Genomic DNA, 110321 nt, shown 5'->3' with positions numbered 1-110321 from the left:
TTTCCCGTGGTGGTGGCCGCGTGCAAGGAACTGTCAGGGGCCGGGTGGGCAGGCGGGGCGGGGGCGTCTGCGGCATGGATGCCGCGGCCAGGCCTCCATGGACGGGTTTACGGCGTCCCCCGACCCGCCTGCCCACCCGGCCAAGCCGATAGACCGCCTTTCGCGATCATCCCAATACAACCACCACGGAGGGGCTTCGCCGTTGGCCGGCCCGGCCGAAGGCCCGCCCTCCGCGCGATACAATGCCCCCCATGAACACCCCACAGGATTCCAGCCTCGGTCGCGAGGTCAGTTACCCGTCGCAGTACGATCCCGGCCTGCTGTTTCCCATCCCGCGCAGTGGCGCCCGTGCCGAGATCGGCCTCGATGATGCCGCGCTGCCGTTCGTCGGCCACGACCGCTGGCATGCGTTCGAACTGAGCTGGCTCGACCCGCGCGGCAAGCCGCAGGTGGCCGTGGCCACCGTCCAGGTGCCCTGCACCTCGCCGCGGTTGATCGAATCGAAGTCGTTCAAGCTGTACCTCAACTCCCTCAACAGCACCCGTATCGACAGCGCCGAGGCATTGCGCGCGCGCATCGTGGCGGATCTGTCGGCCTGCGCCGGTGCGCCGGTCCAGGTGGAGTTCGGCCTGCCGGAGCTGCGAGAGACGCCGCTTGGCGAATCCATCGACGGGCTGGACGTGGAGATCGACTGCTACGGCCCGCCGCAGGCGGACTTCCTCGCCGCCGATGCGGGCGAGGTGGTGGAGGAGACTCTGGTCTCGGCGCTGCTGAAGTCCAACTGCCCGGTTACCGGCCAGCCGGACTGGGCCACGGTCAGCCTGCGTTACCGTGGGTCGAAGATCGACCGCGCCGGCCTGCTGCGCTACTTGGTCAGCTACCGCGAGCATGCCGAGTTCCACGAGCAGTGTGTTGAGCGGATCTTCAGCGAGGTGTCCGCGCGCTGCCAGCCGCACTGGCTGGAGGTTGAGGCCCGCTACACCCGCCGTGGTGGCCTGGACATCAACCCCTGGCGTGCCAGCCCGGGTATCGTCGCCCCGGCCGCGACCTACCGCGAGCTGCGGCAGTAACCGCCGCAGGCGGTTACCGGTAGTGCCGGCCGCTGGCCGGCAATCGGCCAAGGCCGGATCCCGTGGCACAGCCGGCCAGCGGCCGGCACTATCGAGTGTCCATTCCCCCGATTGTTCAGCCGCCCCCGGGGGCGGCTTCACATCTGCACCATCCCCATTTAACAACCGCCATGGCACCGTGCCAATCACGTAGTCATGCAGACGGGAGTTGTGGATGAGTACCGAGAAGAAAGCCGATTTCTCCGGCGTCAGTGGCAGTGTCGACAGTACCGCCGAGCAGGTGCCGAAGGCGGACTTCTCCGGTGTCAGCGCTTCGGTGGACAGCACCGCAGACGTTGTCAGCGGCGGCACCTATACCGTGCAGAAGGGTGACTCGCTGTCGAAGATCGCCAAGCAGCATCTGGGCGACGCCAATGCCTGGAAGAAGATCTTCGAAGCCAACCGCGATGTGCTTGATGACCCGGACAAGATCTTCCCGGGCCAGACCCTGAAACTGCCGCCGAAGTAAGCCGGCCAGAACGCCGTCCGACAATCCCTGGGAGGAACCCCGAATGATCAAGACCACCCCGCTCCAGACCGCCCTGATCGCCGCCCTGCTGGGCAGCGTCGCCCTGGTCGGTTGCAAGAAGAAAGAAGAGTCGACCGACAACAATGCCGCTCCGGCAGCGACCGCTCCGGCCGAACCGGCAGCACCGGCCCCGATGACCGGCGCGCCGCCGCCGATGGCCCAAGCCGCTGCTGTCAGCGTCTCGTCGGTCACGGTCGGAAAGACCGCCGCCGCCGACAAGTCGGTTGCGACGACGGCTCTGTTCGCACCGAAGGACGACATCATCGTCTCGGTCAAGACCGACGGTGCGGCAAACAATGTCAACGTTGGCGCGAAGCTGACCTATCAGGACGGCCAGGTGGCCGGCGAACAGACCGCCACCCTGAACACCAGTGGTGCGGAAACCACCAACGTCACGTTCAAGAATGCAAAGGGCTGGCCGGCCGGCAAGTACCGCGCCGAAGTCACCGTCGATGGCAAGGCGGCCGGAACGCCGCAGGAGTTCGAGGTCAAGTAAGTCCAGCCGACTCTCTCCCGGCAGGGCTCACGATGGACGCAGCCGCGAGGCTGCGTCCTTTTTTGTTGTGCGATGGTCGGCTTCATCCACGCATGGCGTGGATCCACTGATGCTGTGGGCGGGCTTCATCCAGGCGTGGATGGATCACAGCGTTGCCGGCATGCAGTACCGTCGCGTATGGCGTGGCTTTGCCCCGCGCGGCTGAAAACGCGACAATGCAGGGGTTTCCCCGCCGCGCGCCCACCCTGACGGCGACGGGGAAAGCGTGGGGCTCCGCCCCGCGCGCGACACGGTTGCACGTGGCCCGGCGCTGGCGCCGGCCTTCCCCTGAGCACTGCTACAGAGTCCAAGTCCCCCATGTCCAAGATTCTCTACACGCTGACCGACGAAGCCCCGTTCCTGGCCACCCAGTCGCTGCTGCCGATCGTTGACGCCTACACCGGTACAGCCGGCATCGTGGTGGAAACCCGTGACATCTCGCTGTCCGGCCGCATCCTGTCGCAGTTCCCGGAACTGCTCAGTGACGCGCAGAAGGTCAGCGACGACCTGGCCGAGCTGGGCCAGCTGGCGACCACCCCGGACGCCAACATCATCAAGCTGCCGAACATTTCCGCCTCGGTGCCGCAGCTGAAGGCGGCCATCAAGGAACTGCAGGACCAGGGCTATCCGCTGCCGGATTACCCGGAAACCCCGGCCGACGACCAGCAGCGCGACTACAAGGCGCGCTACGACAAGGTCAAGGGCAGCGCGGTGAACCCGGTGCTGCGCGAAGGCAACTCCGACCGCCGTGCACCGCTGTCGGTGAAGAACTACGCGCGCAAGCACCCACACCGCATGGGCGCCTGGGCGCCGGATTCGAAGTCGCATGTCGCGCACATGGCCGCCGGTGATTTCTACGGCAGCGAGAAGTCGGCCACCCTGGCCAATGCCGGTTCGCTGAAGATCACCTTCCACGGCAATGACGGCAGCACCGCTGTGCTGAAGGAAAAGACCGCGGTCAAGGCCGGCGAGATCGTCGATGCCGCCGTGATGAGCCGCAAGGCACTGGCCGCGTTCATCGGCGAGCAGATTGCCGATGCCAAGGCCCAGGGCGTGCTGTTCTCGCTGCACCTGAAGGCGACCATGATGAAGGTCTCCGACCCGATCATGTTCGGCGTGGCGGTGAACGAGTTCTACAAGGACGTGCTGGCCAAGCACGCCGACGTGCTGAAGCAGGCCGGTTTCGATGCCAACAACGGCATCGGTGACCTGGCTGCGCGCCTGCCGTCGCTGCCGGAAGCCACCCGTGCTGCGATCGAAGCCGACCTGGCTGCCGAGTACGCACAGCGTCCGGGCGTGGCCATGGTCAACTCGGACAAGGGCATCACCAACCTGCACGTGCCGAGCGACGTGATCGTCGACGCCTCGATGCCGGCGATGATCCGCGACTCCGGCAAGATGTGGAATGCCGAAGGCAAGCTGCAGGACACCAAGGCCGTCATTCCGGACCGCTGCTACGCCGGCGTGTACCAGGCCGTCATCGATGACTGCAAGGCGCACGGCGCCTTCGACCCGGCCACCATGGGTTCGGTGCCGAACGTCGGCCTGATGGCACAGAAGGCCGAGGAGTACGGCTCGCACGACAAGACCTTCCAGATCGCTGCCGATGGCGTGGTCAAGGTCACCGACGATGCTGGCACCGTGGTGTTCGAGCATGCCGTCGAAGCCGGTGACATCTGGCGCATGTGCCAGACCAAGGACGCGCCGATCCAGGACTGGGTGAAGCTGGCCGTCGAGCGCGCCCGCCTGAGCAGCACCCCGGCCGTGTTCTGGCTGGATGCCGCCCGTGCCCACGACGCGCAGGTCATCGCCAAGGTCGAGCAGTACCTCAAGGACCACGATACTGCCGGTCTGGACATCCGCATCCTGCCGCCGGTGGAAGCCACCGCGTTCTCGCTGGACCGCATCCGCAAGGGCGAGGACACCATCTCGGTGACCGGCAACGTGCTGCGTGACTACCTGACCGACCTGTTCCCGATCATGGAGCTGGGCACCAGCGCCAAGATGCTGTCGATCGTGCCGCTGATGGCCGGTGGCGGCCTGTTCGAGACCGGTGCCGGTGGTTCGGCTCCGAAGCACGTGCAGCAGTTCGTCGAGGAAGACTACCTGCGCTGGGATTCGCTGGGTGAATTCCTGGCCCTGGCCGCGTCGCTGGAACACCTGGGCAACCGCTACGACAACGCCGCTGCCCGTGTGCTGGCCAAGGCGCTGGACGAAGCCAACGGCCAGTTCCTGGACAACGACAAGTCGCCGTCGCGCAAGCTGGGTGGCATCGACAACCGTGGCAGCCACTTCTACATCGCGCTGTACTGGGCCCAGGCCCTGGCCGCGCAGGACGAAGATGCTGCACTGAAGGCGCGCTTCGCCCCGCTGGCCAAGGCACTGACCGACAACGAGCAGAAAATCGTCGAAGAGCTGGTCGCGGTGCAGGGCAAGGCCGTGGACATCGGCGGCTACTACCGCCCGGACGTGGCCAAGGCCAGCAAGGCGATGCGCCCGAGCGCGACCTTCAACGCCGCGCTGGAGCAGCTGCGCGGCTGATCCGTCGCCGTTCGGTCGTGACCCCGGAACCCGCGCTTCGGCGCGGGTTTCTTTTTGGGCGGCCCCATTCGACCCGCGTCCAGAACCGTGACATCCGTTGGCCGTCGGAATGCCGTCAAAGCGGCATGAAACTTGCCCGCGATGGCCGTCGCAGAACCGATCGGACACCGTCTGCAACCGCTCCCGATCTGAGCAGTCGATCACGACGGCTGCCGCTGGCGATGTCCTAGCCTTGGCGACGCGAGGCCACCGGGGAGGTGGCCGCACGGGGAACACGGATGGCACGCGTGCTGGTAGTGGGAACCGACATCCAGGGCGAGCAGGCCCTGCTGCAGCGGCTACGCGTAGCATCGGCGCTGCCGGACGGCCAGATCCGCCGCAGCCAGGATCTGGACGATTGCGACCTGCTGGTCATCCGCGATACGCCGGCGCTGCGCAACGCGGCCCTGCGCATGCGCCAGCAACGCCCGCGACTGCAGTGCTGGATCGAGGATCTGGGGGGCCAGCTGCGCGACGGCGATGGCCCTCAGGACATACTTGATGACGGTGCCATCGGCCGCGCCCTGCGCGGGATGCAGTTGGCAGTGGAGCCCCTGACCATGCACGCACCCGCACCGATCCGTCTTGCCGATGGTGCACACGCCATCACCCGCCTGCTGCGCGAGCGGCTGCCCCTGCGCCAGGGGCAGGCACTGCTGAGTGACGCGGGTGACCCCGTCCTGCTGATGGACCTCGAGCATGACCAGGCCGTGCTGTTGCAGGAGCCCGCGAGCGCGCTGGTAGAGCGCCTGGCCGATGCCTTCGAACGCCTGCAGCTGGATGCGCTCACGCCGGCTCGCCTGCAGGCCCTGGCCGGTGAGCGGCCGCGCCAGCCACTGCGGCCCCTGCTGTGGCAGTGGGCACAGCGCAGCCGACATTGGCAGGCACTGGACGAACGCCTGCGTGGCGCCTCGGTGAAGCTGCTGCGCTGGCCGGATTTCCGCGTGCTGGGTCACGACCACGATGGCTTCCGCCTGTGTTCGCTGCTGCTCAAGCGCGCGTGCACGGTTGAAGAGTGCGCGATGCTGCTCGAGTTGCCGGCTGCGGCGGTGCGTGATTTCATCCATGCCGCCTATCTCTGCGGTTACGCGCAGTTGCAGAGCGCCCCGGCGGCACCGATGACGGCCCTACGCGGCAATGGCACCGACAACGGCCTGCTTGCGCGCCTGTGGCGCCACCTGCGTGGGAGTGAGCGCAATGCGTGAGCACAAGGTGGTCGTGCTCGGTGGCATGGGCAGCGGCAAGTCGACGCTGGTGCGCAGCATCGCGGCCGGCGCGGTGATCGACACCGATGTGGCCAACAGTGATCGCCTCGGTGCCGACAAGGCCTCCACCACCGTCGCGCTGGACTACGCAGACATCGACCTGCCCAACGGCGAACGCCTGCGGCTTTACGGGACACCCGGCCAGCAGCGCTTTGATTTCCTGTGGCCGATCCTGCTGCAGGGGGCACGTGGTGCGGTGCTGCTGCTGGACGCGCGCCGTGCCGGGTTGGCCGGCGAGCTGGAGGACTACCTGCAGGTGCTGCAGCCGTTCGCAGCGTCATTGGCGCTGGTGGTGGCGGTCACCCATCTCGACCAGGCGCCGCACGCTGCGCTGGATGACTGGGCTGCACGCGCCAGCCTGGACGATCAACCGCTGCCTTTGCTGGCGGTGGATGCCCGCGACCGCGAACAGGGATTGCTGCTGATGGATGTACTGATGAGCGAAATGGAAGCGCACGCACTGGTGGCCGCGCATGGCTGACGGGCAGATGGCGGTGCTGCCCGATGCCGGCCAGCGTGCGCGCCTGCAGCCGCTGCTGCAGGACCTGCAGCAGCGGGTGGAAGGCGTGCGCACGGTAGTGCTGGCCAGTGTCGATGGCTTTGCCCTGGTCAGCGCTGGTGCCGAAGGGCGCGGCGAACGGCTGGCGGCAATGACCAGCGCGATGCTGGCGCTGGCCGCGGCGGTCGGGCGCGAACTGCTGCTGGGCGATCTGCAGACGCTGATGCTGGAAGCGATGGGCGGGAAGGTGCTGATGCTGGCAATCCAGGCCGAAGGGCGTGCACCGCTGCTGCTGATGGCGGCCTGCGACCAGCGCAGCGTGATCGGCCAGGTGCTGTGGCAGAGCAGGGAATGTGGCCAGGCGATCCTGGCCGAACTCGGCGGATCGTGAGCCCGGCCGCAGGGGAACGAGGGGCTCGAACCAACATCGACAAGGGGTGCGACGTGGCTGGATTGAATGAATCGTTGAACGCACTGATGGGCATCGACGGCGCGCAGGCAGTGGCGCTGGTCGACTACGAAAGCGGCATGCTGCTGGGCGAAGCCGGTGCCGGCATGGACATGGAGGTGGCCGCTGCCGGCAACACCGAAGTGATCCGGGCCAAGATGAAGACCGCCGCCTCGTTGAACCTCAATGACAGCATCGAGGATATCCTGATCTCGCTGGGCAAGGCGTACCACATCATGCGACCGGTCGCGAAGAAGAAGGGACTGTTCTTCTACATCGTGCTGGACCGGACCAAGTCCAACCTTGCACTGGCCCGACGCAAGGTGCAGGACGTGGAGGCCGAACTGGCGATCTGAGCCATTGGCTTTGGTAGAGTCGAGCCCGCCCGACTGCTCTTTGCAACTGTAGAGCCGAGCCATGCTCGGCTGCTTCTGCCTGGATCAGCCGAGCATGGGCTCGGCTCTACACAAGCAACCCCACGCCAGCGTATGGTAAAGCCGGTCTTCCCGGGTGAGCCATGCATGTCCAAGCCTGACATCGCTACCGAGCTGGCGCCGCGTATCGCCGGTGCCATCCGCGATGGTTTCGAGCAGTACCATGCCCGCTTCGCGGCGATCACCGCGCGGGCGCGGCAGCGCTTCGAGCAGCGCGACTGGGCCGGTGCGCGACAGGATGCAGTCGAGCGCATCGCCCTCTACGATCTGTGCATCGCCGAGCAGATGGATGCGTTGCGTCGGCTCGCCGGTGACGCGATCGGCGAGCGTGCGCTGTGGCTGCAGGTGCACGCGCGGTACAGCGCGCTGCTGCAGGGCCTGATTGACGCCGAGCTGTACAAGACGTTCTACAACACGCTGTCGAGGCGCTTGTTCTCCACCCGTGGCGTGGACCCGGCGCTGGAATTCATCGCTTTCGACGTCGAGCCGTCCGATGCGATCACCCATCCCGTCGCGCGGCATACCTACGCGGTGTCGCCGACGCGGCCGGTGGAGGCCCTGCAACGCGTGCTGGCCGACTACCGCTTCGACATTCCCTACGCGCACCAGTTGCGTTGCGCGGCGGCCATTGCCGTGCGCCTGCAGGATGATCTGGCCCACTGGGGTGACACGCCGGTGCGCAGCATCGAGCTGCTCGATACCGTGTTCTACCGCGAGCGCCGCGCCTATCTGGTTGGACGTGTATTCGGCGAGCACTGCTTCTCACCCTGCGTGATTGCCCTGGTCAACGACGCGCGCGGCCTGCGTGCCGATGCGGTGCTGACCCGGCGTCGTGATGTTGCCCATCTGTTTGGCGTGTCGCGCAGCTACTTCCAGGCCGATCTGGGTACGGTGGGCGATGCCGTGGTGTTCCTGCGCAGCCTGCTGCCGGGCAAGCCCATCGATGAGATCTACACGGTGCTGGGACGCGCCAAGCAGGGCAAGACCGAGCGCTACCGCACCTTCTTCCGCCACTTCAGCGAGCACCCGCAGGAGCGGCTGGTCCCCGCCGAAGGCACGCCGGGCATGGTCATGGCGGTGTTTACCCTGCCCAGTTACCCGCTGGTGTTCAAGCTGATCCGCGACCGCTTCGCGTGGCCCAAGGCGATGTCGCGACAGCAGGTGGAAGAGAAGTACGCGCTGGTGTTCAACCTTGATCGTGTCGGCCGCCTGCTCGATGCACAGCCGTATCGTCATCTGCGCTTCCCGCGCGAGCGCTTCGCGCCGGCCCTGCTGGATGAACTGCTGCAGCAGTGCGCGCAGAGCGTACGCGTTGATGGCGATGAGGTGGAGATCGCACTGTGCTACGTGCAGCGCCGTTTCCGTCCATTGAACCTGTACCTGCGCGAGCAGGGCGGGGAGGCGGTACGTGCAGCGGTGCTCGACTATGCGCAGGCGATCACCGACATGGCGCGCAACAACATCTTCCCCGGTGACATGCTGCCGAAGAACTTCGGTGTATCACGGCACGGCCGGGCCGTGTTCTACGACTATGACGAGCTGTGCCTGGTCAGCGACTGCGTGTTCCGTGCGTGGCCGCAGCCGCGTACGCCGGAGGAGGCCATGGCCGACGAGCCCTGGTTCCATGTTGGTCCGCGCGACGTGTTTCCCGAGCGCTTCGGCCCGTTCATGGGCCTGCCCGCTGCAGAGCTGGCAGCGGTGCGCGAGCACTACCGGCACCTGTTCGACCCGGGCTGGTGGCAGGGCCTGCAGGAACGCTTCGGCCGAGGTGACTATCCGGACACGCCGCCCTATTCGGGCGCGCACCGGCTGGCCTGAGCCGGCTGTCCTGGGCGCTTGGGCTGAGGTACTCTCGCCGATCATCACCAAGGATCCGGCAATGATGCGTTCTCCACTGTTTCTCGCCCTCGCGCTGGCCGTCGGTGCCGGCGCCCCCCTGCTTGCAGGTGACGCCACTGCGCAGACCGCACGCGCTGTACGTGCGACTGCGGAAATGAGCATGGTGCTGTCCGGTCATATCGAGGTCACGCCGGAGGGCGCGGTCAGTTCGCTGGTGCTGGACCAGAAAGCCATGGTCGCCCCGGGCATCGCCTCCTTCGTCGAAGGCACCATCGGTGGCTGGCGCTTCGAGCCCACGCTGCGCGATGGCCAGGCGGTGGCCACGAGGGCCCCTTTGCGCGTTCGCCTGCGTGGCAAGGCTGCGGCCGACGGCGGTTATGAAATCAGCATGACCAGTGTCGACTTCAGCGAGTACGATCCGAAGGCCACTGATTCGGTGACCTCGCTGCACATGACACCGCCGCGCTACCCGGAGGCGGCCTACCGAAACGGTGGCCAGGGTGAGGTGCTGCTGCTGGTCAAGGTGGCGCGCGACGGAACAGTGGCCGACGTGGCCGCCGAGCAGGTGAACATGGCTGTGGTCGCGTCCGAGCGGACCCTGGCCAAGATGCGCGACATCCTGGCCAGAGCCAGCGTCAGCACCGCCCGTACCTGGACCTTCAAGCCGCCGACCACCGGCGAGGACAGCACCCGGGACAGCTGGACGGTTCGCATCCCGGTGAACTTCGCCCTGAACCATGATCCCAATGCAGAGGCGGAACGCTATGGCCGCTGGCGCGCCTTCATTCCGGGGCCGCGGCAGAGCGTGCCGTGGCACGAGGCTGACCCGGTCGAGCAGGCCGGCAGCGATCTGCTGCCGGAAGGCGGCGTCTACATGGTGGACGGCGCCAAGCGCGGCCTGCGCCTGCTGACCCCGCTGCAACAGAGCTGAGACCCGCTGCGGAGCCGGGCAGCCCGGCTCCGCGTCAGTCGGCGTAAGGGTAAATCACCACCCGGTTGCGGCCTTGTTCCTTGGCCATGTACAGCGCCTTGTCGGCCAGCCGCAATGCCTGCTCGGCGTCGACATGGAAGCTGGGGAAGTGAGCCACGCCCAGCGACACGGTGATGGTGCCGACCGGTTCGAATGGGTGATCGGCGATGTGCTGGCGCAGGCGTTCACCGGCCTGGCGGGCCGAGTCGGTACTGATGCCCGGCAGCAGCAGCAGGAATTCCTCGCCGCCGGCGCGGCAGAGGATGTCGCTGTCGCGCGAATAGCGGCGCATCTGGTCGGCGATGTGGACGATGGCGGCGTCGCCGACGTCGTGGCCATGGCTGTCGTTGATCGACTTGAAGCGGTCGATGTCCAGCGCCAGGATCGCGAACGGGATGCCCTGCACCTGCAGCGCGTCCAGCGCCTGCTGCAGGCCGCGGCGGTTGAGCAGGCCGGTCAGCGGGTCGGTACGGCTGGCACGGTTGAGCGTACCGATACGGTCCTGCAGGGCATTGAAGCTGTGCAGCACTGCCTGCTTGAGTTGGGCGACCTCGAAGTACCACGCGCGGATGCCGCTGACGTGGCTGATCGCATTGCCGGTGTCTTCGCCGCCCTGCACGTTGCGTGCGAGCTGCCACAGTGGCAGCGAGATGCGGCGGGCGAACCACCAGGTGACCAGCAGTGACAGCAGGCCGAGCGGGATCGCGTTCCAGATCACCGCGGTCATCAACCGCGACAATGGCTGCAGCGTGGCCTCGGTCGGCCGCTGGGCGACGATGCCCCAGCCGGTGGCCGGTACCGGCGCATAGCCGGCCAGCATCGACACGCCCAGGTTGTTGCGGACCTGCTGCGCACCGCGTTCACCGCGCACGACTGCCTTCACCGCCGGGTTGCCGACCACGTAGTCGCCAACCCGCTTGCCATCGGCGTGGTACAGCAGGCGGCCATGGCGGTCCACCACGTACAGGTACGAGCCGTCGCGGTAGTAGTGCTTGCCCAGCAGCGTGTGCAGCGCACTGCGCTGGCGCAGGTAGAGGGTGCCGCTGACGTAGCCGCGATAGCGGCCCTGGCGGTCGAAGATCGGGTGCGACAGCGAGACCAGCAGCTTGCCGGTGGCCGACTGGTACGGGTCACTGATCATCGGCTGGCGCGCGGCCAGTGCCGCGTTGTTGCCGACGCTGTGCAGGATCTCGCCCTGCAACTGCAGGGTCTGTGGCGAGGTGGCGATCACCAGGCCATCGGCATCGACCACCAGCGAGGAATTGAAGCTGTTGGTCTGCAACTGCAGGCGGCTGGCTTCGTCCTGCGCCTGTGCCGGATCGAGATTGCTCTGGCCCAGCCGGGTGGCCGCATACGCCAACTCCTGCTGCGCGGCCAGCAGGAAGTTCTGGGTGGTCTCGGCCAGCTTGGTGGCATAGACGCGGTTGGCTTCCAGGGTATTGCCGACCAGCTGGTCGCGCTGCACCCGGTAGCTGGCCAGCAGGGTATTGGCCAGGGCGATGATGGCGCTGAGCAGGGCCAGGGCGAGGATCAGCTTGCCCAGGTTGAGGCGGGGAGACAGCGTTCGCATGCGTCGACGGATCCGGCAGGAGGCTGGACCCGACCGGTTCTCCGGAAGGGGCGACAGCGGGAATCGGTGGCCACGCCCTTGGGGCCGGGCAGGGTATAGGGCGAATTATCGCCAAAAGTCGGAGGCGGCAAAGTGAAACAGGTCGCCCTGCAGGCAAAAAAAAACCTGCCGCAGCGAGCGGCAGGCTTCTTCCGATGCAACGCCGGATCAGCGCTTCATCGAACCGAAGAACTCGTCGTTGGACTTGGTGTTCTTCATCTTGTCCAGCAGGAATTCCATCGCGGCCATTTCGTCCATCGGATGCAGCAGCTTGCGCAGGATCCAGATCTTCTGCAGCAGTTCCGGCTCGATCAGCAGGTCTTCGCGGCGGGTGCCGGAACGGTTGATGTCGATGGCCGGGAACACGCGCTTTTCAGCAATACGACGGCTCAGGTGCACTTCGCTGTTGCCGGTGCCCTTGAACTCTTCGTAGATCACCTCGTCCATCTTCGAACCGGTGTCCACCAGCGCCGTGGCGATGATGGTCAGGCTGCCGCCTTCTTCCACGTTGCGCGCGGCACCGAAGAAGCGCTTCGGGCGGTGCAGGGCGTTGGCGTCCACACCACCGGTCAGCACCTTGCCCGAGCTCGGCACCACGTTGTTGTAGGCGCGGGCCAGGCGGGTGATCGAGTCGAGCAGGATCACCACGTCCTTCTTGTGCTCGACCAGGCGCTTGGCGCGCTCGATGACCATTTCGGCCACCTGCACGTGGCGCGCGGCCGGCTCGTCGAAGGTCGAGCTGATGACCTCGCCGCGCACGGTGCGCTGCATTTCGGTCACTTCTTCCGGGCGCTCGTCGATCAGCAGCACGATCAGGTGCACGTCCGGGTGGTTGGTGGTGATGGCGGTGGCGACCTGCTGCATCATCATCGTCTTGCCGGCCTTCGGCTGCGACACGATGAGCGAGCGCTGGCCCTTGCCCTGCGGCGCCATCAGGTCGAGGATGCGGCCGGTGATGTCTTCCGACGAACCGTTGCCACGCTCCAGGGTGAAGCGGCGGCGCGGGAACAGCGCGGTCAGGTTCTCGAACAGCACCTTGTTCTTCGACGCTTCGATCGGCTCGCCGTTGATGGTGTCGACGATGTTCAGCGCGAAGTAGCGCTCGCCGTCCTTCGGGAAGCGGATGCGGCCGGAGATGTGGTCGCCGGTGCGCAGGTTGAAGCGGCGGATCTGGCTGGGCGAGATGTAGGTGTCGTCCGGGCCGGCCAGGTAGCTGGCTTCAGCCGCGCGCAGGAAGCCAAAGCCATCCGGCAGGATTTCCAGCACACCGTCGGCGGCAACGCCATCGCCGTGGCGGGTCAGCACCTTCAGCAGGGCGAAGATCACATCCTGCTTGCGGGCGCGGGCCACGCCTTCGGAGATCTGCAGCTGCTCGGCGATTTCCAGCAGCTTCTGTGCCGGCATGCGCTTGAGGTCGCTCAGCGAATAGACCGGGAAGCCCTCGGGCACGTTGGCGTGCGGGCGCGGCACGAACGGCTGCTGCTCGCCGCCGTCGTTGGGCATGCCCTCGTCGCGGAAGCGGTTGTTGCGGTCACGGTCGCGCCGGTTGCGGAAGCGGTCGCGGCGGTTGCCCTGCCCCTGGCCCTGCTGGCCATTCTGGTTGTATGGGTTCTGGCCCTGGTTCTGGCCGCCCCCCTGATGGTTGTGCTGCTGGCGCGGCTGGCCGGATTCGCGGCCTTCGCTGCCTTCGCCACCGCCACTGCTGGCAGGGGCCTCGGCGGCGGGCGCGCTCGGTGCAGGTGCTGCGGCAGGCGCCGGCGCGGGAGCTTCGGGCGCGGAGGCCAACGGCAGCGTCGGCTGCGCCGGAGCGGCGCTGGTTTCGGCGGCTGCCGGGGCGGCGGCCTTGCTCACGCGGGGCTTGCGCACACGCTTTTCGGCGGGCGCATCGGCGCTGCCGGTTTCGGAAGTGTTATCGGACAAGAGCGTTATTCCTCGCTTGAAGGTGCGAGCGCCCGGCTGGGGCGGCGAACGTTGGGAATGGGTCTGGAAGAAACTGCGTCCAGAGGGTGCGGCACGCGAACGCGGCCGGATATGCCGACACTATCATCGGCCTGCGGCGCCATGCAAGGGTCGCCGGGAACAGCATTCATCATGGGCGCAGGGGCGCCGCCGGCAGCCGCGTTCGGCGGCTGCCGGAGAACCGCAGGATCAGGCCAGGGCCTTGTCCAGCAGGCCGGCCAGCTGGGCCTTGCCCACCGCACCGATCTGCTCGCCGACCTTCTCGCCGCCCTTGAACACGACCAGGTACGGAATCGAACGCACGTGGTATTTGGCGGCCAGCGCACGGTTGTGGTCAACGTTGACCTTGGCGATCTTGGCGCGGCCCTGGTAGGCATCGGCCAGTTCGTCCAGCGCCGGGGCGATCATCTTGCACGGGCCACACCACTCGGCCCAGAAATCGACCAGCACCGGTTCCTTGGAATTCAGCACTGCGCTATCAAAGTCGGCATCGCCGACATGTACAACCTTGTCGCTCATCTTGGTTTCTCGTCTTGGATTGCACCCGGCCATGCCGGAGGTGGGTGAACTGGGCCATGCCCGGTGGCGCGACCCTCGTCGTTGCCTCGCGGCGCACTGCCGCGGTGCGTTCGGCGGGATGCCTGGACGCTCACGGCCGGCAGTGTACCCCTATCGCAGGGCAGGGACAGGCGCCGGTTGGAACCCAGCGTATCGTGATCGCTTCGATGGCCGGTATGTGTCGGATTTCACTGTCTTCCTGTACATGGGGCTGGCAGTGGGCGACACCAGCGAACCCGGGCAGGCCGTTCAAGTCCGGTGTGGCTGGGTGAAGGTAGCGTCTCTGGATGCCATGAGACGCCGCATTCCGGTTTGCCTGCCCGAGTGCGGTAAACTGGGGCATTGTGCGGCGCGCGGACCAGGTGGTCCCAGCCTGCCAACCCGCCGCAGGGGCCGCAGTTTGCGACGGTGCCCCCAGACGCTGAAGTGCCAGCCGCCCCACGGGCCGGCGGCCATACCAAGACGGACTCATGAGCGACAAACCGCTGACCGATTTGACCTTCTCCTCCTTCGAGCTGCATCCGGCCCTGCAGGCCGGCCTTGAAGGAGCCGGATTCACCCGTTGCACCCCGATCCAGGCGCTGACCCTGCCGGTCGCGCTGCCCGGTGGTGACGTTGCCGGCCAGGCCCAGACCGGCACCGGCAAGACCCTGGCCTTCCTGGTCGCTGTCGTGAACCGCCTGCTGACGCGTCCGGCGCTGGCCGATCGCAAGCCGGAAGATCCGCGCGCGCTGATCCTCGCCCCGACCCGCGAGCTGGCCATCCAGATCCACAAGGATGCGGTGAAGTTCGGTTCCGACCTGGGCCTGCGCTTCGCCCTGGTCTACGGCGGCGTGGATTACGACAAGCAGCGCGAGCTGCTGCAGCAGGGCGTGGACGTGATCATCGCCACCCCGGGCCGCCTGATCGACTACGTCAAGCAGCACAAGGTGGTGTCGCTGCACGCCTGCGAGATCTGCGTGCTGGACGAAGCCGACCGCATGTTCGACCTGGGCTTCATCAAGGACATCCGCTTCCTGCTCCGCCGCATGCCCGAGCGTACCACCCGCCAGACCCTGCTGTTCAGTGCCACCCTCAGCCATCGCGTGCTGGAGCTGGCCTACGAGCACATGAACGAACCGCAGAAGCTGGTGGTCGAAGCCGAGACCATCACCGCCGCGCGCGTGCGCCAGCGCATCTACTTCCCGGCCGACGACGAAAAGATTCCGCTGCTGCTGGGCCTGCTGTCGCGCAGCGAAGGCGCGCGCACCATGGTCTTCGTCAACACCAAGGTGTTCGTCGAGCGCGTGGCGCGTTCGCTGGAAAAGGCCGGCTACCGTGTCGGCGTGCTGTCCGGCGATGTGCCGCAGAAGAAGCGCGAGAGCCTGCTCAACCGCTTCCAGAAGGGCCAGCTGGAAATCCTGGTGGCCACCGACGTGGCCGCGCGCGGCCTGCACATCGACGGCATCAAGTACGTCTACAACTACGATCTGCCGTTCGACGCCGAAGACTACGTGCACCGCATCGGCCGTACCGCGCGCCTGGGTGAGGAGGGTGATGCGATCAGCTTCGCCTGCGAACGCTACGCCATGGGCCTGCCGGACATCGAGGCCTATATCGAGCAGAAGATTCCGTCCGAACCGGTCACAAAGGAACTGCTGACCCCGCTGCCGCGCCCGGAACGCCCGGCGCCGGCGGCAGGCGAGGAAGGCGAGGACAACGAAAGCGTCGGCCAGATCTTCCGCGAAGCGCGCGAAGCCCGCGCCGCCGAGGAAGAGCGTCGGGGCGGTGGCCGCAGCGGCGGCCGCTCAGGCAGTGGTGGTGGCCGCGGTAGTCGCGACGGTGAACGCAGCGGCGAACGCCGTGCGCGTGGCCCGCGCAAGCCGCGCGTGGAAGGCGAGCAGGGCGCAGCCGCCGCGGTTGCCGGTGCCGAAGGCGCCGCCGCCCAGGCCGCGCGTCCGCCGCGCCCGCCGCGTGCCGAAGGCGCACCGGCAGCTACGGTGGACGGTGAGCACAAGCCGCGCAAGCGCCGTCGTCGTCGCCACGGCCGTCCGGTCGAAGGTACCGAGGGTGTACAGGCCAACGCCGGCAACGGCGCCAGCCCGGTGACCCCGGTGCAGGTGGTGGCCAAGCCGGTGCGTACCGCCGCCGATACCGGTGACTCGTTCCTGACCCGCATCGGCCGCAAGATCCGCCGGATGCTGTCGGGCAGCTGATCGGCGCTGCCGATCAGCGGGTAGCACCCGATCGTTGGTCGGGTGGCTTTGAAAGGTGTGCCGACCAACGGTCGGCACCCACCAGGCGGGGCCGGTGGCACCCACCGTCTCCACGACGTCGCGCCGGTCCTGCATAATCGGGGCATGAGTGTCCTGCGCTTCGACAATGTCAGCAAACAGTACGCCGGTGGCCACGAGGCGCTGACCGATGTCAGCTTCGAGGTCGCGCCGGGCGAGATGCTGTTCGTCACCGGCCATTCCGGTGCGGGTAAAAGTACGCTGCTCAAGTTGATCCACCTCGACGAGCGGCCCAGCCGCGGCGCGGTGGTGTTCGACGAGCGCAACCTGCTGAAGGTGCGCGGCGGCGACGTGCCGCGCCACCGACGCGCGGTGGGGGCGGTCTACCAGGACCACCGCCTGCTGATGGACCGCTCCATCGCCGAGAACGTGGCGCTGCCGCTGATCCTGCGCGGCACCCGCCGTGGCGACATCAGCAAGCGCGTGCGCTCGGTGCTGGAGCGGATGGGCCTGGGCCATCGCGAGAAGGCGCTGCCCTCGCAGCTGTCGGCCGGCGAGCAGCAGCGCGTGGGCATCGCCCGCGCCATCGTCGGCGAGCCCAAGCTGCTGGTCGCCGATGAGCCGACCGGCAACCTCGACCCGACCCTGGCGGCGGAGATCATGGCCCTGTTCGCCGAACTGCCCGCGCGCGGCACCAGCGTGCTGGTGGTCAGTCACGACCTGCCGCTGCTGCGCCGCATGCGCAAGCGCGTGCTGATCCTTGACCACGGCCGGCTGGTGGATGACATCTCGCCGCAGGACCTGGCGGAGTAACCATGGCGAAGAACGAAAACAGCGAAGCCGCCGCCCCCTCGCGCGTGGGCGTCTGGTTCCAGCACCACGTGCACAGCGTGGTGTTCAGCCTGGGCCGTGCCTGCCGCAAGCCGTGGGCGACCCTGCTGACGGTGATGGTCATGGCGCTGGCGCTGGCGTTGCCGCTGGGGCTGTCGATCGCGCTGGACAACCTCAAGCAGTTCGCCGGCAGCGTGCAGCAGTCGCGCGACATCAACGTGTTCCTGAAGGGCAACGTCGATGGTCCCGGCGCGCTGCGCCTGGCGGGCCAGCTGCGCGACCGCGACGACGTGGCCGAAGTGAACGTGCGCACGCCGGAGCAGGGCCTGCAGGAACTGCGCGATGCCGGCCTCGGTGAGGCGATCGACGCACTCAACGACAATCCGCTGCCCTCGCTGCTGGTGATCACCCCCGGCCAGGGCAAGGATGACGCACGCCTGGCGCGCGCGCTGGAAAGCCTGCCCGAGGCCGACCTGGTGCAGCACGATGCGCTGTGGCGCCAGCGCCTGGATGCCTGGCTGGCGTTCGGCGCGCGGCTGGTGCAGGTGCTGTCGGTACTGCTCGGCGCGGGGGCCGCGCTGGTGGTCGGCAACACGGTACGCCTGGACATCCAGGCCCGCCGCGAAGAGATCGGCGTGCTGCAGCTGCTCGGCGCCAGCGATGGCTTCATCCGCCGCCCGTTCCTGTATCTGGGTGCGTGGTATGGCCTGGGCGCAGGCGCGGTTGCATTGGCCCTGATCGGCGCCGCCGGTGCCGCGCTGCGCGTGCCGCTGGCCGAACTCTCGCGCAGCTACGGCAGCCCGTTCGTGCTGCATGGCCTGGACCTGCTGCATGGTGGCCTGGTCCTGCTCGGCACGCTGCTGCTGGGCTGGCTGGGTGCCTGGCTGGTGACCGGCCACTTCCTCCGCCAGACCCGCCCGACCGATACCTGAGACCGGCATGCAACCGCAAGCGCTGAAGCACCTTGAAGGGCCCGCGACGCGGGTGATGGTGGTCGATGGCTCGAAGCTGGTCCGCAAGCTGATCGCCGACGTCCTGCAGCGCGACCTGCCGGGCGTGGAGGTGATTGGCTGCGACAGCATCGAAGACGCGCAGCAGGCGCTGGCGCAGGGCCCGGTGGACCTGGTGACGACCTCGCTGACCTTGCGTGATGGCGACGGCCTGGCGCTGGCGCGCATGGTCCGCGAAGCGGCCGGACAGGCCTATGTGCCGGTGATCGTGGTTTCCGGCGATGCCCAGCAGCACCTGGAGCAGCGCCGCTTCACCGAGTACGTCACCGACTATTTCGACAAATCCCTGGGCCATGAAGCGCTGGCGACCTTCATCCGTGGCTATGTGCAGCCGCAGACCATCCCCGGCGCCACCATCCTCTATATCGAGGACAGCCGCGTAGTGGCCGAGGCCACCAAGCGCATGCTCGAGCGGCAGCAGTTGAACGTGCTGCACGTGGTCAGCGCCGAAGAGGCCTTCACCCTGCTCACCGCCGAGTCGCTGGGCCGCAGCCGCCACCGCATCGACCTGGTGCTGACCGACGTCACCCTGAAGGGCGAGCTGAGCGGCCGCGACGTGGTGCAGCGCGTGCGCGTGGACTTCGGCTACGGCAAGCGCCGCCTGCCCGTGCTGGTGATGACCGGCGACGGCAACCCCCACAACCAGACCGGGCTGCTGCAGTCCGGTGCCAACGACCTGGTGCTCAAGCCGATCGAGGAGCGGCTGCTGGTCACCAAGGTGCTGTTCCAGCTGCGCCTGGCTCGATTGAATGATGGACCTTTGTTGCGATGATCGATGAAGTAACCGACACCCCGACGATCCAGCTGGAACCGAGCTGGAAGCAGCACGTCGGTGAGTACCTGTTGCAGCCGCAGATGCGCGAGCTGTCGGCCTTCCTGCGCCAGCGCAAGGCCAGCGGTGCGGCGGTGTTCCCGCCCGGGCCGCAGATCTTCGCAGCGTTTGACGCCACGCCGTTCGAGCAGGTGAAGGTGGTGATCCTCGGCCAGGACCCGTACCACGGGCGCGGCCAGGCCCACGGCCTGAGTTTCTCGGTACCGCCCGGCGTGCCGGTGCCGCCGTCGCTGCTGAACATCTACAAGGAGATCGAGAGCGATCTCGGTATCCCGCGCCCGGACCACGGCTGCCTGATCCCGTGGGCGCAACGGGGCGTGCTGCTGCTCAATGCCGTGCTGACGGTGGAGGAGGGCAAGGCCGGCGCGCACCAGGGCCGTGGCTGGGAAGGCTTCACCGATCATGTGGTGGACGTGCTCAACCGCGAGCGCGAAGGCCTGGTGTTCATGCTCTGGGGCGCCTACGCGCAGCAGAAGGGCAAGGTCATCGACACCCGCCGCCATCGCGTGCTGAAGGCCCCGCATCCGTCGCCGCTGTCGGCCCATCGTGGCTTCCTCGGCTGCCGCCATTTCTCCATGGCCAACGAGTACCTGCAGCGCCGCGGCCAGGCCCCGATCGACTGGTCGCTGCCGCCGCGCTCGGCGCTCTGAGCGCCGGCGAGTGGCCGGGCCTGAACGCCGGGCAACGTTCCCCGTCCTGAATGGGCCTCCGGAACGGCGCGTTCAGCTCCGCTTGACCGGAATCGGCAGGTTTTCAGTGGGTAATTGCTTGAATTCCAAGGGATTGTGAATCCCGAAAAGCGTGCTCGCCACTGTCATCAAATCGCGCTACGGTAGGGTTCTGTTTGGGACCAGTGTTGCATCAATAGGATGCTGGAACTTTTTCCTCCTTTAGCAGTCCAAATCCCGGACTGCTAAGATGGGTGCCTATGAGCCAGAACACCTCTACTGCCCTTGTGGCAAACAATCTCCCGATTCCCAGTGCGCTCGGTTCGCTGGACGCCTACATCGGTGCCGTGCACCAGATTCCGGTGCTGTCGGTCGATGACGAACAGGACCTGGCCCGTCGCTTCCGCGACGGCAACGATCTGGACGCCGCCCGCGAGCTGGTGCATTCGCACCTGCGCTTCGTGGTGCACGTGGCCCGCGGCTACAACGGCTACGGCCTCGCCCTGGGCGACCTGATCCAGGAAGGCAACATCGGCCTGATGAAGGCGGTCAAGCGCTTCGACCCGGACATGGGCGTGCGCCTGGTCTCCTTCGCCGTGCACTGGATCCGTGCCGAAATGCACGAGTTCATCCTGAAGAACTGGCGCATCGTGAAGGTCGCCACCACCAAGGCGCAGCGCAAGCTGTTCTTCAACCTGCGCAAGTCGAAGACGCGCCTGGGCTGGATGAACGCGGCGGAAGTCAGCGCGGTGGCCAAGGATCTGAACGTGTCCGAGCGCGAGGTCATGGAAATGGAGTCGCGCCTGTCCGGCCGCGATATCGGTTTCGATGCGCCGTCCGACGAGGACAACGAACACGCACCGCCGTCGCCGGCTGCGTTGCTGGTTGCCGATGATGAAGACCCGTCGATGGCCTACGAGCGCGAGGACAACGAAGACAACCAGATGCAGCTGCTGCGCGAAGGCCTGGCCGAATTGGATGCGCGTTCGCGTGACATCATCCGCCGCCGTTGGCTGGATGCCGACAGCAAGGTGACGCTGCAGGAACTGGCAGACGAGTACGGCGTGTCGGCCGAACGCATCCGCCAGGTCGAGGCGAATGCCCTGAAGAAGATGAAGGCGCTGTTCACCGCGTAAGGCATGGATCTTAGGTTCGGTTCCTATTTCCGGAACCCGTTCTGATGAAATGCCCCGGCGTTGGTCGGGGCTTTTTTTGTTCGGCCGGCATGGCAGTTGGTAATGCAGGCCGCTGATCGGCTGCTTCAGTAGTACCAGCCCATGGCTGGCAGTCATGCGCTTCCGGTGGCCGTTCAAGCCCTCGCGAGGTTCATAGCCAAGGGCCTGGTCCAATTCAGAATGGTCCCTTTGGCCTCAGTCCTGGAGTTGGACTCCGATGACTGCCTTCCTGTGCTATGAATGCCAAGCCTTGCTTCAAGGCTCTTTCATGGATTGGAATGATGCGCAGGTTCGGGAGAACTGCAGGCGGTGTGTCCACCCGCTTCGGGGCATTTGAAGGTCGAACTCGCAAGCTTGGTGTCATAGGCGCCTGGCTGTGCTGCTTGCTGCTGATGGGCCTTGGCCTGTCACCATCCGCAATCGCCCAGACAACGATCACATACATTCACACTGATGCCCTCGGCTCGGTTGTGGCCGAAAGCGATGCCAACGGCAACGTCATCAAACGATATGACTACGAGCCCTACGGGGCCGTGGTAGGCGGTCAGGTCACGGATGGACCTGGGTACGCCGGACATGTGAGTGACTCGGCCACAGGGCTGAGCTACATGCAACAGCGCTACATGGATCCACAATTGGGTGTGTTTTTGTCAGTGGACCCAGTCACCGCTCACCAAAAGCCAGTTGAGCAGTTCAATAGGTATCGGTACGCGAACGGGAATCCCTACAGGTTCGTCGATGCGGATGGAAGGCAGGCCGCAGAGCGATTCGTTGAGCAGCATCGGAGGGATATTGCTGCCGGAAATGGCGCCGTATACGAGCCGATGAGACCGGCCGCAATCGCTGTTACAGCGGCAATGGCTGCCCCAGTGCTGATCGAAGCTGGCATGGTTGCGATGGCCAATCCAAGTGTCATATCAGCAGCTACCAGTATCGCTGCTGATATCGCAGGAGTTACAGGTGCCGGTGGAGCAGGTGTGGCGGCATCCAATGCTCTGAGTGTTGAAGGTCGGGCACTTCTGAATTCCCGACCTGTGGGAAGTGCACTCAAAGCCGACGCTGGGCACAATTCGGCGACCTTTATGCGAGAGACGGCTGCAGAAGCGGGTGTTCATACTCCGTTGACAGGGGGTGACGGCGTGGTCCGCACTCTGACGCAGCTGCCAGGTGAACTCAATGGAAAGGCCGGTCGATTTGAATACATAGTCGACAAGGCTGGCGACTTGACCCATCAAAGATTTGTGGAAGGTGGCAGCATGAACGGAATACCAAACAAGAAGTGAGTGTCCATGAGAACGTATGACTCTATTCAACCCTATGGACCCTGGAATCAGACCGAGGTGGCATGGGCACTGGGGCGCCATCTGATTGACTTTGAGGTTGTGAAGCACTGCGCGTCGGAGCAGAAGGAACTGGAAGGGAAGTTCAATCTGAACGCCTTGATTGAAAGGCTTGAAGGGGTTCTTCCCGATGAGCGTAATAGCGTAGCTGCGCAGTTGGCGGCATTCGATAAGAACTCAAACGAGGATGAGATTCTCAGAAGATGGCTTGTTGCATTTCTCGCGGACGCCTACGCCAAGCGCGATGAGATTGCTGATCCGCTCGGAGAGGTTGAGAGGATCTACGCTGATTTTGATTACCCGGAGTCTCTGGAGAGCTTTGTCAGGTACATGCCAGCTTCTGATGGGTATGATCCGTCTGCTCACTCACATGAGCAGAACGTTGCGCGGCTCTTCGAGAACTGGAAACGTTATCTTGACTCGGCGAAATAGCGGATTCAATCAGCGTAATTTCCTTCGCTTGACGTGCGTCGCCTCTTCCCGAAGCGCACCGTCCCGGCTTCCATGCCGAGGACGGTGAAGACTCCCAGAATCCGTGATCTGGTTCCATGCAGGAGGCTGCGTGGTGGATCTATCAGGCCTTACCCCTCACGCGCGATCGCGCGCCAGCCGATGTCGTTGCGGTGGAATTCGTTGGCCCAGCTGACCTTGGCCACACCGGCGTAGGCGTTGGCCTGCGCATCGCGCACGCTGTCACCCAGCGCCGCCACGCACAGCACGCGGCCGCCCGCACTGACCACCCGGCCCTGTGCGTCCAGTGCAGTACCCGCATGGAAGACCTTGGCGCTGCCCGGCACCTCATCCAGGCCGGAAATCACTTCGCCGGTGACCGGCGATTCCGGGTAAGGTTTCGCCGCCAGCACCACGCCCAGCGACGGGCGCGCATCCCACTGTGCCTCGATCTGGTCCAGGCGGCCATCAATCGCCGCTTCCACCAGGTCCACCAGATCCGACTGCAGGCGGAGCATCACCGGCTGGGTTTCCGGATCGCCGAAGCGCACGTTGAATTCGATCACCTTCGGTGCGCCGCTGGCATCGATCATCAGGCCGGCGTAGAGGAAGCCGGTGAACGGGATGCCGTCGGCGATCATGCCCTGCACGGTGGGATTCACCACCTCACGCATCACGCGGGCGTGTACTTCCGGGGTGACCACCGGCGCCGGCGAGTACGCGCCCATGCCGCCCGTGTTCGGGCCGGTGTCGCCGTCGCCGACGCGCTTGTGGTCCTGCGAGGTGGCCATCGGCAGCGCATGCACGCCATCGACCATCGAAATGAAGCTGGCTTCCTCGCCGTCGAGGAACTCCTCGATGACCACGCGCGCGCCGGCATCGCCGAAGGCGTTGCCCGAGAGCATGTCACGCACGGCGTCCTCGGCTTCGGCCTGGGTCATCGCAACGATCACACCCTTGCCGGCGGCCAGGCCATCGGCCTTGACCACGATGGGGGCGCCCTTCTCGCGGATGTAGGCCAGCGCGGCGTCCACGTCGGTGTGCACGGCGTAGAACGCGGTGGGGATGTTGTGGCGGGCCAGGAAGTCCTTGGCGTAGGCCTTGCTGCCTTCCAGCTGCGCGGCGGCGGCGGTCGGCCCGAAGATGCGCAGGCCGGCGGCGCGGAAGCGGTCGACCACGCCGGCCACCAGCGGTACTTCCGGGCCGACCACGGTCAACGCCACGCCTTCAGCCTGGGCCAGCGCCAGCAGGCCGTCGATATCGGTCACCTTCACCGCCACGTTGCGGCACTTGTCTTCGCTGGCGGTACCGGCGTTGCCGGGCGCCACGATCACGTCGGTGACACGGGAGGACTGGGCCAGCTTCCATGCCAGGGCGTGTTCGCGGCCGCCGGAGCCGATGACGAGGATCTTCATGGGACAGGGTTCTCGGGTGCGGAAAAGAAAAGCCGGGCAGGGCCCGGCTTGGTGATGCGGATCAGTGGCGGAAGTGGCGCACGCCGGTGAACACCATGGCCAGGCCATGTTCGTCGGCGGCGGCGATCACTTCGGCATCGCGCATCGAACCGCCCGGCTGGATGACCGCCTTGATGCCGGCGGCAGCGGCGGCATCGATGCCATCGCGGAACGGGAAGAACGCATCGGAGGCCATCACCGAACCTTCCACCACCAGGTTCGCATCGGCGGCCTTGATGCCGGCGATGCGGGCCGAGTACACGCGGCTCATCTGCCCGGCACCGACACCGATGGTGCGGTTGTCCTTGGCATAGACGATCGCGTTGGACTTGACGAACTTGGCTACCTTCCAGGCGAACAGCAGGTCGGTGAACTGCTTGTCGGTCGGCGCCAGCTTGCTGACCACCTTCAGCTCGTCGCGGGTCATGCCGCGGTTGTCCGACGACTGCAGCAACAGGCCCGAGCCGACGCGCTTGCTGTCGAAGTTGTTCAGGCCATCACCATGCGGGATGCGCAGCACGCGCACGTTGGCCTTCTTCTGCGCGTACTCCAGCGCGGCCGGCTCGTAGTCCGGGGCAATCAGCACTTCCACGAACTGGCGGTCCAGGATCACCTTGGCGGTGGCGGCGTCCAGCGGCGTGTTGAAGGCGATGATGCCGCCGAAGGCGCTGGTCGGGTCGGTGGCGTAGGCCAGCTCGTAGGCATCGCCGTTGCCGGCACCGACGGCCACGCCGCACGGGTTGGCGTGCTTGACGATGACGCAGGCCGGCGCATCGAACTGGCGCACGCATTCCCACGCCGCGTCAGCATCGGCCAGGTTGTTGTAGCTCAGTTCCTTGCCCTGCAGCTGCTGGAACGTGGCCAGCGTGCCCGGCACCGGGTACAGGTCGCGGTAGAACGCGCCGCTCTGGTGCGGGTTTTCGCCGTAGCGCAGGTCCATCACCTTCACGAAGGTCGAGTTCATCTGTGCCGGGTACTCGGCACGCACCGGCACGGCGGCGTCGGTGGCGGTGACCGCCGACAGGTAGTTGCTGATCGCCGCGTCGTACTGGGCGACGCGGTTGAACGCGGCCACCGAGAACGCGAAGCGGGTGGCGGCCGACAGCTGGCCGTCGTTGGCGTCCAGCGAGGCCAGCAGTTCGGCGTACTGCGACGGGTCGGTGGCCACCGCCACGCGGGCGAAGTTCTTGGCTGCCGAACGCAGCATGGCCGGACCGCCGATGTCGATGTTCTCGACCGCGTCGGCCAGGGTGCAGTCGGCCTTGGCGGTGACCGACTCGAACGGGTACAGGTTCAGCACCAGCAGGTCGATGGCACCGATGCCATGCTCGGCCATCACCGCATCATCCAGGCCCGAACGGCCCAGCAGGCCACCGTGCACCATCGGGTGCAGGGTCTTGACCCGGCCGTCCATCATTTCCGGGAAACCGGTGACCTCGGCCACGTCCTTCACGGCCAGGCCCGCATCGCGGATCGCCTTGGCGGTGCCGCCGGTGGACAGCAGCTCCACGCCGCGTGCCGCCAGCGCAGTGGCCAGCTCGACCAGACCGGTCTTGTCGGAAACGGAGAGGAGGGCCCGGCGGACGGGCAACAGATCAGCAGTCATGGGACGGAATCGGCAGCGGAGCGGGGCCGATATTGTAGGCGGTGGGGGCCCGTGGCGGGCGCTGGAAGGGGTAATTTGCCGTGGCAATCGGCGTAAGGCCGGGTCGGGCACACCGATCCGGCCCGATCCGGAGTCTGGGCTGCGGACCAGAGCCGGGTTGTCGGAATCTGCCAACGATGGGGTAGGCTGTGCCCGCACTGCCAAGGATCAGCGGGTACGGATCATGTCGATCTATGCATTGAAGGGACGTTTCCAGGACCTGTTGCGTCCAGCCGTACGCGGTCTGTTCCGCATGGGGATCACTGCCAATACGGTGACCGTGGCCGCTGCCGTGGTCTCGCTGCTGGTGGCCGCGGCCGTGTGGTGCTGCGCGCCTGCCCAGCCTCTGCTGTATCTGCTGCTGCCGTTGTGGATGCTGCTGCGCATGGCGCTCAACGCGGTGGACGGCATGCTGGCGCGCGAATTCGGCCAGCAATCGCGGCTGGGCGCCTATCTGAACGAATTGTGCGATGTGATCGCCGATGCGGCGCTGTACCTGAGCCTGCTCAGCGTACCCGGCGTGCGCCCGGAGGCGCTGTGGCTGCTGGCCTGGACGGCGGCGCTGAGCGAGTACGCCGGCGTGCTGGGGCTGATGGTCGGTGCCAGCCGCCGCTATGACGGCCCGATGGGCAAGAGCGACCGCGCCTTCGTGATCGGTGCGCTGGGCTTGCTGCTGGCCTTCGGCTGGGGCGGTGCACTGACGGCCAGCGGCGTGGCTGCAGCCATGGCAGTGTTGTGCGTGCTGACGATGATCAACCGCGTCCGTCGCGGACTGCGGGAAGCGGCGGTTTCGCCGAATTAATCAAGCAGATACAAAAAGACAATCAGGAGATTGCATGCGTCAGGCGCAGGAACGGGAATTCCACAGCTTCGACCAGGTACCGCTGTTCTACCGGTACTGGGCGGGCACCACCGCAACCGCGGCCACCAAGGCCATCGTGCTGCTGCACCGCGGCCACGAGCACTCCGGCCGGGTCACCCACCTGGTCGATGAGCTGGACCTGCCCGACACCGCCTTCTTCGCCTGGGATGCGCGCGGCAATGGCCGTTCGCCGGGCGCACGTGGCGATGCACCGGGCTTCCCGGCGCTGGTGCGCGACCTCGATAGCTTCATTGCCCACATCGGTGCCCAGCACGGCATCGCGGTGGAAAATATCGTGGTGATCGCGCAGAGCGTGGGCGCGGTGGTCGCCGCGACCTGGGTGCACGATTACGCGCCGCGCCTGCGTGCGCTGGTGATGGCTTCGCCGGCGTTCAAGGTGAAGCTGTACGTGCCGTTCGCGCGCCCGGGCCTGGCCTTGATGCAGAAGCTGCGCGGCAACTTCTTCGTCAACAGCTATGTCAAGCCGCAGTGGCTGACCCATGATCCGGCGCGGGTGGAAAGCTACCGTACCGATCCGCTGATCACCCGGCCGATCTCGGTGCGCGTGCTGCTGGGCCTGTACGAAGCGGCTGACCGCATCGTCGCCGATGCGCAGGCCATCAGCGTGCCGGTGCAGCTGCTGGTGTCCGGTTCGGACTTCGTGGTGCACCGTGGCCCGCAGGATCGCTTCTATGAACGCCTGTCCAGCCCGATCAAGGAGCGGGTGCATCTGCCGGGCTTCTTCCACGACACGCTGGGCGAGCGCGATCGGGCACCAGCACTGGCGCGCATCCGCAGCTTCATCCAGGCGCGTTTTGCCGAGCCGCTGCGCGAACTGCCGCGGCGTGACGCGCACCGTCATGGACCGACCTTCGAGGAATCAGAGATCCTGGCGTGGCCACCCGAACGCAACAGCCTGGCCGACCTGCGCTGGCGCGTGGTGCGCGGCGGCCTGCGCTTCGGTGGCACGCTGTCCGAAGGCATTGCGCTGGGCCTGCAGACCGGTTTCGATTCCGGCAGCACGCTCGACTACATCTATCGCAACGAAGCGCGCGGCAAGGGCCCGCTGGGCCGCATGGTCGACCGCAATTACCTGGACGCAATCGGCTGGCGCGGCATCCGCATCCGTGGCCAGCACCTGCAGGAACTGCTGCGCGATGCTGCCCAGCGCCTGCGCGGGCAGGGCACGCCGGTGCGCGTGCTGGACGTGGCCGCCGGCCATGGCCGCTATGTGCTGGAAGCGCTGGGCCAGGTCGAACAGCGCGCCGACCGCATCGTGCTGCGTGATTTCAGCGATCTGAACGTGACCCAGGGCCAGGCCTTGATCGAGCGCCTCGGTGCAGCCGACATCGCCCACTTCGAGCAGGGCGATGCGTTCGATCCGGCGCAACTGGCGGCGGTGGACCCGGCGCCTACGCTGGCGGTGGTATCGGGCCTGTACGAACTATTCCCCGACAACGACGCCGTGCTGCGCTCGCTGCAGGGCATCGCCGCAACCGTACCGGTGGGCGGCTACCTGGCCTACACCGGCCAGCCCTGGCACCCGCAGCTGGAATTCATCGCCCGCGCGCTGACCAGCCATCGAGGCGGCGCCGCGTGGGTGATGCGCCGCCGTACCCAGCAGGAGATGGATGAGCTGGTGCGCCTGGCCGGGTTCGAGAAGGTGGCGCAGCGCATCGATGACTTCGGCATCTTCACCGTGTCGCTGGCGCGCCGGACCGCGTGATGGCGACGCTGGCCGCAACCCCACTGGCCGCGGAAGGGCGCCCCTGGCGGCGCGCCCTGCTGTGGCTGGCGCTGCTGGGTCCGTTCTTCTTCGCCAGCTACGGCTTCGCCAACTGGATGGCTGGTCGCCATCCCGAACTGCCGGTGATGGCGTTCGCCTGGGAGACGCGCATTCCCTTCGTGCCGTGGACGATCGTGCCGTACTGGTCGATCGACCTGTTCTACGCGGTCTCGTTCTTCCTGTGCCGGCAACGTCTGGAACTGGACCGGCATGCGCTGCGGCTGTTCAGTGCACAGCTGATCGCGGTCACTTGCTTCCTGCTGTGGCCGCTGCGCTTCAGTTTCGAGCGGCCGGAGATCGGTGGCGTGTTCGGTTGGCTGTTCGATGTGTTGCTGGGCTTCGACAAGCCGTTCAACCAGGCGCCATCGCTGCACATCGTGCTGCTGATCGTGCTGTGGGTGAAGTTCGCGCAGTATCTGCACGGCGTGTGGCGTTGGGTGCTGCATGTGTGGGCGTTGCTGATCGGCGTCTCGGTGCTGACCACGTTCCAGCACCATTTCATCGATATCCCGACCGGCCTGCTGGCCGGCTGGCTGTGCGTCTGGCTGTGGCCCGAGCAGGGCACGCCGCCACTGCGGGCCTGGCGCACGGCGCGTGATCCAAAGCGCTGGCGTCTGGCCTCGTTCTATCTGCTGGGCGCGGGGGTGCTGCTGGTGCCGGTGGTGGTGCTGGGGGGCACGGCGCTTTGGCTGCTGTGGCCGGTGGTGTCGCTGCTGCTGGTGGCGCTGGCCTATGCCGGGCTGGGTACGGCGGTGTTCCAGAAACGCGCCGATGGTCGCCTGACCGTGGCCGCGTGCTGGCTGCTGGCGCCGTACCTGGGTGCAGCCTGGATCAATTCGCGGCTATGGACGCGGCGTGTGCCGCAGCCGGTGCCGGTGATGGACGGCGTGTGGCTGGGGCGCATTCCCGACGGCGCGTTGCCGCCGCCACTGTCGGGCGTGGTGGATGCCTGTGCCGAGCTGTCCTGCCGCGCGCCAGGCGCGGCGTACGCCAGTGTGCCGATGCTGGACCTGGTAGTGCCCACGCCGGAGCAGCTGCGCGAGGCAGTCGAGGCCATCGAGCGGCTCCATGCGCACGGACCGTTGCTGGTGTGCTGTGCGCTGGGCTATTCGCGCAGTGCGGCCAGCGTGGCCACCTGGCTGCTGCGCAGCGGTCGTGCGGCCGATGCTGACGCTGCGGTCGCGATCGTGCGTGTGGCACGCCCCGGCATCGTGCTGGGCGCGGCGCATCTGCATGCCATCACCGCTGCAGCAGGAGCGCGCGCATGAGCACCGTTCCCGATCTGGCGACCATGCAGCTGCTGCTGCGGCAGGGGCGTTGGCCGGCATGCCTGTCGCTGGGCCTGTTGCTGGTGGCGTTGCTGCTGCTCGGCATCGAGACGGGGCTGGCGATGATCGCTGCCGGGCTGTTGCTGCTCAGTGTTGCCGCGGGCATCGCACAGGCCTACCACGCGTGGCGTGTGGGGCTGGATGCCAACCTGCTGCAGCTGCTGCGCGATGAGGGCCTGCACGACGAAGCCGCCGCGCGCCGCACCGATCAGCTGCTGCACGACAGTGGCCTGCGCCGTGCCTCGCCCGCTGCACAACTGCGCGGCTGGGATGCGCGTTGGGCCGGCATGCGCCGCCTGCTGCTGCGCCAGTACCTGCTGACCGCAGTGCAGTTCGTACTGCTGGTGGTGGCCGTGTTGTGGCCGCAGACGTGAACGGGAGGGACCGATGCTTGCCGAACTGATTGCCCGCGCCTGCAGTGGCGCGATCCATGTGGTGACCGGCGCCCGCGCGCTGTGGATCGGCTGTGCGCCGTCCAGCGAGCGTCGCGTGTACTACGGCAACCATGCCAGCCATGGTGACTTCGTGCTGATCTGGTCGTCGATGCCACCGGCATTGCGACGGCAGGTGCGCCCGGTGGCCGCGGCCGAATACTGGCAGCGCGACGGCCTGCGTCGCTACCTGATCGACGCGGTGTTCAACGGTGTGCTGGTCGAGCGCGAGGCCGGGCATCGTCAGCAGGATCCGCTGCAGGTACTGCGCGAGGCCGTGGACGAAGACTGCTCGCTGATCCTGTTTCCGGAAGGCACGCGCAATGTGGGCGATGAGCCGCTGCTGCCGTTCAAGAGCGGCATCTACCACCTGGCACGGCAACGACCGGAACTGGAGTTCGTGCCGGTGTGGATCGACAACCTGAAGCGGGTGATGCCCAAGGGCCGGTTCCTGCCGCTGCCGCTGCTGTGCACGGCCACCTTCGGTACGCCGCTGCGGCTGCAGGCTGACGAGGACAAGGCCGCCTTCCTGGCCCGCAGCCGACAGGCGCTGCTGGACCTGGCGCCGAATGGAGGTCGTGCATGAGTTTCGTGCTGGATGTATCTGGCGATCTGGCAACGCAGAGTGTCGGCCAGCAGACCGGCCTGCTGTTTGCCGGTGTGGGGGCGGTGCTGGTGCTGGCCACGCTGGTGGCCGAGACCCTGCGCTGGCGCCAGCGCGGCCAGCCCAGTGCAGTCATCGCCAACCTGGTGTCACGCATCCGCGCCTGGTGGGTGATGGCGATCGTGGTCGGGCTGGCGCTGTTCTTCGGACGTGCCGGGGTGATCGTGCTGTTCGCGATCATCTCGCTGTTCGCGTTGCGCGAGTTCATCACGCTGGCGCCGACCCGCTCGGGCGACTACTACGCGCTGCTGGCCGCGTTCTACACCGTCCTGCCGTGGCAGTACTACCTGGTGTGGATCGACTGGTACGGCATGTACACGCTGCTGATTCCGGTCTATGCGTTCCTGTTCCTGCCGATCCTGTCGACCATCGGCGGTGACACCACGCACTACCTGGAGCGGACCGCGAAGGTGCAGTGGGGCCTGATGATCTGCGTGTTCTGCATCTCGCACGTGCCGCTGCTGCTGAACCTGCACGTGCCGGGCTACGATCCGGCGCGCAACGTATTGCTGTTCGCTTTCCTGGTGATCGTGGTGCAGTCCTCGGACGTGCTGCAGTACATCTGGGGCAAGCTGCTGGGCAAGCATCTGATTGCGCCGAAGCTGTCGCCATCGAAGACGGTGGAGGGCTTCGTCGGTGGCGTGCTGAGTGCCAGCGCGCTGGGCGCAGCGCTGTGGTGGATCACCCCGTTCACGCCGCTGCAGGCGTTCGGCCTGTCGCTGCTGATCAACCTGATGGGGTTCTGGGGCGGCCTGGTGATGTCGGCGATCAAGCGTGATCGTGGCATCAAGGACTGGGGCCACATGATCGAGGGCCATGGTGGCATGCTCGACCGGCTGGATTCGGTGTGCTTCGCCGCGCCGGTGTTCTTCCACGTGGTGCGGTATTACTGGAAGGCGGGCGGCGGCGGTTGATTCTGCCGGCTTCCATCCACGCATGGCGTGGATCTACCGGTAGTGCCGGCCGCTGGCCGGCAACTGCAACATCGTGCCATCGTGCATCATTGGGTTGCCCGCCAGCGGCTGGCGCCACCCACGCGCGCGCTTACGCGCTGATGCCGTATTCCTTCAGCTTCTTGCGCAGGGTGGCACGGTGGATGCCCAGCATCGCCGCGGCGCGGCTCTGGTTGCCTTCGCAGTGGTTGAGCACTTCCACGAACAGCGGGATCTCCATCTCGCGCAGCACGATCTCGTAGACATCGTCCGCATCGCAGCCATCAAGGTCACGCAGGTAGCGGCGCACGGACTGGGCGACGTGTTCACGCAGCGGTGGCCGGGGAGCGCCACGACTGTTGTCAGGACGAGAAAGGACAGCGTTCAAGGGGGTTCCCGATTCGGTTGGCCCGTGCGCGCGGAGCGCGCGGCCGGACGAGGTGGTGGCGGCCAGTCTAGCGCGAGCGTGCCCAGCCTGCCACGGCTGGTCGCCTGCCCCCGGTCAGAGAAAGTCGAAGGTGAATGCGACGGTGGACGCAGCGGGCTCCTGTACCCGGAACGCGACGCGCGCGCTCTGGCCCGGTTCCAGCAGGGCTGCGCCGGGGTTCTCACCCAGGTATTGCGCGGGCGTGAACACGCCGCTGCCGATCACCCGGCCATCGGCATCGGACAATGACAGCCGCAGGTCCGGCCACGCCTGTGCCCAGCGCGCATCATTGCGGATGCTGGCCTGCACCTGCAGCACGCCGGCCTGGCCTGGCAAGGGGCGGATCTCGCGGCTGGTCATGGTGAACGCAGCGGGCTCGTGCCAGGCGGGCAGGCTGCAGCGCAGCACGCCACACAGTGCACCCAGCCATGCGCGGTTGCCGGCGTCGGCAGCCAGCCGCGCACGGTCGGCCAGCACACTCTGCAGGACCAGCAACAACGCCAGCCCGGCGACCAGCAGCCAGTGCCAGCGGGGGGCTGGCTGCGTGCGCTGGCGTGCGCTGCCGAGGAAGCTGGGGGCATCGCTGGCGACCGCTGTTGCCTGCACCGCGGCCAGCGCCGGTTCGATGGCTGCAGCTTCAGCAACGATGACAGCGTCATCGTCGTGTCGCATTTGTGTGGCCGGTGGTTGCGCCAGATTGCTGGGCTCGGCCTGCACCTGCTCCACAGGCGTTGTCTGCCCGGTTTGATCCTGCATGCGCGGATCGGACGCAGGCGCAACCTCACCTTCCGGGGTCTTGCGCAGGAAGGTGGCCAAGGGGCGGCGGGGTGGGTTCGGCTCGGACATGCTCAGGGCGCGGGCTCGGATCCAGCGGTCATTCAACCACGATCAGGCGCGGCGCACGCCAGTGATGCGCATCCAGTCGCCGTCCTGGGTGGCCTGCAGATCATCGAACCAGGCCGCGTAGCGCTGCAGCAGTTCGCCTTCCTGGCCATGCAGGATGCCGGACAGGGCGATGCGGCCGCCGGCGGCGACGCGTGCGGCCAGCAGTTCGGCCAGCGCATCCAGCGCCGAGGCGAGGATGTTGGCGACCACGATCGGATAGGTCGCGGCCGGTTCGTCCTGCGGCAGGTACACGTGCATGCGGGCCTGTTCGCCGTTGCGCTCGGCATTGTCGGCGGTGGCGACCAGCGCCTGCGGATCGTTGTCCACGCCGATGGCTTCAGCGGCGCCCAGCTTCAGCGCGGCCAGTGCAAGGATGCCCGAGCCGCAACCGAAGTCGAGCACGCGCTGGCCCTGCAGCAGGCCATCCACGGCCAACTGGTCCAGCCAGCGCAGGCACAGTGCGGTGGTCGGGTGGGTACCCGAACCGAACGCCAGGCCCGGGTCCAGCCGTACCACGGCGGCGTCGGCGGCCTGTGCGGCGTCGGGCAGTTCGTGATTCCACGGCACGATCCAGGTACGGCTGCCGAAATCCATCGGCTGGAACTGGTCCAGCCAGGCGCGTTCCCAGTCTTCATCCTCGACCGCGCGGAAGCTGCCGCTGCTCCAGTCCAGTTCTGGATCGAAGGATTCCAGTGCGGCCAGCAGCAACAGCGCGTTGCTGTCGGCGGGGAACAGCGCGCTCAGCACCAGGGTGTCCCACAGCGGGGTCTCGCCCACGCCTGGTTCGAGAATGGCCTGTTCGTTGCTGGTATCGGCCTCGGCATCGAGCAGGGTCACGGCCAGTGCACCCACGTCCTCCAGCGCATTTTCATAGCGGGGCTGGGTGGCTTCGGTGCAGCGCAGGGTCAGTTCCAGGAACGGCATGGTGGTGGGGGCAATCGCGGGAAAGGGGGCCATGCTAGACCATCGGAGCGTCTCCGTATTGCCTGAGATGCTGTGCCTGGATGAACGAAGCCCGTTCAGACAGGCCCGTCGGGCCTTGCTAAACTTCGTGCTTTCCTGTGTGCCGTATCGCCCGCCGCCGCCGATGGCCTTCGCTCCTACCCTGAAAACCTGGTTGCTCGTGCTGCCGGCCGTGGCCGTGCTGGGCGTGGCCGGTTATCGGGCCAGCGGCCATGCTCCGGCTTCTTCGGTAGCCTCGGCGGATCTGGCGGTTGGGGGGGCGGCCACTGACAGTGCGGCACCGCTGCCGGTGATGCCGGAGGCGCTCGCGCGCCGGCTGGCACCCTTCGAGCGTGGCGGTGCATTGCCGTCCGGGCTGCCCCTGGATATCCGCGCTGATCTCGAAGAGGCCACCGACCTCTACGCCTATGCGCAGCGTTTGCGTGCGCAGGCGGACGAAGGCAATCACGAGGCGCGCTGGATGCTCAGCCGTGTCTACGACTATTGCGCGCAGTATGCGGTCGATCCGGGTGGCTACCGCCTGGACAACAACGTGCTGGCCGGATTGGGCCTGACTGCCGCACCGGCGATGGTGCAGGCGCGCGAACGCGTCGCGCAGCGTTGCGGCGGGTTCGTGCCGGGCGACAAGCTGGGCACGGCCCTGGTGCTGTCCGAACGGCGCAAGGCGGCTGCACAGGGCAACCTGGCTGCCGAGGCTGCGCTGTTCGCCGAGGGCGAACCGCTGCAGGACAGCCCCGAGTACCGCCGTGACCTGGTTGAACGGGTGCGCACCTCGCGTGACCCGGAGGCCTTCATGGCCATCGCACCGGGGATGGGCGTGCGTGCCTCGGGTGACCGCGCGCTCAGCGGGCTGGTGGCGGGCGAGCAGCTGAGTGAACTCGCATGGCGGCTCGCGGCCTGCGAACTCGGTCTACCGTGTGGGGCAGACAGTGTGCTGGTCAACAGTTTTTGTGCGAACGGAGGGATCTGTTCGCAGGATGGTACGCAGGATTTCCGGGATTTCGTGTATGACGCTGCGGTATCGCGGCAGGGCGCTGGGAAGATGAAGGAATGGATCAAGCGATTGGTTGGAAAGAGGAACGAGCAATGAACTACCGCCGATTCCTGCACGGGGCCAAGTTCTGGTTCTGGGTGGCCCTGTTCGTGGCCTACTCGGCCGGCGCCGTTGGCCTGTTGATGATCGATACCTATGAAGATCGCTACCGGCATCTGTCGAAGGTGGAACTGACTACTGTGAAGGCGCAGGAAGACGTGCGCCGTGCCGGTGCCAGCCAGGTGGCTGCGGTCTATCGGGCGCAGAGCGGCATGCCGTTTGCGTCGCTGCCGGCGGGCAGCACCTTCCAGGTGGTGTGGCCGGATGGTTCGACCGAGACCATGGTGATCGTCGACCCGACCTCGCCCAACGGCGTGCGTCCGCTGGCGAACTCGCAGATCCCGGCCGAAGCTGCCGACAAGCGCTGATGCGCCTGCTGTAGCACCGGGCATGGGCTCGGCGCTGCAGCAATGGAAAAGGGCGGGGATATCCCCGCCCTTTTCATGTCCAGCACGCGGCGCCGATCAGGTCAGTGCGATCGGCTTGTTCTTGCGCTCGGCAAGACGCTTTTCCAGGTAGTGGATGTTCTGGCCACCGGCCTGGAAGCCCTTGTCGCGCATGATCCGCTGCTGCAGCGCGACGTTGGTCTTGATGCCATCGACCACCATTTCGCTCAGTGCCACGCGCATGCGGGCAATGGCGGTTTCGCGGTCCGGGCCGTGCACGATCAGCTTGCCGATCATCGAGTCGTAGTTCGACGGCACGCGGTAGCCACTGTAGATGTGGGTGTCCACGCGCACGCCGGGACCGCCCGGCGGATGGAAGCCGGTGATGGTGCCCGGGCTCGGCACGAAGGTTTCTGCATCCTCGGCGTTGATACGGCATTCGATGGCATGGCCGGTCAGCACCACGTCACTCTGCTTGATCGACAGCTTCTGGCCGGCGGCGATCTTCAGCTGCTCGGCCACCAGGTCGATGCCGGTGACCATTTCGGTGACCGGATGCTCCACCTGGATGCGGGTGTTCATCTCGATGAAGTAGAAGCGGCCGTCCTCGTACAGGAACTCGAAGGTGCCGGCGCCGCGGTAGCCGATGCGGATGCAGGCTTCCACGCACACCTTGCCGATCTGCTCGCGCTGCTCGGCGGTGATGCCCGGTGCCGGCGCTTCTTCCACCACCTTCTGGTGGCGGCGCTGCATCGAGCAGTCACGCTCGCCCAGGTGGATGGCGTTGCCCTGGCCGTCGGCCAGCACCTGGATTTCCACGTGGCGCGGATTCTCCAGGAACTTCTCCATGTAGACCTCGCCATTGCCGAACGCGGCCTTGGCCTCGCTCTTGGTGGTTTCGATCGAGGTCTTCAGCGAGGCTTCGGCGTGCACCACGCGCATGCCGCGACCACCGCCACCGCCGGCCGCCTTGATGATGACCGGGTAACCGATCTCGCGGGCGATCTTGGTGTTGGCGACGATGTCATCACCCAGCGGGCCGCCCGAACCGGGCACGCACGGCACGCCGGCGGCCTTCATCGCGCGGATGGCCTCGACCTTGTCACCCATCATGCGGATGGTGTCGGCCTTGGGGCCGATGAAGATGAAGCCGGACTCCTCCACGCGTTCGGCGAAGTCGGCGTTCTCCGAAAGGAAGCCGTAGCCCGGGTGAATGGCCTGGGCGTCGGTGACTTCAGCGGCGGCGATCAGGGCCGGGATGTTGAGGTAGCTCTGCGGCGACGGCGCCGGACCGATGCAGACCGACTCGTCGGCCATGGCCACGTGCTTGAGGTTGCGGTCGACCGTGGAGTGCACGGCCACCGTGCGAATGCCGAGGGTGTGGCACGCGCGCAGGATGCGCAGCGCGATCTCCCCTCGGTTGGCGATGACGACTTTGTCGAGCATGGCGTGCCCCTCAGCCGATCACGAACAGCGGCTGGTCGAATTCGACCGGCTGGCCGTTCTCGCCGAGGATGGCGACGATGGTGCCGGACGTGTCGGCTTCGATCGGGTTGAACATCTTCATCGCTTCGATGATGGCCAGGGTCTCGCCTTCCTTGACCTGCTGGCCAACGGTGACGAAGGCCGGCTTGTCCGGGGCGGACGAGGCGTAGAAGGTGCCGACCATCGGCGAGCGCAGCACGTGGCCTTCCGGCAGTGCCGGGCCCGGCTTGGCGGTGCCGCCGGTGGAGGCTTCGGTCGGCGACTGCATCGGCATCGCCTGCGCCGCCGGAGCGGCCGGAGCGGCATACACCGGGGCGGCGACCGGGGCGGCGTAGCCGGCCACCGGCGCGCGCGACAGGCGCACCGACTCTTCGCCTTCCTTGATTTCGATCTCAGCCAGGTTCGACTCTTCCAGCAGGTCGATCAGCTTCTTGATTTTGCGCAGATCCATGAGGGCCTCTTTGGTTTCTTCTAGGTGAGGAGAGCGCCGTGGGCGCCCGGGTCGACAATCAGGTGGCGGATACCCGCAGCAGCGCCGCGTCCATCGCGTAGCGGTAGCTGTCGGCACCGAAGCCGCACACCACGCCCATCGCCTTGTCGCTGAAGTAGCTGTGCTGGCGGAACGGTTCGCGGGTATGCGGGTTGGACAGGTGGATTTCGATGAACGGCACCGCCACCGCCGCCAGCGCATCGCGCAAGGCCACTGAGGTGTGGGTGAACGCGGCGGGGTTGATAAGGATGAAGGCAGTGCCGTCGTTGCGTGCGGCCTGCACGCGGTCCACCAGTACATGCTCGGCGTTGGACTGCAGGCTCTCTACGGCGTGCCCGGCGGCCGAGGCCTGGGCAACCAGGGCCTGGTCGATGTCGGCCAGCGTGGTGTGGCCGTAGACCTCCGGCTCGCGGGTGCCGAGCAGGTTGAGGTTGGGGCCGTGCAGGACCAGCAGCTTCGCCATGGGATCCGGAAGACGGGAAAGGGCGGCAGTCTGGCGGAACCGGCGGATGCTGTCCAGTTCGGCGAAGTTTGCAGCGTTTCAATCGACCGTTTGAAATCTGCGGAAGCGCTTGCGGCCCTATGCGGGGCGGCGGATCAAGGCGCGCTGAATGCCGTGCGGGCGGGGGATGGATGCACGTAGGCCGACGATGGCGGCAAGGGCCACGCCGGGGGATCCGCGCCAAGCGCGGGCGACGGGGCCGGCGGTCAGTAGATCCACGCCATGCGTGGATGAAGGAAGTTCCATATGCAGCAAGCTACGCACCCACCGGAAAGGCGGGTCAGGTCTCCAGCGGCACCGTCGGCACCACGTTTGGGAACACCTCTTCCAGCGGTTCCGGCTGCCCGGGCTTCGGCGCCGGCCAGTTGTAAGCATTGACCGGCTGCGCGCGGTTCACCCACAACGCGTAATACAGATGATCGGCGCGGCCGTCCCCGGTGTTGGGATGGATCAGGATGGTCAGGCCCAGGCTGTTGAGCTGCAGCCAGGGCACCAGCACGGGGAGCAGGTCGTTGGTAAAGCCGAAATAGAACGAGGGCGTGACATGCGGCCCACGCGGCTCAAGGTTCCAGTTGCCCAGCTCCACCGGGAACCGCTCGGCGGCCCAGCGCCGTAGCAGCGCGGCCTTTTCGAAGCTGTCCTCATCGAAGTAGATGTGAGCGTGATAGCTCTTGATGTCGGTGTAGGCGCGTGGGGTCACGGGCAGGGTGGCCTCGCCGGGACGCACGCTGGCCGGGCGCGGGGTCGGTTCGCTGGCCGTGGCCTGGCCCCAGGGGCTGCGCCCTTCCGGTGCTGGCGGCACGATGGCCCGGAAGCCGGGGCGGCCAGGCTCGGTGGTGTTCACCGCGTCGTTGCCGCGCGGTGCTGCGGCGGCGGTCGAGGCACTGGCCAGGCCGCCAGCGGCCAGACCCGCCGAAGCGATCAGGCGTCGGCGTGCGGGCGAGAGCAGGTCGGCCCAGTGGGTGTCATCGTCGCCGGCATCGGTGAGGGTCTGCGGGTCCGGGTGCATGAAGGGCTCCGTGGCGGCATCGTGTGGGCAGGCAAGCACGCTCGGGCACCCGCATCCACAGCGTCCAATAAGCAGGGGGCATCACCTCATGCAGGTGCGCCCCGTTGTCGTTGAGCGTGGCCGCTGGGCGGGCTAGGGTGCAGGTCTGCCGCCCCGGAGCCCTTCCATGATCTCGCCCGATGCCGACACACAGCAAAAGCGCGCGTTTTTCCGCCAGCTGCACGCGCAGGGTTGCTTCGTGCTGCCCAATCCGTGGGACGTGGGCAGCGCCCGCTACCTGCAGCGGCAGGGCTTCCAGGCACTGGCCACGACCAGTGCCGGCTGCGCCTGGAGTGAAGGGCGGCCGGATGGGGCGGTTTCGCTGCAGGCCACACTGGAACATCTGCGGCTGATGGCGGCCGCGACACCGCTGCCGTTGAACGCCGATTTCGGTGATGGCTTCGGCGCCACGCCACAGGCAGTGGGCGAGGCGGTGGCGGCGGCCATCGACACCGGTATCGCGGCGCTGTCGATCGAGGACGCCAGCGGCGTGGCCAATGCGCCGCTGCGGCCGATCGGGCAGGCGGTCGAGCGACTGTGTGCAGCACGTGCGGCCATCGACCGCGCGGGGGGCGATGTGCTGCTGGTCGCGCGGGCCGAGAATTTCTTCGTTGGCGTGCCGGATCTGGAGGACACCCTGCAGCGCCTGCGCGCCTATGCCGAGGCCGGCGCCGATGTGCTGTATGCACCGGGCATCAGCACGCGCGAACAGATCAGCGCGGTGGTCGCCGCCGCGGGCTCGAAGCCGGTGAACCTGCTGGTGGGTGGACCGACACCGCTGAGCCTGCAGGACATCGCCGCACTCGGCGTGCGGCGGGTCAGCCTGGGCGGTGCGCTGGCGCGAGCTGCGTGGGGTGGGTTGATGCAGGCGACCCAGCCGATCGTGCAGGATGGACGCTTCGATGGCCTGCAGCAGGCGGCGTCCGGGTCTGCCTTGAACGCGTTGTTCCGGTAGCCCGCGCCCTGCATGGCGGGAAGGGCCGGCGACTACAACGCCTCGATCTCACGCTTGGGCAGGATCACGCCGGGTTCCAGCGCTGGCAGCAGCTGGCGAAGCAGGCGTGGATTGTCCTGCAGCCCCGTGCCGTCCAGATACGTCCACCCGGAACCGCCAACGCGGCGCACGGCCACCATGAACGTGGTGCTGCGCATCGGGGTTTCACGCACCCGTACCAGGGATTGGCGTGGCACGAAGCAGACTTCTTCCTCCCCGGCCGCATAGGTCCGGGTCGGCACACCGACATCTTCGCTGATGACCACCACGCCGCCGCTGTGCTGCTTCTTCAGCGCATCGTGGGTGATCGCCTGGAAGGCCTCATCGCCGCCGGCCAGCCGCTTGAGGCTGGGATGCGTACGCTCGATGAGGAAGTCCGCATCGCCGCGGGCGTAGGCAGTCATCAGGGCGCGCACATCATCGCGCAGGGCCTTCGCGTCACTGGGACTGAGCTCACCCGCGAAGGCGGATGGCAGCAACAGCGACAGCAGCAGCGTCAGTATCGTCAGGGGCAGGCGTCGATCCATGTCCGGGTGTCCCACAGGGCATCGCTGCACTATACGTTGGACGCGAAAACAGCGTCCCATCGGTGGCGCTGGTTTCCCCGGAATCGATACTTACCATTGGTAGGTATTGATGTCTGGAGATCCCCATGCACAGCCTCATTGTCATCGCCCACCCTGAGCCCGGTTCACTGACCCACGCGATGGCGCGTCGCATCGGTGATGCCATTGCCGCGGCCGACACCGGCAACACCGTGGCCTATGCCGACCTGATGGCCGAAGGCTTCGATCCGCGCTTCAACCCGCAGGACCAGGCGTTGTTCCGCAGCACCGGCGCGGTACCCGCCGATGTCGCTGCCGAGCACGCGAGGCTGGATGCCACCGATACGCTGGTGCTGGTGTTCCCGTTGTACTGGTGGTCGTTCCCGGCGCTGCTGAAAGGCTGGATCGACCGTGTGTTCACCAACGACTGGGCCTACGCACAGGATGCGCAGGGCAGGCTGGTGAAGAAGCTGCAGCGCCTGAATGTGCATCTGGTGGCGCTGGGCGGCGCCGACGCAGCCATGGTCGAACGTCGTGGCTACGACGCGGCAATGAGGACGCAGATCGACATGGGCATCTTTGACTATTGCGGCGCACGCGTGCTGTCGTCCGACCTGCTGTTGGACGCCGATACCGGTGCCGCTGAGGCGCATCTGCAGACCGCGCTGGCGATCGGCCGTAAAATCGGTGTTCCGATGCGCTGATCGCCGTGCTCCGCCGATGCTCGCCAACGCCACCCCCACGCGCCGCCGAATGACCCGGGAGCAACGCACCCGCCAGTTGCTGGATGTGGCCTGGGCACTGGTTCGCGGAGAAGGTACCGGAGCGTTGACGCTGGGGCGGCTGGCCGAGGCGGCGGGCGTGACCAAGCCTGTGGCCTACGATCACTTCGTGACCCGCAATGGCTTGCTGGCGGCGCTCTACGATGACTATGACGGACGCCAGACCGTGGTCTTCCACGAGCGCATCGGCCGCGCCCGGGCGCAACTGGTCGATCGGGCGGCGGCCATCGCCTCCGGTTACATCGACTGCGTCCTCAGCCAGGGCAGCGAAGTGCAAGGCATCCTCGCCGCGCTGGTGGGGGCGCCGGAACTGTATGAGGTGCGACGGCGCTACCAGCAGGATTTCATCGACAACTGCCAGGTCTGGCTGGGCCCGTTCGCAACCGGCGGCACGGTGTCGCTGGCGGGGCGCTGGGCCATCCTCGGTGCGGCTGAAGCCCTTTCAGAGGGTGTTGTTGCCGGCGCGTTGGACAAGGCCGGTGCCGTGGCCGAGCTGCAGCGGCTGATCGTGGCGACGGTCAAGCGGCGCTGAGCCGCACGAGCGGTCAGCCGCCGGCCAGAGCGGCGAATCCCGCGGCCAGCCGGTCGCGCACCAGTGCGTCGCGCGCGTCGCGGCTTGCAGAGCCCAGCACCACGGTGATCAGCCGTACCGGCTGGTCCCGCCCGGGTACTGGCCGGCACGCGGTGGCGGCCAGGCAGAAGCCTGCGGCCTGGGTGTAGCCGGTCTTCAAGCCGTCCACGCCGTCTTCGCCGAGCAGGGCGTTCTGGTTGCTGCGGTTGAAGCTGCCATGGGCGAACGCGCGCTGCGCGGTGATCGCCAGGATCTGCGGATGATCGTTCAACAGGCGGGCGGCCAGCACCGCCATGTCGCGCGCGCTGGAGGCATGGTGCGGTGTGGTGATGCCCGACACGCTGGCAAAACAGGTGCTGCCCAGCCCGAGCTGGCGTGCGTGCCGGTTCATGCGTTCCAGGAATGCCGCCTGCGATCCGTCCAGGTGGCGCGCGATCGCCAATGCAGCGTCATTGCCGGAAACCACCATCAACCCTTCCAGCAGGCGCGCCAGGGAGATTGTCTCGCCGGGCACCAGGCCCATGCGCGTTTCATCGTCGGCGACCGCATGCACGTCGTCGGCGGCGATGGGGACTTCGTCGTCCCACGAACGCCCGCGCTCTTCCACACATTCGTAAGCCGCATAGGCGGTCATCAGCTTGGTCAGCGAAGCCGGTTGCCTGGCGATGTCCGCGTTGTACTGGTGAATCACCGCAAAGGTGGCAGCTTCCAGAGTGATGGACGAGGCCGGTAGGGGGGCAGGTGCAGCAGAGGGCATGGCGGCGGTGATGACAGCGACAGCCAGCAAGGATAGTCCGCAGCGGCTGCATGAAGCCGCACTGCCCAAGCGCCGCAGTGCACACGGTAACGCCCGGTTGCGCCCGGGCTGTTGACGAGGCAGCCTGCGCACATGCAATCGGATATCCGCATCGACGGTCGTGTCTTTGCCTATGTCTTCCCCTGTGCGTGGGAAGACTACGCGAAGATCGGCTTTTCACGTGATCCGCTCGGACGCATCAGCGCATTGCACCGGCGCTGGTTCGAGTTCTTCGACCTCGACGCCGGTGCACTGGTGGAAGCGGAAAGCGAGCGCGATGCGCGGGATCTGGAGCTGCAGTTGCGTTCGCCGTTCAAGGCGCACCGCGCACCGGCGCCGATGACGGTCCAGGACAAGGCCGGAGGCCACACCGAGTGGGTACGTGGTGCCAACCAGGCGTTGTTGCTCGCGGTTGATGCGTTGGGCGAACAGGGCTATCGCTGTTTCCCGCTGAAGGCATGGCTGCGGGCTGCGCTGCGCGTGCGCATGGACCGGCTGCACGACTGGGCGGCGGTGCAGCTTCCGGAAGAGGAAGGCCTGCGGATGCCGGGCGGCCCCGGCGAGGGTGTGCTGCGGGACACCCTCGACGGTTGTCGGGCATTGGATATCGATCCAATGCCGTGGCTGCCTGAACACGTCCAACGCTGGTATGCAGGTTGAAGAGCGTTCAACGGGTTCGCGGCCGCTGAACCGGCGTGGCCGGTTGCGGCGCGCGCGGCGGAGCCGGTGTGGACGGGCCGGCCAGCTGGCGTGCCAGCTCGGCGCTGGCCACGTGGCCGTGCAGGAACAACAAACCGCCGAAGATGTTCATGAGCGCGCCTCCACTTGAGTGGATTGCACGATACGGGCAGCATGAAGCGGCAAGAAGCGACATTTCCGCAAGCGTGACGTGAGAGGATTTCAAGCCTGATGTCTCGTGCTCCGCTCCATGCCCTGCAGGGCTTCGTGGCTGCCGCCCGGCTGGGCAACCTGTCGCGTGCGGCAGCGTCGATGAACCTGACCGTCAGCGCGCTCAGCCATCAGATGCGGCAACTGGAAGAGCGGCTCGGGCAGCCGCTGCTGATCCGCCAGCCGCGGGGTGTCTCGCTCACCCTGGAGGGACAGCGCCTGCTCGACCAGGTGGGGCCGCACCTGGATGCGATCAACGAAGCCTTCCAGCCCTATGCGGCGCGTGCCGAGCACGTGCTGACGATCAGCGCGGTGCCGTCGATGGCGTCGGCGTGGCTGGTACCGCGCCTGGGTCATTTCGTGGCTGAGCACCCACAGATCGAGATCAACCTGCAGTCGAGCGAGCGCCTGGTCGATTTCGAGCGGCAGCGCCAGTTCGACGCCGCGCTGCGTCTGGGCAGCGGGCAATGGCCGGGCCTGGTGGTGGAACCGTTGTTCGATGAATGGCTGCTGCCGATGGCCAGCCCGGCGCTGATCGAACGCATGGGAGGGATCGAGCGCGTGCCGCTGAACCAGTGGCCGCTGCTGGGTGATCCGGACGGCGCCTGGGGCGCGTGGTTTGCATTGAGTGGGCAGAGTGCGCCGGCGCGGTTCGTGGCGGTGCTGGATGATTCGGAGGCGCACCATCGCGCCGCTTTGGACGGCGTGGGCGTGGCCCTCGGCCGAGTGACGCGGGCGAGGCTGCTGCTCGACTCCGGCCAGCTGGTCGCACTGTCCAGCCAGCGCCTGAAGACGGCGTGGCCGCATTGGTTGGTGTACCCGCAGCGCTCGGCCAGCCATCGCGGCTTCCTCGCCTTCCGCGACTGGTTGCACGCGCAGGCTGCTGAGCATGTGCGACACATGGCAGACGCGCATTTGTAGAGTCGAGCCATGCTCGACTGCATGTGTCCCGCAGTCACCGCACCAGCGTGACCGCCTGCCCGCCACGCGCGAACGCTTCCTCCAGCAACGGGCCCGCCTTGATCGCTTCCACTTCCTCGAACAGCGCCCGCAGTGCATCGGCGGGGCGCGAGGCCGGCGCCGCGACCGCCTGCTGGATCACGGTGAAACGGTCGGCCAGCACCCGATGGCCGGGATGTGCCTTCGCCCAGGCCGCCAGCGGCTGACGCACACCGGCCGCGGCATCCAGGCGCTGCTGATCGAACAGGGTGATGGCCGCCGCCGACGTCTCAGCTCGCTCGATCATCGCCTGGCGCAGTTCACGGCTGAGAAACAGGTCGTAGGCTGCACCGCGGCCCACCGCGATGCGCAGCCCCTCGCGGTCGAGGTCGGCCACCTGCTGCGCAGGGCTGTCCTCGCGCACCAGGTAGGTGCCTTCGATCTCCACATAGGGGGCGCTGAAGGCGATGCGGTCGGCACGCGCCGGATCGATCGCCAGGAAGGCCAGATCCCAGGCATCTTCGGCGGCCGCGGCAACCACCGAGGCTGCGGCGTCGTGGCAGGTGAAGCGGGCCTGCACGCCCATCCGTTGCGCCAACGCGGTCGCCAGTTCCAGTGATGGACCGCGCGGTGAGCGCGCATCGCCCTGTGCCAGCACAGGGTTGCCCAGGTTGATCGCCACGCGCAGGAAGCCGTGCGGTGCCAGCGTACGTCGATGGTCGGACAGGGACATGCAGGACTCCGCGCTGAGGGCGCTCCCAGCATGCCATTGCTGCCCTGCAAGGGGCTACCAGTGTCCGGTTATGCTGCGGACATGAACCCCATCCTGCACGTCGAGATACCGGTCACTGACCTGGCCCGGGCCATCACGTTCTACCAGCACTGGCTGCAGGTGGCGGTGGACGAACCGATCCTGCAGCACGACTGCCGGATGGCCTACCTGCCGTTTTCCGATGAGGCCGCCGGTGCCAGCATGGCGCTGGTGCGGGGGGCCGACTATCTGCCCTCCGTCCACGGTGCGCGCATCTACATCGGCGTCGATGACCTGGAGGTGAGCCTGGAGCGTGCACTGCAAGCGGGCGCTGCGCTGCGCTTCGGACCGGCCGACGCGGGCGACTGGCGCGTGGCCGAGATCTTCGACAGTGAAGGCAACCGTATTGCGCTGCAGGCGCGCGCGGTTGCGTAGAGCCGAGCCCATGCTCGGCTGCTGTTGACCCAGCAGCCCAAGCTCAGCCGAGCATGGGCTCGGCGCTACAAGGTTGCGGCGCGCGAGCGCTGCAGCCAGTCATTGATCGCCGGGTCAAGCCGCGGGTCTTCGGGCAACTGCATGCCGAAGCGTTGCTGCAGTACCTCGCGCACGTCGCCCACATCGTGCAGCGGACGCTTGTCCGGTGCCTGCCCGGGGCAGTACTCGGTGTAGTTGCCGCTGCCGATCGTGCGGCGCCAGGCCGGCCCGGTCAGCGATGCGCGCAGCTGGCCGGGGAAGCTGGAATCGGGATGGGTGCATACGTACCAGTTGCCCACCACGTTGTCGATTGGTGCCGGCGCCTGCAGGTCGAACCGATACATCGCCCGCCAGCCATCGTGGGACTCGGCCGACAGCACGAAATCACCGTTGCCAGGCAGTCGGCGCAGCAGGTAGCGCTCGTGCGGCGTGGCCTGTGGCTGCGGATCATGCAGGCGCAGCGGCACGGTCGGGGTCAGGCTGCCGAAACCGGCATCCACCAGCCAGTCATCGCCGTCCACCTGCACGCGCAGCAGCAGGTGGGTGCGTGCGGTCAGTTCGCCGTCCTGGGCGGCCAGCAGCACGCGCGCGCTCAACGGCTGTGCATCGAAGCCCAGCGCCTGCAGCAGTGCCAGCAGGCCGCCATTGAGTTCGAAGCAGTAGCCGCCACGACGGTCGTCGAGCAGCTTGCGCTGCACGCTGTCCAGGTCGATCGGTACTGCATCGCGCAGCAGGCAGCTGAGGGTTTCGAACGGCAGCAGTGCGTTGTGGCGCTGCTGCAGCAGGGTCAGGCCCGCCAGCGTCAGCGGTGGCGGTGCATCCAGCTGCAGGCGTTGCAGGTAGCGGGGGACATCGAGCGTCGTCATGCGCGCGCCGGACGGGGGAGGGAGATCTACTGTGCTCCCCCAACCGGGGTTGAGGTCAAGCATTGCGCGGGTGTCATCCCCCTGTCGCCTGTGCCGGGTACAAAGGCCGCGTCCGCCAGCAATCGGTGGGAGTGGACCAGGAGCGCCCTAAAGTTGTCCTGAGTCAGGCCGATACAGATGCGTCTTTTCGCCTGGAGTCTGTCATGTCGGCCGTTGTCTCCCACCTCCGGTCCCTGCGCACGCGCCTTGCTGCGTTGCACTCGGCGTCCCCCGGGCTGCTGCGCTGGCTGCAGCCACATCGGCTCAGCGTGGCCAACAAGCTCAAGGCCACACTGTGGATCTGCGGCCTGGGCCTGGTGGCGATCGCTGCTGTCTACGCCTGGACTGGCCATGCCAACGCACTGGCTGCGCGCAGCCAGGCCAGCTACCAGCGCGGCAGCGATCTGGCTGCCAGTCTGTCCACGCGGGTGGCCGAAGCGCGTCGCCTCCAGGCCCAGTACGCACGCAGTTTCGATGATGCCGACCGCGCGCAGCTGTTGGCCACGCAGAAGGCGTTGCAGACCGATCTGCAGGCGCTGCGCGCGATGCCGATGGATGCTGGCCGGCGCAAGGCTCTGCAGGCGCTGACCGAAGCCGCCGACGCGTTCTCGCAGGGTGTGGCCGCCCTGTTCGAACGGGTCGACGAGATGGGCCGTGGTGATGCCGGCCTCGCTGCGCAGCTGCAGCAGGCCGCCGACACTCTGCAGGCGCAGGTGGATGTGCAGCAACGGCCCGCGCTGGCGCTGTGCCTGCAGAAGATGCGAAGGCAGGAGGCACTGCTGCTGCTCGACGGTGATTCCACCCACGCCGACCGCGCCAGCGAGGAGAAGCTGCCGTTCGACCTCGCGCTGGCGGGCCTGCCTGCGGATGTGCAGGACACCCTACGCACCGGGATGGAGGCGTATCAGGCCGCATTGCTGGGGTATGCCGCTGCCCGTGTCGGCCTGGATGTGGAAGCGCAGTCGCTGCTGGGTGCCGCTGCGGACGTAGCGCCTGCACTGGCCGCATTCCAACGGGCGCAGGTGGCGGCGCTGGCCAGGGCGCAGGCACGCCAGCAGGCCGGCGCGCGCACCATGAGCGTGCTGTTCGCACTGACCCTGCTGCTGGTGGCCGGCGTGCTGATCACCAGCCTGGTGCTGGTGCTGCGTGCGGTGCGCCGGCCGATCCAGGACACCCTGCGCTTCGCCAGCGACATCGCCGACGACCGCCTCGACACCACCCTGCGCGTCTACAACGCCAACGACGAGATCGGCCAACTGGCCCAGCGCCTGGTCGACATGCAGCAGCGCCTGCGCGCGCGCATCGAGATCGAGCGTGCGGTGGCCCGCGGCAACACCCGCGTGCGCCAGGCATTGGATAGCGCGCAGACCGGCCTGATGGTGATCGATGCGGAAGGGCAGGTCGCCTACGCCAACCCGGCATTGCTGCAGCTGCTTGAACTGCCGAACGAAGCGCTGGTGGGCAGCGACGCGGTACGCCTGCATCCGGCGTTGGCCAGCCTGGCCGGCGTACGCCAGCGCGAGGAGCGCGAGATCGGCCATGCCGGCGTGCGCTACCAGCTGATCGCCAATGCCATCACCGACGAAGGGCATTTCCTCGGCGTGGCAGTGGAGTGGCGCAGCCGCGCGCTGGAAACGCTGCTGGAAACCGAAGTGGCAGCACTGGTCGACGCCGCCGCACATGGCGACCTGCACGGCCGCATCGCGCTGGAGGGAAAACAGGGCTTCGTGCGCACGTTGTCGACCAGCATCAACCGCCTGCTGGCGACCTTCGAGACCAACCTCGGCGATCTGCAGGCGCTTCTGGCGGCGCTGGCCCGTGGTGACCTCAGCGTGCGCATGGAAGGTGAGCTGCAGGGCGTGTTCGCACGCATGCGCGACGATGCCAACGCCACGGTCGCGCAACTGGGCCGCATCGTCACCCGCATCCAGCAGGCGACGTCCAGCCTCGACACCGGTGTGGGTGAGATCGTTGCCGGTCACCATGATCTGTCGCAGCGTACCGAACAGCAGGCGGCCAACCTGGAAGAGACGGCAGCGTCGATGCACGAGTTGACCGACACCGTTGGCCGCAATGCCGATGCCGCGGGCCGCGCCGATGCCTTGGTGCAGGGGGCGGCCGCGGTGGCCCAGCGTGGTGGCGAGGCCGTCGGCCAGGTGGTCGCAACCATGCATGGCATCAGCGAGGCCTCGCGGCGGATCGGCGACATCACCCAGCTGATCGATGGCATCGCTTTCCAGACCAACATCCTCGCGCTGAATGCCGCGGTGGAAGCCGCGCGCGCAGGTGAGCAGGGCCGCAGCTTCGCCGTGGTGGCTGCGGAAGTGCGCCTGCTGGCCCAGCGCAGTGCCGAAGCGGCCAAGCAGATCAAAGGACTGATCGAGGATTCGGTGGCGCGTGTTGGCCAGGGCAACCAGCAGGCCGAGCAGGCGGGCATCACGATGGGCGAGATCGTTGGCAGCGTGCAGCAGCTGGCCGAGCTGCTGGCCGGTATCCGCAGTGCATCGCAGGACCAGCATGCCGGCATCGCGCAGGTGAAGCAGACCATCGTGCAGATGGAAGCCAGCACCCAGCGCAACGCCAGCCTGGTGGAAGAGGCTGGTGCCTCCACCGCGCAGATGCAGGCGCAGGTACACGCGCTGGCCGAAGCGGTGGGCGCGTTCCAGTTGCAGTCGATGCCACAGGCGCGCGCTGCGGCCTGATCCTGCTCTGGTAGTGCCGGCCGCTGGCCGGCACGCCCTGATCATGCCGGCCGGCGACCGGTACTACCCTTGTGGCTCAATACACGTCGCGACGGTAGCGCCCGGTCTCCAGCAGCGTTTCCACTGCTTCATCACCCAGTGCTTCGCGCAGCACCTGGTCCACACCTTCGGCCATGCCCAGCAGCGAACCGCAGACGTGGATGACCGCACCGCGCTGCATCCAGTCGCGCAGGGCATCGGCTGCTGCACGCAGGCGATCCTGCACATAGCCGCCCTTACCATCGCGCGAGAACGCCAGGTCCACCCGCGCGAGATGGCCATCGCCCTGCCACGCTTCGATCTCATCGGCGAACAGGAAGTCGTGCGCGCGCTGGCGTTCGCCGAACAGCAGCCAGTGCCCGTGCTCACCTGCATGCGCGGCTTCGCGCAGCAGGCTGCGCAGGCCCGCGATGCCGGTGCCATTGCCAATCAGCACCATTGGCGCACCGCCAACGCGATGGAAACCGGGGTTGCGGTGCACACGGGCCACGATGCTGGCACCGACCGGCGCATGCAGCGACAGCCAGCCCGAACCCAGGCCGGTGCGTCCGGTTTCGTCATGGACCAGCCGTACCACCAGTTCGACCGCATCGTCATCCGTACAGGATGCGATGGAGTACTCGCGCCCCGGCAGCAGTGGCAGCCCTGCCAGCCAGAGGCAGGCATCCTGCACCGCCAGCGCAGCATCGGCATCGGGCAGCTCGCGCTCGCTGGCCAGCGCCAACAGCGTGCGCGGCTGGCCGTCAATCAGCAGCGGCTGCTGGGGATCCAGCCCATGTGCCTTCAGCACCGCAACGGCGTGCCGCGCGTTGTGGCGGGGCGCGATGTGCAGGATGTCGCCCGCCTGCCACTGCACATCGGCCGGTGGCGCAAGACGGATGTGCCAGATGGCGCCGCCCACGCTGCCTGGATTGAGGCGGTCACGGCCGAGCAGGCGCCACTCGTGCATCTGCGTCGCGGTCGGCAACACGCTGTCATCGGTGGCGATGCCGGTCAGCGCGCCGAGATGTTGCTGCCACTGGCGCAGCGCCGGTATCGCAGCGGCATCGACATCGATGCGCTCGAACAGCGCACGTGCCCCGTTGCCCAGCAGCCAGCCATCGAATTGGCGGCCAAAGCCGCAGTAATGCGGGTACTGGCGGTCACCCAGGGCGAGCAGGCCGAACTGCAGGCCCGACAGATCCGGCGCTTGTGCCAGCAGCCGTCGCGCAGCGCCCCGCGCCGCATCCGGAGGTTCGCCATCACCAAAGGTGCTCAGCACGAACAATGCCTGTGCGGTGCGTGCCAGCCGCGCGGCATCGACGCGGGCCAGCGGCAGAACCTGCACTGCATGGCCGGATGCTTGCAGCTGCGCGGCAGCGCGCCATGCGAGTTGTTCGCCCAGTCCGCTCTGGCTGGCATGCACCACCAGCCACGGCGTGCCATTGCCATCTGCAGGTGTTGCTGGCAGCGACTTGCGCAGCCCGCGCGCAGCGCACTGGCTGCGGCGCCGGTCCAGGTACAGCAGCCAGCCAGTGATGAAGAACAGGCTCATGCCCAGGCTGCTGAGCATCACCACCACCCGCCCGGGCATGCCGAAGTAACTGCCCGAGTGCAATGCGAACACGCTGGTGGCCAGCTGTCCTCCGGTGCCCTGGCGCGCGTAGGGGCGTGAATCGAGGATGGCCCCGCTGGCCGGATCCAGCTGCAGCAGATCGTGCGCGCGGTCATGCCGCCCACCGCGCTGCGACGGGTCACCGGCCATCACGCGCACATTCAGTACCTGCCCCGGTTTCTCCGGCAGACGCAGGTCGATGTAGCCGGTGCGCACGCCGGGCAGCGCATACAGCGTGGCTTCGATGCGCTCCAGGTCCAGGGCGGCGTCGGCGGCGACCTTGTGTTTGGCGGCCGGTGCGACGCCCAGCAGGGTGTTGGCGGCGCTGCGGTACCAGTCGAAGGACCACCACAGGCCGGTCAGCGCACTCATCAGGTAGATCAACAGCACCCAGGTGCCGGCCACGGAGTGCAGGCTCCACAGGAAGCCGCGTCCACTGCGCTTCCACTCCACTGCCAGCCAGCTGCGCCAGTGCCACCAGCGTCGTGGCCAGCGCAGGTAGAGCCCGGACAAGGTGAAGAACACCAGGGCGATGGCGCAGCTGCCGGTGATCCATTTGCCGCGCTCACCGGCGGCAAGATGCCGATGCAGGTCCTCGACGAAGTCAAAGAGCGCCTGCCCGCGCAGGGCGCTGAAGCGCTCACCGCTGTAGGGGTCGAAGTACACCCAGTGTTCCTTGCCGCCAGCAAAGCGCGCCACCGACGGTCGCTGGCCGGTGGCATCCACGCGCAGGCGCTGTAGGGGGCGATCACCGCCGGCCTGCAGCAGCGTTGCCAGTTCGCTGAGTTCGAGCGGAAGCTGGCCATCAGCATGGTGTTCAGCGATCTCGGCGAAGCCGGGGTTGGCCGCTCGCAGCAGCTCATCCTCGAAGGACAGCACGGCGCCGCTGAGGCCCATCACGGCCAGTACGGCGCCGGCGGTGATGCCCAGCAGCCAGTGCAGTTGGAACAGGACATTCTTGAACATCGAAGGAGGGGGCCCCGAAGGCTGCCGCCCGCATCCTGCGCAACAGCAAATGAGAATTAATCGCGGAATTCTCCGTGGCGGACGGGCTACGGTCAAGGAGGGTCTTGTTGCAGGGCTTTGCAGCCCTGCACCCGCTACAAGCCGGAGCAACGTCAACGTCAAAAGCTGGCTTTCCGTGGGTTGGCGGGGTGGGTCCGGTTGAGGGGGACGCTGCAAGTACGTCCATGTAAGCTCGGTCGCCGCTTGCTCGTGTGCGCTGTCCTGCACACACGGCAAGACCAGGGTTGGGCGTCCTGCCCAACCCGCCCGAGGCATGCCTCGGGCCCATGCGGCTCACGCCCCCTCAACCGGACCCACCCCGCCATCCCACGGAAAGCCCGCTTTGGCTTTGGCTCTGGCCGTTGCCGTTGCCGTTGCATTGAGCAGGGTGCAGGGCTGCAAGCCCTGCAAAAAAACACCCTCACTTCACCCAGCTGTCGATCTCGCCGTGGGCGAACGGTCCCAGCTTCGCCTTCACCAGCCGCCCCTGTGCATCGAACAGCACGCTGTAGGGCAGCAGGCCCTGTGTATTGCCAAGCTGCACGCTGGCATCGCGCGGCCCCGGGGTCTCGATCACGATCGGGTAATCCACCGGTACCCGCTGCAGGAAACGGCGCACGTCCTCCGGCGTATCCAGCGCCAGTCCCAGCACCTGCACACCGTGCTCGCCCTGGACATGTGCGAAACGCGCCAGTTCGGGCATTTCTTCAACGCAGGGCGCGCACCAGCTGGCCCAGACATTGATCAACAGCGGGCGACCGCCAGCGTGCTGGCGCAGGTCCAGCGGCCGGCCTTCAAGATCCGGCAGCGACAGTGCGGGCAGGCTGTCGCCGACCTGCAGGGTGGGTGCGGCAGCCGCCACAGCAGGCGCTCCCGGCACGGCCTCAGGCGCCACCGGCGCCGGTGTCAATCGATGGCCGGCCCACAGGCCAAGGCCGGCCGCCAGCACCGCTGTCCACAGCAGCGCTGGCCGTTGCCACTTCATCGTGCGGTGCGCAGCAGCGCTTCCTCCACCACCGCCTGGGTCAGCAGGGTCGGCAGCACGGTCGGCGGCGCGCCGGGGCCGTACACCACGTACAGTGGCACGCCCACGGCCTTGTGCTCTTCCAGGAACGTGGTGATCTGCGGGTCGACATTGGTGTAGTCGCCGCGCATGTACACCGCGTTGGTGCGCTTGAGCAGTTCCTTGAATTCCGGCCGCGACAGCACGGCGCGCTCGTTGGCCTTGCAGCTTACGCACCAGTCGGCGGTCATGTTGACGAACACCACCCGGTTGTCGGCGCGCAGGCGGTCCAGCAACTGCGGTGAATACTCGACCACGTTGTCGCTGGCGGCCTGTGCGGCCCGCGCCGGCGGTGCGAGCTGGGTCACACCCCAGGCCGGCACCAGCGCGCCGATCGCCAGCAGTACGCCCAGCAGTGTCACCGCACGCGAGCCGGTCCAGCGGTTGCGCTCGAACAGCCACAGGCCGAACGCCAGCAGCAGCAGGCCACCCAGCACCAGCGCCATGCCATCCACGCCACGCTGCTTGCCCAGCACCCACAGCAGCCACAGCGCGGTGGCATACATCGGGAAGGCCAGCACGTGCTTGAGCGTTTCCATCCACGGGCCCGGCTTGGGCAGGCGGCGTGCGAGCGCCGGCACGAACCCGATCAGCAGGAACGGCAGCGCCAGGCCCAGGCCGAGGAACAGGAACACGGTCATCGCCTTCAGCGGCGGGGCAATGAACGCGTAGGCGATCGCGCCACCCATGAACGGGCCGACGCAGGCACTGCCGACCACGCAGGCCAGCGCACCGGTGAAGAAGTCACCGGCCGGGCCGCTGCGGCTGGCCAGCGACTGGCCCAGATTGCCGATGCCGCCGCCCAGGGTGAACACGCCGGACAGGCTCAGGCCTACCGCGAACATGATGTAGGCCAGCGCCGCCACCACACCCGGGTGCTGCAGCTGGAAGCCGATGCCGACGGCATTGCCGATCGCGCGCAGGCCGACCATCAACGCGCCGATCACGGCGAACGCGACCAGCACGCCCAGCGTGTACCAGAGCGCGTGGCTGCGCGCGCGCTGCGCGCTTTCGCCGCTCTGCGCCAGGCTCAGCACCTTCAGCGAGAGGATCGGCAGCACGCAGGGCATCAGGTTCAGTACCAGGCCACCGGCCAGCGCCAGCAGCAGGACCCAGACGAACGAACGATCAGGATTCGGCGTCGTCACCGGCGGACGCGTGCGCAGCGCATTGTCGCCCTGTGCATCGGTGGCGAATTCACTGCTGGCGGTGGCGCCACCTGCGGCGGCCGGTGCCGCTGCATCCGTGTTGGGCACGGTTGGCAGCAGGCGCAGCGGGGCGCCGTTGGCGGCTTCGCGCGGTGCACCGTTGGCAGCAGGCAGCGGGTTGATCACGTCATTGCGCGCTGGCGCCTGGTCGGCGCTGGCGCTGACCTTGCCGGCCGGAATCGACAGCTTCACCCGGCGGGTCATCGGCGGGTAGCAGATGCCATCGGTCTGGCAGCCCTGGAAGGTCACCACCAGGGTGCTGTCGACGGCATCAGTGACAGCGCGGCGCAGCGGCAGCGGTACTTCCACCTGGTTGAAGTAGACCGAGACATCGCCGAAGTGCTCGTCGCGATGCGATTGCGCGGCTGGCCAGCGCGGCTTGCCGGCCAGCACGCCGGCGCTGCCTTCCAGCTTCAGCGAGGTGCGGTCGCGATACAGGTAATAGCCGGGCGCTGGGCTGAAGCGCAGCAGCAGCGTGTTGCCGTCGCTGGCGATGGCATCGAAGCCGAACGCCTGTTCCGACGGCAGCGGCAGGGCCTGGCTGTTGTTGGCCGCGCCCGGCAGGCGCAGGCCACCGCTGTTGCCGGCACCGGCCAGCGGGTTATTGAACGGGCTGGCCGCACCGGCACGCGCGGCAGGCACCGCCGCCGCCGCACCGGCGCCCGGCAGGGTGACCTGCACCACGCGCTTCTGCGGCGGGTAGCAGACACCGGCATCGGCGCAGCCCTGATAACGCACTTCCAGGCTGATGGTGCCGGCAGCGTCGGTCGGCGTGCCGGGCAGGGTGGCCAGCAGGCGCTCGCGATAGGTCTCGACCTCGCCGAAGAAATCGTCGTGGTGCTTGTCGCCCTTGGGCATCTGCAGCGCGCCGGCATTGAAGGCCGGGTCGGCTTTGACGCTGGTGCGGTGGCGATACAGGTAATAGCCTGGCGCGATCTTGAACTGCAGCTGCACCTGGCCACGTTCGGGGGCAGTGGCGGTCAATGCGAACGCCTGGTCCACCGGCAGCAGGTCTTTCTCATCCAGGGCGAAGGCGGGCAGCGAAAGGCACAACAGGGCGCACAAGGCAGCGCCACGCGCAAACAGAGTCTTCAATCAGTGTCCTCCCGGGTCTGTGCCCGGATCCAATCCAGATACGCCGGCAGGCCGGCCCGGGTTTCGACCGCGATGCACTCCGGGAGTTCATACGGATGCAGTTCGACGATCCGGGCGATTGCGTCATCGACGCGGCTCGCGGTGGTTTTCACCAGCAGCTGCAGCTCGGCGTCGGTGGTCACCTCGCCCTGCCAGCGGTAGGTCGACTGCGCGCCATCGAGGCGGGTCACGCACGCGGCCAGGCGCTCGCCGACCAGCGCGTGCGCGATGCGCTCGGCACTGGCCCGGTCCGGGCAGGTGGTCAACAGCAGCAGGACGGGATCGACGGTCGACATGACCATCGAGTATAGGGCCGCCACCGGGCCAGGGCCCGGCGGCGGCCGTGGACCGCTGCGTTGCGCGGTCAGTTGGCCAGCTGGCAGGTGGCCGGCTTGGCCGAGGTGAACAGGGCCGGGGTGGCCCACTCGGGGTGGTCGATGAACGGGTTGCGGTTGCCCTGGAAGCTGTAGACCACGTCATTGCGCGCACGCTCGGCATCATCCGGCGGGTCGGACAGGTGCCAGTCGATCAGGGTCGACAGCAGGCCCATGTAGGCCGGTGAGCTGCTGGTCTTGACGATCTTGCTGCGGTCGTCGGTCAGCTCCAGGTCCGGCTCGGACTGGCCGGTCGCCGCATCCTTGCCGCCCTCGTAGCGGATCGCCATGTACATCACCGCACGCGCCATGTCGCCCTTGCGCTTGCCCCACACCTCGAAGGTGCCGGTGTTGCCGTCCGGCGTGCGCACCCAGTTGGAGTTGCCCGGATAGCCACCGCTGCCGCCACCCTGGCCGTTGTTGGCCTCGGTGGCGCGCTCGCCGCAGCTGGCGTCGCACTTGCCGAACGGCTTGTTGCCACGATCGGCGTTCCACTGCGCGTCGGTCAGGTACAGCATGTGGGTGTCGGTATACGGGGCGTACGGCAGGCCCTTGTCGCCGGTGGTGGTGGCAAAGCCCAGCGAGTTCGGCCAGGTGTGCTCGCGGTTGTAGGTCAGGCCGCTGCCGGTGCCCGCACGATCACTGACCTTGGCGTAGCTGCGGTTGCGGTAGGCATCGAGGATGCGGTTCGGGTTGTTCGGATCCTCGTCGGCGATTTCCAGGATGGTCCAGGTATTGGTGCCCGAGCCGCTGTACGGGTAGGCGGTATGGCCCTTGATGGTGGCGTGCAGCGAGCAGCGCAGCTGGCTGGGGCTGCTGGTGTTGACCCTGGAGTAGTAGCCGGCCGGCACGCCCGGGTTGCCCGGGTCCGGATTGCCGCCGGTGCTGGCCACGGTGAAGGCGATGCGGCTGTCGGCGGCCGGGTGTGCGCCCTGCAGGTCGGTGATGCGCGCGGCGCGGATGTCGAAGCGGCAGGCTTCACCGGCCACCAGCGCGGTGTTGGTGGACAGCTTCACGCTGCGGCCGCTGGCCGGGAAGGTCAGCGGCACGCTGCCGGAGGTGCCGCAGCTCAGCGCGAACGCGCCGCTGGCCAGGTTCACGGTTTCGCTGAACACCACTTCCAGATCGGCCGCAGCCGGGAAGGTGCTGCTGCCCTGCGCCGGGGTGGTGGTGGACACCGACGGCGGCGTGTTCGGGCCTGGCGTGCCACCGCCGCTGAAAGTCTGGCCGTTGTTGCAGCTGCCGAAGGTCTGGCCGGCCGATTCGGCCCAGGTGAAGTGGGTGTACTGGCTGCCGCTGCCGGTCAGCTGCAACGAGGTGCCCGGCGCGGTGCTGTTGGTCTCGGCTACCGGGATGTTCTGGCTGGTCATGCCGGCGGCGGGGCCACCGGAGGCGGTGATGGCGCCCTCATAGCTGAGGAACTGGACCACTTTGCCACTGGCATCGACCAGGGCGATGCCGTCGGTCGGGCCGTTCTGGATCCCGTTGGTCGGGTAACTGACCACGGCGATGGTGGCGCTGCCGCAGCCGGCGGCGGTGCCGGCCGGGACCGGGTTGTTGGCATAGACGGTGGCGGCGGACGGATTGCTGCCGTTGTAGAGGTACAGGCGGTAGCCGGACAGGTCCTCACCGGCAGTGGCTACGACCTCTATCGCTTCGCCGACGTCACCGGCGGCGGTGCTGTCGTCGTAGTGCAGTTCGTTGATGAAGACCTCGGCCTGGGCCGGCGCAGCGGCCAGCGCCAGCAGGCAGGCTGCGGCAAGCGGGGACAGCAATCGCATCGACTCCTCCTTGTGATTGGGAATGCCGGACCGAGCCTAAGGCCGATCCAGTGACACTTTGTCGTAAATGAACGTCAGATGTCTGACAGTGCGACGCTTGTCACCGAAATTGATCTGGACCGACGCCCTGGCCGAGGCGCGCGGGTGGAAAAATTTTTTCATTCCGCCCTTGAAAGGCGGCGGCGGGGCTCCATCTCTGCCCTGCTCCCGACGTTGTCGGGTTTCTTCACGTGCGGTTCTGGCACTCGCCTGGGGCGAGTGCTAACATCGCCGGACTTTTTTAGACCAATCAATCACTTAAGAGGTCTCCTATGAGCATCAAGCCGCTGCACGACCGCGTTGTGGTCAAGCCGATCGAAGCCGACGAAATCTCCGCCGGTGGCATCGTCATCCCCGACTCGGCCAAGGAAAAGTCCACCAAGGGTGAGGTCGTGGCCGTCGGCCCGGGCAAGCCGCTGGACAACGGCAACGTGCGCGCGCCGTCGCTGAAGGTCGGCGACAAGGTCATCTACGGCCAGTACGCCGGCAGCTCGTACAAGAGCGAAGGCGTCGAATACAAGGTCCTGCGCGAGGACGACGTGCTCGCCGTCATCGGCTGAGCCCCGGCGCGACCTGTTCCATCCCCTGATTCCAACACCCAGCCGCCGGGCATGGCCCGGCGCTACCAGATGAGGTAACTGCACATGGCTGCCAAGGATATCCGTTTCGGTGAAGATGCCCGTTCGCGCATGGTGCGCGGCGTCAACGTTCTCGCCAATGCCGTCAAGGCCACCCTGGGCCCGAAGGGCCGCAACGTCGTGCTGGAAAAGAGCTTCGGCGCCCCGACCATCACCAAGGACGGCGTCTCCGTCGCCAAGGAAATCGAACTGGCTGACAAGTTCGAGAACATGGGCGCGCAGATGGTGAAGGAAGTTGCTTCGCGCACCAACGACGACGCCGGCGACGGCACCACCACCGCCACCGTGCTGGCCCAGGCCCTGATCCGCGAAGGCGCCAAGGCCGTGGCCGCCGGCATGAACCCGATGGACCTCAAGCGCGGTATCGACAAGGCCGTGTCGGCCGCCGTCGCCGAGCTGAAGAACATCTCCAAGCCGACCGCCGACGACAAGGCGATTGCCCAGGTCGGTACCATCTCGGCCAACTCGGACGAGTCGATCGGCCAGATCATCGCTGACGCGATGAAGGAAGTCGGCAAGGAAGGCGTCATCACCGTTGAAGAAGGCTCGGGCCTGGACAACGAGCTGGACGTGGTCAAGGGCATGCAGTTCGACCGCGGCTACCTGTCCCCGTACTTCATCAACAACCAGCAGTCGCAGACCGCTGACCTGGATGACCCGTTCATCCTGCTGCACGACAAGAAGATCTCCAACGTCCGCGACCTGCTGCCGGTGCTGGAAGGCGTCGCCAAGGCCGGCAAGCCGCTGCTGATCGTGGCCGAGGAAGTCGAAGGCGAAGCGCTGGCGACCCTGGTGGTCAACACCATCCGTGGCATCGTCAAGGTCGTGGCCGTCAAGGCCCCGGGCTTCGGCGACCGTCGCAAGGCGATGCTGGAAGACATGGCCGTGCTGACCGGCGGCACCGTGATCTCCGAAGAAGTCGGCCTGTCGCTGGAAAAGGCCACCATCAAGGACCTGGGCCGCGCCAAGAAGGTGCAGGTCTCCAAGGAGAACACCACCATCATCGACGGCGTCGGCGACAAGGCCAACGTTGATGCCCGTGTGGCGCAGATCAAGACCCAGATCCAGGACACCTCCTCCGATTACGACCGCGAGAAGCTGCAGGAACGCGTGGCCAAGCTGGCCGGCGGTGTTGCCGTGATCAAGGTCGGCGCCTCGACCGAAATCGAGATGAAGGAAAAGAAGGACCGCGTCGACGACGCCCTGCACGCCACCCGTGCAGCCGTTGAAGAAGGCGTGGTCCCGGGCGGCGGTGTTGCCCTGGTCCGCGCGATCACCGCGCTGGCCGGTCTGAAGGGCGCCAACGAAGACCAGAACCACGGCATCCAGATTGCCCTGCGTGCGATGGAAGCCCCGCTGCGCGAGATCGTTGCCAACGCCGGTGACGAGCCGTCGGTCATCATCAACAAGGTCAAGGAAGGCACCGGCAGCTTCGGCTACAACGCGGCCACCGGCGAGTTCGGCGACATGCTGCAGTTCGGCATCCTGGACCCGACCAAGGTGACCCGTTCGGCGCTGCAGAACGCCGCCTCGATCGCTGGCCTGATGATCACCACCGAAGCCATGGTGGCCGAAGCTCCGAAGAAGGACGAGCCGGCCATGGGCGGCGCCGGTGGCATGGGCGGCATGGGTGGCATGGGCGGCATGGACTTCTAAGTCCCCGCTGTCACCCTGCAATGAAAAACCCCGCCGGAAGGCGGGGTTTTTTTGTGGCCGGTCGGAATCAAAGTAGATCCACGCCATGCGTGGATGCCGCTCCCAGGCGGGGATCTACGCGCGGCCCTCGCGCCGCTGCAGCCACAGGTGGGCCACCAGCAGGGCCAGCGCGCCTCCCGCGATCATGCCCTGCACCCACGGCAGCTCCGTGATCGGCGCAAGCAGCAGGCCCGCCGCCATGCCGATCAGACTGGCGCCAGCTCCCACCCGCTGACGTCGCTGCCGATGTGCCGCCTGGCGATGGCGTGCAGCGATGCACAGACGTCGTGCACCCGGCTTCAACACCGCTTCGGCAATGGCATCGATCTCTGGGCGATTCATCCTGTCTCCTGCATTGCATCCGTGTCTGCATGCTGCACGACTGCGGGACCTGTGTGCAACGGTAACGCTTCGATCATCTGACAAACGCCTTCGCCGCGCCGTACTCCCACTGCCACGGCACGCCGGTGTCGCCCAGCACGAACGCCACCAAGGCCGGGAAGGCCGCCTCTGCCCGCACATCGTTGCCCAGGATCACCACGCAGCGCTGGTGCTGCTCCATGCATACCAGCGTATTGCCCACCGTATCGTCGTGGCCGCCCTTGTAGAAGCCTGCGCCCTGCGGGCCGAGAAACGTCACCACGCCCAGGCCAGCCGCCAGGTCCTTGCGCTGCTGCGCCTTCGGCAGCTCCGGCTGCAGGGTGGGGAACTGGCTGGCGGTGGTGATCTGCAGCTGCGGCCGCACCAGCTCCCTGCGCATCGCCGCTGACAATCCATCGCCGCGCACGTAGCCAGCGGCGAAACGGGCCATATCGGCGATGGTGGTATCCATCGAACCAGCCGCACGCACGCGGCTGCGTTCATCGTGCGGCTCTGTATTGCCTTCGGCGGTCCAGCCAGCGGCCAGGTTGCCGGCGAAATCCGCGCGCCACAGCATGCTGGTGCGCGCCATGCCGAAGCGATCGAACACGCGCTGCTGCATCAACGCACCCACATCCTCGCCCAGCCGCCCGCGTTCGATCACGAACTGCAACAGGATCAGTCCTTCTCCGGAATACCCATATCGACTACCCGGATCGAAGTGGAACTTCAGGCGCCCATCGGGCTCCAGAAAGCCGAAGTTGGCAAAGCCACTGGAATGGTTGAGCAGCAGGCGTGGGGTGAGCTGGCGCCAGCGGGCATCTCCGGCCAGCACACTGTAGTCGGCGTACTTCTTCGGTTCCGGTGGATAGTCCGGCAGCGGTTTGTCCAGAGCGGTAGCGATGCTGGCATCCAGATCGATCCGCGCGTCCTGCGCCAGCTGTGCGACCAGGTGGCCGAAAGCCATCTTGGTCAGTGACGCAGCGTACATCACGGTGTCGGTGCGCAGCGGCTCGCCTGCGGCGTTGCGTTCACCGTAGGCGGCCACATGCACCACCTTGCCGCCATCGATCACCGCCAGCGCCATGCCGCGCGCGTGGGCGGCATGCATCAGGCGCTGGGCTTCGGCATCGATGTGGGCCGGCGTGGGTACCGGGGGCGGCGCGGCCAGCACGGCCAGCGGGAACAGCGTCAGCAACAACAGGGCAACACGGCGCATGCGTGGACCTCCTGGCGGGACGTGGCGCGATGCTACCGCAGCTTCGGCTGCTTCCACCCCTTGTGCCAGGAGCGCGCCCTGCGTGGATCGGCGGCTGGCCCGGCCAGTCTTGCACTCTGTTGTGGCGTGAATATGATTAGGCGCCTAAACAGAACGGAAATCATGATGCTAGAGGCAAAGCATGGCGCCCTTCTGGACGAGGCCCGGCGGCGCGGCCACGCCAATGTCGCCCAGCTGCATCTGTGCTTCCAGTTGCTGTCGCTGTCCTCGACAATCGATCGCGACTGCGCCGCCCGGCTGGCACCACACGGGCTCAGTGAGGGTCGCTTCATCGTGCTGTTCCTGTTGCATGGGGCCGGCGGCACGTTGCCGCCCCACGTGCTGGCCGAGCGCGCAGGCGTGACCCGCGCCACCATCAGTGGCCTGTTGGATGGCCTGCAGCGCGAAGGACTGCTGCAGCGTCGCTGCGATGCCGAGGATGGCCGCCGCCTGCAGATCGTACTGACGGGACCGGGTAAGCGCTTGGCCGAGACGCTGTTCGACCAGCACACGCAGTGGATCGGTGGCCTGTTCAATGGTCTGGACTCCGATGAACAGCAGCACCTGTCGCGATTGCTGCATAAGGTCTGGCAGCACACCGATGCCGGACGAGAGCCTGCAGCATGAGCCCGGCGATTGCGGCGGAACGGCTGCATGCCCTCAACACTGGCAGCGTCGCCGCCACCCATCTGGCCGAATGCCTGGCAGTGGATTTCGCCGCGCTGTTGCAGGTGGTAGCGCCTGCGCTTGCACCGGAAGCGCTGCAACGCATGCAGGATGCTTCAGGCAAGGGCATCACACTGCGCATGGCCTTGGCTGCGCAACTGCTGCGTGAGGCGGGGCAGGGCGATCCCGTGCAATGGCAGGACCATGCGTCCGACACCGTGCGCGGCTGGGCCTGCTACCTGATCGGCAGCGATGCCCGCGCGACGTTGGCAGAGAAGCTGCAGCAGATGCGCACGCTGGCCGACGATCCACACTTCGGTGTGCGCGAATGGGCGTGGCTGGCGCTACGCACGGACATCGTTGCCGCGCCGATGCAGGCGCTTGAGTACCTGCAACCGTGGACACAGGAAACTTCGCCGTACCTGCGCCGCTTCGCCTGCGAAGCACTGCGTCCGCGCGGTGTCTGGGCCACACATATCGCGCTGTTCAAGCAGCACCCTGAACATGCATTGCCGATGCTGGAAGCACTGGCTGACGACCCGGAACGCTACGTGCAGGATTCGGTCGGCAACTGGCTCAATGATGCCGGCAAGACTCAGCCGAAGTGGCTGCGCGTGCTGTGCACGCGTTGGCAGCACGAGCGCCACAGCGACGCCAACGCCTACATCCGCAAACGCGCACTGCGCTCGCTCCGGTAGTGCCGGATGCTGGCCGACAACCCCGCAACCCCGTCAACCTCAAGGAAGAACCACCATGTCGCACACCTTCATCGAGCTCTATACCGCCACGCCGGCCTGGACCACACTGCCGCCCGAGCAGCGGAATGCCTTCTTCGCCCGTATTGGCGCCGGCATGCAGCAGTTCGATCCAGCCCGCATCACGCCGCTGGCGATGGGCCGCATTGCCAGGGACGTACCGCATAGCAGCGATGAACAGTTCTATGCGGTCTGGCGCTGCGCGAGCCGCGAGGAGGTCGATGCGCTGGTGGCTGGCATTGCCGCTACCGGCTGGCATGAGTACTTCACCACCACCCATGCGGTAGGCGCGATGGACAGCATGGCCCAGCACTTGGCCGACCTGGCCGCCTTGTAGCGGGGCGGCAGACGCCGGCAGATCCCGGTCCTCGGCATGGGTGGCACATGCGCCTGTCACCCGGACGCGGTAAACAGGACATTGCCCATGTCCATCCGCAGGGAAGTCGATCATGCAGAGCACGCTCCAGGTCACGCTGTTCGGCCCTCTTGGCGACAGCCCGGCGTTGCAGTTGCCGGGGCTGGAGGGGCCGTCGGTGGCCATCCAGGAATCGGCCCTGCGGCGGTTGGTTTCCGATCTCTACACCGCGCGTTCCCTGCTCAACCCCGAGCAGCTGGACGAGGCCCGGCAGGAACTGGATCGCGTGCTGGAACGCTGGGCCGACATCCATGAGGGCCTGCTGCTGGACGTGGAAGTGCATGGCAAATGAGCGACTTTGCGTGGTTACCGCCGCGTAGGCCGGGCTGGCGCGCATCTCGCTGAACCGCGTCCCCAGTTGCGTATGAAACATTTTGCACTGCGCAAAAGCTGTGCTATCAATAGATCCCATGAACGCAGCCCCCACCAGCTTTTACTGGTATTACTTTCCGAAGCCACCGGCGGAGGAAGGATTGCGCTCACCCTGAAGAAAGCTTCAGACGCATTCCCGAAAGCCGCCAGCGAACCTGGCGGCTTTTTTCATGCCGCCACGCTGGGGACCCCCAACGTTCCGGAGATCTCCCGCAATGCCCCCGCACACCGACGACCTGCGTATCCGCACCATCGAACCGCTGACACCGCCAGCCCAGCTGCTGGCGATGCTGCCCTGTGACGATGAAGCCTCCGACACCGTCAGCGCCTCGCGCGCGGCCCTGCACCAGATCCTGCATGGCCGCGACGACCGCCTGGCAGTGGTGGTAGGCCCGTGCTCGATCCACGACCCGAAGGCCGCCATCGAGTACGCCCAGCGCCTGAAGCCGCTGCGCGACGCGCTGGCCGGTGAACTGGAAATCGTCATGCGCGTGTACTTCGAGAAGCCGCGCACCACGTTGGGCTGGAAGGGCCTGATCAACGATCCGGACCTGGACGGCAGCTTCAGGATCGACAAGGGCCTGCGCATCGCGCGCGGCCTGCTGCGCGACATCAACAAGCTGGGCCTGCCGGCCGGTGTCGAGTTCCTCGATGTGATCTCGCCGCAGTACATCGCCGACCTGGTGGCATGGGGCGCGATCGGCGCACGCACCACCGAAAGCCAGGTACATCGTGAGCTGGCGTCGGGGTTGTCGTGCCCGGTCGGCTTCAAGAATGGCACCGATGGCAACGTGAAGATCGCCGCTGACGCGGTGGGTGCTGCGTCCAATCCGCATCACTTCCTGTCGGTCACCAAGCAGGGCGGCACCGCCATCGTGTCGACCACCGGCAACCCGGATTGCCATGTGATCCTGCGCGGCGGCAAGCAGCCGAACTACGACGCAGGCAGTGTTGCCGAGGCCTGCCAGGTGCTGGCCAAGGCCAAGCTGCCAGCGCGCCTGATGATCGACGCCAGCCATGCCAACAGCCTGAAGAACCCGGAAAACCAGCCAAAGGTGATCGACGACATCGCTGTTCAGCTGGAAGACGGCGAACAGCGCATCGTGGGCGTGATGATCGAGAGCCATCTGGTCGGTGGCCGCCAGGAACTGGTGGAAGGCCAACCGCTGGTCTATGGGCAGAGCATCACCGATGGCTGCATCGACTGGGACACCACCGTGACGGTGCTGGAGCGGCTGGCCGCGGCCGTGCGCGCCCGTCGCGACGTGAAGGTGTCCGAAGCCGCCTGATGGAAGCCGCCTGAGTGCGGCACGTGTGTGGATGGCGGCCAGCGCCTGCGGGGGTGCGGCCGCGATCAGGGCCGGTCGGAGTTGGAGACCGGCCCATCTGCACCGGCGATGCGCCTGGCGCTGCGCATGAGCGACAGCGCCAGGTACATCGCCGGGGTGGTGAGAACGATGGATGGGGCCTTCATGTAGCGTCGAGCCCGCGAAGCGCGGGGCTTTGTAGAAGATCCGCTCCACGTACGCTCCAGGTCACGTCACAATGCCACTTCCTGTTTGGTGGCCGCAGCCATGAAAGAACTGATCATTCCAGAAGCCGCACAGCGCGATGAGGATTCCATCGAGATGATCCGCGTGTGGATTGCCGAACGGGGATTGCATGCTTCGCTGAACGTTGGCCTGTATGGCGATCGTCCTGGCATTCGAGAGGAGCATGCGTGGGGACGCATCCTGGCAGACGTCGCCCAGCATGTCGCAGATGCTCTGGTCGTGAGTGGCGGGATGGACCGCGGCGCGGCGATCAACGCGATCAAGGATGCATTCGATGAAGAGCTGCGGGCGCCGTCCAGTGGGCGCTCGGGGGGATTCGTGGTCCGCCACTGAGGGACCAGATGGGCGCCGCGGCGCTGGAGACAGCGTCCCAACGCAACACGGCAACAAGCGCTGGGCGACGTGGAGAACGCGAACTTCAATGCACTTCGTCGTGGTACACGAACTTCGGCATTTCCCAGCGGTAGTGGATCGCCAGCAGGCGCAGCGCGAAGCCGCCGCCGAGGCAGCACAGGATTGCGGTGGCATCGGCCACGCCCCAGTGCAGCAGCAACAGGTAGGCCGCGCCGGTCAGCAGCGCGATGATCGCGTACAGCTCCTTCTGGAAGATGAGTGGTACCTCGTTGCAGAGGATGTCGCGCAGCACGCCGCCGAACGCGCCGGTCAGCATGCCGGCGATCAGCACGATGGGCATGGCATGGCCGGCCTCGCGCGCGATAGAGCAGCCGATCAGGGTGAAGGCGATCAGGCCCAGGCCGTCGAGCACCAGGAAGGTGCGGCGGAAGTGGTGCATCCAGCGTGCGACCCAGGTGGCGATCAGTGCCGCGCACACGGTGAAGCCGAGGTACTCGGGATGTTTGACCCAGCCCAGCGGATAGTGGCCAAGAAGGATGTCGCGCAGTGAACCACCACCGAGGGCAGTGACGCAGGCGATCATGACCACGCCGAACAGGTCCATGCGGCGGCGGCCGGCGGACAGTGCGCCGGTCATGGCTTCGGCGGAAATGGCGATCAGGTAGATGACGGACAGCAGCATGGGACAGGCTCCGGGCGCGGTGGGGCCGGCCATGCGCGACTACCGCCACTGCCTGCGCAATGACGGGATGACGATGACCGGTGCCGCTCCCGCTGTCCTTTTGCCTGAGAGTTCAGCGGCATGGGCCGCGTGCCCCTTCGGCGGATCGTCCCAGGCGTGCCCGGTGACCTCTCTCCAGCTCGGCGAGTCGAATGCATGGTTGGTGGGATTCCAGCCCACCGGCCTGAGCGATCATGGGAGCCTGCGCCTTCGGCGGGCGCCAGCGCGGCGCCTCTCTCCTGCATTCGGGCGCCAGTATATCCGCTGCAGTGCAGCACGGCATAATCCGGGCATGACTCCGTCCCTCCGCCCCTGGTTCCTGTACCTGCTCGAATGCCGCGACGGCAGCTATTACGCTGGCATCAGCACCGACGTGGACGCGCGTTTCGCCGCCCACCAGGCCGGCAAGGGCGCGCGCTACACCCGGGCGCGGCCACCGCTGCGCGTGCTGGCCGTGCGCGAGTACCCGGACCGGGCCGCCGCGTCACGGGCCGAATGGCAGCTCAAGCAGCAGCCGCGCGAACGCAAGCTGGCCTGGCTGCAGGCCCCGGATCCTGCGCTTCTGTAGAGCCGAGCCCACGCTCGGCTGTTGTTGCTGCTGCCTGATGGTGAAGCCGAGCATGGGCCCGGCTCTACAGTAGATCCACGCCATGCGTGGATGCGGCTTGCACATGCCATGATCGCCCAGCCCTCAGCGCTGGAGACCCGGATGTCCACGATCGCCCTGCTGTTCGCTCTTTCCGCAGCAACGAGCCCCGCCGCCGACCCGGCCACCCTCGCGGCCATCGAAGCCACCTGCCACGATTACGTTGACGGCCAGCTGGAGGCCGACCCGCAGCGCGTCGCCCGCTCCCTGCATCCGGAGCTGGCCAAGCGCGCGGTCCTCGGCGATACGCCCGACGAACGCCTGGGCCTGCGCCGTATGTCGAAGGAAGAACTGGTCTCGCTGACGAAGCAGGGCGCGTTGAAGACCCCGAAGGATCAATGGGACCGCCGCTGCACGGTGCTGGACGTGACCGGCAACGCGGCCTCGGTGCGGCTGGAAACCCCGTGGTTCGTCGACTACTTCCACATGGGGCGCTTCGACCAGCGCTGGGTAATCGTCAACGCACTGTGGTACCCGAAACCGAAGGCGCCGTAGAGCCGAGCCCATGCTCGGCTTCTGCAAACCGCGCGAAGTGCAGCCGAGCATGGCTCGGCGCTACAGGAGCATGCGTGCGGCCCTAGCGCTTCGGTCGCCGGTCGTCCTGGTCATCACCGAAGATGATGCGCGCGCTGCGCTGGTAGCTCCAGTACGCCACGGCCCAGTTCAGCAGCACCACGATGCGGTTGCGGAAGCCGATCAGGAAGAACACGTGCGCGGCCAGCCAGAACCACCACGCCAGCACACCGGATAGCTGCAGCCGGCCCAGGTGCACGATCGCAGCCATGCGGCCGATCGTGGCCAGGTTGCCGAAGTCTGCGTACTTGAACGGGCCGGGTTCGGGCTTGCCGTGCAGGCGCGCGCGGATCACCTCGGCCACGTACTTGCCCATCTGCTTGGCCGCGGGCGCCACGCCAGGCACCGGCTTGCCGTTGGCCTGGTTCAATACGGCCAGATCGCCAGCCACGAACAGTTCCGGGTGGCCAGACAGGGTGAGGTCGGGTTGCACCTGCACGCGCCCGGCGCGGTCCAGCGGCACCTCCAGCGTGCGCGCCAGCGGTGAAGCGGCCACACCGGCGGCCCACACCACCGTGCGTGCCGGCACGAACTGATCGCCGAGCCTGAAGCCCTGGCTGTCGATGTCGCTCACCGGGGTGCCGGTCAGCACTTCCACGCCCAGCTTTTCCAGCTGCCGGCGCGCCTTCAGCGAAAGCACTTCCGGGAACGAGGACAGCACGCGCGGCCCGGCCTCGATCAGCCGCACTTTCGCACTGGCCGGATCAATGTGGCGGAACTCGTTGCGCAGCGTGTGGCGCGCGATCTCGGCCAGCGTGCCGGCCAGTTCGACGCCGGTGGGACCACCACCGACGACGGCGAAACTCAGCCACGCCGCCTTCTTTGCCGGGTCCGGTTCGGCCTCGGCGCGTTCGAACGCCAGCAGCAGCTTGCGGCGCAGCGCGATGGCATCGTCCAGCGTCTTCAGGCCGGGCGCATCATCGGCCCACTGATCGTTGCCGAAGTAGGCGTGGGTGGCGCCGGTGGCCAGCAGCAGGCTGTCGTAGTCCAGCGTGCTGCCATCGGCCATGCGGATCTGCCGCGCCCGCTTGTCGATGGCCACCACTTCGCCGAGGCGGACTTCCACATTGCGCTGGTGGCCGAGGATGTGGCGCAGCGGTGCGGCGATATCCGGTGCGGACAGGCCGGCGGTGGCCACCTGGTACAGCAGCGGCTGGAACAGGTGATGGTTGCGGCGGTCGACCAGGGTGATGCGTATGCGCTCGCGGGCCAGGGCACGGGTGGCCCAGAGACCGGCAAAACCGCCGCCGACAACGACCAGGTGGGGAACGCGCTCGCGACTCATCGACTCACTCCAGTGGGGGCATCGGGGGAAGCGCCTGGCATCTTCGCACGGCGGCCACCTGTCACGTCAGCGCCTGCCCGGATCGGCGATACTCGGGTTCAGGCAACGGCCCGTGAGGAGCCCATGAGCGAACCGGAAAAGCGCATCGCCCTGTTGATCGACGCCGACAATGCGCCGGCCTCGAAGATCGACGAGGTCCTGGCTGAAGTCGCCCGCTACGGCGTGGCCAACGTGCGCCGCGCCTATGGCAACTGGAAGAGCCCGCGGTTGAAGGGCTGGGAAGCGGTGCTGCACGAATATGCGATCCGCCCGATCCAGCAGTTTGCCTACAGCAAGGGCAAGAATGCCTCGGACATGGCGATGGTGATCGATGCCATGGACCTGCTCTACGCACGCAACCTTGATGGCTTCGCCATCGTCTCCAGCGATGCCGATTTCACTCCGATGGTGATGCGTCTGCTGACCGATGGCGTGAAGGTGTACGGCTTCGGCGAGAAGAAAACGCCCGAGCCGTTCGTCAACGCGTGCTCGAAATTCACCTACCTGGAAGCACTGGGCCAGACCCATGCCAGCGTGCCGGATACCGAACAGGCTTCCAGCGAACAGGCATCGAACGAGCCTGTGGCCAACGACGATGCCCGGCCACGCAAGAGCGGTGCGGAAATGCGCAGCGATACCCGGCTGGTGAAGATGCTGCGCCGCGCGGTGTCCTCAGCCGAGGGCGAGGACGGCTGGTCGCATCTGGGGCCGGTTGGCAGCCAGATCGGCAACCAGGCCTCGTTCGATCCGCGCAACTATGGTTACGGGAAGTTGAGTGACCTGTTGGCGGCGATCGGTCTGTTCGAACTGAAGAAGGATGGCAAGTCGTCCTACGTGCGCGCGCTGCCGAAGAAAAATCGGTAGTGCCGGCCGCTGGCCGGCACATCACCCAAACGAATCAGATCACCCGTGCTTCCGAATTCGCATAGCCGTCGGCGAACCCGGTGGCGAAATCCTCAATGCCGTTGAAGGCCAGCAGCAACAGGGCCGCACACAGCAGCAGATTGCGATTGGAGCGGCGGTAGCCCAGCACCAGCATCCCCAGCCCTGCTGCCAGCAGAACGTAGTTCAAAGCATCCCATGCAGTCACGTCGTCTCTCCCTGTGGATGGGCGTATCGTAGCGTTTCCGCGCCACCGTGGCGCACTGCTGCAGGCAAGGAAATCCGCAATGTTGAAGATCTGGGGCCGCCGCAATTCCAGTAACGTCCGCAAGGTGCTGTGGTGCGCCGAGGAGATCGGCCTGCCGTATGAATCCATCGAAGTCGGTGGCAGCCACGGCGGCACGCAGACGCCGGAGTACCAGGCGATGAATCCCAATAGCCTGGTGCCGGTGATCGAAGACCATGGCCTGCCGCTGTGGGAATCGAACGCCATCGTGCGCTATCTGAGCGCACGCTACGCATTGGGCACGCTGTACGCCGAAGACCCGATGGAGCGTGCCCAGGCCGAGAAGTGGATGGACTGGAGCACCTCGCGGATGGCGCCGCTGTACAGCGACCTGATCTGGGGCATCATGCGCACCGCCCCGGCCGACCGGGACGAATCGCGGATCAATGCCGCGATCGTGCGCGCCGGCGATTACCTGGCGATGGCCGATGCCACGCTGGCCAAACAGCCATGGCTGTCGGGCGACAAGTTCGCGATGGGTGACATTCCGCTGGGCTCGCTGATCTACGCCTGGTACGAGCTGCCGATCCAGCGGCCGGAACTGCCGCACCTGGCCGAGTGGTACGCCCGCCTGCGCGAGCGGCCGGCCTACCAGCGCGGCGTGATGTCGCCGCTGACGTAAGCACTGCCCGGTGCTGAAACGCAGCCGAGCATGGCTCGGCTCTACGGTAGTGCCGAGCCATGCTCGGCAGTGCTCTACGGGATCAATACAGGTCCGTTGGATCCACATCCAGCGACCAGCGCACCTTGCGTGCTTCCGGCAGCGCATACAGCTGCGGAACCAGCTGCGCGAGCACGCCATGCAAGGGTGGCCGCTGCGGCGCCGACAGCAGCAGCTGTGTGCGCTGGTAGCCCGCGCGCCGCGGCATCGGCGCCGGCATCGGGCCGTACGCCTCCACCACGTTCTGCTCGCCCAGCAACTGCCGCGCAGCCAGCAGGAACGCATTGGCGTGCTCGACCTGCTGCGCTTCGGCGCGCATCAGCGCCAGGTGCGCGAACGGGGGGAACCCTGCGGCTTGCCGCTGGTTCAACTCGGCCTGCGCGAACGGGTGGTAGCCACCGCTCACCAGGGTTTCCAGCAGCGGGTGACCCGGGTGATGGGTCTGCAGCCAGACCTCGCCGGGGTCACGCGCACGTCCTGCACGACCGGCCACCTGGATCAGCTGCTGCGCCAGCTTCTCGCTGGCGCGGAAGTCGGCGGAGAACAGGCCTTCGTCGATGCCGACCACCACCACCAGGGTCAGCTTCGGCAGGTCGTGGCCCTTGGCCAGGATCTGCGTGCCGACCAGGATGCCGGGCTGGTCGCCCAGTTTCGCCAGCTGCTGCTCCAGCGCATCGCGGCGTGAGGTGGTGCCACGGTCGATGCGCACCACCGGGAAATCGGCGAAGGCGGCGGTGAGGTGTTCTTCCAGGCGTTCGGTGCCGATGCCCTGCGGCTGCAGCGCCAGGCTGCCGCAGGCCGGGCATGCCAACGGCGCCGGTTGGCGCGCGCCACAGTGGTGGCACTGCAGGCGTCGGCCGCCGCCATGCACGGTCATCGGCGCATCGCAGCGCTGGCAAGGCGCGGTCCACCCGCAGTCGTGGCACAGCAGCACCGGTGCGTAGCCACGGCGGTTCTTGAACACCAGCACCTGCTGGCCACGCTGCAGGTGCTCGCCGATGCCGGCCAGCACATCGGCCGAGAGGCCATCGTGCAGCGGCCGCTTGCGTACATCGAGGATGCGCACGCGCGGTGGCCGCGCATCGCCGGCGCGCTGCTTCAGGCGCAGGTGCGTGTAGCGCCCGGCGTAGGCGTTGTGCAGCGTTTCCAGCGAAGGGGTGGCACTGCCGAGCAGCACCGGAATGCCCAGCGCCTTGGCGCGCACCAGAGCGAAATCGCGCGCGTGGTAACGGATGCCGTCCTGCTGCTTGTAGCTGCCGTCGTGTTCCTCGTCGACGATCAGCAGGCCGGCCTGCGGCAATGGCGTGAAAACCGCCGAGCGGGTGCCGACGATGACCCGCGCTTCGCCTCGGGAGGCGGCCGCCCAGACGCGCGCGCGCTCGTTGTCGTTCAACCCCGAATGCAAGGCGTGCACGGCGATGCCCAGGCGGCCGCGGAAACGTGCCAGGGTCTGCGGGGTCAGGCCGATTTCCGGTACCAGCACCAGCGCCTGCCTGCCCTGCGCCAGGCAATGGATGATCGCCTGCAGGTAGACCTCGGTCTTGCCGCTGCCGGTCACGCCGTCCAGCAGGAACGGCTGGAAGCCGTCGGCAGCGTTGATCGCAGCCACCGCCCCGGCCTGGTCCGGGTTGAGCGTGGGGCCGGGCAGCGGCTGCGCATGCTGCGGTGCCACCGTCATCGCCACGCGCTCGGCCAGCTCGCGCTTGGTCAGGCTGCGTGCAGCGGTGCGCCAGTCGGCCATGCGTTCGCCGAGCACGTCCTCATCCACGATCGCTCCTGCCAGCAGCTCGGCCAGCTGCCGCGGACGGCTTCCGGCGCGCAGCTTTTCGCGCTGGGCGTGGCCTTCGGTGGTCAGCTGCCAACCCCAGTGGTGGGTGTCGGGCAGGGCCTCGCCATGGCGCAGCGGGCCGGGCAGGGCGGTGCTCAGCACCTCGCCCAGTGGCGCATGGGTGTAGCGCGCCAGCCACTGCAGGCTCTGCCAGAGTTCGCCCTGCAGCAGCGGCTGCCGGTCGCACCAGGCCAGCGCCTGGCGCAGTCCCTGGCCGTCGTCGGTCTGGCCGTGGCCGGCCACCACGCCGACCAGCTCGCGGTTGCCGAACGGCACCTTCAGGCGGCAGCCGACCGCGGCCGTGGGGCCATCGCCCTCCGGCGACAGGTAGTCGAACAGGCGGGGCAGGGGGACGGGCAGGGCGACCTGCAGGGTCGGAATGGGCGAAAGCATCGGGCCAGTGTAACGGGCCATGCGCGCGCGAATGGCAGGGGGCAGACGTGCCCGGGCGACGCCCGTTGAATCATAAATGTCACCTAAATATCGGTGTCCATTGGAGATTCAGGCTTATCCACATGTTCTGTGGATAACGTTGTGCGTTACCGGTCGACGGGAACGCAGGAGGCCGATGGCGACGAGCTCACGCTTGGGTTGGTCAAAAAATAGCCACACTTAAAAACTATTCAAAATCAACAGCTTAAGTGTGAAACATTGCTGAAACAGAGTGAATTCAGCTGCTTGCCGCAGTTTCCCGCGCCGGGAGCGTGGTGCTGTGCACAACCTGCAGCACGAAGTATCCGTGGGCGCAAGTCCTACGGGCGTCGATTGCCTGCCGCTATCATTCCCCCAGACCTTTGGAGTGACCGATGACGGCTGTGCCCGCCCCTGTTTCCTCGACCGCGGCCGGCGCGCTGTCGGCGTTCCTGCGTGGCGTCGAGCGCCGCGCCCTGGTGGTGGCTGAGCTGCAGTGCGGCGATGCCGCGCGCGCCGAACAGACCCTGGTGGCAGTGATGCGCGCGTTCGCGGCCGTTGCCAGCGACCTGCCGATGGCGCAGTGGCCGACCCGCTTCTGGACCCTGCTGGGCCAGCGCCAGGCCCTGCGCGAGCCGGTGGGTGGCCAATGGGCGCCACCGTTGGCCGCGCTGGCTGCGATGTCGCCGCTGCCGCGCCTGGCGCTGCTGCTGCGGGTAGGCGGCAGCCTGGACGAGAGCATCGCCACGCGCGTGCTCGACCAGGACGAGGCCGGCTACCAGCACCTGCTGGCCGATGCCTGCCCGCGCGATGCCCAGGGCCAGCCCGATGCCGCGGCCTGGCGCCAGTTGGCCGAACAGGTACAGGCGCGTATCCGTGAACTGCCGGCCACGCGCCTGCAGCAGCTTCAGCAGCCGGCGGCACCCGCCGCCCACAATGAAGCGCCGACCTCCAGCTGGCGAGCACCGCAGCGGGACGAGCGCGCGGCCGCCCATGGCAAGCGCCGTCGTACGGGCGCCAAGCCGCGCTGGCGTGGTCCGCTGATCCTGCTGGTAACCGTGGCGGTGCTGCTGGCCGCTGCGCTGGGTTGGCGCTACCTGCAGGGACGTTCCTTCGGCAACGATGCGCCGCTGCCGGAAGGCGTCGTGGGCGAGGCCGGTCCGGTGACGGTGGAAGCCCTGCCACCGAGCAAGGTCGACGCCACGCCGGATGCAACGCATGCCCAAGCCAATGACGACGCAGCGATGCTGGCCGATCGCGACTACCCGCTGGTTGCCGATGCTGACCTGTACGCATGGACCGCCGCGGGCGGTCCGCTGCCGGTGGACGAATCGCAAGCCAAGCCGAGCCGACCGGAGCCGGCCAGTGCCACGCTGGAAACCGCCGCCGCCGATGAATAAGTCCGTGTTCGCCAGCCTGTTGCTGGCCTTGCCGCTGTCCCTGTCTGCGGCGCCGCAATCGTTGAACGTGCCATTGCCGCCGCCATCGCCGGCCACCCCGGCCGTGCCGCCGGCTTCGACCGCGGCACCGGCTGGCTTTGCCCAGCTCGATCCGCAGCAGCAGCGACAGCGCCGTGCCGACTACGCCGCCTGGCGCGCATTGCCGGAAGCAGAGCGCGAGCGCATCCGTCAGGCGGCTGCGCGCTTCAATTCGCTGCCGGCCGATCAACAGCAGCGCATGCGGCAGCAATTCCAGGCGCAGGATCAGGCGTTCCGCGCCGGATGGCGGCTGGGCCCGCAGCTGGGCCTTGAATTCCCAAAGCTGCATGGCTTGTTCGGCTTCGTGCCTCCGGAGCAGCGCGAGACCGCGCTGGCCGTGCTGCGTCAGCTCAGCCCGGCGCAGCTGGCCCAGCTCGCCCTGGTCGCGCAGCGTACGCCGCCGCAGGAGCGCGACGCCGTGCGCAGCGCCTTCCTTGCGGTGCCGGCCGCCGAACGCGACAGCTGGCTCAAGCGCCAAGCGGGCCAGTAAAAAAGGGGACGGAGGGGATTAAGTCGCATTCGGCACTGACTGGCCAGATACGACTTAATCCCCTCCGTCCCCTTTTTGCTTGGGGCAGCCGGAACCCAGCATTCACCCCATGTCATGGGAATGCGCGCGCCGGGCGCGTAAGATGACCGGCCGCAACCCGGTGCCTGTGCCCTTCGCGCGCAACCGTAGTTCGCGTCAAGCACCTTATGTCTACTGCAACCTCCACGCCGCGCTTCAGCAAGGAAGTCGGCGCCACCGGTCTGCTCGCCCTGCCGCTCGTGCTGGGCCATGTGTCCACCGGTCTGATCTCCTTCGTCGACAACGTGATTGCCGGCCACCACGCCACGGCCACCCTTGCCGCAGTCACCATCGGTACCGCCCTGCTGTGGCTGCCGATGCTGATTCCGATCGGCACCCTGATCTCGCTCACCGCCTCGGTGTCGCAGCTGCACGGCGCTGGCCGCGAGCGCGAGATCGGCCCGCTGTTCCGCCAGGCGCTGTGGCTGGCGTTGGGCTTGGGCCTGATCATGTTCACCTTCCTTACGGTGGTGCCGCCGCTGCTGCCGGCCTTCGGCATCGCACCGGACATCGTGCCGGGGGCGACTGCGTTCCTGCATGCGGTGCGCTGGGGCGGCCCGGCGCTGACCCTGTACTTCTGCATGCGCTACCTCAGCGAAGGCATGCACTGGACACTGCCCACCATGCTGCTTGGCTTCGGTGGCCTGCTGGTGCTGGCGCCGCTGGGCTATGTGCTGGCCAATGGCAAGCTCGGTTTCCCGGAACTGGGCGCCGAAGGCCTGGGCATCGCTTCGGCGGTGATGATGTGGCTGCAGGCAACCGCATTCGCCCTGTATCTGTGGCGGACCAGGCGCTTTGCCCACCTGCAGCTGTTCTCGCATTTCGAAGGGCCGCGCTGGAAGGCGATCTGGGAGCTGCTGCGCACCGGCCTGCCGATCGGCATCACCGTGCTGATGGAAGGTGGCTTGTTCATCGTCACCGCGTTGCTGATCGGTCGCCTCGGTGCCAATGAAGCGGCGGCGCACCAGATCGCGATCAACGTCGCGCAGCTGTGCTTCATGATTCCGATGGGCGTGGCCGAGGCCACCACCGTGCGCGTCGGCCATGCGGTCGGCCGTGGCGATGGCTTCGGCGTGCGACGCGCGGCCTGGGCCGGTTACGCGATCATCATGGGCACGCAGACGCTGTCGGCGGCGGTGCTGCTGTTCGGCCACGACGCCATCGTCGGCGTGTACACCAACGACCTGGCGGTGGCCGGGCTGGCCTCGACCCTGCTGCTGTACGCGGCCACCTTCCAGTTCCCGGACGGCATCCAGGTACTGTCGGCCGGTGCGCTGCGCGGCCTGAAGGACACCCGCGTGCCGATGTTCATCGCCATGTTCGCGTACTGGGGCCTGGGCATGCCGCTCGGCGCCGGGCTCGGCCTGGGGCTGGGCATGGGCCCGCAGGGCATGTGGATCGGCCTGATCGTCGGCCTGACTGCCGCTGCCATCCTGATGGGCTGGCGCCTGCGCCGCAGCAGCCTGCGCATCGGCCAGTCGATGCTGTCCTGATCGTCCCGCCCGCCTGCCCACCCATGGCGGGCGATCCCCTGACTTGTGTCCGATGCCGCATCACGCGGCAACGGCTATGCTGGTACCACGGCAAGAAGCCATCCGGAGCGTTCCATGAATCACCCCGTGCCCCCGCTGCCCCCGGCGCGTCGCAATCCCGTCGCCAGTTTCTTCATCGGGCTGTGGGACGTCATGAACTTCACCCGCCGGTTGATCCTCAACCTGGTGTTCTTCGGCCTGCTGTTCCTGCTGCTGGTGATGTTCGTCATCGCCGCCGGCATGGGCGCCGGTGCCAGCAAGTCGCTGCAGGACCGCACCACCCTGGTGATCGCGCCGGAAGGCCGCCTGGTCGAGCAGTTCAGTGCCGATCCGGTCAGCCGCGCGCTGGCCAAGGCGGTGGGTGACAACGGTGCCGAAGAGATCCAGCTGCGCGACCTGCTGCGGGTGATCGAGTCGGCCAAGGAAGACAAGAAGATCGAGCGCGTGGTGCTGGAACTGGACAAGCTGCAGCCGTCCGGCTTCGCCTCGCTGCGTGAAGTGGCCGCCGCGCTGCAGGACCTGCGTGCGTCCGGCAAGCAGCTGGTGGCCTACAGCGAGAGCATGGGCCAGTCGCAGTACCTGCTGGCCGCGCAGGCCGACGAGGTCTACCTGGACCCGATGGGCTCGGTCGTGCTCGAGGGCCTCGGCCGCTACCGCCAGTATTTCCGCACCGGCCTGCAGGACAAGCTGGGCGTGGACGTGCACCTGTTCAAGGTGGGCGAGTACAAGTCCGCGGCCGAGCCGTACGTGCTCGACGCGGCGTCACCGGCCTCCAAGGAAGCCGACCTGTTCTGGATGAACGACGTCTGGCAGCGTTACCTGGGCGACATCGCCAAGGCCCGCCGCCTGGATCCGGCACAGCTGGCCGCCGGCATCGACACGCTGCCGGAAGGCATCGCTGCTGCTGGTGGTGATCTGGCCAAGTTCGCCCTGCAGCAGAAGCTGGTGACCGCGCTGAAGACCCGCGAAGAGTTCGAGGACCTGATGATCGAGCGCGGCGTGGCCGACGAAGATGCCGACGGTGGCTTCCGCAACGTCGACTTCGGCACCTACCTGGGCCAGCTTGATGCGCGCCGCAACCCGGTCGACAACCGTCCGCAGGTGGCAGTGGTGGTGGCGTCCGGCGAGATCAGCGGCGGTGACCTGCCGGCCGGCCGCATCGGTGGCGAATCGACGTCGGCGCTGCTGCGTGCCGCGCGCGACGACGACGATGTCAAGGCGGTCGTGCTGCGCGTGGATTCGCCGGGCGGAGAAGTGTTCGCTTCCGAGCAGATCCGCCGTGAAGTGGTCGCCCTGCAGGCCGCCGGCAAGCCGGTGGTGGTATCGATGGGCGACCTGGCCGCCTCCGGTGGCTACTGGATCAGCATGAACGCCGATCGCATCTACGCCGATCCGTCGACGATCACCGGTTCGATCGGCATCTTCGGCATGGTGCCGAACTTCAGCCGCGCGCTGGACAAGATCGGCGTGCACACCGATGGCGTCGGCACCACCCGCTTCGCCGGTGCGTTCGATGTCACCCGGCCGATGGATCCGGCCGTGGGCCAGGTCATCCAGTCGGTGATCAACAAGGGCTACGCCGACTTCACCGGTCGCGTCGCCGACGCCCGCAAGAAGCCTGTCGAGGCCGTCGACGAAGTGGCCCGTGGCCGCGTGTGGAGCGGTGCGCAGGCCAAGGAACGTGGCCTGGTCGATGCCTTCGGTGGGCTGAAGGATGCCGTGGCCGACGCCGCCAGCCGTGCCAAGCTGGGCAAGGCCGACGCTTATCGCGTGCGCTACATCGAGAAGGCGGCCACGCCGTTCGCGCAGTTCGTCAGCGGTTTCGCCGGCAGCCGCGCTGGTGCCTGGATGCTGTCCGATTCGGGCATGGCGCGGATGCTGCTGGCGCGCACGATGCCGGAAGTGGATACGCAGCTGCGCTTTGTCGAGAACGCGGCCCGCGAAAAGGGCAATGGCGCATCGGTGAAGGCGCTGGCGTACTGCTTCTGCGGGTTCTGACCGGAGCACATCCACGCATGGCGTGGATCTACTGTAAACGCCCGGCTTCGGCCGGGCGTTCTCGTTGGTGGGGTCGGATCCCTTTGCCCGCAAAGGGTTCTGACCCCACAGGTCACTGCGTCGCGTCGGCCTCGGCCTTGCGCTCGCCCGCAGCGGCGTCATCGACGGATTTCTGCGCGCCCTTGGCGCGGTCCAGCGGCCCCTGCATCGCGCGCGCCATCGCCTTGGGCACCGGTGGCTTCTCCGGGTTCGGCGTTGGCGGGCGCTGGCAGGCGGACAGCAGCACGGTGGCCAGCAGGGACGTGGACAGGACCAGGATGCGCATGGCGGCACTCCGTGATGGGCGTGCGCGCAGTGTCGCATCCTCGGCAGGGGGCGGCCGTGAGCGCGTATCCTTGTTGCATCGAAACACAGCGGGCGCGGCCCCGGAGGACTCATGACCCAGCAACGGTGGCGGCTGGACGGCCAGACTGCCCTGATCACCGGCGCCAGTGCCGGCATCGGCCTGGCCATCGCGCATGAACTGGCCGGGTTCGGTGCCGACCTGATGATCGTCGGCCGCGATATCGACATGCTGGAGACCGCGCGCGACGAGTTGCTGGATGTGTATCCGCAGATGCAGGTGCATGCGCTGGCCGCCGATGTTTCCGACGACGAGGACCGCCGCCAGATCCTGGACTGGGTGGAGGACCACAGCGATGGCCTGCATATCCTGGTAAACAACGCCGGCGGCAACGTCACCAAGGCGGCCACCGAGTACTCCGAAGACGAGTGGCGCAAGATCTTCGAGACCAACCTGTTCTCGGCGTTCGAGCTGTCGCGCTACGCACATCCGCTGCTGGCACGCCACGCGTCGTCGTCCATCGTCAACGTCGGCAGCGTGTCCGGCCTGACCCATGTGCGCAGTGGCGTGGTCTACGGCATGACCAAGGCGGCGATGCACCAGATGACCCGCAACCTAGCCGTCGAGTGGGCCGAAGATGGCATCCGCGTCAACGCAGTGGCACCGTGGTACATCCGTACCCGGCGCACGTCCGGCCCGTTGTCGGACCCGGACTACTACGAGGAAGTGATCGATCGCACGCCGATGCGTCGTATCGGCGAGCCGGAGGAAGTGGCTGCGGCCGTGGGCTTCCTGTGCCTGCCGGCAGCCAGCTACGTTACCGGCGAGTGCATCGCGGTGGACGGCGGCTTCCTGCGCTACGGGTTCTGATCTTCGGAAGGGTAGTGCCGGCCGCTGGCCGGCAACCACAGGATATTCAGTTGATTGCAGTTGCCGGCCAGCGGCCGGCACTACCGGATGGCGGTCACCCCGGCACCGGGCAGTTGCTGGCCTCCAGCACACCCTGCAACCGCTCGCGGTCCTTGCGCGCGCTGTCGCGGTTCTCGGGCGCGGCGAAGCGCTCCCGGCCGCGGGCATCGCGGAAGCGCTGCTGCCAGGCACCGCAGCGCTGCGCTTCGGGAAGCGCTTCGCACTGATCGCGCACCACTTCACAGCTGGCGGCATTCACCGGCGTCACTCCGCCAAGGCCCTGTACTGTCATCAGCTCGCAGCGACCTGGCGCAGCCTCGTACTCGTACAGGTAGCCGCCGCCCTGGCTGTCGGTGCACTGGAAGATAGGAGGAAGCGGCGGCTTCGGTGAACCGTCACTTCCAGCAGCACGGGCCTCGGCATCGCGACGCAGCGTCGCGCTGTCAAGGATCTGGTCGTCTCCTTCGTGTTCGACCATGCCTGCTTCCATGATCGTGCGTCCTTCGTCCGCGCGTCGTGCCTTCGCTGGGGCCGCAGGCGCAACACCCGGGTTGGCCGGCAGCGGCGCGGGTGTTTCCACCGGGGTGGGGGCAGGTTCAGCGACCACAGGGGCAGCGGCGGCCGGCTGCGCGTTGCCCTTGCCGGGTATGCGCAGCACCTGCTGCTTGCTGCCAGTGGGACACGGCGTGCGCTGCAGGGTAGGGATGTCACTGCTGCTGGAGGTACAGCGGTAGATCACGCCCTCTTCGGCCAATGCGCTTCCAGGCAGCAGCACCAGGAGCAGCCAGATCACTCGGTTCATGCGTACAGCGTACAGGCTGCGGCGGCTTGCTGCGGTCAGCGTTCGCAATCGCGCGACAGGCGCGCATCGATGCCGCGCTGTTCGTTGCTGATGGCGGTGCGTTCACTCTGCAGCGCACTGTTGTACCGGCGATCCAGTTCCCAGCGGCGATCACGCAGTCGCGCACAGACTTCCTGCGGCGGCAACGCATGGCAGCTGTCGCGGACCAGCACGCTGCCGGCCGGAACCTGCACGCCCATGCCGATCGAGGGGGGACGATAACCCGCGCCTTCGCCGATCGGCGTGCCGGTGGCCGGGCGCGGTCCGGGGTAGGCCGGGCCGTGATGGGCGTGTGGCAGCCAGACACTGGTCCACAACGGCACCCAGCGCGGATTGCCTTCGTTGTTGTCGCTGGTATAGCGTCGGCCATCATCGCTCACGCATTCGTACATCGGCTGCGGCGGCTGGATGTAGACGTGGCGGACTTCGCGCTCGCGGATGACCGGGGTTTCGCCGGGCGGCGCAGGCGGGGCATCACTGCGCACCACCCGTGGAGCGGGATCGCGCGGGCGCTGCAGGTCGCGAACCTGCTGGCGGCCGCTGTTGCAGGGCGTGTCCTGCAGGGCCACGGCCCCGTTGCTGGAAACGCAGCGGTACACCCGCACGTCTTCGGCTGCGGACGCCGTCCACGGCAGCAGCAGGCACAGGCTGAAGGTGGCGCGCAGCAGGCTCATGGCGGCAGCGTGCGTGATTGTCCGCGGCAGTGCAATCGGTGGCTCAGGACCGCAGCACGTTGCCGCTGAGCGCGTCGCGTATGGGGGTGGGTTGGGCCAGGCCACCGGTCTGTCCGTCAAGGATGCCGTCGAGCAGGCGCAGCAGGCGCGGATCCAGCTCTTCGCGGCTGCGCGCCGGTGGTTCGCCGGCCAGATTGGCGCTGGTGGAGACCAGCGGGCCGCCCCAGGCGCGGCAGAGTTCGGCCACCAGCGGGTGCGCGCTGATGCGCACCGCAATGCCGCTGTGTTCGCCGGTGACCCAGGGCTGCGCGCGCGGGCCAGCGGGCAGGATCCAGGTGTTGGCGCCGGGCCAGCTGGCCAGTACCGCGCGCTGGCGGGCGTCGGGCAGCGCCTGCAGGCGCACCCAGCCTTCCAGCTGCGCCAGCTCGGCCGCGACCAGGATCATGCCTTTCTCGATCGGTCGCTGCTTCAGCCGCAGCACCATGTGCACTGCCGCTTCCTGCGAGGGATCACAGCCCAGGCCCCAGACCGCTTCGGTCGGGTAGGCGATCACGCCGCCGGCGCGGAGCGTGGCGACAGCAGAGTCCAGGGTGAGTTCTTTCATGGCGGCGACCGGCCCGGCGTGGGCCTCCATTATCCCCCTGCTGCGTGCAGAAGGGGTGGTCGGCGCGGACGGTAGGTGCGGACCGTTGGTCCGCACACCTTGCCCCTCATCCACGCATGGCGTGGATCTACTTCTTCGCAGAGGCCTTCTTGACGGCTTTCTTCGCCGGGGCCTTCTTTGCGGCGGCCTTCTTCACCGCCTTTTTTGCCGGCGCCTTCTTGGCAGCAGCCTTCTTCGGCGCCGCTTCCTTCTTCACTGCCGCCTTCTTGGCCGGTGCCTTTTTCGCTGCCGCCTTCTTGGCGCCGAAGCCCTTGCGCACCGGCTTGCCGGTTTCTTCCATCAGCTGCTGCACTTCGGCCAGGGTCAGCGATGCCGGCTCGCGGTCCTTGGGGATCTTGCCGTTCATCTTGCCGTCGCTGATATACGGGCCGAAGCGGCCGTTCAGCACCTGGATGTCGCTGCCCTCGAATTCCTTGATGATCCGGTTGCGCGCGATCTCTTCCTTCTCTTCGATCAGGAACACGGCACGGGCCAGGTCGATGGTGTACGGGTCGTCTTCCTTCTTCAGCGAGGCGTAGGTGCTGCCACGCTTGGCGAACGGCCCGAAGCGGCCAATCCCGACGCTGACCGGCTCGCCCTTGTCCTCACCCAGCGCGCGCGGCATCAGGAACAGCTCCAGCGCGTCTTCCAGGGAGATGGTGTGCATCGACTGGCCAGGGCGCAGCGAGGCGAACTTCGGCTTCTCCTCGGCGTCCTCGGCGGTGCTGCCGATGGCGGCATACGGCCCGAAGCGGCCCAGACGCACGCTGACCGGCTTGCCTGTCTTCGGATCGGTGCCAAGCTCGCGCGCGCCACTGGCCTCGGCGCGGTCGACCGATTCCTTCTTGTCTTCCACCAGTTCCTTGAACGGCTCCCAGAAGCGAGCCATCAGCGGAATCCACTCTTCTTCGCCACGCGAAACGGCATCAAGCTCGTCTTCGAGCTTGGCCGTGAAGTCGTAGTCCACGTACTGGGTGAAGTGGCTGGACAGGAACTTGGACACCGCGCGGCCGACGTCGGACGGGCGGAAGCTGCGGCCTTCCATTTCCACGTACTTGCGGAACAGCAGGGTCTGGATGATCGAGGCGTAGGTCGAGGGACGACCGATGCCGTACTCTTCCAGCGCCTTCACCAGCGCCGCTTCGGTGTAGCGCGGCGGCGGCTGGGTGAAATGCTGTTCGGCCTGGATGCGTTCCAGCGGCACGCGGTCGCCCGGCTTCATCGCCGGCAGCTTGCGGCCTTCGTCCTCGTCCTCGGCGCTCTTGCTGTCCTTGCCTTCCTCGTATACGGCCAGGAAGCCGGGCACCACCACCGTGGTGCCGCTGGCACGGAACACGTGCTCGCTGCCGGCCGACAGGTCGACGCTGACGGTATTGAGCGTGGCCGGGATCATCTGGCAGGCGACGGCGCGCTTCCAGATCAGTTCGTACAGGCGGCGCTCGTCGTCGGTGAGGAAGCGTGCGACCTGGGCCGGGGTGCGCAGGGCCGAGGTCGGGCGCACCGCTTCGTGCGCTTCCTGGGCGTTCTTCGACTTGGTCTGGTAGGTGTTGGGCTGGTCCGGCAGCGAGGCGATGCCGTAGTCGCGGGCGATCACGTCGCGGATTTCCGCCAGCGCGTCCTGCGACAGGTTCACCGAGTCGGTACGCATGTACGAAATCAGGCCGACGGTGCCTTCGTCGCCGATGGCCACGCCCTCATACAGCTTCTGCGCAACCTGCATGGTCTTGCGGGTGGTGAAGCCGAGCTTGCGCGAGGCTTCCTGCTGCAGGGTCGAGGTGGTGAACGGTGGCGCGGGACGGCGCTTGCGCTCCTTGCTGGCCACGTCGGTGACATGCAACGAGCCCTGCGCGGCCTGCTGGATACGCAGGCGGGCGGCTTCGGCGGTGTCACCGTCGGTGATGGTGAACTGCTCGAACTTCTGCCCGTCCAGCTTGACCAGCTTGGCGTTGAAGTGCTGCGACGGGTGCGCGCATTCGGCCGCGATCGACCAGTATTCGCGGGCGACGAAGGCTTCGATCTCTTCCTCGCGCTCGACGATCATGCGCAGCGCCGGGCTCTGCACGCGGCCTGCGGACAGGCCGCGCTGGACCTTGCGCCACAGCACCGGCGACAGGTTGAAGCCGACCAGGTAGTCCAGCGCGCGGCGCGCCTGCTGGGCATCGACCAGGTCGCTGGCGATCGCGCGCGGCTGGCTGATCGCTTCCTTGATGGCGCGCGGGGTGATCTCGGTGAACACCACGCGCTGCATCGGCTTGTCCTTGACCAGCCCGCGTTCCTTCAGGATCTCGGCGATGTGCCAGCTGATCGCTTCACCTTCGCGATCCGGGTCGGTTGCCAGCAGGATGTCGTCGGCACCCTTGGCGGCCTTGGCGATCGCATCGACATGCTTTTCGTTCTTGTCGATCACGTCGTAGTGCATGGCGAACCCGTTGTCCGGGTCGACCGCGCCTTCCTTCGGGATCAGGTCACGCACATGCCCATACGAGGCCAGGACGGTGTAGTCCTTGCCGAGGTATTTGTTGATCGTCTTGGCCTTGGCTGGCGATTCGACGATGAGCAGGTGCTTGGGCATGTCGGGAGAGGTCTGTGGGCGGACCGGGAGAAGGGGCCGCTAGGGTGGAGCAAACGGCCGCATTAGTGAAGCGGCCACGGGCAAATCCATAAACTGAACGCCCGGTAATGTGCCGGGCGTTCAGGTTTCACCTTATTAGAGGAATCACGCCCGGCCGGCCCGTGTCAAGCAGCCAGGCGTGAGGATGGCCGTTCACGAGGCCATCTTGGCGATGAAGCCTACCGCGAACACCAGCAGGGCCAGGCCGACCAGAGACAGCAGGCCGGTCAGCACGAGCACCAGTACGGTTACCGTGCCCAGCTCCCGGCGTTGCAGCTGCGGCTGGTCGGTGTAGGCCCAGCGGTCGACCACGAGGGTGTCGCAGACCATGTCGTGCAGGCCCTGCTTGCGTTCGGTGAAGGCGGCCATCAGGAAACCGATGCCGAGCGTGAAGCTGCTCAGCAGCATGGCCCAGTAGCGACCAAATGCGCGGGCCTTGGTCAGGCGTTCGCCGTTGCCGCGCACCACCTTGATACCGACTGCCATCTTGCCCAGCGTGGCGCCGCCCTGCGAGGCATGGAACCAGGTGTAGTAGGCCATGCCGATGCCGAGGTTGATCAGGGCGCTGGCCAGCTGGGCAACGATCTCGATGGCCGATTCGCCGCTGCCCACCGCGCCCATGCTGGCGCCGAGTATCGCACCAAGAATGGCACCGATGATGCTGCCGGGGACGACCAGCACGAAGTAATCGATCATGTAGGCCGCCACACGCTTCCAGAAGCCTGCGTAGACCACTTCACCGCCAACCACCGGCTGCGCGTGGCCACCGCTGCTGGTGGTCGCTGGAGCGCTGTAAGGCGAGCTGCTGAGCGCGCCGGTGCCGGGCAGCGGTGCGGTGCCGCTGTCGATGGCGGCGTAGTCGCTGCGCAGGTCGAACCCGCCGCTGCTGCTGGCAGTGCTGGCATCGGCCAGCGTCTGCAGGCCGAGCTCGTCGACCATCTGCCGCAGCGCAGCCCACTGGGCCATGCCCTCCCGCCACACCAGGGTGTCCAGGTTGAGCTGGCCGCGCTGGAAGCGCTGGCGGATCTCCTGGACCGGCAGCGGGCCCTGGCGTTGCTGTCCTTCGGCGTAGTACCACTCAGTCATTGCATGTTCCCTGTTGAATCATCCTTGGAGGTGCTGGCGTGCGCGCGGTTCAGCCGCGGCACGACGGCGGCAGGTACTTGTCGTTGCTCTCGCCGCTGCATTCCCAGCGGCCGCTGTCGCGATCGTATTCCAGCCACAGCAGATCGCCATCGAGGCTCTTGCCGGGCAGCGCCAGGGTGGCTTCGATGCCGCAGTGGCCGTTGTTGAAGCGACCGATGTTCACCGCTGACAGCCCTGCATGGGCGAAATCACCCGGGGCCGGGAAGCCGGCGTCGTTGCCACCCGGGCAGCGGCCTTCGTCATCGGCGAAATGCTGCACCTGGTCCTTCAGCGGCTGCAGTGCGGTCACTGCGCCGGCGACCTTGGCGCGAAGGGTGTAGTCGTTGTAGGCGGGCAGCGCGATGGCGGCCAGGATGGCCACGATCGGTACCAGCACCAGCAGCAGGCCGCCGCCGATGATGGCGGTCAGGGCGCAGCCGGACAGCTTCTTCTTCGGCGTCGGCAGGGCGCTGGCCGCTGCGCTGGTGGCGCAGGGCGTGGACGGTGGCAGCACCGGTGGCTGCGGCGGAGGCGGTGCTGCCGGCTCCGGTTCGGGTTCCACGGGCGGTGCAGCGGCGTCCAGCGCCGGCACGATCAGGCCGAGCTCGTCGACCACGGTGCGCAACGGCTGCCATTGCGGCAGGCCGTCGCGCCAGACCAGGGTGTCCAGGGAGATCTGGTTGTTGCGGAACAACTCGACCAACTGTTCCGCCGGCAGCGGGCCTTGCTGCCGGTTGCCTTCTGCATGGAACCACTCGCTCACGGGGACGCTCCTGAATGCGCTATGCCCCCAAGTGTACGGTCAGTGCAGGGGTTCTGGCTCGTCCATGAACATCTGCGTCTCCATCCAGGCATACGCCGCCTCGGAGCCGGGCTGGTTGAACAGCACCATCAGCACGACCCACTTCAGGTCGTCCAGGTCCAGTTCGTCCTGGTCCAGGGCCATTGCCCGGTCCAGCACCAGCTCGCGCTGGTCGGCATCGAGGATGCCGTGCTGTTCCAGGTACAGCAGGAACCCGCGGCATTCCACGTCCAGCTTGTCCAGCTCGGGGCCGTGGTACACGCGCACGGGGCCATCGACCCGAGCCTGGGCCACGCTCGGCCGCTGCGCGGCCAGGGCATCGAGCCAGTCGAACGCCTTGTTGATCTCGGTTGGGCTGAAACCGGCCTGGATCAGGCCGTTCTGGAGCGAATCGCGGTCACGGATCAGGTCCGCATCTTCGCTGAAATAGTGTTCAAACAGGTACAGCAGTACATCCAGGATGCTCTCTTTCATTGCCCCTCGGCCTGCGTCGCGCGACGCTGTGGAGGTGAAGAAACTAGGGAGTTCGACAGTAGCGGCCGTGTACGCACACCACGATTCCCGCCAGTTCCATGGCCAGCAGCATGGAGGACACCTGGGGCGCCGTCAATCCACAGCGTGTGATCAGTGAATCCATACTGCTTGGGTTGTGCTCCAGCGCCCGCCACAAGCACTGGTAGTCAGGGTCGTCGGCCCAGTGCGCCGGCAGGCGTGCAGGCGGTGCCTGTTCAGTGGGGGTGGCCAGCCGTGATTGCAAGCCCGGCAGCTGCTGGCGGAGGGCGGGGGCCAGCAGTTCGAGGACCTCCTCCGGGCGCTCGACCAGTGCGGCACCCTCGCGGATCAGCCTGTGGCAGCCCGCAGCGCGCGGATTGAGCACCGAGCCGGGCAGGGCGCAGACCTCGCGGCCGGCCTCGGCGGCCAGGCGTGCGGTGATCAGGGCACCCGAGCGTTGGGCGGCCTCGACCACCACCGTGGCCAGGGCCAGCCCGGCTACCAGCCGGTTGCGGGCAGGAAAGTGGCCGGGGCGTGCGGGCGTGCCGGGCAGGTACTCGCTGAGCACCACGCCTTCGGCGGCGATGCGCGCCTGCAGCCGGGCGTGGCTGTCCGGATAGGCGCGGTCCGGTCCGGTGCCGATCACCGCCACGGTGCAGCCCCCCGCGTCCAGCGTGGCCTGGTGGGCGGCGGCATCGATGCCCGCCGCCAGGCCGCTGGTCACCGCCAGCCCGGCGTCGACGAAGCAGCCGGCAAACCGGGCTGCCAGCGCGCGTCCGCCCGGCGTTGGCGAGCGGCTGCCGACCAGCGCAACCGATGGGCGCCAGGCCCGGCTGGGGTCGCCGGCGATGAACAGCGCAAGGGGGGGATTGGGGACATCCAGCAGGGGCGGGGGGAAGGTCGGATCGGTGAAGGCCAGCAGGTGCTGGTTGTCGTCTTCCAGCCAGCGCCGTGCCACGGCCAAGGCCCGGGCGTCGGGGCGGTCCAGTGCGGCGCACTGCTCTGGCGTGCAACCGTGCGCGCGCCAGTTCGCGGCACCCTGCGCGATCGCGGTTTCCGCCCTGCCTGCGGCCTGCAGCAGGGCCCGCCGTGGTGCCAGCGCGCCGCCTGCCATCAACAGGCGCAGCAGCGCCTCGTCAGCTTGGTTGGTCATCCCCACACTATCGAGCGCATGCAACAAAGGCGCCCTAGGGCGCCTTCGCATGTGGCTGTCAGACTTTGCCGGAGGCCGCCCCTGTAGAGTCGACTGTCAGTCGACTACCGCGCGCAGCGCGGGCGCTTTCGGGGGGCGGTGAAGAGCAGTCGACTAACAGTCGACTCTACCGCGCATCCGGGTGCAGTGCGTTGTATCCCACGCGCACCGGCTTCACGCCCTGCATCACCAGTGCGTAGCTGACGTTGTCGAAGGTACGGAACACCATGGCGTGTGCGGCGTATTCGTCCGGCAGCGAGACGCGGCCGGCGCCGGTGCTGAGCGAATCATCCATGCGCGAGGAGTTCGGGTACTTCATGCGGTGCGCCACGTGGCGGCCCGGGCGCCACAGCGAGAACACGGTGCCGTTGTCCACGCCCTGCGCGCGGCCTGCGGAGATCGCGATCACGTCGCGCGGCCCACCAGCGGTGAACATGTCGGCAACGGCCAGCACGCGCACGTCGACGCCCTCGACACCGGCGGCCGGGACATGGGGGATGAACTGCAGGTCGTAGGGCCTGGCCTCGACCGGGACCAGGCGGTCGCCCGCACGTACCTCGCGGCCGCCCTCGTTCTTGTCCAGCACCAGGGTGGACACCTCGACCTTGCCGCCGGCGACGTGGGTGATGGTGCCGGTGGCGACCTGGGCCAGCTCATAGCCAAGCACGCCGCGGCGGTGGTTGGGGGCGTTGTAGGCCCGCCACAGGTTGCCGCTGCCCGGGGTGACGTCGCCGTTGGCGGTCAGGTCCTCGGTCGGCTTGGGCTGGGCGTAGCGCACGGTCGGGCGGACCACGGCCCAGCGCTGGCCCAGCTGGGCGTCGGCCAGGCGCACGTACACCGCGCTGCCGCTGGTGACGCGCAGGCGCTCTTCTTCCAGGCCGGCCACGTAGGGCAGCTGGTCGATGCTGTCGACCACGCTCAGCTGCTTCAGGAACGGCTCGACCTGGGCCAGCGGAATGGCATCGATCGGGGCTTCCTGGCGCGGGCCGGGCTTGGCAGCGACGGTCACCCGGTCCAGGTAGGCCAGGCTGAGCACGTCACCGGGATAGATCAGGTGCGGATTGGCGATCTGTGGATTGGCCTGCCAGATCTCCGGCCACAGCCAGGGCTTCTGCAGGAAACGTGCGGCGATATCCCACAACGTATCCCCTTTTCGGACCACATAGGTGTCCGGGTGCCCGCCATTCACTTCCACGGCGGTAGCATAGGCAGCCACGGTCAGCATCGCCGCGGCGACGACCGTACGAAAACGAAGCAACATAGGTGTGAAGCCCTGATTCCCCAACAGGTCCGCGCACTATAGTCCAGAAACCGGGGCGCAAGGCAAGCGTTGGAGCTAGAATCTGCGACGTATGCCGGCGTGCCGGCCCATTACCCGGAAACAGCCATGGCCCTTCTCCCCATTCTCGAGTTCCCCGATCCGCGCCTGCGTACCAAGGCCGCGTTGATCGACGCTGCTGAAGTCACCACGCCGGCCTTCCAGGAACTGATCGACAACATGTTCCAGACCATGTACGACGCGCCGGGCATCGGCCTGGCTGCCACCCAGGTGGACGTGCACAAGCGCTTCATGGTCATCGACGTCAGCGAAGAAAAGAATGAACCGCAGGTGTTCATCAACCCGGAGATCGTCGCCAAGGACGGGGGCCGGGTGTACCAGGAAGGCTGCCTGTCGGTTCCGGGCATCTTCGCTGACGTCACCCGTGCCGATACCATCACCGTGAAATACCTGGACCGCAACGGCCAGGAACAGCAGATGGAAGCCGGCGAAGTGCTGGCCACCTGCATCCAGCATGAGATGGATCACCTGGACGGCAAGCTGTTCATCGACTATCTGTCGCCGCTCAAGCGCGAGATGGTGCGCAAGAAGCTGGCCAAGCAGCGCAAGCACGTGGCGTGATCGCCAATCCGGGCCACCCTTCGGGTGGCCCGCGCCTGCGCGGCAAGCGCGGGCTGTACGGCGCCGGCCGACGGCGCCGTTTTCTTTCCTGCACGAATCCATCCTGCAAGTGGGGTAGCCATGAGGATTGTCTTTGCCGGTACGCCGGAATTCGCGGTGTCATCGCTGCGCGCGGCTGCGCGCCATCATGAGGTCGTGGCCGTCTACACCCAGCCTGATCGTCCGGCCGGCCGTGGCCGTGGCCTGGCGCCGTCGCCGGTCAAGCTGGAAGCCGTGGCCCGTGGCATTCCGGTCTACCAGCCGGAGTCGCTGAAGGACGCGGCCGCCCAGCAGCAGCTGCGCGACCTGCAGCCGGATCTGATGGTGGTAGTGGCCTATGGCCTGATCCTGCCCAAGGCGGTGCTGGCCATTCCGACCCATGGCTGCTGGAACGTGCATGCCTCGCTGCTGCCGCGCTGGCGCGGTGCCGCGCCGATCCAGCGTGCGATCCAGGCCGGCGATGCGAAGACCGGCGTCTGCCTCATGCAGATGGAGGCCGGCCTGGACACCGGCCCGGTGCTGCTGCACCAGGAACTGCCGATCGCGGCCACCGATACCGGCGGCCAGCTGCATGACAAGCTGGCCGAGCTTGGTGCCCAGGTGTTGTCCGATGGCCTGGGCCTGCTGCGCGCGGGCATCAAGCCGATCGCGCGGCCGCAGCCGGAACAGGGCGTGACGTATGCGCACAAGCTGGACAAGGCCGAAGCCAGGCTGGACTGGGCGCAGGACGCCGGCGCGCTGGCGCGTACCGTGCGCGCGTTCAATCCGTGGCCGATCGCCGAGGCAACGCTGGCCGGCGAACGCGTGCGCATCCATGGCGCGGTGGCACTGGAGGCAGACCACGGCCAGGCGCCGGGCACGGTGCTGGCCGCCGGCCGTGATGGCATCGACATCGCCTGTGGCCAGGGCGCACTGCGCCTGCGTGTACTGCAGCGGGAAGGTGGCAAGGCGATTACTGCGGCCGACTACCTCAACGCCCGCCGCGATCTGCGCGTGGGAGCATAAGCGGTGTCGAAGCAGAACGATTTCTCCGTCGCCAAGGCGGCGCCGGGAGCGGCCACGCGCATGCTGGCCGCACGCGTGCTGGCACAGGTGTTCACCCGTGGCCGGTCGCTGAAGGCCGAACTGGCCTGGGCGCTGCCGAAGCTGGCCGACAGCCGCGACCGCGCGCTGCTGGAAGCGCTGTGCTTCGCCGTCCTGCGCCGCCGCAGTACCTATGACGCGGCGCTGCAGTCGTGGATGCAGAAGCCGCTGTCGGCGCGTGATGCCGACCTGCGCACGCTGCTGATGGTCGGGTTCGCCCAACTGGACGTGCTGGCGTTGCCGGCGCACGCGGCGTTGTCGGCCACGGTCGATGCCGCGCGTGCCCTGGGTCGTGAGCGCCAGGCGGGCCTGGTCAATGCGATCCTGCGCCGCGCGCAGCGCGAAGGTTTCCCGGAACAGCCTGCGCGCGATGCCTTCCCGGCGTGGCTGGCCGATGCCGTCGAGCGCGACTGGCCGGCCCAGGCCGAGGCGATCTTTGCCGCCAGCCTGCAGCCGGCGCCGTTGTGGTTGCGCGCCAACCGCCAGCAGGGCGGCCGCGACAAGGCACTGGCGACGCTGGCCGAAGCTGGCATTACCGCGCAAGCCAGTCCGCTCAGCGCCGACGCGTTGCGCCTGGCCTCGCCGGTTGCCGTGAATCAGCTGCCCGGCTTCGCCGAAGGCGCCATCTCGGTGCAGGACCTGTCGGCGCAGTGTGCGGCCGACGCGCTGGCCCCGGCGGCCGGTGCCCGCGTGCTGGACGCCTGTGCGGCCCCCGGTGGCAAGTCGGCGCACCTGCTGGAGCGCGACCCCGGCCTGCGCCTGCTGGCGCTGGATATCGACGCGCGCCGCCTGGCCCGTGCACGTGACACCTACGTTCGCACTGGCGTGGGCGAGCATGCGCAGACCCTGGCTGCCGATGCCAGTGATCCGGGTGCCTGGTGGGATGGCGTGCCGTTCGACGCGATCCTGCTCGATGCCCCGTGCTCGGCCACCGGCGTGATCCGGCGGCAGCCGGATGTGATGTTCCACCGACGTGCCGAGGATATCGATGCGCTGGTCGGTGTGCAGGCCCGCCTGCTGGAGGCCTGCTGGTCGATGCTGCGTCCGGGCGGCGTGCTGCTGTATGCCACCTGCTCGATCCTGCGTGCGGAGAACATCGACCAGGTGCGGGCGTTCCTGAAATGGCACCCGGACGCGGTGGCAGAGCCGCTGGATGACCGATTCGGCCTGGACTGCGAGGGAATCGCGCGCCAGCGACTGCCGGGTGACAGCGATGCTGACGGATTCTTTTACGCGCGTCTGCTAAAAACAGCCTGACCCCCGCTGACGTTCCGAGTCCCATGCTGAATTCCCGCGCGTCGCGCGAGACGTGGTTGTTCGTGGCGATGGCCCTGCTGCTGCTGGGGGCCGGGCTGGGCCTTCGTGATCCGTGGCCATCGGACGAGCCGCGCTTTGCGCTGGTGGCCAAGCAGATGGTCGACAGCGGCCACTGGCTGTTCCCGCACCGCGGTACCGAGTTGTATTCGGACAAGCCGCCGATGCTGATGTGGTGGCAGGCTACGCTGTACGGCCTGGTCGGGCAGTGGCGCGTGGCCTTCCTGCTGCCGTCGCTGCTGGCGGCACTGGGTACGCTGTGGTGCGTGGTCGACCTCGGGCGGCGGCTGTGGACACGGCGGGTGGGGCTTTACGCCGGCTGGGCGCTGCTGTTCGCGCTGCAGTTCACCTTCCAGGCGAAGAAGGCGCAGATCGATCCACTGCTGCTGCTGTTCATCACCCTGGCCAACTACGGCCTGCTGCGCCACCTGTTGCTGGGACCAGGCTGGCGCTGGTGGTGGCTGGGCTGGTTCTTCGCTGGCATCGGCGTGATCACCAAGGGCGTGGGCATGCTGGCGCTGCTGATGATCGTGCCGGCGGTGACCGCTGCGGTACTGCAATGGCCACGGGTGGCACTGCACGCGCGCGATGCCCGCTTCTGGCTGGCGCCGCTGGCCTTCCTGCTGGCGGTGTCGTTGTGGCTGGCGCCGATGCTGCTGGCCGGTTTTGCCACCGGTTCGGACGAATACCGCGCGTACATGGACGACATCCTGTTCCAGCAGACGGCGCGTCGCTATACGCACTCGTGGGACCACCACCAGCCCTGGTGGTACTTCCTGGCGATCATGCCGTCGATGTGGATCCCCGCGTTCCTGCTGCTGCCGTGGGCGCTTCCGGCTTGGTTGCGGCGGCTGCGCCGGCGCGATCCGCGCTATCTGCTGCCGCTGTCCTGGTGGTTGATGGTGGTGCTGTTCTTCTCGATCCCCGACGGCAAGCGCGATGTCTACATCCTGCCGGCGCTGCCGATGTTCTGCCTGGCGCTGGCGCCGTTGCTGCCGGGGCTGCTGAAGCGGCGCGATGTGCAGGCCGTGGTGGGAGTGTTCACCGGCCTGCTGTCACTGGGCCTGGTCCTGGCTGGCGCGATGGCGGTGCTGGGCGACCCGGCCTTCGAGCTGCGCCTGACCCACAGCCGCGGACTGGCGCCCGGCGCCGTCGACGCGCTGGCCTGGACGATCCTGGCGATGGGCGTGTGGGGCGCATTGAGCCTGCTGGCCTGCGGTCGTCGCCGGCATCTGGCGCTGGTGTCGACCCTGGCGATGGTCTGGGTGCTGTACAGCCTGGTCGGCTACCCGCTGCTGAACGATTCCAGTTCCGCCCGCGGCCTGATGCGCACGGTTGGTACACGGCTGGGCCCGGATGCCGAGCTTGGGCTGGTGGCCTGGAAGGAGCAGCATCTGCTGCTGGCCGACCGCCCCGCAGCGACCTTCGGTTTCGAGTCGGACTGGGACGAGCAGCTGATTGCGGCCACGCGCTGGCAGCGGCTTGCGCCCGAACGCCGTTGGTTGCTGGTCCACGAGTACGCAATGCTGTCGTGCGTCGACCGCAGCCGCTCTGAACTGGCCGGCGTAGCCAACCGGCGGCGCTGGTGGCTGGTGCCGGCGACGGCGGTGAAGGTGCCCTGCGTGGTCACCGCAGAGGAGCGGGAACGTGAACGGCGTCTGCAGGAACATGACTAGTCCCCCCCTTCCTGCTTGTCCAGTCTGCCCAAGCGGGGTCAAAGGCAGTAAAACAGCAGGCCGGGATGGCCTGCACCGCCCCTTCCCGTTCTTTCCAGCCGATTGCAGCGATACTTCCCGACGTGCCAGCTTCACCGGACAACCTGAACCTCATGGCCGGCGATCCGCTGGGCGTTCCCGCCGGCGGACGTCAGCGGGTGGCGCATGGGCTGGCCCAACTGGGCCTGTTCTGCCTGCCGGCACTGGTGCTGACCGTGCCCATCAACCTGTTGCCGTATGGCCTGCTGCTGCTGCTGAGCACGCTGCTGGCGCCGGAGCTGCTGTGGCGCGCGCGCGGGATGGCCGGCCAGCCGGTGAAAGTGCTGGCCTGGCTGATGCTGGCGGTGCTGGCGCTCGGCCTAATGTCGGTAGTGTTGTTCGAGCAGGGCCTGCGTGACGTCGACAACCGGTCGCGGTTCGTGGTGATCCCGTGGATCGCGCTGTGGGTCTGCGCGCTGCGTCCCGACGTGCGGTGGCTCTGGTACGGATCATTGACCGGCCTGCTCGCCGCCTTCGCGATGTCACTGTGGCAGGTGCTGGGTGGCGCCCCGCGCGCAGAGTTGTTCACCAACGCCATCGTGCTGGCCGACATCGTGATGGTTTTGATGGTGCTGCTGGTGTTCTGTCGCCCGTCGCGGCGCTGGTCGCTGGTGATCCTCGGCATGGCGGCCGGCTGCGGCACCATCGTGCTGACCGGCAGCCGCGGTGTGTTCGCCGCCTTGCTGGCGCTGCTGGTGGTGCTGACGTTGAGCCTGCGCTGGCGCACCGGCGCGGCGCGCCTGTCGGTGCTGGCAGGCATGCTGGCGATCGGTGCGACCCTGCTGCTGTCGGTACCGGAACTGCGCCACCAGGTCCGCCTGAGCGAGCTGCACAGTGACGTGCAGCGGATGGAGTTGGGCGACAGTGATTCTTCCGCCGGTGCCCGCGTGGAACGCCTGCAGGTGGCCTGGGAGACCTTCCTCGACCACCCGCTGGTGGGTGTTGGCATCGGTCATTTCGACAGCGCGATGCTGCGCGTGCCGGTCTGCCGTGAGAACCCGGAAGAGTTGCGTTGCCACCTGGGGCATGCGCACAACGATGTTGCCGAATGGGCAGCGACCCAGGGCGTACCGGGCCTGCTGCTGTTGCTGGCGGTGTATGGCATCCCGCTCTGGTTGTTCGTGCGCCTGCATCGCCGCAGCGGACGGTCGACCTTCCGGGGGCCGGCCGCAGCCGGCATCATGCTGGTGATCACCTACGCACTGTGCGGCCTGACCCAGTCGATGTTCGCGCACCAGATGACAGCCAGTTTCTACGTGACCCTGGTCGGCCTGCTGACCGGCCTGTCGATCGTCGAGGGCGCGCGCCACCGGGCAATCACCGGGGCGTGATCCAGCGGCGCCCCGGACAGGGCCGGGCGATCAGGGGTTCGGCGGGTCAGCCACGGCCTGGCCGTTGCCCAGCATCCACAGCATGATGGTTTTCTGCCGCACGTAGTTGGCGCGTACGTAGGCATAGACCAGTCCATGCCAGCCGTCGCGGAAGCCGCCACGGAACAGGAAGCCGCGCCAGAACCGCCAGGCCGGCGCCAGCACCAGCTTGCCCAGCGTGGCCCGCTTGCCGCGTGCGAACTCGTGCTCGGCCATCATCCGCGCGTATTTCTCGGTCTTGGCCAGCTGCTGCTGCAATGAGCGGTACGGATAGTGGACCAGGTCGCCACGCAGGGTACCGACGCTGCCGTCGACGCTGGCAGCCTCGTGGATCTCGCGCTTGCCGCGCCAGCCGCCCTGGCGGCGGTCGAACAGGCGCAACACTCGGTCCGGGTAGGCGTTGCCATGGCGCAGGAACCTGCCGAAATACTCCGACAGGCGGGCGAAACGGTAGCCGGCATGGCCGCTGAAGCCACTGTCGCGGGCCTGTTCGATGGCCGCGCGCAGTTCCGGACTGATCCGTTCGTCGGCATCCAGGCACAGTACCCAGTCGTGGCGGGCCTGCTCGACGCAGAATGCCTTCTGGCTGCGGAAACCGTCGAACCGGCGCTGCAGAACACGGGCGCCGGCAGCTTCGGCGATGGCGACGGTGGCATCGGTGGAGTACGAGTCCACCACCACGATCTCATCGCAGAACGCCAGCGAGGCCAGGCAGTCGCCGATGCGCCCGGCCTCGTTGAACGCGATAATGCACGCCGAGATGCGAGGCCGTTCGATGGGAGCGGTCGTGGAGGACATGATGGCCGGGTACCTGTTGTTTGCGACGGAGCGCTATGCGCTGCCTATTCTCGCCCCGTTGGCGCAGGCCTTGCACGCATCCGGGCAGGAGGTAGCGGCCTGGTTCGAGGACGGCGTGGCCGGCAGCAGCCTGCCGGGGGTGCCCAACGTGGGCCTGAAGCAGGCCCTGGCCCTGCGTCCGCGGGCGGTGTTCAGCGCGGCCAACTGGGTGCCGACGTTCCTTTCGGGCGCCAAGGTGCAGCTGTTCCATGGCTTCAACGTGGAGAAGCGGGACAGCGCGCGCGGCCACTTCCGGGTGCGCGGCATGTTCGACCTGTACTGCACGCAGGGGCCGGCCACCACCGCGCCGTTTCGTGAGATCGCGGCCCTGCAGGGCCACTTCGCGGTGGCCGAGACGGGCTGGCCGAAGCTGGATCCGCTGTTCCGCGACGATGGTGGCGAGAGCGCCGCGCTGCGCGCCGCCGCTGGAGGACGCCCGGTGATCCTGTTCGGTTCGACCTTCACCGAGCGCCTGAGCGCAGCGCCGCACCTGCACCCGCAGATCGCCGCCGATATCGCCGCCGGTGACCATTACTGGCTTCTCACCCTGCACCCGAAGTGCCCGCAGGACCTGTTCGAACGCTACCGCGCGCTGGCCGGTGCCAATGCCCGCTTCATCGAGCCGGAGCAGGTGATGGCCGCGCAGCGCGCCGCCGACGTGCTGGTGTCGGATACCTCGTCGATCGTTTCGGAGTTCATCGTGCAGCACAAGCCGGTGGTGACCTTCCGCAACCGCGTGCCCAAGCCACACATGATCGACTTCAATGATCCTGCGCAGCTGCAGGCGATGCTGACGCGTGCGCTGCACCCGGACGCGGCGCTGCAGGCGGAGATCGTGCGCTATGCCGACGCCATCCATCCGTACCGCGACGGCCTGTCCAGCGAGCGGGTAATCGCGGCCACCGAGGATTTCCTGTCCGGTGAAATGGGCGCGCTGCGGCGCAAGCCGTTCGGCAGCTGGATGCGTGATCTGCAGATCCGCAGGGACCTGGGCTATTGGGGCCCGTCGCAGCGGTAAGCCGAGCATTGGCTCGGCTCTAGAGTAGATCCATGCCGTGCGTGGATGCGCGCCCCCGCTCGCGGTAATGCCGGCCGCTGGCCGGCAAGCTCGGGGATGTCTGCGGTTGCCGGCCAGCGGCCGGCACTACCTACCAGCGCAGCTTGCGCCGCGCCAGCGCTGCAGCCAGCTGATCCATCACCTGCTGCGCCTGTGCCTGCGGCAGATGGTGCAGGGTCAATGCCACATCGCCATGCGCGCCGGCAGTATCCAGCTGCAGGCTGCTGGTGCCCAACAGCTTGTCCAGCGGCGAGCGCAGCAGGCGCAGGCCCTGCACCTTGTCCAGTTCGGCCCAGCGCCACCAGCGCTTCCACCAACCGCCACGCACTGCCACGTAGTGCTCGTCCAGGTGCCAGGCCATGCGTGCCATCTGCCGATGAGCGACCAGCAGCGCCACCGGCAGCCACGCCAGCACCAGCAGGCCCCATGGCCCCCAGCGCCAGTACGCGGCTGCGGCCAACAGGGGTACCAGCAGCAGCGTTCCCAGGCACAGCCGCCACCAGCCACGCTGCGGAATGGAGTGCCATTGCGTCGGCGGCCACTGCAGCTGAGGCAACAGGTGCTGCACCAGCTGCTCGCAGCGCGTCGCCTGGGCCAGTGGTGCCAGCTCGCGCAGGGCGCGGTCCTCATCGCGCGCAGGGCCACCGGCAGCGCTGTCGATGCGCAGCTGGCGCAGGCCGAACCAGCGATGCAGGGTGGTTTCGCGCAGCGTCCAGGCCTGGATGCGGCGACGCGCGACACTGCTGCGGGTGCGGCTGAGCAGACCGGCGGAGACGGTCAGGCGGCGATCCTGCTCGCTGAGGGTAAAGCCGTGATAGCGCAGCAGGGTCAGTACCACCGACAGCACGCGCAGCGCCAGCCAGCCCAGCAGCAGTGCGGCGGCCAGCAGCAGGAAAGCGCCTGCTACGCCGGGGTGCAGGTGGCTGGCGTAACCGAAAGCCTCGCGGCCACCACGTTGGATGGCTTCGTCCATCACCGGCCGCGGCACGGTCTGGAACAGCACGCCGAAGGCGGCAACCGCCAGTGCCCAGCCCCGATTGGAGAGCAGGCCCATGCGCATCACGTCCCAGCTGGACAGGCGCAGCAGGACGTGTTCGGTGTCGGCCACGGTGACCGCAGGCGCGGGGACAGCGTCGGCGGCCTGTGGTGCCTGCCCGCGCTGGCGCACGAGACGTTCCAGCGCCAGCGCCTGGTCCAGCTTCAGCACTCGCATTTCCGCTTCGGGGCGCACGCCGCCGGCCGACTCCAGGCGCAGCTCGGCCACGCCGAACAGCCGGTGCAGCGGATTCTGCCGCACTTCCACGTTGTGGATGCGGGCGAACGGAATCTCGCGCCGGTTGCGCGCAAGCAGACCGCTGCGCACGGTGATCGCATCGCTGCCGATGCGGTAACGGTAGCTGAGGTACTGCAGCACCGAGACCAGGACCAGCGCGGCGATCGCCGACAGTGGGATCAACTGCGCCCACATCGGATCGTGGGCGCCGCGCTGACCGAATACCAGCAGTGCGACCAGCGGCAGGAAGTAGTGGCGCAGCTGCATCAGCAGCACGAACAGCCATGACCACGGGTGCAGGCGGTGGTCCTCGCCACCGGCGCGCAGTGCTGCAGGCAGAGGCGGTGGCAGGCTCACAGGGCGTCAGCGTCCTGGTCGAGCTGGTGCGAAAGGGTGTCGCGCAGACGCTCGGCGTCGGTTTCATCCAGGCCGCTCACGGTTACCGCGCTCATGCGGGTGCCGGCGGTATGCACGATCAGCGTGGCAAGTCCTGCACGGCGTTCCAGCGGGCCCCTGCGCAGGTCCAGGTGTTGTACGCGCGAAATGGGAATACGGGTTTCCAGCTGCCACATCAGGTCTCGCCGCAGGCCCAGGCCCTGTGCGTCCAGCCGCCAACGGGTGCGGACCAGGCGGCGGTGGCTGAGCCATGCGCCACATGCAGCCCCTGCCAGCAGCCCGAGGGCGGCGACCCACGCGCCGCCGGTTAGATCGAAGAACCACCATGCAGCCGCCAGCGGCAGGCCTGGCGCAAACAGGCCGCCGAAAGCGCCTTCCAATGCCGCCAGCCGCGCGGCGCGGCGCGGCAGCGACTGCCACGCGTCGGCGGGCGGAGCGGTCAGGGAGATGTCGGTCACGCGGGCTCCGTCAGGTGGCAGGGCGAGCGGTGGCGGCGGTAGCCGCACCGCGCAGACGGTAGCAGGTCGGCTGCGTTACTGGGCAGCCTGGATCAGCGCATCCACGTCCAGCAGATGTCCTGCGCGATCGGCCTTGGTGCGCAGGTAGTGCTCGTTCTCGGCGGTGATCTCGCCGGTGACCGGAATGCAGTCCAGTACCTCGATGCCGGCATTGCGCAGGCGCTGTGCCTTGGTCGGGTTGTTGCTGAGCAGCGCCACGCGCGAAATGCCAAGGCCGTGCAGCATGGCCACCGCACTGCCGTAGCGGCGCTCGTCGGCGCCGAAGCCGAGCTGCGCATCGGCGTCGATGGTGTCCAGGCCGTCGTGCTGGTAGCCGTAGGCACGCATCTTGGCTGCGATGCCGGTGCCACGGCCTTCCTGGTCCAGGTACAGCAACACGCCGCCGCCCAGCTCCTTCAGCTTGCGCAGGCCGCGCCGCAGCTGGTCACCACAGTCGCACTTGAGCGAACCGAACAGGTCGCCGGTCAGGCATGAGGAGTGCACGCGCACCGGCACCACCGCCGACAGGTCCGGTTCGCCGACGATGATCGCGACCTGGTCGCGCTGGGCCACGCCGCCGCGGAACACCGCGAAGGTGGTCATGCCGACGTCGCGCAGCGGCACCGGCGAACGCGCCACCAGTTCGTAGTCGTGGGCTGCATGTGCTGCGCCTTCGGCCAGGTCGCACAGGGCCACCTCGGCGGCACCCTCGAAGGTGCGGTCATCAACGTCCAGGCGTACCGCCACCATCGCCGGCAGCAACAGGCCCAGGCGGGCCAGCTCCACCGCGCCGGCATCGAAGGCATCGCCCGCCGTCCAGCCGTCGGGCATCGGGCCCGGCTCGCGCAGGTAGCCCAGCGAGGGGAGGGCATCGAAGGCAACGCCGGCCAGCGGCAGGCGTGCGCCTTGCGGGGCCTCCACGCCGAGCACGCGGGCGCGGGTGGCGGTCAGGAACAGGTAATGCCGCTCGCGGGCGGCATTGGCGAAGGCAGCGAAGCTGCTGGCCGTGGCGCTGTCCAGCGCGATCACCGCCAGGCGCTGGCAGTGGCCATCGTGGAGCAGCACCGGGCGACCGGCGCGCAGTTCGGCCACCGCGCGCTCACAGCGGATCGCGGCCGGATCGCCGAACAGGGAAGAAGCAGCAGGCATGGCAGGACCGGGGGAGGCGGACATCGCAGTCTCTATGGGGGCGACGGCGTCGTATTCAACGTGTTGCGGCCAGTGGTCGCAGGCGGCTGTCAGTGGGGGTGTTCCTCAGTTGCGTACGGGTCTTCCTCGCCGCTGCCCGGCGGCCGCAACGTATAGCGCTTGTAGGTCCACTGGTACTGCGCCGGGTCGCGGCGGGCGATGCGCTCGATGCCGGCGTTGAGTGCGGTGGCGGCCACCTGCGGGTCCGGGTCGGCCACGGCCGGGTCGGTCGGTTCGATGTGCAGGGCGAATTGCATGTCCGGCCCGATGCGCTCGCACCAGCCGTACAGCACGGTGGCGCCGGTGCGCTCGGCCAGTCGGTTGACCAGGGTCATGGTCAGCGCCTGCACGCCGAAGAACGGCACGAACACGCCGTCGCCGGCCTTGGGCTGCTGGTCGGGCAGGATGCCGGTGGCACCGCCGTCCTTGAGCACCTTGAACAGCTGGCGCACGGCCGGACCCTCGGCGCGCACCTGCTGCACGTTCTGGCCGCCGCGCACCAGCTGCAGGAAGGCATCGCTGGCCTCGTCCTCCGGCGGCTTGTAGACGATGGCGATCTGCCCGCGCGAGGCCAGCCACTGGTTCAGCAGCTCCCAGTTGCCGAAGTGCGGCGCGGCCACGATCACGCCCTTGCCGCTGGCCAGGGCTGCGTCGTACAGGGCCTCGCCGTGGCGCTGCTTCAGATGCAGGCGCAGGTTGTCGGCCGGCCTCTGGCTCCACAGCCGCAGGGTCTCGATGGCCTGCAGCGCGGTGGAGCGCAGCAGATCGCGGTGCAGGCGGTCCCGCGCGGCACTGTCCAGGTCGGGGTAGGCCAGTTCGAGGTTGCGCCGGGTGACACGGCTCTCACGGGCATTGAGACGGATCCAGGCCCACGCCAGGGTGCGCGCGAACGCCCGCAGCAGCGGCCAGGGCAGGCGGGCGAACAGGGTGGTGGCGCGGTGGACCAGCCGGGCTTTGCGTTGCGGATTCATTGGCGCCAGTTTAGCCAAGGGCGCTGCTATCGTGGCCGGCCCTGTTCATTGGAAGCCCAGATGCTCGTCCTGATCCAGCGTGTCAGCCAGGCTGCTGTCCATGTAGATGATGAAACCGTGGGCCAGATCGGACCAGGCCTGCTGGCGCTGGTGGGCATGGAGCCGGGCGATACCGAGGCCCAGCTGCGACGGATGGCCGAGCGCCTGCTGGGCTACCGGGTGTTCGCCGACGAGGCCGGGAAAATGAACCGGTCGCTGCGTGACACCGGCGGCGGCCTGTTGCTGGTCAGCCAGTTCACCCTGGCCGCTGACACCCGTTCGGGCATGCGGCCGAGCTTCACCAGCGCCGCAGCGCCGGAGGAGGCTGAACGCGGGTTCAATCAATTTGTCGAGATCTGCCGTGAAAATCACGCGCCAGGGGTGGAAACAGGCCGGTTTGGTGCCCATATGGTCGTCAGCCTGGTCAATGACGGTCCTGTGACCTTCCTTCTCCGGCCCTGAGCCTGCGGGACCACCGCCCGGCAGGCGGGGCCCCGGGCTGGTATAATGCTACGTTCCCTATTTCCTACCCAGCCGGTGGCGCGAGCACTACATGGCCAACGAACGTCCTGCCCAATCCGAAATCAAGCAACTGATCAGCAAGGGCCTGGAACAGGGCTACCTGACCTACGCCGAAGTCAATGACCATCTGCCGGACGACATGGTCGACCCGGAACAGATCGAAGACATCATCGGCATGATCAACGGCATGGGCATCGATGTCCATGAAGTTGCGCCGGATGTGGAAACCCTGCTTCTCAACGACGGCAACACCGGCAACCGCGAAGTCGATGACACCGCGGCCGAAGAAGCTGCCGCCGCGCTGAGCGCGCTCGACACCGAAGGTGGCCGTACCACCGACCCGGTGCGCATGTACATGCGCGAAATGGGCACCGTCGAGCTGCTGACCCGCGAAGGCGAAATCGCCATTGCCAAGCGCATCGAGGAAGGCCTCTCCCAGGTCCAGGCCGCGCTCGGCCAGTTCCCGGTGTCGGTCGAGTCGCTGCTGAACGACTACGAAGCCCACAAGGAAGGCAAGAAGCGCCTGGCCGAAGTGATCGTCGGGTTCAATGATCTGGTCGACGAAGAGCCGGCGCCGCCGGCGGTCGCTGCCGATGACAGCAGCGATGCCGACGCCGAAGGTGACGAGGACGAGGACGATGATGTCGAGGGTGGCGAGGAAGAAGCCGCACCGACCGGTCCGGACCCGGAGGAAGTCGCCGCGCGCATGCAGGCGCTGAGCGATGCCTTCAATGCGTTCAAGAAGGCCGCGACCAAGGGCGACAAGAAGAACCTGCCGCGCCTGCGCGAAGAGATGTCGGCGGTGTTCGTCACCCTGAAGCTGCCGCTGCCGCTGACCGACGTGCTGACCAAGCAGCTGCGCGACACCATGGCCGACATCAAGTCGCATGAGCGCCGTGTGCTGAACCTGGCCACCGTCACCGCGCGCATGCCGCGCAAGGACTTCATCCGTTCCTGGGAAGGCAACCAGACCAACCTGGAATGGGTGGAAGACGCACTGAAGCGCAAGCAGAAGTGGTCGTCGGCCCTGCGCGAAGTGAAGGACCAGATCATTGCCGAACAGCAGGCGACGATCGACATCGAGAAGCTGACCCAGCTGGACCTGGAAGAGCTGAAGGAAATCAGCCGTGCCATGGCCTACGGTGAAGCCAAGGCGCGCAAGGCCAAGAAGGAAATGGTCGAGGCCAACCTGCGCCTGGTGATCTCGATTGCCAAGAAGTACACCAACCGCGGCCTGCAGTTCCTGGACCTGATCCAGGAAGGCAACATCGGCCTGATGAAGGCGGTGGACAAGTTCGAATACCGCCGCGGCTACAAGTTCTCGACCTACGCCACCTGGTGGATCCGCCAGGCGATCACCCGCTCGATCGCCGACCAGGCGCGCACCATCCGTATCCCGGTGCACATGATCGAGACGATCAACAAGTTGAACCGCATTTCCCGCCAGATGCTCCAGCAGTATGGCCGCGAGGCCACGCCGGAGGAGCTGGCCAAGGAAATGGACATGCCGGAAGACAAGATCCGCAAGGTGATGAAGATCGCCAAGGAGCCGATCTCGATGGAAACCCCGATCGGTGACGACGAGGATTCCCATCTGGGCGACTTCATCGAGGACACCAACGTGGAGTCCCCGATCGAGAACACCACCAACATCAACTTGTCTGAAACCGTGCGCGACGTGCTGGCCGGCCTCACCCCGAGGGAAGCCAAGGTGCTGCGCATGCGCTTCGGCATCGACATGAACACCGACCACACGCTGGAAGAGGTCGGCAAGCAGTTCGACGTGACCCGCGAGCGCATCCGCCAGATCGAAGCGAAGGCCCTGCGCAAGCTGCGTCACCCGAGCCGCTCGGAGCAGCTGCGCAGCTTCCTGGATATCGATTGATATCCGGCGATGGCTGATGTGTTGAGAGAAACCCCGCTTCGGCGGGGTTTTTCTTTGCCACCACATCCCTGTAACGCCCCGCCAGTGCTCGGAAGAGCCATATAATTACGTAACAAATAATGTAACAAAGATCCGCGTCGAAGCTGGCGCTTCGTGAATATGTCCATTATTTTCAGGCTCATAGATGCAAGGTCGTGCTTGCAGTCCCGTTTTTTTGATGCTAATTACGTAACAAGCTTCGTATTACGTAATGCACATGCCACGCGCTCAACGCCCACAGGTATTGGATCTGATCGCTCAGCTGGCCCCCGGCCAGCCGCTACCAGCCGCGGCGCTGGCCGAGCGTCTGGGGGTGGACCGGATGGCGCTCAGCCGGCTGGTGGCCGCCAGTGGCCCGCAGGTGGTGCGCATGGGCAGAACGCGGGCAACCGCCTATGCGCTGCGGCGGCCCACCCGGGCAGGCAGCGAATGGCCGCTGTACCGGCTGCGCGAAGATGCGACGCTGGAGGAGCTGGGGCGGGTAATTGCGCTGGTAGGAGGCGGCTTCCATGTCGACGCCGGGCCTGACTGCCCGAACCTGCGACGCGCGCCCGAAGGTGACGTTGCTGCCTTCTTTCCTGACTTACCGTGGTACCTGGATGACCTGCGACCGCAGGGATTTCTTGGTCGCAGCTTCGCCCATGGCCGTGGGCAGGCGCTCGGCCTGCCGAAGGACCTCAAGGGCTGGCAACCGGACGATGTGTTGATGTCCCTGGTAACCGCTGGCGGGACTGAAGCGGGCGATCTGCTGCTCGGTATCGCCGCCGTGGAGGCGGCGATGGATGCGTTGCAGGCGCCGATCGATCGGGTTGCGGCCGACGATCGTCTTGCACAGTATCGCGAGCGTGCGCGTGCTGCGCTGGACGGAGAGGATGTGGGCTTCTCGCCGGGTGGCGAGCAACCCAAGTTCACCGCCACCGTGGAGGTCCACGGCAGGCGCCGCTCGGTGCTGGTCAAGTTCGCGCAGCCCGATGAAGGCGCCGCCGCCCAGCGCTGGAGCGATCTGCTGGTCTGCGAACATCTGGCGCTTGAGGCCCTGCGCCAGTCCGGACAAGCCGCGGCGTCCAGTGAACTGCTGCAGTCGCCCACGCACACCTTCCTGGAAATCGAGCGCTTCGACCGCACGCCCGATCTGCTGGGGCGGCGAGGCTTGGTCTCGCTGCTGTCGCTATCGTCTGCGTTCACCGGCGAGGTCACCCCAGCGTGGCCGGTTGCAGGCGCCGAACTGCGTGATCAAGGCTGGCTGACGGCCGACACCGTGCAGGCGATGGGCCGACGCCACGCGTTCGGGCGGCTGATCGGCAACAGCGACATGCACCACGGCAACATCGCCTTCCACTTCGTTGATCGCGGCCCGCTGCCGTTGGCGCCGGTCTACGACATGCTGCCGATGTCGCTGGCGCCGTCAAAGCTGGGCGTGTTGCGCGCGGACGAGCCGCTGTCGCCGGTCGCACCGCTGGGCAGTGGTGATCTGCAGCATCTGCGCTGGGCGGCACCGGTGGCTGAAGCATTCTGGCAGTGCGTGGCTGTTGACGGGCGGATCCAGTCGCCAGCAATGCGGTCATTGGCGGGGGCGAACGCCGAGCGGGTGCGGGAGATGGGCGCGCGGTTTGGGTGAGCCAGCTGTTGCGCAAGCCTGGGCGCGCGGCGTTGCGCAGCGATGGCTGAGGGTTTTTCAGTGTGTCTTGGCGCCGGCGGGTAGCCGGTTGAGCGCAGGCTCCACTACACTGTGGCGCTGCGCCGGGCCTATAGCTCAACGGTTAGAGCAGGGGACTCATAATCCCTTGGTTCCAGGTTCGAATCCTGGTGGGCCCACCAATTGAACGTCCAGCAAAGTCCAGTGACGACGCCCCGATGGCGTCTGGCTGGTGCGTCAGGGGCGCCAAGGGCAGCACCTTGCGGCGATGCCCTTTCATTGTGGTGCCCTCAGGATCGTGGCAGATTCTCGATAGGACCAACGCGACCGGGCGGGGGCGGCTGACAGTTGCCGAAGCACCCGCCACCACCGGGGAACCAGCCGCCGATCCCGCCACCACCGCCAGTGCTGCCACCACCACCACCGCCAGACGGGGGTGTCGAGGCGAAGCTGTCCTCGGTGCCGCCTGACTCTTCTGCCGACTTCCCGCACGGCTTGCTGACGGTGATCATGCTTGAGCCGGTCATCATCATGATTTTTGTTTTGTACATGACGTTGCCGACGAAGGACGTGTTGCGCCATGCATCCGCACCGAACGTCCTTTCAGCGGTCTCATCCAGCTTCTTCAGGAATGCCCGGTTGGGCGCATCTGCGGATGAGGCACCGGCTTGCTTGGCCGCCGCGATATCCTTCAGGTCGACCGATATCGAGAACGGGAGCATTGGAAGAACGGTGCAGGCCAGAGCAACACCGGCAACGGTGAAAGCAGCGGTGGCCAGGACGAATTTACTTGCAGGTTTCATTGCCATCCTTGCGAGTTGTCAACGGGGAACGGGCGGTAATCGGGAACGAACGGGACGCCGGTTCGTTCCTGGTAGAGCTGGTTGAATGTGGCATTCAGACGAAGCGCTTCGGCCTCCCCCTGCATCCGCTCTTCGATAGTGAGCGGTGCAGAGAACATGATTTCCCTGCCAAGCGCGGCGGAAGGGTCTGCGCGCATCTCCAGGACGCGCGAAACCGCGTATGCGTTGATGTTTCCCGCTCGACCGGTGGATGCGAAATGAGTCGCAAGCAGTTGCAGTGCAAAGTAGTTGCCGTCCACTGCGGACGACATCATCCGGTCCAAGGCGGTTCGATCGGGCAGCTTTCGCGAGTCCAGCATGGTGCGCGCAAGCTTGTCGCCGCCGTGGGCGGCTTGTTCCAGCAACGCATCGGGCGCGCTGGAATAGGAAGCCCACTGCGCGGTATTCGGATAGCCGTGTTCATCCAGCCAGCGTTGCTCCTCGCGGCTACGCCCATCAAATGGATCATCGTCCTTGGGTTCCATTCCATCGCGATTCTGCGGAACACCAGGAAACAGCATGCTCGTGCTGTTGGCAGGCCGTAACGCGGGTGACGCAGCCGAGGGTGTCGGCGCAGAAGGATCCTTGCGCTGCCCGCCCGCCTGTTCAACGTTCGGTGCCGTTTGCGAGGACTGTGGCGTGGGGCGAAGGAGGAGAAGGGCCGCCACCGCTCCCGTGGCGAGTACGGCAACGACGAGTGCTGCAGCGAATTTCTGCGATGAACTTCTGTATTCCATGAGGGTGGTGCAGTTTCCTTGCGATTAACACTGGGTCGGGTAGGCGACGCAACGACGTTGGAGCTGCTCGCGCAACTGAAACGGAGTGCATGCAAGTCCCCAGAGATGGACTCGATCGTCTTGTGCACATCTGCATCGCCCGCAGAGAACGGAAAAGTGGTGCAGCCTCCCCCGGTCCGCCTTGGTTCGTATTCAGTCCTTGTTTACGTTCTGGTCCGTCACGCGCTTCGGACCCGGTGCCGGGCGACCCGTTGCACATCACCGACTACTGGTCACGACCAGAGCTCCGGGCACCGCCACAGGCCTATTGGAGCGAGTGCCGCGCCTTTGTTGCGGCGCAGGGAATCCGCTTGCCGCTCTCTCCGGGCTGAGGCCTGCGCAGCCGGCGAAGGTGCAGCACTGTCGATCACCGCACTCTGTGCCGAATGACACATGCCCCGCCATTTCTGCTGGCGGGAAGATGGCGGCATCCCGAAGTGGAGTGATCTGATGCCTGGTACGCTCAGTCGTCGCGCCTTCCTGGCCAACGCTGCTGCCGTTCCGGCGGCCACGCTCATGGCCACCGGCGTTGCTGCGGTGGCGCAGCCAACCGTCACCACCGGGAGCCTGATCGACGCGGAACGCGGCGTGATCCGCTCGGCCATGGACGGCAGCGGCATCGGTGCCGCTGCCGTCTGCCTGGTCGAAGGCGGGCAGGTGCGCTGGACTGAAGGCTTCGGTCACGTATCAGGCCAGGGCAGCGCAGCCGTAGACGCCAGCACGATGTTCAGCATCCAGTCCACCTCGAAGAATTTCGCTGCGGTGGCGGTGCTGTTGGCCGTGCAGGACGGCATCCTTGATCTGGACGCGCCCATTACCCGCTATCTGCCGTCGTTCACGGTGCGCAGCCGCTTCGAGCATGCTCCACATGAGCGCATCAGCCTGCGCCTGCTGCTTGCCAATCGCGCGGGATTCACGCACGAGGCGCCACTGGGCAACAACTACGAACCGGCGTCGCCGGGCTTTGATGCGCACGTCCGCAGCATCTCGCAGACATGGCTGCGCTTTCCAGTGGGTACGCGCTATCGCTACTCCAACCTGGGCTTCGACCTTGCCGGTCATGTCATTGAGCAGGTTGCGGGCATCAGCTATCCGGCCTGGCTGCAGCGCCGGATCTTCGAGCCGCTGGGAATGCACGACAGTACGGCCGATGCCTCGATCTACCTGGCAAGCAAGGGGCGGGCACTGGGAACCCAGGAAGGCCATGCGCAGGTACCGCCGGTGACGCCGCTGGTGGTGTCGGGAGGCGTCTGGACCAGTGCCGCCGACATGGCGAAGTATCTTGGCTTCCTGCTCGGTGGCGGTCGATCCGGTGCGCAGCAACTGCTCGAGCCTCACCTTTGGGACGAGATGCATGGTTTCGGCCTGGGCGGTGACTACGGGCTCGGTGTCATGCGCAGCGAACGCCTCTACGGCAGTACATCGGTGAGGCTGCTGCACCACCGCGGCGGGGGCTTCGGATTCGGGTGCGTGTTCACCTACTGCAGGCAGGCAAACGCAGGATTTGCCGCGATGTTCAATCGCGCGACGTCTGCGGGGTACGGCATTGGCGAGCGTCTGCTCGATCAGCTGTTGTCGGCGCGTTTCGGGCCTCGTCAGCCGCGTGTGCCCCTGTCTTCCCTGGCGCCGATCAGGTTGAACCAGGACCAGGTGCAGCGGATGGCGGGGAGCTGGATCGGGCGCAGCGGCAAGGCGAAGATCGTGGTTGCCGGAAGCGGTGAACTGCAACTGCATCGTGGGGCGCAAGCTGTGGGCGGCCGTTTTGCGGCCATCGACGGCGACCAACTGTTCACCGTGGACACCGATGGAGAAGTTGCGACGTACCGCTACCATGCGGCGACGGACATGCTGCCGGCGCACCTGGAATGCAGCAACGGCGAGGACGGCCTGGACCAGAACGATCCCATCGATGGGCCCACCGGGCCGCAGGCGCCCCATTGGCAACCCTGGCTGGGGCGCTATCGCATCGACCAGTGGGGAAAACCGTCGATGTCCGTTGTGCTGGAGCAGCGACAGGGCTGGCTGTACATCGATGGCATCCGCCTGGTCACCGAAGTGGAGCCAGGCTTGTTGTTCACCAGCGATGGCGAAGCGGTGGATTTCCGCAGCTCCCAGCCGACATGGCGAAACCTGCGTCTGCAGCGCGTCCCGCCCGTGGGCCAGGGGTGATGGCGGCATGCCGCCTGCTTATCCGCGCCGCCCACGCCCATCAATGCTGTAGCGCCCGGCTCCGGTGCAGGCCAGCAGCAGGAAGCCACCGGCCAGGCCCAGGTTCTTCAGGAACATGATCTGCTGGGTCTGATCGGCGAAGTTGTGGTGGAAGATGAAAGCGGTGACCAGGCTGAAACCTGCCAGTACGACCGCCACCAGCCGGGTCTGGAAGCCGAGCAGGATGCACAGGCCGCTGCCGATTTCGAAAGCGATGGTCGGCCAGAGCAGGATGCCGGGAACTCCCATTGCCTCCATGTAGCCCTGGGTA

The 110321-nt window shown here is 67.2% G+C and carries 106 protein-coding genes, 1 tRNA gene and 2 riboswitches (1 of these 109 cut by a window edge); of the genes, 61 read left to right on the top strand and 46 right to left on the bottom strand.

Annotated features, from left to right (window positions below; all coding sequences use genetic code 11):
- Nucleotides 1-251: 251 nt before the first annotated feature.
- The 10 genes from queF (at nt 252) to AC5P7R_RS08745 (ending at nt 10169) form a co-directional block, all read left to right on the top strand.
- Complete coding sequence (gene queF / locus AC5P7R_RS08790) at nt 252-1070, top strand: NADPH-dependent 7-cyano-7-deazaguanine reductase QueF (protein WP_111098606.1); 819 nt, start codon at nt 252-254, stop codon at nt 1068-1070.
- A 214-nt stretch (nt 1071-1284) separates the two neighbouring features.
- Nucleotides 1285-1578 carry a LysM peptidoglycan-binding domain-containing protein gene (locus tag AC5P7R_RS08785; protein ID WP_005419771.1) on the top strand — a complete coding sequence of 98 codons (294 nt, stop codon included), beginning with the start codon at nt 1285-1287 and terminating at the stop codon, nt 1576-1578.
- A 43-nt stretch (nt 1579-1621) separates the two neighbouring features.
- Nucleotides 1622-2134 carry a hypothetical protein gene (locus AC5P7R_RS08780; RefSeq protein WP_021202041.1) on the top strand — a complete coding sequence of 171 codons (513 nt, stop codon included), beginning with the start codon at nt 1622-1624 and terminating at the stop codon, nt 2132-2134.
- 357 nt (nt 2135-2491) lie between these two features.
- On the top strand, nt 2492-4714 hold the full coding sequence (locus AC5P7R_RS08775; protein WP_019660847.1) for an NADP-dependent isocitrate dehydrogenase: 2223 nt from the start codon (nt 2492-2494) through the stop codon (nt 4712-4714).
- 278 nt (nt 4715-4992) lie between these two features.
- Nucleotides 4993-5958: a hypothetical protein gene (locus AC5P7R_RS08770; protein WP_021202039.1), complete on the top strand. Its 966-nt coding sequence runs from the start codon at nt 4993-4995 to the stop codon at nt 5956-5958.
- Complete coding sequence (locus AC5P7R_RS08765; protein ID WP_010481027.1) at nt 5951-6499, top strand: GTP-binding protein; 549 nt, start codon at nt 5951-5953, stop codon at nt 6497-6499. Before AC5P7R_RS08770 ends, AC5P7R_RS08765 begins: the two co-directional genes overlap by 8 nt.
- Nucleotides 6492-6908, top strand: coding sequence for a roadblock/LC7 domain-containing protein (locus AC5P7R_RS08760; protein WP_019660844.1), 417 nt, complete (start codon nt 6492-6494; stop codon nt 6906-6908). Before AC5P7R_RS08765 ends, AC5P7R_RS08760 begins: the two co-directional genes overlap by 8 nt.
- Before the next feature lie 53 nt (nt 6909-6961).
- Nucleotides 6962-7321, top strand: coding sequence for a hypothetical protein (locus tag AC5P7R_RS08755; RefSeq protein ID WP_005419760.1), 360 nt, complete (start codon nt 6962-6964; stop codon nt 7319-7321).
- A 165-nt stretch (nt 7322-7486) separates the two neighbouring features.
- Nucleotides 7487-9217: a bifunctional isocitrate dehydrogenase kinase/phosphatase gene (gene aceK / locus AC5P7R_RS08750; RefSeq protein ID WP_495213823.1), complete on the top strand. Its 1731-nt coding sequence runs from the start codon at nt 7487-7489 to the stop codon at nt 9215-9217.
- Between the two features lie 61 nt (nt 9218-9278).
- The gene (locus AC5P7R_RS08745) at nt 9279-10169 is read left to right on the top strand and encodes an energy transducer TonB (RefSeq protein WP_171952562.1); all 891 of its coding nucleotides are present in this window, start codon (nt 9279-9281) and stop codon (nt 10167-10169) included.
- A 34-nt stretch (nt 10170-10203) separates the two neighbouring features.
- On the opposite strand, the gene AC5P7R_RS08740 is transcribed toward AC5P7R_RS08745, so the two are convergent.
- From AC5P7R_RS08740 to trxA, 3 genes are all read right to left on the bottom strand, one after another.
- Nucleotides 10204-11778, bottom strand: coding sequence for a sensor domain-containing diguanylate cyclase (locus tag AC5P7R_RS08740; RefSeq protein WP_111098612.1), 1575 nt, complete (start codon nt 11776-11778; stop codon nt 10204-10206).
- Between the two features lie 207 nt (nt 11779-11985).
- Nucleotides 11986-13737 (bottom strand): transcription termination factor Rho, encoded by a 1752-nt coding sequence (gene rho / locus AC5P7R_RS08735; RefSeq protein ID WP_019660840.1) that lies wholly within the window; start codon nt 13735-13737, stop codon nt 11986-11988.
- 228 nt (nt 13738-13965) lie between these two features.
- A complete protein-coding gene (trxA, locus tag AC5P7R_RS08730) occupies nt 13966-14295 on the bottom strand; it encodes a thioredoxin (RefSeq protein ID WP_227854144.1) in 330 nt (109 codons plus the stop codon).
- A gap of 509 nt (nt 14296-14804) precedes the next feature.
- Here trxA and rhlB point away from each other — a divergent pair.
- The 8 genes from rhlB (at nt 14805) to AC5P7R_RS08690 (ending at nt 22835) form a co-directional block, all read left to right on the top strand.
- Nucleotides 14805-16529 (top strand): ATP-dependent RNA helicase RhlB, encoded by a 1725-nt coding sequence (rhlB, locus tag AC5P7R_RS08725; RefSeq protein WP_478436055.1) that lies wholly within the window; start codon nt 14805-14807, stop codon nt 16527-16529.
- 144 nt (nt 16530-16673) lie between these two features.
- Entirely contained in the window at nt 16674-17360 is a 687-nt protein-coding gene (ftsE, locus tag AC5P7R_RS08720; protein WP_005411273.1) for a cell division ATP-binding protein FtsE, read from the top strand.
- A 2-nt stretch (nt 17361-17362) separates the two neighbouring features.
- Nucleotides 17363-18310 carry a permease-like cell division protein FtsX gene (gene ftsX / locus AC5P7R_RS08715; RefSeq protein WP_019660838.1) on the top strand — a complete coding sequence of 316 codons (948 nt, stop codon included), beginning with the start codon at nt 17363-17365 and terminating at the stop codon, nt 18308-18310.
- A 7-nt stretch (nt 18311-18317) separates the two neighbouring features.
- A complete protein-coding gene (locus AC5P7R_RS08710) occupies nt 18318-19160 on the top strand; it encodes a response regulator (protein ID WP_019660837.1) in 843 nt (280 codons plus the stop codon).
- Complete coding sequence (ung, locus tag AC5P7R_RS08705; protein WP_099559903.1) at nt 19157-19870, top strand: uracil-DNA glycosylase; 714 nt, start codon at nt 19157-19159, stop codon at nt 19868-19870. Before AC5P7R_RS08710 ends, ung begins: the two co-directional genes overlap by 4 nt.
- Before the next feature lie 278 nt (nt 19871-20148).
- On the top strand, nt 20149-21024 hold the full coding sequence (gene rpoH, locus AC5P7R_RS08700) for an RNA polymerase sigma factor RpoH (protein WP_495213822.1): 876 nt from the start codon (nt 20149-20151) through the stop codon (nt 21022-21024).
- Between the two features lie 350 nt (nt 21025-21374).
- On the top strand, nt 21375-22346 hold the full coding sequence (locus AC5P7R_RS08695; RefSeq protein ID WP_227854145.1) for an RHS repeat domain-containing protein: 972 nt from the start codon (nt 21375-21377) through the stop codon (nt 22344-22346).
- 6 nt (nt 22347-22352) lie between these two features.
- Nucleotides 22353-22835 carry a DUF2247 family protein gene (locus AC5P7R_RS08690; protein WP_021203248.1) on the top strand — a complete coding sequence of 161 codons (483 nt, stop codon included), beginning with the start codon at nt 22353-22355 and terminating at the stop codon, nt 22833-22835.
- A 149-nt stretch (nt 22836-22984) separates the two neighbouring features.
- Here AC5P7R_RS08690 and purD read toward each other — a convergent pair whose 3' ends face one another.
- Both purD and purH read right to left on the bottom strand, forming a co-directional pair.
- Nucleotides 22985-24268 (bottom strand): phosphoribosylamine--glycine ligase, encoded by a 1284-nt coding sequence (gene purD / locus AC5P7R_RS08685; protein WP_478436054.1) that lies wholly within the window; start codon nt 24266-24268, stop codon nt 22985-22987.
- 61 nt (nt 24269-24329) lie between these two features.
- Nucleotides 24330-25913, bottom strand: coding sequence for a bifunctional phosphoribosylaminoimidazolecarboxamide formyltransferase/IMP cyclohydrolase (gene purH / locus AC5P7R_RS08680; protein ID WP_478436053.1), 1584 nt, complete (start codon nt 25911-25913; stop codon nt 24330-24332).
- Nucleotides 25914-26136: 223 nt separating this feature from the next.
- Between purH and AC5P7R_RS08675 the strand changes: the two genes are divergently transcribed.
- The 6 genes from AC5P7R_RS08675 to AC5P7R_RS08650 are packed head-to-tail and all read left to right on the top strand — an operon-like array spanning nt 26137 to nt 31937.
- Entirely contained in the window at nt 26137-26754 is a 618-nt protein-coding gene (locus tag AC5P7R_RS08675; RefSeq protein WP_207049533.1) for a CDP-alcohol phosphatidyltransferase family protein, read from the top strand.
- A 34-nt stretch (nt 26755-26788) separates the two neighbouring features.
- Nucleotides 26789-28540: a bifunctional alpha/beta hydrolase/class I SAM-dependent methyltransferase gene (locus AC5P7R_RS08670; RefSeq protein WP_478436052.1), complete on the top strand. Its 1752-nt coding sequence runs from the start codon at nt 26789-26791 to the stop codon at nt 28538-28540.
- Nucleotides 28540-29868 (top strand): phosphatase PAP2/dual specificity phosphatase family protein, encoded by a 1329-nt coding sequence (locus AC5P7R_RS08665; RefSeq protein ID WP_180877945.1) that lies wholly within the window; start codon nt 28540-28542, stop codon nt 29866-29868. Before AC5P7R_RS08670 ends, AC5P7R_RS08665 begins: the two co-directional genes overlap by 1 nt.
- Complete coding sequence (locus AC5P7R_RS08660) at nt 29865-30302, top strand: hypothetical protein (protein WP_058978822.1); 438 nt, start codon at nt 29865-29867, stop codon at nt 30300-30302. The genes AC5P7R_RS08665 and AC5P7R_RS08660 overlap by 4 nt, the downstream gene beginning before the upstream one ends.
- 13 nt (nt 30303-30315) lie before the next feature.
- A complete protein-coding gene (locus AC5P7R_RS08655) occupies nt 30316-30945 on the top strand; it encodes a lysophospholipid acyltransferase family protein (RefSeq protein ID WP_021203255.1) in 630 nt (209 codons plus the stop codon).
- Entirely contained in the window at nt 30942-31937 is a 996-nt protein-coding gene (locus AC5P7R_RS08650) for a phosphatidate cytidylyltransferase (RefSeq protein ID WP_478436051.1), read from the top strand. The genes AC5P7R_RS08655 and AC5P7R_RS08650 overlap by 4 nt, the downstream gene beginning before the upstream one ends.
- Nucleotides 31938-32067: 130 nt before the next feature.
- On the opposite strand, the gene fis is transcribed toward AC5P7R_RS08650, so the two are convergent.
- The 3 genes from fis to prmA form a co-directional block, all read right to left on the bottom strand.
- Entirely contained in the window at nt 32068-32343 is a 276-nt protein-coding gene (gene fis, locus AC5P7R_RS08645) for a DNA-binding transcriptional regulator Fis (RefSeq protein WP_005419706.1), read from the bottom strand.
- 114 nt (nt 32344-32457) lie between these two features.
- Nucleotides 32458-33228 carry a DUF3426 domain-containing protein gene (locus tag AC5P7R_RS08640; RefSeq protein ID WP_021203257.1) on the bottom strand — a complete coding sequence of 257 codons (771 nt, stop codon included), beginning with the start codon at nt 33226-33228 and terminating at the stop codon, nt 32458-32460.
- Between the two features lie 42 nt (nt 33229-33270).
- Complete coding sequence (prmA, locus tag AC5P7R_RS08635) at nt 33271-34191, bottom strand: 50S ribosomal protein L11 methyltransferase (RefSeq protein WP_026347109.1); 921 nt, start codon at nt 34189-34191, stop codon at nt 33271-33273.
- A gap of 163 nt (nt 34192-34354) precedes the next feature.
- Here prmA and AC5P7R_RS08630 point away from each other — a divergent pair, with 163 nt between their 5' ends.
- Nucleotides 34355-35320 carry a hypothetical protein gene (locus AC5P7R_RS08630; RefSeq protein WP_021203258.1) on the top strand — a complete coding sequence of 322 codons (966 nt, stop codon included), beginning with the start codon at nt 34355-34357 and terminating at the stop codon, nt 35318-35320.
- Nucleotides 35317-35691, top strand: a complete 375-nt coding sequence (locus AC5P7R_RS08625) for a hypothetical protein (protein ID WP_010481078.1) — start codon at nt 35317-35319, stop codon at nt 35689-35691. Before AC5P7R_RS08630 ends, AC5P7R_RS08625 begins: the two co-directional genes overlap by 4 nt.
- Nucleotides 35692-35787: 96 nt before the next feature.
- On the opposite strand, the gene accC is transcribed toward AC5P7R_RS08625, so the two are convergent.
- The 4 genes from accC to AC5P7R_RS08605 all read right to left on the bottom strand — a co-directional run bounded on the left by accC (nt 35788) and on the right by AC5P7R_RS08605 (nt 39195).
- Nucleotides 35788-37155, bottom strand: coding sequence for an acetyl-CoA carboxylase biotin carboxylase subunit (gene accC / locus AC5P7R_RS08620; RefSeq protein ID WP_021203259.1), 1368 nt, complete (start codon nt 37153-37155; stop codon nt 35788-35790).
- A 10-nt stretch (nt 37156-37165) separates the two neighbouring features.
- Nucleotides 37166-37645: an acetyl-CoA carboxylase biotin carboxyl carrier protein gene (gene accB / locus AC5P7R_RS08615; protein ID WP_019660824.1), complete on the bottom strand. Its 480-nt coding sequence runs from the start codon at nt 37643-37645 to the stop codon at nt 37166-37168.
- Nucleotides 37646-37703: 58 nt separating this feature from the next.
- On the bottom strand, nt 37704-38147 hold the full coding sequence (gene aroQ, locus AC5P7R_RS08610) for a type II 3-dehydroquinate dehydratase (RefSeq protein ID WP_019660823.1): 444 nt from the start codon (nt 38145-38147) through the stop codon (nt 37704-37706).
- A 319-nt stretch (nt 38148-38466) separates the two neighbouring features.
- Nucleotides 38467-39195 (bottom strand): DOPA 4,5-dioxygenase family protein, encoded by a 729-nt coding sequence (locus AC5P7R_RS08605; protein WP_164144688.1) that lies wholly within the window; start codon nt 39193-39195, stop codon nt 38467-38469.
- 166 nt (nt 39196-39361) lie between these two features.
- Here AC5P7R_RS08605 and AC5P7R_RS08600 point away from each other — a divergent pair, with 166 nt between their 5' ends.
- Entirely contained in the window at nt 39362-40189 is an 828-nt protein-coding gene (locus tag AC5P7R_RS08600) for an isocitrate lyase/PEP mutase family protein (protein ID WP_206621894.1), read from the top strand.
- A 32-nt stretch (nt 40190-40221) separates the two neighbouring features.
- Here the strand turns inward: AC5P7R_RS08600 and AC5P7R_RS08595 are convergent, their stop codons facing one another.
- Nucleotides 40222-40755 carry a hypothetical protein gene (locus AC5P7R_RS08595; RefSeq protein WP_227854149.1) on the bottom strand — a complete coding sequence of 178 codons (534 nt, stop codon included), beginning with the start codon at nt 40753-40755 and terminating at the stop codon, nt 40222-40224.
- Nucleotides 40756-40880: 125 nt separating this feature from the next.
- On the opposite strand from AC5P7R_RS08595, the gene AC5P7R_RS08590 reads away from it, so the two are divergent.
- Nucleotides 40881-41477, top strand: coding sequence for an NAD(P)H-dependent oxidoreductase (locus tag AC5P7R_RS08590; RefSeq protein ID WP_019660820.1), 597 nt, complete (start codon nt 40881-40883; stop codon nt 41475-41477).
- A 16-nt stretch (nt 41478-41493) separates the two neighbouring features.
- Nucleotides 41494-42087, top strand: coding sequence for a TetR/AcrR family transcriptional regulator (locus tag AC5P7R_RS08585; protein WP_227854150.1), 594 nt, complete (start codon nt 41494-41496; stop codon nt 42085-42087).
- 13 nt (nt 42088-42100) lie between these two features.
- On the opposite strand, the gene AC5P7R_RS08580 is transcribed toward AC5P7R_RS08585, so the two are convergent.
- Entirely contained in the window at nt 42101-42883 is a 783-nt protein-coding gene (locus AC5P7R_RS08580; protein WP_019660818.1) for a D-alanyl-D-alanine carboxypeptidase family protein, read from the bottom strand.
- Between the two features lie 132 nt (nt 42884-43015).
- On the opposite strand from AC5P7R_RS08580, the gene AC5P7R_RS08575 reads away from it, so the two are divergent.
- Nucleotides 43016-43582 carry a GIY-YIG nuclease family protein gene (locus tag AC5P7R_RS08575; protein ID WP_021203266.1) on the top strand — a complete coding sequence of 189 codons (567 nt, stop codon included), beginning with the start codon at nt 43016-43018 and terminating at the stop codon, nt 43580-43582.
- Between the two features lie 7 nt (nt 43583-43589).
- Here the strand turns inward: AC5P7R_RS08575 and AC5P7R_RS08570 are convergent, their stop codons facing one another.
- Nucleotides 43590-43733, bottom strand: coding sequence for a hypothetical protein (locus AC5P7R_RS08570; RefSeq protein WP_019660816.1), 144 nt, complete (start codon nt 43731-43733; stop codon nt 43590-43592).
- A 98-nt stretch (nt 43734-43831) separates the two neighbouring features.
- Between AC5P7R_RS08570 and AC5P7R_RS08565 the strand changes: the two genes are divergently transcribed.
- A complete protein-coding gene (locus tag AC5P7R_RS08565; RefSeq protein WP_227852513.1) occupies nt 43832-44731 on the top strand; it encodes a LysR substrate-binding domain-containing protein in 900 nt (299 codons plus the stop codon).
- Between the two features lie 34 nt (nt 44732-44765).
- On the opposite strand, the gene AC5P7R_RS08560 is transcribed toward AC5P7R_RS08565, so the two are convergent.
- On the bottom strand, nt 44766-45482 hold the full coding sequence (locus AC5P7R_RS08560) for a transporter substrate-binding domain-containing protein (protein WP_111097635.1): 717 nt from the start codon (nt 45480-45482) through the stop codon (nt 44766-44768).
- A gap of 81 nt (nt 45483-45563) precedes the next feature.
- Here AC5P7R_RS08560 and AC5P7R_RS08555 point away from each other — a divergent pair, with 81 nt between their 5' ends.
- Entirely contained in the window at nt 45564-45935 is a 372-nt protein-coding gene (locus AC5P7R_RS08555; RefSeq protein WP_031270116.1) for a VOC family protein, read from the top strand.
- A gap of 65 nt (nt 45936-46000) precedes the next feature.
- Here AC5P7R_RS08555 and AC5P7R_RS08550 read toward each other — a convergent pair whose 3' ends face one another.
- On the bottom strand, nt 46001-46840 hold the full coding sequence (locus AC5P7R_RS08550) for an arylamine N-acetyltransferase family protein (RefSeq protein WP_329866118.1): 840 nt from the start codon (nt 46838-46840) through the stop codon (nt 46001-46003).
- A gap of 203 nt (nt 46841-47043) precedes the next feature.
- Here AC5P7R_RS08550 and AC5P7R_RS08545 point away from each other — a divergent pair, with 203 nt between their 5' ends.
- Nucleotides 47044-49581 (top strand): methyl-accepting chemotaxis protein, encoded by a 2538-nt coding sequence (locus AC5P7R_RS08545; RefSeq protein WP_206621889.1) that lies wholly within the window; start codon nt 47044-47046, stop codon nt 49579-49581.
- Between the two features lie 76 nt (nt 49582-49657).
- Here AC5P7R_RS08545 and AC5P7R_RS08540 read toward each other — a convergent pair whose 3' ends face one another.
- The 5 genes from AC5P7R_RS08540 to AC5P7R_RS08520 all read right to left on the bottom strand — a co-directional run bounded on the left by AC5P7R_RS08540 (nt 49658) and on the right by AC5P7R_RS08520 (nt 57779).
- Nucleotides 49658-52180, bottom strand: coding sequence for a PepSY domain-containing protein (locus AC5P7R_RS08540; protein WP_346483958.1), 2523 nt, complete (start codon nt 52178-52180; stop codon nt 49658-49660).
- Nucleotides 52181-52640: 460 nt separating this feature from the next.
- Nucleotides 52641-53204, bottom strand: coding sequence for a TlpA family protein disulfide reductase (locus tag AC5P7R_RS08535; RefSeq protein ID WP_019660809.1), 564 nt, complete (start codon nt 53202-53204; stop codon nt 52641-52643).
- A complete protein-coding gene (locus AC5P7R_RS08530) occupies nt 53201-55585 on the bottom strand; it encodes a protein-disulfide reductase DsbD family protein (RefSeq protein ID WP_021203212.1) in 2385 nt (794 codons plus the stop codon). Before AC5P7R_RS08530 ends, AC5P7R_RS08535 begins: the two co-directional genes overlap by 4 nt.
- Nucleotides 55582-55920, bottom strand: coding sequence for a divalent-cation tolerance protein CutA (cutA, locus tag AC5P7R_RS08525; protein WP_010481118.1), 339 nt, complete (start codon nt 55918-55920; stop codon nt 55582-55584). Before cutA ends, AC5P7R_RS08530 begins: the two co-directional genes overlap by 4 nt.
- 68 nt (nt 55921-55988) lie before the next feature.
- Nucleotides 55989-57779, bottom strand: a complete 1791-nt coding sequence (locus AC5P7R_RS08520; RefSeq protein WP_111097641.1) for an endonuclease — start codon at nt 57777-57779, stop codon at nt 55989-55991.
- A 311-nt stretch (nt 57780-58090) separates the two neighbouring features.
- Here AC5P7R_RS08520 and AC5P7R_RS08515 point away from each other — a divergent pair, with 311 nt between their 5' ends.
- Both AC5P7R_RS08515 and groL read left to right on the top strand, forming a co-directional pair.
- Nucleotides 58091-58378 (top strand): co-chaperone GroES, encoded by a 288-nt coding sequence (locus AC5P7R_RS08515; RefSeq protein ID WP_005411227.1) that lies wholly within the window; start codon nt 58091-58093, stop codon nt 58376-58378.
- Between the two features lie 84 nt (nt 58379-58462).
- Nucleotides 58463-60112 (top strand): chaperonin GroEL, encoded by a 1650-nt coding sequence (gene groL / locus AC5P7R_RS08510; protein WP_005411226.1) that lies wholly within the window; start codon nt 58463-58465, stop codon nt 60110-60112.
- Between the two features lie 114 nt (nt 60113-60226).
- Here the strand turns inward: groL and AC5P7R_RS08505 are convergent, their stop codons facing one another.
- Complete coding sequence (locus AC5P7R_RS08505) at nt 60227-60493, bottom strand: hypothetical protein (RefSeq protein ID WP_021203215.1); 267 nt, start codon at nt 60491-60493, stop codon at nt 60227-60229.
- A gap of 73 nt (nt 60494-60566) precedes the next feature.
- Nucleotides 60567-61730: a serine hydrolase domain-containing protein gene (locus AC5P7R_RS08500; RefSeq protein WP_197575080.1), complete on the bottom strand. Its 1164-nt coding sequence runs from the start codon at nt 61728-61730 to the stop codon at nt 60567-60569.
- 165 nt (nt 61731-61895) lie between these two features.
- Between AC5P7R_RS08500 and AC5P7R_RS08495 the strand changes: the two genes are divergently transcribed.
- The 6 genes from AC5P7R_RS08495 to AC5P7R_RS08470 all read left to right on the top strand — a co-directional run bounded on the left by AC5P7R_RS08495 (nt 61896) and on the right by AC5P7R_RS08470 (nt 65863).
- Complete coding sequence (locus tag AC5P7R_RS08495) at nt 61896-62396, top strand: MarR family winged helix-turn-helix transcriptional regulator (RefSeq protein ID WP_021203217.1); 501 nt, start codon at nt 61896-61898, stop codon at nt 62394-62396.
- Complete coding sequence (locus AC5P7R_RS08490; RefSeq protein WP_021203218.1) at nt 62393-63133, top strand: DNA alkylation repair protein; 741 nt, start codon at nt 62393-62395, stop codon at nt 63131-63133. The genes AC5P7R_RS08495 and AC5P7R_RS08490 overlap by 4 nt, the downstream gene beginning before the upstream one ends.
- Nucleotides 63134-63188: 55 nt before the next feature.
- Nucleotides 63189-63527: a DUF6616 family protein gene (locus AC5P7R_RS08485; protein WP_010481139.1), complete on the top strand. Its 339-nt coding sequence runs from the start codon at nt 63189-63191 to the stop codon at nt 63525-63527.
- Between the two features lie 112 nt (nt 63528-63639).
- Nucleotides 63640-63897, top strand: coding sequence for a hypothetical protein (locus tag AC5P7R_RS08480; protein WP_005411217.1), 258 nt, complete (start codon nt 63640-63642; stop codon nt 63895-63897).
- Nucleotides 63898-64192: 295 nt separating this feature from the next.
- The gene (locus tag AC5P7R_RS08475; protein ID WP_227854155.1) at nt 64193-65266 is read left to right on the top strand and encodes a 3-deoxy-7-phosphoheptulonate synthase; all 1074 of its coding nucleotides are present in this window, start codon (nt 64193-64195) and stop codon (nt 65264-65266) included.
- Nucleotides 65267-65551: 285 nt separating this feature from the next.
- Nucleotides 65552-65863: a DUF5076 domain-containing protein gene (locus AC5P7R_RS08470; RefSeq protein WP_010481144.1), complete on the top strand. Its 312-nt coding sequence runs from the start codon at nt 65552-65554 to the stop codon at nt 65861-65863.
- Between the two features lie 85 nt (nt 65864-65948).
- On the opposite strand, the gene AC5P7R_RS08465 is transcribed toward AC5P7R_RS08470, so the two are convergent.
- On the bottom strand, nt 65949-66566 hold the full coding sequence (locus AC5P7R_RS08465; RefSeq protein WP_019338935.1) for a trimeric intracellular cation channel family protein: 618 nt from the start codon (nt 66564-66566) through the stop codon (nt 65949-65951).
- Nucleotides 66567-66648: 82 nt separating this feature from the next.
- Nucleotides 66649-66754, bottom strand: a riboswitch (glycine riboswitch).
- Nucleotides 66755-66767: 13 nt separating this feature from the next.
- Nucleotides 66768-66857, bottom strand: a riboswitch (glycine riboswitch).
- A gap of 40 nt (nt 66858-66897) precedes the next feature.
- Between AC5P7R_RS08465 and AC5P7R_RS08460 the strand changes: the two genes are divergently transcribed.
- Nucleotides 66898-67173 carry a GIY-YIG nuclease family protein gene (locus AC5P7R_RS08460; RefSeq protein WP_021203220.1) on the top strand — a complete coding sequence of 92 codons (276 nt, stop codon included), beginning with the start codon at nt 66898-66900 and terminating at the stop codon, nt 67171-67173.
- Between the two features lie 141 nt (nt 67174-67314).
- A complete protein-coding gene (locus AC5P7R_RS08455) occupies nt 67315-67746 on the top strand; it encodes a nuclear transport factor 2 family protein (protein WP_111104310.1) in 432 nt (143 codons plus the stop codon).
- An 82-nt stretch (nt 67747-67828) separates the two neighbouring features.
- Here the strand turns inward: AC5P7R_RS08455 and AC5P7R_RS08450 are convergent, their stop codons facing one another.
- Nucleotides 67829-69109, bottom strand: coding sequence for an NAD(P)/FAD-dependent oxidoreductase (locus tag AC5P7R_RS08450; RefSeq protein WP_134730058.1), 1281 nt, complete (start codon nt 69107-69109; stop codon nt 67829-67831).
- Nucleotides 69110-69232: 123 nt separating this feature from the next.
- On the opposite strand from AC5P7R_RS08450, the gene AC5P7R_RS08445 reads away from it, so the two are divergent.
- Nucleotides 69233-70012, top strand: coding sequence for an NYN domain-containing protein (locus AC5P7R_RS08445; protein WP_010481148.1), 780 nt, complete (start codon nt 69233-69235; stop codon nt 70010-70012).
- 34 nt (nt 70013-70046) lie between these two features.
- On the opposite strand, the gene AC5P7R_RS08440 is transcribed toward AC5P7R_RS08445, so the two are convergent.
- Nucleotides 70047-70238, bottom strand: a complete 192-nt coding sequence (locus tag AC5P7R_RS08440; protein WP_134730056.1) for a hypothetical protein — start codon at nt 70236-70238, stop codon at nt 70047-70049.
- A 79-nt stretch (nt 70239-70317) separates the two neighbouring features.
- On the opposite strand from AC5P7R_RS08440, the gene AC5P7R_RS08435 reads away from it, so the two are divergent.
- Complete coding sequence (locus AC5P7R_RS08435) at nt 70318-70938, top strand: glutathione S-transferase family protein (protein WP_019660796.1); 621 nt, start codon at nt 70318-70320, stop codon at nt 70936-70938.
- A gap of 82 nt (nt 70939-71020) precedes the next feature.
- On the opposite strand, the gene AC5P7R_RS08430 is transcribed toward AC5P7R_RS08435, so the two are convergent.
- On the bottom strand, nt 71021-73198 hold the full coding sequence (locus AC5P7R_RS08430; protein ID WP_069139712.1) for a primosomal protein N': 2178 nt from the start codon (nt 73196-73198) through the stop codon (nt 71021-71023).
- Between the two features lie 413 nt (nt 73199-73611).
- On the opposite strand from AC5P7R_RS08430, the gene AC5P7R_RS08425 reads away from it, so the two are divergent.
- The 4 genes from AC5P7R_RS08425 (at nt 73612) to sppA (ending at nt 78792) form a co-directional block, all read left to right on the top strand.
- Nucleotides 73612-74616: a hypothetical protein gene (locus AC5P7R_RS08425; protein ID WP_019660794.1), complete on the top strand. Its 1005-nt coding sequence runs from the start codon at nt 73612-73614 to the stop codon at nt 74614-74616.
- The gene (locus AC5P7R_RS08420) at nt 74609-75184 is read left to right on the top strand and encodes a DUF3106 domain-containing protein (protein WP_021203226.1); all 576 of its coding nucleotides are present in this window, start codon (nt 74609-74611) and stop codon (nt 75182-75184) included. Before AC5P7R_RS08425 ends, AC5P7R_RS08420 begins: the two co-directional genes overlap by 8 nt.
- Before the next feature lie 206 nt (nt 75185-75390).
- Complete coding sequence (locus AC5P7R_RS08415) at nt 75391-76755, top strand: MATE family efflux transporter (protein WP_188249661.1); 1365 nt, start codon at nt 75391-75393, stop codon at nt 76753-76755.
- Between the two features lie 114 nt (nt 76756-76869).
- Nucleotides 76870-78792, top strand: a complete 1923-nt coding sequence (gene sppA / locus AC5P7R_RS08410) for a signal peptide peptidase SppA (RefSeq protein ID WP_227854157.1) — start codon at nt 76870-76872, stop codon at nt 78790-78792.
- A gap of 112 nt (nt 78793-78904) precedes the next feature.
- On the opposite strand, the gene AC5P7R_RS08405 is transcribed toward sppA, so the two are convergent.
- A complete protein-coding gene (locus AC5P7R_RS08405; protein ID WP_111097651.1) occupies nt 78905-79117 on the bottom strand; it encodes a hypothetical protein in 213 nt (70 codons plus the stop codon).
- A 111-nt stretch (nt 79118-79228) separates the two neighbouring features.
- Between AC5P7R_RS08405 and AC5P7R_RS08400 the strand changes: the two genes are divergently transcribed.
- The gene (locus AC5P7R_RS08400; protein WP_021203230.1) at nt 79229-80005 is read left to right on the top strand and encodes an SDR family oxidoreductase; all 777 of its coding nucleotides are present in this window, start codon (nt 79229-79231) and stop codon (nt 80003-80005) included.
- A 94-nt stretch (nt 80006-80099) separates the two neighbouring features.
- Here AC5P7R_RS08400 and AC5P7R_RS08395 read toward each other — a convergent pair whose 3' ends face one another.
- The 9 genes from AC5P7R_RS08395 to AC5P7R_RS08355 form a co-directional block, all read right to left on the bottom strand.
- Nucleotides 80100-80846: a hypothetical protein gene (locus AC5P7R_RS08395; RefSeq protein WP_058978746.1), complete on the bottom strand. Its 747-nt coding sequence runs from the start codon at nt 80844-80846 to the stop codon at nt 80100-80102.
- Between the two features lie 35 nt (nt 80847-80881).
- Entirely contained in the window at nt 80882-81559 is a 678-nt protein-coding gene (locus tag AC5P7R_RS08390) for a DUF4124 domain-containing protein (protein ID WP_021203232.1), read from the bottom strand.
- A 43-nt stretch (nt 81560-81602) separates the two neighbouring features.
- Nucleotides 81603-82193: an L-threonylcarbamoyladenylate synthase type 1 TsaC gene (tsaC, locus tag AC5P7R_RS08385; RefSeq protein WP_019660786.1), complete on the bottom strand. Its 591-nt coding sequence runs from the start codon at nt 82191-82193 to the stop codon at nt 81603-81605.
- Nucleotides 82194-82290: 97 nt separating this feature from the next.
- Nucleotides 82291-84774: a DNA topoisomerase I gene (locus AC5P7R_RS08380; RefSeq protein ID WP_227854158.1), complete on the bottom strand. Its 2484-nt coding sequence runs from the start codon at nt 84772-84774 to the stop codon at nt 82291-82293.
- 192 nt (nt 84775-84966) lie between these two features.
- Nucleotides 84967-85899 carry an RDD family protein gene (locus AC5P7R_RS08375; protein WP_134730044.1) on the bottom strand — a complete coding sequence of 311 codons (933 nt, stop codon included), beginning with the start codon at nt 85897-85899 and terminating at the stop codon, nt 84967-84969.
- 49 nt (nt 85900-85948) lie between these two features.
- Nucleotides 85949-86701, bottom strand: coding sequence for a pilin (locus AC5P7R_RS08370; RefSeq protein ID WP_260808429.1), 753 nt, complete (start codon nt 86699-86701; stop codon nt 85949-85951).
- A gap of 39 nt (nt 86702-86740) precedes the next feature.
- Entirely contained in the window at nt 86741-87214 is a 474-nt protein-coding gene (locus AC5P7R_RS08365) for a DUF494 family protein (RefSeq protein ID WP_005411195.1), read from the bottom strand.
- Nucleotides 87215-87257: 43 nt separating this feature from the next.
- Nucleotides 87258-88385 (bottom strand): DNA-processing protein DprA, encoded by a 1128-nt coding sequence (gene dprA, locus AC5P7R_RS08360; protein WP_260808428.1) that lies wholly within the window; start codon nt 88383-88385, stop codon nt 87258-87260.
- A 166-nt stretch (nt 88386-88551) separates the two neighbouring features.
- Nucleotides 88552-89685 carry a LysM peptidoglycan-binding domain-containing protein gene (locus tag AC5P7R_RS08355; protein ID WP_111101734.1) on the bottom strand — a complete coding sequence of 378 codons (1134 nt, stop codon included), beginning with the start codon at nt 89683-89685 and terminating at the stop codon, nt 88552-88554.
- 126 nt (nt 89686-89811) lie between these two features.
- Between AC5P7R_RS08355 and def the strand changes: the two genes are divergently transcribed.
- The 5 genes from def to AC5P7R_RS08330 all read left to right on the top strand — a co-directional run bounded on the left by def (nt 89812) and on the right by AC5P7R_RS08330 (nt 95845).
- Entirely contained in the window at nt 89812-90324 is a 513-nt protein-coding gene (gene def / locus AC5P7R_RS08350; protein ID WP_111101735.1) for a peptide deformylase, read from the top strand.
- Nucleotides 90325-90444: 120 nt separating this feature from the next.
- On the top strand, nt 90445-91368 hold the full coding sequence (fmt, locus tag AC5P7R_RS08345; RefSeq protein WP_111113035.1) for a methionyl-tRNA formyltransferase: 924 nt from the start codon (nt 90445-90447) through the stop codon (nt 91366-91368).
- 3 nt (nt 91369-91371) lie between these two features.
- Nucleotides 91372-92703 (top strand): 16S rRNA (cytosine(967)-C(5))-methyltransferase RsmB, encoded by a 1332-nt coding sequence (rsmB, locus tag AC5P7R_RS08340; RefSeq protein WP_021203239.1) that lies wholly within the window; start codon nt 91372-91374, stop codon nt 92701-92703.
- A 23-nt stretch (nt 92704-92726) separates the two neighbouring features.
- Nucleotides 92727-94436 (top strand): ArnT family glycosyltransferase, encoded by a 1710-nt coding sequence (locus tag AC5P7R_RS08335; protein WP_111098729.1) that lies wholly within the window; start codon nt 92727-92729, stop codon nt 94434-94436.
- A gap of 152 nt (nt 94437-94588) precedes the next feature.
- Nucleotides 94589-95845: an O-antigen ligase family protein gene (locus AC5P7R_RS08330; protein ID WP_021203240.1), complete on the top strand. Its 1257-nt coding sequence runs from the start codon at nt 94589-94591 to the stop codon at nt 95843-95845.
- A 30-nt stretch (nt 95846-95875) separates the two neighbouring features.
- Here the strand turns inward: AC5P7R_RS08330 and AC5P7R_RS08325 are convergent, their stop codons facing one another.
- A complete protein-coding gene (locus AC5P7R_RS08325; RefSeq protein ID WP_021203241.1) occupies nt 95876-96682 on the bottom strand; it encodes a glycosyltransferase family 2 protein in 807 nt (268 codons plus the stop codon).
- Between AC5P7R_RS08325 and AC5P7R_RS08320 the strand changes: the two genes are divergently transcribed.
- On the top strand, nt 96681-97739 hold the full coding sequence (locus AC5P7R_RS08320) for a CDP-glycerol glycerophosphotransferase family protein (RefSeq protein WP_478436048.1): 1059 nt from the start codon (nt 96681-96683) through the stop codon (nt 97737-97739). The genes AC5P7R_RS08325 and AC5P7R_RS08320 overlap by 2 nt on opposite strands.
- 130 nt (nt 97740-97869) lie before the next feature.
- On the opposite strand, the gene AC5P7R_RS08315 is transcribed toward AC5P7R_RS08320, so the two are convergent.
- The 4 genes from AC5P7R_RS08315 to AC5P7R_RS08300 all read right to left on the bottom strand — a co-directional run bounded on the left by AC5P7R_RS08315 (nt 97870) and on the right by AC5P7R_RS08300 (nt 102103).
- On the bottom strand, nt 97870-99408 hold the full coding sequence (locus AC5P7R_RS08315; protein ID WP_111098727.1) for a PH domain-containing protein: 1539 nt from the start codon (nt 99406-99408) through the stop codon (nt 97870-97872).
- Nucleotides 99405-99905, bottom strand: coding sequence for a PH domain-containing protein (locus AC5P7R_RS08310; RefSeq protein WP_478436047.1), 501 nt, complete (start codon nt 99903-99905; stop codon nt 99405-99407). Before AC5P7R_RS08310 ends, AC5P7R_RS08315 begins: the two co-directional genes overlap by 4 nt.
- Nucleotides 99906-99980: 75 nt before the next feature.
- Nucleotides 99981-101117, bottom strand: a complete 1137-nt coding sequence (gene ribA, locus AC5P7R_RS08305; protein WP_478436046.1) for a GTP cyclohydrolase II RibA — start codon at nt 101115-101117, stop codon at nt 99981-99983.
- Between the two features lie 65 nt (nt 101118-101182).
- Nucleotides 101183-102103, bottom strand: coding sequence for a lauroyl acyltransferase (locus AC5P7R_RS08300; protein ID WP_019660770.1), 921 nt, complete (start codon nt 102101-102103; stop codon nt 101183-101185).
- A gap of 60 nt (nt 102104-102163) precedes the next feature.
- Here AC5P7R_RS08300 and dtd point away from each other — a divergent pair, with 60 nt between their 5' ends.
- The 4 genes from dtd (at nt 102164) to AC5P7R_RS08280 (ending at nt 106406) form a co-directional block, all read left to right on the top strand.
- A complete protein-coding gene (dtd, locus tag AC5P7R_RS08295; protein ID WP_019660769.1) occupies nt 102164-102604 on the top strand; it encodes a D-aminoacyl-tRNA deacylase in 441 nt (146 codons plus the stop codon).
- Between the two features lie 91 nt (nt 102605-102695).
- Nucleotides 102696-104549, top strand: a complete 1854-nt coding sequence (gene rpoD, locus AC5P7R_RS08290; RefSeq protein WP_019660768.1) for an RNA polymerase sigma factor RpoD — start codon at nt 102696-102698, stop codon at nt 104547-104549.
- A gap of 256 nt (nt 104550-104805) precedes the next feature.
- Complete coding sequence (gene yjjJ / locus AC5P7R_RS08285) at nt 104806-106206, top strand: type II toxin-antitoxin system HipA family toxin YjjJ (protein ID WP_478436045.1); 1401 nt, start codon at nt 104806-104808, stop codon at nt 106204-106206.
- 124 nt (nt 106207-106330) lie between these two features.
- Nucleotides 106331-106406, top strand: a tRNA-Ile gene (locus tag AC5P7R_RS08280).
- A gap of 108 nt (nt 106407-106514) precedes the next feature.
- Here AC5P7R_RS08280 and AC5P7R_RS08275 read toward each other — a convergent pair.
- Nucleotides 106515-107027 carry a hypothetical protein gene (locus tag AC5P7R_RS08275; RefSeq protein ID WP_146256811.1) on the bottom strand — a complete coding sequence of 171 codons (513 nt, stop codon included), beginning with the start codon at nt 107025-107027 and terminating at the stop codon, nt 106515-106517.
- Nucleotides 107024-107551, bottom strand: coding sequence for a hypothetical protein (locus tag AC5P7R_RS08270; RefSeq protein WP_019660765.1), 528 nt, complete (start codon nt 107549-107551; stop codon nt 107024-107026). Before AC5P7R_RS08270 ends, AC5P7R_RS08275 begins: the two co-directional genes overlap by 4 nt.
- A gap of 684 nt (nt 107552-108235) precedes the next feature.
- On the opposite strand from AC5P7R_RS08270, the gene AC5P7R_RS08265 reads away from it, so the two are divergent.
- Nucleotides 108236-110011, top strand: coding sequence for a serine hydrolase domain-containing protein (locus tag AC5P7R_RS08265; protein ID WP_495213821.1), 1776 nt, complete (start codon nt 108236-108238; stop codon nt 110009-110011).
- An 18-nt stretch (nt 110012-110029) separates the two neighbouring features.
- Here the strand turns inward: AC5P7R_RS08265 and AC5P7R_RS08260 are convergent, their stop codons facing one another.
- Nucleotides 110030-110321, bottom strand: partial view of a DoxX family protein gene (locus tag AC5P7R_RS08260; RefSeq protein ID WP_019660763.1) — the 3' portion only. Its footprint extends 101 nt past the window's final position; 292 of the gene's 393 nt are visible here — the last part of the coding sequence; its start codon lies off the right edge, out of view; its stop codon occupies nt 110030-110032.

Source organism: Stenotrophomonas sp. YJH_SMC_27, from assembly GCF_059369815.1.
Note: the sequence above shows the minus strand (reverse complement) of the source record. Positions and strands in the feature narration are given on the sequence as shown.

Excerpts from the sequence above, each read along its gene's own strand:
- queF (WP_111098606.1), top strand. The coding sequence starts at position 252 with ATGAACACCCCACAGGATTCCAGCCTCGGTCGCGAGGTCAGTTACCCG.
- AC5P7R_RS08785 (WP_005419771.1), top strand. The coding sequence starts at position 1,285 with ATGAGTACCGAGAAGAAAGCCGATTTCTCCGGCGTCAGTGGCAGTGTC.
- AC5P7R_RS08780 (WP_021202041.1), top strand. The coding sequence starts at position 1,622 with ATGATCAAGACCACCCCGCTCCAGACCGCCCTGATCGCCGCCCTGCTG.
- AC5P7R_RS08775 (WP_019660847.1), top strand. The coding sequence starts at position 2,492 with ATGTCCAAGATTCTCTACACGCTGACCGACGAAGCCCCGTTCCTGGCC.
- AC5P7R_RS08770 (WP_021202039.1), top strand. The coding sequence starts at position 4,993 with ATGGCACGCGTGCTGGTAGTGGGAACCGACATCCAGGGCGAGCAGGCC.
- AC5P7R_RS08765 (WP_010481027.1), top strand. The coding sequence starts at position 5,951 with ATGCGTGAGCACAAGGTGGTCGTGCTCGGTGGCATGGGCAGCGGCAAG.
- AC5P7R_RS08760 (WP_019660844.1), top strand. The coding sequence starts at position 6,492 with ATGGCTGACGGGCAGATGGCGGTGCTGCCCGATGCCGGCCAGCGTGCG.
- aceK (WP_495213823.1), top strand. The coding sequence starts at position 7,487 with ATGTCCAAGCCTGACATCGCTACCGAGCTGGCGCCGCGTATCGCCGGT.
- AC5P7R_RS08745 (WP_171952562.1), top strand. The coding sequence starts at position 9,279 with ATGATGCGTTCTCCACTGTTTCTCGCCCTCGCGCTGGCCGTCGGTGCC.
- AC5P7R_RS08740 (WP_111098612.1), bottom strand. The coding sequence starts at position 11,778 with ATGCGAACGCTGTCTCCCCGCCTCAACCTGGGCAAGCTGATCCTCGCC.
- trxA (WP_227854144.1), bottom strand. The coding sequence starts at position 14,295 with ATGAGCGACAAGGTTGTACATGTCGGCGATGCCGACTTTGATAGCGCA.
- rhlB (WP_478436055.1), top strand. The coding sequence starts at position 14,805 with ATGAGCGACAAACCGCTGACCGATTTGACCTTCTCCTCCTTCGAGCTG.
- ftsE (WP_005411273.1), top strand. The coding sequence starts at position 16,674 with ATGAGTGTCCTGCGCTTCGACAATGTCAGCAAACAGTACGCCGGTGGC.
- ftsX (WP_019660838.1), top strand. The coding sequence starts at position 17,363 with ATGGCGAAGAACGAAAACAGCGAAGCCGCCGCCCCCTCGCGCGTGGGC.
- AC5P7R_RS08710 (WP_019660837.1), top strand. The coding sequence starts at position 18,318 with ATGCAACCGCAAGCGCTGAAGCACCTTGAAGGGCCCGCGACGCGGGTG.
- ung (WP_099559903.1), top strand. The coding sequence starts at position 19,157 with ATGATCGATGAAGTAACCGACACCCCGACGATCCAGCTGGAACCGAGC.
- rpoH (WP_495213822.1), top strand. The coding sequence starts at position 20,149 with ATGAGCCAGAACACCTCTACTGCCCTTGTGGCAAACAATCTCCCGATT.
- AC5P7R_RS08690 (WP_021203248.1), top strand. The coding sequence starts at position 22,353 with ATGAGAACGTATGACTCTATTCAACCCTATGGACCCTGGAATCAGACC.
- purD (WP_478436054.1), bottom strand. The coding sequence starts at position 24,268 with ATGAAGATCCTCGTCATCGGCTCCGGCGGCCGCGAACACGCCCTGGCA.
- purH (WP_478436053.1), bottom strand. The coding sequence starts at position 25,913 with ATGACTGCTGATCTGTTGCCCGTCCGCCGGGCCCTCCTCTCCGTTTCC.
- AC5P7R_RS08675 (WP_207049533.1), top strand. The coding sequence starts at position 26,137 with ATGTCGATCTATGCATTGAAGGGACGTTTCCAGGACCTGTTGCGTCCA.
- AC5P7R_RS08670 (WP_478436052.1), top strand. The coding sequence starts at position 26,789 with ATGCGTCAGGCGCAGGAACGGGAATTCCACAGCTTCGACCAGGTACCG.
- AC5P7R_RS08665 (WP_180877945.1), top strand. The coding sequence starts at position 28,540 with ATGGCGACGCTGGCCGCAACCCCACTGGCCGCGGAAGGGCGCCCCTGG.
- AC5P7R_RS08660 (WP_058978822.1), top strand. The coding sequence starts at position 29,865 with ATGAGCACCGTTCCCGATCTGGCGACCATGCAGCTGCTGCTGCGGCAG.
- AC5P7R_RS08655 (WP_021203255.1), top strand. The coding sequence starts at position 30,316 with ATGCTTGCCGAACTGATTGCCCGCGCCTGCAGTGGCGCGATCCATGTG.
- AC5P7R_RS08650 (WP_478436051.1), top strand. The coding sequence starts at position 30,942 with ATGAGTTTCGTGCTGGATGTATCTGGCGATCTGGCAACGCAGAGTGTC.
- AC5P7R_RS08640 (WP_021203257.1), bottom strand. The coding sequence starts at position 33,228 with ATGTCCGAGCCGAACCCACCCCGCCGCCCCTTGGCCACCTTCCTGCGC.
- prmA (WP_026347109.1), bottom strand. The coding sequence starts at position 34,191 with ATGCCGTTCCTGGAACTGACCCTGCGCTGCACCGAAGCCACCCAGCCC.
- AC5P7R_RS08630 (WP_021203258.1), top strand. The coding sequence starts at position 34,355 with ATGGCCTTCGCTCCTACCCTGAAAACCTGGTTGCTCGTGCTGCCGGCC.
- AC5P7R_RS08625 (WP_010481078.1), top strand. The coding sequence starts at position 35,317 with ATGAACTACCGCCGATTCCTGCACGGGGCCAAGTTCTGGTTCTGGGTG.
- accC (WP_021203259.1), bottom strand. The coding sequence starts at position 37,155 with ATGCTCGACAAAGTCGTCATCGCCAACCGAGGGGAGATCGCGCTGCGC.
- accB (WP_019660824.1), bottom strand. The coding sequence starts at position 37,645 with ATGGATCTGCGCAAAATCAAGAAGCTGATCGACCTGCTGGAAGAGTCG.
- aroQ (WP_019660823.1), bottom strand. The coding sequence starts at position 38,147 with ATGGCGAAGCTGCTGGTCCTGCACGGCCCCAACCTCAACCTGCTCGGC.
- AC5P7R_RS08605 (WP_164144688.1), bottom strand. The coding sequence starts at position 39,195 with ATGCACCCGGACCCGCAGACCCTCACCGATGCCGGCGACGATGACACC.
- AC5P7R_RS08600 (WP_206621894.1), top strand. The coding sequence starts at position 39,362 with ATGATCTCGCCCGATGCCGACACACAGCAAAAGCGCGCGTTTTTCCGC.
- AC5P7R_RS08595 (WP_227854149.1), bottom strand. The coding sequence starts at position 40,755 with ATGGATCGACGCCTGCCCCTGACGATACTGACGCTGCTGCTGTCGCTG.
- AC5P7R_RS08590 (WP_019660820.1), top strand. The coding sequence starts at position 40,881 with ATGCACAGCCTCATTGTCATCGCCCACCCTGAGCCCGGTTCACTGACC.
- AC5P7R_RS08585 (WP_227854150.1), top strand. The coding sequence starts at position 41,494 with ATGCTCGCCAACGCCACCCCCACGCGCCGCCGAATGACCCGGGAGCAA.
- AC5P7R_RS08580 (WP_019660818.1), bottom strand. The coding sequence starts at position 42,883 with ATGCCCTCTGCTGCACCTGCCCCCCTACCGGCCTCGTCCATCACTCTG.
- AC5P7R_RS08575 (WP_021203266.1), top strand. The coding sequence starts at position 43,016 with ATGCAATCGGATATCCGCATCGACGGTCGTGTCTTTGCCTATGTCTTC.
- AC5P7R_RS08570 (WP_019660816.1), bottom strand. The coding sequence starts at position 43,733 with ATGAACATCTTCGGCGGTTTGTTGTTCCTGCACGGCCACGTGGCCAGC.
- AC5P7R_RS08565 (WP_227852513.1), top strand. The coding sequence starts at position 43,832 with ATGTCTCGTGCTCCGCTCCATGCCCTGCAGGGCTTCGTGGCTGCCGCC.
- AC5P7R_RS08560 (WP_111097635.1), bottom strand. The coding sequence starts at position 45,482 with ATGTCCCTGTCCGACCATCGACGTACGCTGGCACCGCACGGCTTCCTG.
- AC5P7R_RS08555 (WP_031270116.1), top strand. The coding sequence starts at position 45,564 with ATGAACCCCATCCTGCACGTCGAGATACCGGTCACTGACCTGGCCCGG.
- AC5P7R_RS08550 (WP_329866118.1), bottom strand. The coding sequence starts at position 46,840 with ATGACGACGCTCGATGTCCCCCGCTACCTGCAACGCCTGCAGCTGGAT.
- AC5P7R_RS08545 (WP_206621889.1), top strand. The coding sequence starts at position 47,044 with ATGTCGGCCGTTGTCTCCCACCTCCGGTCCCTGCGCACGCGCCTTGCT.
- AC5P7R_RS08540 (WP_346483958.1), bottom strand. The coding sequence starts at position 52,180 with ATGTTCAAGAATGTCCTGTTCCAACTGCACTGGCTGCTGGGCATCACC.
- AC5P7R_RS08535 (WP_019660809.1), bottom strand. The coding sequence starts at position 53,204 with ATGAAGTGGCAACGGCCAGCGCTGCTGTGGACAGCGGTGCTGGCGGCC.
- cutA (WP_010481118.1), bottom strand. The coding sequence starts at position 55,920 with ATGTCGACCGTCGATCCCGTCCTGCTGCTGTTGACCACCTGCCCGGAC.
- AC5P7R_RS08520 (WP_111097641.1), bottom strand. The coding sequence starts at position 57,779 with ATGCGATTGCTGTCCCCGCTTGCCGCAGCCTGCCTGCTGGCGCTGGCC.
- AC5P7R_RS08515 (WP_005411227.1), top strand. The coding sequence starts at position 58,091 with ATGAGCATCAAGCCGCTGCACGACCGCGTTGTGGTCAAGCCGATCGAA.
- groL (WP_005411226.1), top strand. The coding sequence starts at position 58,463 with ATGGCTGCCAAGGATATCCGTTTCGGTGAAGATGCCCGTTCGCGCATG.
- AC5P7R_RS08505 (WP_021203215.1), bottom strand. The coding sequence starts at position 60,493 with ATGAATCGCCCAGAGATCGATGCCATTGCCGAAGCGGTGTTGAAGCCG.
- AC5P7R_RS08500 (WP_197575080.1), bottom strand. The coding sequence starts at position 61,730 with ATGCGCCGTGTTGCCCTGTTGTTGCTGACGCTGTTCCCGCTGGCCGTG.
- AC5P7R_RS08495 (WP_021203217.1), top strand. The coding sequence starts at position 61,896 with ATGCTAGAGGCAAAGCATGGCGCCCTTCTGGACGAGGCCCGGCGGCGC.
- AC5P7R_RS08490 (WP_021203218.1), top strand. The coding sequence starts at position 62,393 with ATGAGCCCGGCGATTGCGGCGGAACGGCTGCATGCCCTCAACACTGGC.
- AC5P7R_RS08485 (WP_010481139.1), top strand. The coding sequence starts at position 63,189 with ATGTCGCACACCTTCATCGAGCTCTATACCGCCACGCCGGCCTGGACC.
- AC5P7R_RS08480 (WP_005411217.1), top strand. The coding sequence starts at position 63,640 with ATGCAGAGCACGCTCCAGGTCACGCTGTTCGGCCCTCTTGGCGACAGC.
- AC5P7R_RS08475 (WP_227854155.1), top strand. The coding sequence starts at position 64,193 with ATGCCCCCGCACACCGACGACCTGCGTATCCGCACCATCGAACCGCTG.
- AC5P7R_RS08470 (WP_010481144.1), top strand. The coding sequence starts at position 65,552 with ATGAAAGAACTGATCATTCCAGAAGCCGCACAGCGCGATGAGGATTCC.
- AC5P7R_RS08465 (WP_019338935.1), bottom strand. The coding sequence starts at position 66,566 with ATGCTGCTGTCCGTCATCTACCTGATCGCCATTTCCGCCGAAGCCATG.
- AC5P7R_RS08460 (WP_021203220.1), top strand. The coding sequence starts at position 66,898 with ATGACTCCGTCCCTCCGCCCCTGGTTCCTGTACCTGCTCGAATGCCGC.
- AC5P7R_RS08455 (WP_111104310.1), top strand. The coding sequence starts at position 67,315 with ATGTCCACGATCGCCCTGCTGTTCGCTCTTTCCGCAGCAACGAGCCCC.
- AC5P7R_RS08450 (WP_134730058.1), bottom strand. The coding sequence starts at position 69,109 with ATGAGTCGCGAGCGCGTTCCCCACCTGGTCGTTGTCGGCGGCGGTTTT.
- AC5P7R_RS08445 (WP_010481148.1), top strand. The coding sequence starts at position 69,233 with ATGAGCGAACCGGAAAAGCGCATCGCCCTGTTGATCGACGCCGACAAT.
- AC5P7R_RS08435 (WP_019660796.1), top strand. The coding sequence starts at position 70,318 with ATGTTGAAGATCTGGGGCCGCCGCAATTCCAGTAACGTCCGCAAGGTG.
- AC5P7R_RS08430 (WP_069139712.1), bottom strand. The coding sequence starts at position 73,198 with ATGCTTTCGCCCATTCCGACCCTGCAGGTCGCCCTGCCCGTCCCCCTG.
- AC5P7R_RS08425 (WP_019660794.1), top strand. The coding sequence starts at position 73,612 with ATGACGGCTGTGCCCGCCCCTGTTTCCTCGACCGCGGCCGGCGCGCTG.
- AC5P7R_RS08420 (WP_021203226.1), top strand. The coding sequence starts at position 74,609 with ATGAATAAGTCCGTGTTCGCCAGCCTGTTGCTGGCCTTGCCGCTGTCC.
- AC5P7R_RS08415 (WP_188249661.1), top strand. The coding sequence starts at position 75,391 with ATGTCTACTGCAACCTCCACGCCGCGCTTCAGCAAGGAAGTCGGCGCC.
- sppA (WP_227854157.1), top strand. The coding sequence starts at position 76,870 with ATGAATCACCCCGTGCCCCCGCTGCCCCCGGCGCGTCGCAATCCCGTC.
- AC5P7R_RS08405 (WP_111097651.1), bottom strand. The coding sequence starts at position 79,117 with ATGCGCATCCTGGTCCTGTCCACGTCCCTGCTGGCCACCGTGCTGCTG.
- AC5P7R_RS08400 (WP_021203230.1), top strand. The coding sequence starts at position 79,229 with ATGACCCAGCAACGGTGGCGGCTGGACGGCCAGACTGCCCTGATCACC.
- AC5P7R_RS08395 (WP_058978746.1), bottom strand. The coding sequence starts at position 80,846 with ATGAACCGAGTGATCTGGCTGCTCCTGGTGCTGCTGCCTGGAAGCGCA.
- AC5P7R_RS08390 (WP_021203232.1), bottom strand. The coding sequence starts at position 81,559 with ATGAGCCTGCTGCGCGCCACCTTCAGCCTGTGCCTGCTGCTGCCGTGG.
- tsaC (WP_019660786.1), bottom strand. The coding sequence starts at position 82,193 with ATGGAGGCCCACGCCGGGCCGGTCGCCGCCATGAAAGAACTCACCCTG.
- AC5P7R_RS08380 (WP_227854158.1), bottom strand. The coding sequence starts at position 84,774 with ATGCCCAAGCACCTGCTCATCGTCGAATCGCCAGCCAAGGCCAAGACG.
- AC5P7R_RS08375 (WP_134730044.1), bottom strand. The coding sequence starts at position 85,899 with ATGACTGAGTGGTACTACGCCGAAGGACAGCAACGCCAGGGCCCGCTG.
- AC5P7R_RS08365 (WP_005411195.1), bottom strand. The coding sequence starts at position 87,214 with ATGAAAGAGAGCATCCTGGATGTACTGCTGTACCTGTTTGAACACTAT.
- dprA (WP_260808428.1), bottom strand. The coding sequence starts at position 88,385 with ATGACCAACCAAGCTGACGAGGCGCTGCTGCGCCTGTTGATGGCAGGC.
- AC5P7R_RS08355 (WP_111101734.1), bottom strand. The coding sequence starts at position 89,685 with ATGTTGCTTCGTTTTCGTACGGTCGTCGCCGCGGCGATGCTGACCGTG.
- def (WP_111101735.1), top strand. The coding sequence starts at position 89,812 with ATGGCCCTTCTCCCCATTCTCGAGTTCCCCGATCCGCGCCTGCGTACC.
- fmt (WP_111113035.1), top strand. The coding sequence starts at position 90,445 with ATGAGGATTGTCTTTGCCGGTACGCCGGAATTCGCGGTGTCATCGCTG.
- AC5P7R_RS08335 (WP_111098729.1), top strand. The coding sequence starts at position 92,727 with ATGCTGAATTCCCGCGCGTCGCGCGAGACGTGGTTGTTCGTGGCGATG.
- AC5P7R_RS08330 (WP_021203240.1), top strand. The coding sequence starts at position 94,589 with ATGGCCGGCGATCCGCTGGGCGTTCCCGCCGGCGGACGTCAGCGGGTG.
- AC5P7R_RS08320 (WP_478436048.1), top strand. The coding sequence starts at position 96,681 with ATGATGGCCGGGTACCTGTTGTTTGCGACGGAGCGCTATGCGCTGCCT.
- AC5P7R_RS08325 (WP_021203241.1), bottom strand. The coding sequence starts at position 96,682 with ATGTCCTCCACGACCGCTCCCATCGAACGGCCTCGCATCTCGGCGTGC.
- ribA (WP_478436046.1), bottom strand. The coding sequence starts at position 101,117 with ATGTCCGCCTCCCCCGGTCCTGCCATGCCTGCTGCTTCTTCCCTGTTC.
- AC5P7R_RS08300 (WP_019660770.1), bottom strand. The coding sequence starts at position 102,103 with ATGAATCCGCAACGCAAAGCCCGGCTGGTCCACCGCGCCACCACCCTG.
- dtd (WP_019660769.1), top strand. The coding sequence starts at position 102,164 with ATGCTCGTCCTGATCCAGCGTGTCAGCCAGGCTGCTGTCCATGTAGAT.
- rpoD (WP_019660768.1), top strand. The coding sequence starts at position 102,696 with ATGGCCAACGAACGTCCTGCCCAATCCGAAATCAAGCAACTGATCAGC.
- yjjJ (WP_478436045.1), top strand. The coding sequence starts at position 104,806 with ATGCCACGCGCTCAACGCCCACAGGTATTGGATCTGATCGCTCAGCTG.
- AC5P7R_RS08275 (WP_146256811.1), bottom strand. The coding sequence starts at position 107,027 with ATGAAACCTGCAAGTAAATTCGTCCTGGCCACCGCTGCTTTCACCGTT.
- AC5P7R_RS08270 (WP_019660765.1), bottom strand. The coding sequence starts at position 107,551 with ATGGAACCCAAGGACGATGATCCATTTGATGGGCGTAGCCGCGAGGAG.
- AC5P7R_RS08265 (WP_495213821.1), top strand. The coding sequence starts at position 108,236 with ATGCCCCGCCATTTCTGCTGGCGGGAAGATGGCGGCATCCCGAAGTGG.